Source organism: Aquibacillus halophilus, assembly GCF_009649745.1.
GTDB classification, from domain to species: domain Bacteria; phylum Bacillota; class Bacilli; order Bacillales; family Amphibacillaceae; genus Aquibacillus; species Aquibacillus halophilus.
In genome coordinates, this window is record NZ_WJNG01000001.1 from 1 (window position 1) to 115343 (window position 115343).

101 protein-coding genes, 1 pseudogene and 4 riboswitches (1 of these 106 running past the window's edge) are annotated in these 115343 nt (G+C 37.5%); of the genes and pseudogenes, 24 read left to right on the forward strand and 78 right to left on the reverse strand.

Features of this window, described 5'->3' with window-relative positions; all coding sequences use genetic code 11:
• Nucleotides 1–560 precede the first annotated feature (560 nt).
• Nucleotides 561–869, forward strand: a complete 309-nt coding sequence (locus tag GH741_RS00005) for a YppG family protein (RefSeq protein WP_153734729.1) — start codon at nucleotides 561–563, stop codon at nucleotides 867–869.
• Nucleotides 870–1129: 260 nt separating this feature from the next.
• Here the strand turns inward: GH741_RS00005 and GH741_RS00010 are convergent, their stop codons facing one another.
• Together GH741_RS00010 and GH741_RS00015 are read right to left on the reverse strand one after the other, a co-directional pair.
• Nucleotides 1130–2311, reverse strand: a complete 1182-nt coding sequence (locus GH741_RS00010; protein ID WP_153734730.1) for an aminotransferase class I/II-fold pyridoxal phosphate-dependent enzyme — start codon at nucleotides 2309–2311, stop codon at nucleotides 1130–1132.
• Nucleotides 2301–3431 (reverse strand): methionine biosynthesis PLP-dependent protein, encoded by a 1131-nt coding sequence (locus tag GH741_RS00015; protein WP_153734731.1) that lies wholly within the window; start codon nucleotides 3429–3431, stop codon nucleotides 2301–2303. The genes GH741_RS00010 and GH741_RS00015 overlap by 11 nt, the downstream gene beginning before the upstream one ends.
• An 84-nt stretch (nucleotides 3432–3515) precedes the next feature.
• Nucleotides 3516–3622: riboswitch (SAM riboswitch) on the reverse strand.
• A gap of 343 nt (nucleotides 3623–3965) precedes the next feature.
• On the opposite strand from GH741_RS00015, the gene GH741_RS00020 reads away from it, so the two are divergent.
• The 4 genes from GH741_RS00020 to GH741_RS00035 all read left to right on the forward strand — a co-directional run bounded on the left by GH741_RS00020 (nucleotide 3966) and on the right by GH741_RS00035 (nucleotide 7252).
• Nucleotides 3966–4754 (forward strand): ABC transporter ATP-binding protein, encoded by a 789-nt coding sequence (locus tag GH741_RS00020; RefSeq protein ID WP_153734732.1) that lies wholly within the window; start codon nucleotides 3966–3968, stop codon nucleotides 4752–4754.
• Complete coding sequence (locus GH741_RS00025) at nucleotides 4738–5487, forward strand: ABC transporter permease (RefSeq protein ID WP_153734733.1); 750 nt, start codon at nucleotides 4738–4740, stop codon at nucleotides 5485–5487. The genes GH741_RS00020 and GH741_RS00025 overlap by 17 nt, the downstream gene beginning before the upstream one ends.
• Before the next feature lie 32 nt (nucleotides 5488–5519).
• Nucleotides 5520–6521: an aliphatic sulfonate ABC transporter substrate-binding protein gene (locus GH741_RS00030; protein ID WP_153734734.1), complete on the forward strand. Its 1002-nt coding sequence runs from the start codon at nucleotides 5520–5522 to the stop codon at nucleotides 6519–6521.
• A gap of 182 nt (nucleotides 6522–6703) precedes the next feature.
• Nucleotides 6704–7252: a DUF3231 family protein gene (locus tag GH741_RS00035; RefSeq protein WP_153734735.1), complete on the forward strand. Its 549-nt coding sequence runs from the start codon at nucleotides 6704–6706 to the stop codon at nucleotides 7250–7252.
• 69 nt (nucleotides 7253–7321) lie between these two features.
• Here the strand turns inward: GH741_RS00035 and GH741_RS00040 are convergent, their stop codons facing one another.
• The gene (locus GH741_RS00040) at nucleotides 7322–8353 is read right to left on the reverse strand and encodes a YeiH family protein (protein ID WP_338079172.1); all 1032 of its coding nucleotides are present in this window, start codon (nucleotides 8351–8353) and stop codon (nucleotides 7322–7324) included.
• 138 nt (nucleotides 8354–8491) lie between these two features.
• Between GH741_RS00040 and GH741_RS00045 the strand changes: the two genes are divergently transcribed.
• Nucleotides 8492–9391: a LysR substrate-binding domain-containing protein gene (locus tag GH741_RS00045; RefSeq protein WP_338079173.1), complete on the forward strand. Its 900-nt coding sequence runs from the start codon at nucleotides 8492–8494 to the stop codon at nucleotides 9389–9391.
• A gap of 33 nt (nucleotides 9392–9424) precedes the next feature.
• Here the strand turns inward: GH741_RS00045 and GH741_RS00050 are convergent, their stop codons facing one another.
• From GH741_RS00050 to GH741_RS00060, 3 genes are all read right to left on the reverse strand, one after another.
• Nucleotides 9425–10438, reverse strand: coding sequence for a zinc-binding alcohol dehydrogenase family protein (locus tag GH741_RS00050; RefSeq protein WP_153734736.1), 1014 nt, complete (start codon nucleotides 10436–10438; stop codon nucleotides 9425–9427).
• Nucleotides 10419–11375: an aldo/keto reductase gene (locus GH741_RS00055; RefSeq protein ID WP_153734737.1), complete on the reverse strand. Its 957-nt coding sequence runs from the start codon at nucleotides 11373–11375 to the stop codon at nucleotides 10419–10421. Before GH741_RS00055 ends, GH741_RS00050 begins: the two co-directional genes overlap by 20 nt.
• A gap of 72 nt (nucleotides 11376–11447) precedes the next feature.
• The gene (locus tag GH741_RS00060; protein ID WP_153734738.1) at nucleotides 11448–12281 is read right to left on the reverse strand and encodes an amidohydrolase family protein; all 834 of its coding nucleotides are present in this window, start codon (nucleotides 12279–12281) and stop codon (nucleotides 11448–11450) included.
• Nucleotides 12282–12450: 169 nt separating this feature from the next.
• Here GH741_RS00060 and GH741_RS00065 point away from each other — a divergent pair, with 169 nt between their 5' ends.
• Nucleotides 12451–13464 carry a LacI family DNA-binding transcriptional regulator gene (locus tag GH741_RS00065; protein ID WP_153734739.1) on the forward strand — a complete coding sequence of 338 codons (1014 nt, stop codon included), beginning with the start codon at nucleotides 12451–12453 and terminating at the stop codon, nucleotides 13462–13464.
• A gap of 747 nt (nucleotides 13465–14211) precedes the next feature.
• On the opposite strand, the gene GH741_RS00070 is transcribed toward GH741_RS00065, so the two are convergent.
• The 11 genes from GH741_RS00070 to GH741_RS00120 all read right to left on the reverse strand — a co-directional run bounded on the left by GH741_RS00070 (nucleotide 14212) and on the right by GH741_RS00120 (nucleotide 27828).
• Complete coding sequence (locus GH741_RS00070) at nucleotides 14212–15999, reverse strand: L-fucose isomerase (protein ID WP_153734740.1); 1788 nt, start codon at nucleotides 15997–15999, stop codon at nucleotides 14212–14214.
• A gap of 34 nt (nucleotides 16000–16033) precedes the next feature.
• Nucleotides 16034–17503 carry a rhamnulokinase gene (locus GH741_RS00075; RefSeq protein WP_153734741.1) on the reverse strand — a complete coding sequence of 490 codons (1470 nt, stop codon included), beginning with the start codon at nucleotides 17501–17503 and terminating at the stop codon, nucleotides 16034–16036.
• Between the two features lie 25 nt (nucleotides 17504–17528).
• Nucleotides 17529–18179, reverse strand: a complete 651-nt coding sequence (locus GH741_RS00080) for a class II aldolase/adducin family protein (protein WP_153734742.1) — start codon at nucleotides 18177–18179, stop codon at nucleotides 17529–17531.
• A 180-nt stretch (nucleotides 18180–18359) separates the two neighbouring features.
• Nucleotides 18360–19379, reverse strand: a complete 1020-nt coding sequence (locus tag GH741_RS00085; RefSeq protein WP_153734968.1) for an ABC transporter substrate-binding protein — start codon at nucleotides 19377–19379, stop codon at nucleotides 18360–18362.
• 75 nt (nucleotides 19380–19454) lie between these two features.
• Nucleotides 19455–20453 (reverse strand): ABC transporter permease, encoded by a 999-nt coding sequence (locus GH741_RS00090; RefSeq protein ID WP_153734743.1) that lies wholly within the window; start codon nucleotides 20451–20453, stop codon nucleotides 19455–19457.
• A gap of 16 nt (nucleotides 20454–20469) precedes the next feature.
• On the reverse strand, nucleotides 20470–21981 hold the full coding sequence (locus GH741_RS00095; RefSeq protein WP_153734744.1) for a sugar ABC transporter ATP-binding protein: 1512 nt from the start codon (nucleotides 21979–21981) through the stop codon (nucleotides 20470–20472).
• A gap of 289 nt (nucleotides 21982–22270) precedes the next feature.
• On the reverse strand, nucleotides 22271–22930 hold the full coding sequence (locus GH741_RS00100) for a transaldolase family protein (protein WP_153734745.1): 660 nt from the start codon (nucleotides 22928–22930) through the stop codon (nucleotides 22271–22273).
• A gap of 1 nt (nucleotide 22931) precedes the next feature.
• A complete protein-coding gene (xylB, locus tag GH741_RS00105; RefSeq protein WP_338079175.1) occupies nucleotides 22932–24470 on the reverse strand; it encodes a xylulokinase in 1539 nt (512 codons plus the stop codon).
• Between the two features lie 43 nt (nucleotides 24471–24513).
• Nucleotides 24514–24945: an RbsD/FucU family protein gene (locus tag GH741_RS00110; protein WP_153734746.1), complete on the reverse strand. Its 432-nt coding sequence runs from the start codon at nucleotides 24943–24945 to the stop codon at nucleotides 24514–24516.
• Between the two features lie 289 nt (nucleotides 24946–25234).
• Nucleotides 25235–26977 carry a two-component system sensor histidine kinase NtrB gene (locus tag GH741_RS00115; RefSeq protein WP_205677294.1) on the reverse strand — a complete coding sequence of 581 codons (1743 nt, stop codon included), beginning with the start codon at nucleotides 26975–26977 and terminating at the stop codon, nucleotides 25235–25237.
• 224 nt (nucleotides 26978–27201) lie between these two features.
• The gene (locus GH741_RS00120) at nucleotides 27202–27828 is read right to left on the reverse strand and encodes a cysteine hydrolase family protein (RefSeq protein WP_153734748.1); all 627 of its coding nucleotides are present in this window, start codon (nucleotides 27826–27828) and stop codon (nucleotides 27202–27204) included.
• A gap of 611 nt (nucleotides 27829–28439) precedes the next feature.
• Here GH741_RS00120 and GH741_RS00125 point away from each other — a divergent pair.
• A complete protein-coding gene (locus GH741_RS00125) occupies nucleotides 28440–28841 on the forward strand; it encodes an SET domain-containing protein (RefSeq protein ID WP_153734749.1) in 402 nt (133 codons plus the stop codon).
• Nucleotides 28842–28916: 75 nt separating this feature from the next.
• Here GH741_RS00125 and GH741_RS00130 read toward each other — a convergent pair whose 3' ends face one another.
• The 3 genes from GH741_RS00130 to GH741_RS00140 all read right to left on the reverse strand — a co-directional run bounded on the left by GH741_RS00130 (nucleotide 28917) and on the right by GH741_RS00140 (nucleotide 34313).
• The gene (locus GH741_RS00130; RefSeq protein WP_153734750.1) at nucleotides 28917–29825 is read right to left on the reverse strand and encodes a tetratricopeptide repeat protein; all 909 of its coding nucleotides are present in this window, start codon (nucleotides 29823–29825) and stop codon (nucleotides 28917–28919) included.
• Between the two features lie 382 nt (nucleotides 29826–30207).
• A complete protein-coding gene (locus GH741_RS00135) occupies nucleotides 30208–32811 on the reverse strand; it encodes a cation-translocating P-type ATPase (RefSeq protein WP_420809379.1) in 2604 nt (867 codons plus the stop codon).
• 287 nt (nucleotides 32812–33098) lie between these two features.
• The gene (locus GH741_RS00140) at nucleotides 33099–34313 is read right to left on the reverse strand and encodes an MFS transporter (RefSeq protein ID WP_153734752.1); all 1215 of its coding nucleotides are present in this window, start codon (nucleotides 34311–34313) and stop codon (nucleotides 33099–33101) included.
• Nucleotides 34314–34711: 398 nt separating this feature from the next.
• Here GH741_RS00140 and GH741_RS00145 point away from each other — a divergent pair, with 398 nt between their 5' ends.
• The 4 genes from GH741_RS00145 to GH741_RS00160 all read left to right on the forward strand — a co-directional run bounded on the left by GH741_RS00145 (nucleotide 34712) and on the right by GH741_RS00160 (nucleotide 38740).
• Nucleotides 34712–35242 (forward strand): RNA polymerase sigma factor, encoded by a 531-nt coding sequence (locus GH741_RS00145; RefSeq protein ID WP_153734753.1) that lies wholly within the window; start codon nucleotides 34712–34714, stop codon nucleotides 35240–35242.
• Nucleotides 35229–36464 carry a hypothetical protein gene (locus GH741_RS00150; RefSeq protein WP_153734754.1) on the forward strand — a complete coding sequence of 412 codons (1236 nt, stop codon included), beginning with the start codon at nucleotides 35229–35231 and terminating at the stop codon, nucleotides 36462–36464. The genes GH741_RS00145 and GH741_RS00150 overlap by 14 nt, the downstream gene beginning before the upstream one ends.
• Nucleotides 36465–36588: 124 nt before the next feature.
• Nucleotides 36589–37887 carry a phytoene desaturase family protein gene (locus GH741_RS00155; protein ID WP_153734755.1) on the forward strand — a complete coding sequence of 433 codons (1299 nt, stop codon included), beginning with the start codon at nucleotides 36589–36591 and terminating at the stop codon, nucleotides 37885–37887.
• Nucleotides 37874–38740 (forward strand): RNA polymerase sigma-70 factor, encoded by an 867-nt coding sequence (locus GH741_RS00160; RefSeq protein ID WP_338079176.1) that lies wholly within the window; start codon nucleotides 37874–37876, stop codon nucleotides 38738–38740. Before GH741_RS00155 ends, GH741_RS00160 begins: the two co-directional genes overlap by 14 nt.
• An 85-nt stretch (nucleotides 38741–38825) precedes the next feature.
• Here GH741_RS00160 and GH741_RS00165 read toward each other — a convergent pair whose 3' ends face one another.
• From GH741_RS00165 to GH741_RS00185, 5 genes are all read right to left on the reverse strand, one after another.
• On the reverse strand, nucleotides 38826–40154 hold the full coding sequence (locus GH741_RS00165; RefSeq protein ID WP_153734756.1) for an anti-sigma-I factor RsgI family protein: 1329 nt from the start codon (nucleotides 40152–40154) through the stop codon (nucleotides 38826–38828).
• Nucleotides 40135–40878 (reverse strand): sigma factor, encoded by a 744-nt coding sequence (locus GH741_RS00170; RefSeq protein ID WP_153734757.1) that lies wholly within the window; start codon nucleotides 40876–40878, stop codon nucleotides 40135–40137. The genes GH741_RS00165 and GH741_RS00170 overlap by 20 nt, the downstream gene beginning before the upstream one ends.
• A gap of 162 nt (nucleotides 40879–41040) precedes the next feature.
• Nucleotides 41041–42501 carry a DUF5667 domain-containing protein gene (locus GH741_RS00175; RefSeq protein ID WP_153734758.1) on the reverse strand — a complete coding sequence of 487 codons (1461 nt, stop codon included), beginning with the start codon at nucleotides 42499–42501 and terminating at the stop codon, nucleotides 41041–41043.
• 50 nt (nucleotides 42502–42551) lie between these two features.
• A riboswitch (cyclic di-GMP riboswitch) is annotated at nucleotides 42552–42643 on the reverse strand.
• Nucleotides 42644–43352: 709 nt separating this feature from the next.
• Nucleotides 43353–44096, reverse strand: a complete 744-nt coding sequence (locus tag GH741_RS00180) for a hydroxypyruvate isomerase family protein (protein WP_153734759.1) — start codon at nucleotides 44094–44096, stop codon at nucleotides 43353–43355.
• Between the two features lie 372 nt (nucleotides 44097–44468).
• Nucleotides 44469–44675, reverse strand: a complete 207-nt coding sequence (locus GH741_RS00185) for a hypothetical protein (protein ID WP_153734760.1) — start codon at nucleotides 44673–44675, stop codon at nucleotides 44469–44471.
• Between the two features lie 220 nt (nucleotides 44676–44895).
• Here GH741_RS00185 and GH741_RS00190 point away from each other — a divergent pair, with 220 nt between their 5' ends.
• The gene (locus tag GH741_RS00190; RefSeq protein ID WP_338079185.1) at nucleotides 44896–45903 is read left to right on the forward strand and encodes a phage baseplate protein; all 1008 of its coding nucleotides are present in this window, start codon (nucleotides 44896–44898) and stop codon (nucleotides 45901–45903) included.
• 54 nt (nucleotides 45904–45957) lie between these two features.
• On the opposite strand, the gene GH741_RS00195 is transcribed toward GH741_RS00190, so the two are convergent.
• From GH741_RS00195 to GH741_RS00215, 5 genes are all read right to left on the reverse strand, one after another.
• Nucleotides 45958–46158, reverse strand: coding sequence for a hypothetical protein (locus tag GH741_RS00195; RefSeq protein WP_153734762.1), 201 nt, complete (start codon nucleotides 46156–46158; stop codon nucleotides 45958–45960).
• Nucleotides 46159–46218: 60 nt separating this feature from the next.
• Entirely contained in the window at nucleotides 46219–46878 is a 660-nt protein-coding gene (locus tag GH741_RS00200) for a hypothetical protein (RefSeq protein WP_153734763.1), read from the reverse strand.
• Between the two features lie 151 nt (nucleotides 46879–47029).
• Nucleotides 47030–47185, reverse strand: coding sequence for a hypothetical protein (locus tag GH741_RS00205; protein ID WP_170287514.1), 156 nt, complete (start codon nucleotides 47183–47185; stop codon nucleotides 47030–47032).
• 156 nt (nucleotides 47186–47341) lie between these two features.
• A complete protein-coding gene (locus GH741_RS00210; RefSeq protein WP_153734765.1) occupies nucleotides 47342–49039 on the reverse strand; it encodes a bifunctional diguanylate cyclase/phosphodiesterase in 1698 nt (565 codons plus the stop codon).
• A 119-nt stretch (nucleotides 49040–49158) separates the two neighbouring features.
• Entirely contained in the window at nucleotides 49159–49836 is a 678-nt protein-coding gene (locus GH741_RS00215) for a serine/threonine protein kinase (RefSeq protein WP_153734766.1), read from the reverse strand.
• A gap of 567 nt (nucleotides 49837–50403) precedes the next feature.
• Here GH741_RS00215 and GH741_RS00220 point away from each other — a divergent pair.
• Nucleotides 50404–50931 (forward strand): sigma-70 family RNA polymerase sigma factor, encoded by a 528-nt coding sequence (locus GH741_RS00220; protein WP_153734767.1) that lies wholly within the window; start codon nucleotides 50404–50406, stop codon nucleotides 50929–50931.
• Nucleotides 50932–51007: 76 nt separating this feature from the next.
• Here the strand turns inward: GH741_RS00220 and GH741_RS00225 are convergent, their stop codons facing one another.
• Nucleotides 51008–56191: an AAA family ATPase gene (locus GH741_RS00225; protein WP_153734768.1), complete on the reverse strand. Its 5184-nt coding sequence runs from the start codon at nucleotides 56189–56191 to the stop codon at nucleotides 51008–51010.
• A gap of 101 nt (nucleotides 56192–56292) precedes the next feature.
• Between GH741_RS00225 and sinI the strand changes: the two genes are divergently transcribed.
• On the forward strand, nucleotides 56293–56430 hold the full coding sequence (gene sinI / locus GH741_RS00230; protein ID WP_153734769.1) for a DNA-binding anti-repressor SinI: 138 nt from the start codon (nucleotides 56293–56295) through the stop codon (nucleotides 56428–56430).
• Here sinI and GH741_RS00235 read toward each other — a convergent pair.
• Nucleotides 56422–57150, reverse strand: coding sequence for a response regulator transcription factor (locus GH741_RS00235; protein ID WP_153734770.1), 729 nt, complete (start codon nucleotides 57148–57150; stop codon nucleotides 56422–56424). The two genes, sinI and GH741_RS00235, sit on opposite strands and share 9 nt — an antisense overlap.
• A 278-nt stretch (nucleotides 57151–57428) precedes the next feature.
• On the opposite strand from GH741_RS00235, the gene GH741_RS00240 reads away from it, so the two are divergent.
• Complete coding sequence (locus GH741_RS00240; RefSeq protein WP_153734771.1) at nucleotides 57429–57563, forward strand: flavodoxin family protein; 135 nt, start codon at nucleotides 57429–57431, stop codon at nucleotides 57561–57563.
• Between the two features lie 316 nt (nucleotides 57564–57879).
• On the opposite strand, the gene GH741_RS00245 is transcribed toward GH741_RS00240, so the two are convergent.
• From GH741_RS00245 to GH741_RS00255, 3 genes are all read right to left on the reverse strand, one after another.
• Complete coding sequence (locus GH741_RS00245; RefSeq protein ID WP_153734772.1) at nucleotides 57880–58056, reverse strand: hypothetical protein; 177 nt, start codon at nucleotides 58054–58056, stop codon at nucleotides 57880–57882.
• Nucleotides 58057–58490: 434 nt separating this feature from the next.
• Nucleotides 58491–59213, reverse strand: coding sequence for a hypothetical protein (locus tag GH741_RS00250; RefSeq protein WP_153734773.1), 723 nt, complete (start codon nucleotides 59211–59213; stop codon nucleotides 58491–58493).
• 184 nt (nucleotides 59214–59397) lie between these two features.
• Nucleotides 59398–59480, reverse strand: a riboswitch (cyclic di-GMP riboswitch).
• Nucleotides 59481–59771: 291 nt separating this feature from the next.
• Entirely contained in the window at nucleotides 59772–60299 is a 528-nt protein-coding gene (locus GH741_RS00255; protein ID WP_153734774.1) for a hypothetical protein, read from the reverse strand.
• Nucleotides 60300–60469: 170 nt separating this feature from the next.
• Between GH741_RS00255 and GH741_RS00260 the strand changes: the two genes are divergently transcribed.
• The gene (locus tag GH741_RS00260; protein WP_153734775.1) at nucleotides 60470–61186 is read left to right on the forward strand and encodes an HAD family hydrolase; all 717 of its coding nucleotides are present in this window, start codon (nucleotides 60470–60472) and stop codon (nucleotides 61184–61186) included.
• A gap of 51 nt (nucleotides 61187–61237) precedes the next feature.
• On the opposite strand, the gene GH741_RS00265 is transcribed toward GH741_RS00260, so the two are convergent.
• Nucleotides 61238–61453: a hypothetical protein gene (locus GH741_RS00265; protein ID WP_153734776.1), complete on the reverse strand. Its 216-nt coding sequence runs from the start codon at nucleotides 61451–61453 to the stop codon at nucleotides 61238–61240.
• Nucleotides 61454–61672: 219 nt separating this feature from the next.
• On the opposite strand from GH741_RS00265, the gene GH741_RS00270 reads away from it, so the two are divergent.
• Nucleotides 61673–63523 (forward strand): DUF2207 domain-containing protein, encoded by a 1851-nt coding sequence (locus tag GH741_RS00270; protein ID WP_170287515.1) that lies wholly within the window; start codon nucleotides 61673–61675, stop codon nucleotides 63521–63523.
• Nucleotides 63524–63840: 317 nt separating this feature from the next.
• A complete protein-coding gene (locus GH741_RS00275; protein ID WP_153734778.1) occupies nucleotides 63841–64260 on the forward strand; it encodes a hypothetical protein in 420 nt (139 codons plus the stop codon).
• A 138-nt stretch (nucleotides 64261–64398) separates the two neighbouring features.
• Here the strand turns inward: GH741_RS00275 and GH741_RS00280 are convergent, their stop codons facing one another.
• From GH741_RS00280 to GH741_RS00445, 35 genes and pseudogenes are all read right to left on the reverse strand, one after another.
• On the reverse strand, nucleotides 64399–65178 hold the full coding sequence (locus tag GH741_RS00280; protein ID WP_153734779.1) for a transposase: 780 nt from the start codon (nucleotides 65176–65178) through the stop codon (nucleotides 64399–64401).
• 351 nt (nucleotides 65179–65529) lie between these two features.
• Entirely contained in the window at nucleotides 65530–66234 is a 705-nt protein-coding gene (locus GH741_RS00285) for a plasmid pRiA4b ORF-3 family protein (RefSeq protein WP_153734780.1), read from the reverse strand.
• A 503-nt stretch (nucleotides 66235–66737) separates the two neighbouring features.
• On the reverse strand, nucleotides 66738–67487 hold the full coding sequence (locus GH741_RS00290) for a hypothetical protein (protein ID WP_153734781.1): 750 nt from the start codon (nucleotides 67485–67487) through the stop codon (nucleotides 66738–66740).
• A 235-nt stretch (nucleotides 67488–67722) separates the two neighbouring features.
• Entirely contained in the window at nucleotides 67723–69012 is a 1290-nt protein-coding gene (locus GH741_RS00295; protein WP_153734782.1) for a D-serine ammonia-lyase, read from the reverse strand.
• A 100-nt stretch (nucleotides 69013–69112) separates the two neighbouring features.
• On the reverse strand, nucleotides 69113–70345 hold the full coding sequence (locus GH741_RS00300) for a Zn-dependent hydrolase (protein WP_338079178.1): 1233 nt from the start codon (nucleotides 70343–70345) through the stop codon (nucleotides 69113–69115).
• A gap of 92 nt (nucleotides 70346–70437) precedes the next feature.
• The gene (locus GH741_RS00305; protein ID WP_153734784.1) at nucleotides 70438–70890 is read right to left on the reverse strand and encodes a hypothetical protein; all 453 of its coding nucleotides are present in this window, start codon (nucleotides 70888–70890) and stop codon (nucleotides 70438–70440) included.
• 4 nt (nucleotides 70891–70894) lie between these two features.
• Nucleotides 70895–71710 (reverse strand): DUF3100 domain-containing protein, encoded by an 816-nt coding sequence (locus tag GH741_RS00310; RefSeq protein WP_153734785.1) that lies wholly within the window; start codon nucleotides 71708–71710, stop codon nucleotides 70895–70897.
• 18 nt (nucleotides 71711–71728) lie between these two features.
• Nucleotides 71729–72118, reverse strand: a complete 390-nt coding sequence (locus GH741_RS22235; RefSeq protein ID WP_338079186.1) for an NAD-binding protein — start codon at nucleotides 72116–72118, stop codon at nucleotides 71729–71731.
• 30 nt (nucleotides 72119–72148) lie between these two features.
• Nucleotides 72149–72634 (reverse strand): annotated as a pseudogene (locus GH741_RS22240) (NAD(P)-dependent oxidoreductase); the annotation flags it as partial.
• A 13-nt stretch (nucleotides 72635–72647) separates the two neighbouring features.
• A complete protein-coding gene (locus GH741_RS00320) occupies nucleotides 72648–74099 on the reverse strand; it encodes an aldehyde dehydrogenase family protein (RefSeq protein WP_153734787.1) in 1452 nt (483 codons plus the stop codon).
• Nucleotides 74093–75310, reverse strand: a complete 1218-nt coding sequence (locus tag GH741_RS00325; RefSeq protein ID WP_170287516.1) for a M20 metallopeptidase family protein — start codon at nucleotides 75308–75310, stop codon at nucleotides 74093–74095. The genes GH741_RS00320 and GH741_RS00325 overlap by 7 nt, the downstream gene beginning before the upstream one ends.
• Nucleotides 75311–75397: 87 nt before the next feature.
• Nucleotides 75398–76999 carry a helix-turn-helix domain-containing protein gene (locus GH741_RS00330; RefSeq protein ID WP_170287517.1) on the reverse strand — a complete coding sequence of 534 codons (1602 nt, stop codon included), beginning with the start codon at nucleotides 76997–76999 and terminating at the stop codon, nucleotides 75398–75400.
• Between the two features lie 416 nt (nucleotides 77000–77415).
• On the reverse strand, nucleotides 77416–79104 hold the full coding sequence (locus GH741_RS00335) for a glycerol-3-phosphate dehydrogenase/oxidase (protein ID WP_153734790.1): 1689 nt from the start codon (nucleotides 79102–79104) through the stop codon (nucleotides 77416–77418).
• Nucleotides 79105–79169: 65 nt separating this feature from the next.
• The gene (locus GH741_RS00340; protein ID WP_153734791.1) at nucleotides 79170–79907 is read right to left on the reverse strand and encodes a glycerophosphodiester phosphodiesterase; all 738 of its coding nucleotides are present in this window, start codon (nucleotides 79905–79907) and stop codon (nucleotides 79170–79172) included.
• Between the two features lie 23 nt (nucleotides 79908–79930).
• Nucleotides 79931–80803 carry an ethanolamine ammonia-lyase subunit EutC gene (gene eutC, locus GH741_RS00345; protein ID WP_153734792.1) on the reverse strand — a complete coding sequence of 291 codons (873 nt, stop codon included), beginning with the start codon at nucleotides 80801–80803 and terminating at the stop codon, nucleotides 79931–79933.
• A gap of 23 nt (nucleotides 80804–80826) precedes the next feature.
• Nucleotides 80827–82188: an ethanolamine ammonia-lyase subunit EutB gene (locus GH741_RS00350; protein WP_153734793.1), complete on the reverse strand. Its 1362-nt coding sequence runs from the start codon at nucleotides 82186–82188 to the stop codon at nucleotides 80827–80829.
• Between the two features lie 16 nt (nucleotides 82189–82204).
• Complete coding sequence (locus GH741_RS00355) at nucleotides 82205–83674, reverse strand: ethanolamine ammonia-lyase reactivating factor EutA (RefSeq protein ID WP_153734794.1); 1470 nt, start codon at nucleotides 83672–83674, stop codon at nucleotides 82205–82207.
• Nucleotides 83664–84110 carry a EutP/PduV family microcompartment system protein gene (locus GH741_RS00360; RefSeq protein WP_153734795.1) on the reverse strand — a complete coding sequence of 149 codons (447 nt, stop codon included), beginning with the start codon at nucleotides 84108–84110 and terminating at the stop codon, nucleotides 83664–83666. Before GH741_RS00360 ends, GH741_RS00355 begins: the two co-directional genes overlap by 11 nt.
• Complete coding sequence (gene eutS, locus GH741_RS00365) at nucleotides 84110–84451, reverse strand: ethanolamine utilization microcompartment protein EutS (RefSeq protein ID WP_153734796.1); 342 nt, start codon at nucleotides 84449–84451, stop codon at nucleotides 84110–84112. The genes GH741_RS00360 and eutS overlap by 1 nt, the downstream gene beginning before the upstream one ends.
• A 39-nt stretch (nucleotides 84452–84490) precedes the next feature.
• Nucleotides 84491–84769 carry a EutN/CcmL family microcompartment protein gene (locus GH741_RS00370; protein ID WP_153734797.1) on the reverse strand — a complete coding sequence of 93 codons (279 nt, stop codon included), beginning with the start codon at nucleotides 84767–84769 and terminating at the stop codon, nucleotides 84491–84493.
• Entirely contained in the window at nucleotides 84769–85560 is a 792-nt protein-coding gene (locus GH741_RS00375; RefSeq protein ID WP_240795355.1) for a hypothetical protein, read from the reverse strand. Before GH741_RS00375 ends, GH741_RS00370 begins: the two co-directional genes overlap by 1 nt.
• A gap of 28 nt (nucleotides 85561–85588) precedes the next feature.
• Nucleotides 85589–86392, reverse strand: coding sequence for a phosphate propanoyltransferase (pduL, locus tag GH741_RS00380; RefSeq protein WP_338079179.1), 804 nt, complete (start codon nucleotides 86390–86392; stop codon nucleotides 85589–85591).
• Complete coding sequence (locus GH741_RS00385; protein ID WP_153734799.1) at nucleotides 86382–86666, reverse strand: BMC domain-containing protein; 285 nt, start codon at nucleotides 86664–86666, stop codon at nucleotides 86382–86384. The genes pduL and GH741_RS00385 overlap by 11 nt, the downstream gene beginning before the upstream one ends.
• 29 nt (nucleotides 86667–86695) lie before the next feature.
• Nucleotides 86696–88165: an acetaldehyde dehydrogenase (acetylating) gene (locus tag GH741_RS00390; RefSeq protein ID WP_338079180.1), complete on the reverse strand. Its 1470-nt coding sequence runs from the start codon at nucleotides 88163–88165 to the stop codon at nucleotides 86696–86698.
• Nucleotides 88166–88170: 5 nt separating this feature from the next.
• A complete protein-coding gene (locus GH741_RS22050; protein ID WP_153734801.1) occupies nucleotides 88171–88632 on the reverse strand; it encodes a BMC domain-containing protein in 462 nt (153 codons plus the stop codon).
• 17 nt (nucleotides 88633–88649) lie between these two features.
• Nucleotides 88650–89318 carry an ethanolamine utilization microcompartment protein EutL gene (eutL, locus tag GH741_RS00400; protein ID WP_153734802.1) on the reverse strand — a complete coding sequence of 223 codons (669 nt, stop codon included), beginning with the start codon at nucleotides 89316–89318 and terminating at the stop codon, nucleotides 88650–88652.
• 12 nt (nucleotides 89319–89330) lie between these two features.
• Nucleotides 89331–90128 (reverse strand): MgtC/SapB family protein, encoded by a 798-nt coding sequence (locus GH741_RS00405; RefSeq protein ID WP_153734803.1) that lies wholly within the window; start codon nucleotides 90126–90128, stop codon nucleotides 89331–89333.
• Between the two features lie 12 nt (nucleotides 90129–90140).
• The gene (locus tag GH741_RS00410; protein ID WP_153734804.1) at nucleotides 90141–91133 is read right to left on the reverse strand and encodes a PHP domain-containing protein; all 993 of its coding nucleotides are present in this window, start codon (nucleotides 91131–91133) and stop codon (nucleotides 90141–90143) included.
• Entirely contained in the window at nucleotides 91130–91915 is a 786-nt protein-coding gene (locus tag GH741_RS00415; protein WP_153734805.1) for a DeoR/GlpR family DNA-binding transcription regulator, read from the reverse strand. The genes GH741_RS00410 and GH741_RS00415 overlap by 4 nt, the downstream gene beginning before the upstream one ends.
• A gap of 11 nt (nucleotides 91916–91926) precedes the next feature.
• Nucleotides 91927–92967, reverse strand: a complete 1041-nt coding sequence (locus GH741_RS00420; RefSeq protein ID WP_153734806.1) for an ABC transporter ATP-binding protein — start codon at nucleotides 92965–92967, stop codon at nucleotides 91927–91929.
• Nucleotides 92967–93809 (reverse strand): ABC transporter permease, encoded by an 843-nt coding sequence (locus GH741_RS00425; protein WP_153734807.1) that lies wholly within the window; start codon nucleotides 93807–93809, stop codon nucleotides 92967–92969. Before GH741_RS00425 ends, GH741_RS00420 begins: the two co-directional genes overlap by 1 nt.
• Nucleotides 93806–94663 (reverse strand): ABC transporter permease, encoded by an 858-nt coding sequence (locus GH741_RS00430; RefSeq protein WP_240795356.1) that lies wholly within the window; start codon nucleotides 94661–94663, stop codon nucleotides 93806–93808. Before GH741_RS00430 ends, GH741_RS00425 begins: the two co-directional genes overlap by 4 nt.
• On the reverse strand, nucleotides 94630–95745 hold the full coding sequence (locus tag GH741_RS00435; protein ID WP_240795357.1) for an ABC transporter substrate-binding protein: 1116 nt from the start codon (nucleotides 95743–95745) through the stop codon (nucleotides 94630–94632). Before GH741_RS00435 ends, GH741_RS00430 begins: the two co-directional genes overlap by 34 nt.
• A 31-nt stretch (nucleotides 95746–95776) precedes the next feature.
• Nucleotides 95777–96619: an alkaline phosphatase family protein gene (locus GH741_RS00440; protein ID WP_420809377.1), complete on the reverse strand. Its 843-nt coding sequence runs from the start codon at nucleotides 96617–96619 to the stop codon at nucleotides 95777–95779.
• A gap of 419 nt (nucleotides 96620–97038) precedes the next feature.
• Nucleotides 97039–98088 carry an AbrB family transcriptional regulator gene (locus tag GH741_RS00445; RefSeq protein ID WP_153734809.1) on the reverse strand — a complete coding sequence of 350 codons (1050 nt, stop codon included), beginning with the start codon at nucleotides 98086–98088 and terminating at the stop codon, nucleotides 97039–97041.
• A gap of 275 nt (nucleotides 98089–98363) precedes the next feature.
• On the opposite strand from GH741_RS00445, the gene GH741_RS00450 reads away from it, so the two are divergent.
• Nucleotides 98364–101078 (forward strand): immunoglobulin-like domain-containing protein, encoded by a 2715-nt coding sequence (locus GH741_RS00450; RefSeq protein ID WP_205677295.1) that lies wholly within the window; start codon nucleotides 98364–98366, stop codon nucleotides 101076–101078.
• 154 nt (nucleotides 101079–101232) lie between these two features.
• On the opposite strand, the gene GH741_RS00455 is transcribed toward GH741_RS00450, so the two are convergent.
• The gene (locus tag GH741_RS00455; protein ID WP_153734811.1) at nucleotides 101233–101709 is read right to left on the reverse strand and encodes a VanZ family protein; all 477 of its coding nucleotides are present in this window, start codon (nucleotides 101707–101709) and stop codon (nucleotides 101233–101235) included.
• Between the two features lie 193 nt (nucleotides 101710–101902).
• Here GH741_RS00455 and GH741_RS00460 point away from each other — a divergent pair, with 193 nt between their 5' ends.
• From GH741_RS00460 to GH741_RS00475, 4 genes are all read left to right on the forward strand, one after another.
• Nucleotides 101903–103051 (forward strand): SGNH/GDSL hydrolase family protein, encoded by a 1149-nt coding sequence (locus GH741_RS00460; RefSeq protein ID WP_153734812.1) that lies wholly within the window; start codon nucleotides 101903–101905, stop codon nucleotides 103049–103051.
• 490 nt (nucleotides 103052–103541) lie between these two features.
• Nucleotides 103542–104753, forward strand: coding sequence for a tetratricopeptide repeat protein (locus GH741_RS00465; protein WP_153734813.1), 1212 nt, complete (start codon nucleotides 103542–103544; stop codon nucleotides 104751–104753).
• On the forward strand, nucleotides 104737–104916 hold the full coding sequence (locus tag GH741_RS00470) for a hypothetical protein (RefSeq protein ID WP_153734814.1): 180 nt from the start codon (nucleotides 104737–104739) through the stop codon (nucleotides 104914–104916). Before GH741_RS00465 ends, GH741_RS00470 begins: the two co-directional genes overlap by 17 nt.
• Nucleotides 104917–105246: 330 nt before the next feature.
• Nucleotides 105247–105332: riboswitch (cyclic di-GMP riboswitch) on the forward strand.
• Nucleotides 105333–105697: 365 nt separating this feature from the next.
• A complete protein-coding gene (locus GH741_RS00475) occupies nucleotides 105698–106081 on the forward strand; it encodes a hypothetical protein (protein ID WP_153734815.1) in 384 nt (127 codons plus the stop codon).
• Between the two features lie 127 nt (nucleotides 106082–106208).
• Here the strand turns inward: GH741_RS00475 and GH741_RS00480 are convergent, their stop codons facing one another.
• The 6 genes from GH741_RS00480 to GH741_RS00505 all read right to left on the reverse strand — a co-directional run.
• Nucleotides 106209–107315, reverse strand: coding sequence for a GGDEF domain-containing protein (locus GH741_RS00480; RefSeq protein ID WP_153734816.1), 1107 nt, complete (start codon nucleotides 107313–107315; stop codon nucleotides 106209–106211).
• A gap of 346 nt (nucleotides 107316–107661) precedes the next feature.
• A complete protein-coding gene (locus tag GH741_RS00485) occupies nucleotides 107662–110694 on the reverse strand; it encodes an EAL domain-containing protein (protein WP_153734817.1) in 3033 nt (1010 codons plus the stop codon).
• Between the two features lie 342 nt (nucleotides 110695–111036).
• Nucleotides 111037–112200: a Gfo/Idh/MocA family protein gene (locus tag GH741_RS00490; protein WP_153734974.1), complete on the reverse strand. Its 1164-nt coding sequence runs from the start codon at nucleotides 112198–112200 to the stop codon at nucleotides 111037–111039.
• A 23-nt stretch (nucleotides 112201–112223) separates the two neighbouring features.
• Nucleotides 112224–113192, reverse strand: coding sequence for a sugar phosphate isomerase/epimerase family protein (locus tag GH741_RS00495; RefSeq protein ID WP_153734818.1), 969 nt, complete (start codon nucleotides 113190–113192; stop codon nucleotides 112224–112226).
• 269 nt (nucleotides 113193–113461) lie between these two features.
• Entirely contained in the window at nucleotides 113462–114316 is an 855-nt protein-coding gene (locus tag GH741_RS00500) for a sugar phosphate isomerase/epimerase family protein (RefSeq protein WP_170287520.1), read from the reverse strand.
• 28 nt (nucleotides 114317–114344) lie between these two features.
• Nucleotides 114345–115343 carry the 3' portion of a Gfo/Idh/MocA family protein gene (locus GH741_RS00505; RefSeq protein ID WP_153734820.1) on the reverse strand. Its footprint extends 108 nt past the window's final position, so the window shows 999 of its 1107 coding nt (coding positions 109–1107); the start codon falls outside the window, past its right edge; the stop codon is at nucleotides 114345–114347.

Genomic DNA, 115343 nt, shown 5'->3' on the forward strand with positions numbered 1-115343 from the left:
ACCAAAGAAATTTCAGCCTGGTTGTATTGTTACTAGAAATATTGACGTTTGATTCCTATGTGATACCTCTGATTTGATTAGGAATCCATTTTCGTGATAGTTGGTGGCTACGAGAAGCGTAGCCGTGGACGTTTCGTGCGGTGTTGATTCAAGAAGAAAATTCAAGTCCTGCGGGATGGAAAGGCATAGGTGAGACCCCACAGTGCGTAGCACAGGAGGCTCAGGCAGCCGCCCGCGGAAAGCGTAGTGTATTTCCGAAGTGGTAGTTACACCAGTCTGTAGATTTTTTGTCAACAATCTTTTAGAAAACAGCCAAAAAGAAAGACGCCAATAATCTTATTTAAATGAAACAAATGGCTATCATTCATTTATCCTTATTAGTTTATTTTTATAGAATAGATTTGCTTGGACATATATAACGGTTTTCATTTTTATAAAAATTCTTTAATTACTAGTTGTTTAACCGGTTCATTACTTGTCAGATACCATACCCTATATCATTAGACTAAATAAATTAAGATAGAAGTGAGAACACCGTTGAAGGAGATAGGAGGGATAGTATGTTTCCAGCAACACGAAGGCAACAACCCTTTAGAGGCAATCACCCTGCAAGATTTGACCCATTCAATTATCAAAATCAAAATATTCAACAAACCAATCCGTTCCGACGAGATTTTTTAGCACCACAACAACCACCACGTCAGGGTCGCCCACCGGGACGAAGACCATCTTCTGGGATAGACTCATTAATAAGAGATGAAAATGGGAAGATTGATATGGTTAAAATTGGAAATGGCGTGCAAAATGTTATGGGTGTAGTCAATCAAGCAGGACCAGTTATGAATATGGTTAAAGGTCTTCTTAGATAAGGAATTATCAGAATAAAAAGGCATTATTACAAGCATTTCCCTAATTGGAATGCTGAAATAATGCCTTTTTAAATTCAATCGACAATTCGACGATTGGTATTTTTATAGTTAATAATTTTTCCTCCAAATTTATATAAATAGATCAACTATAAATTTTCAATTTTGCCCACCGCTGTTCCTCTGTTAGTTTATTACCATGTGGGTGGTATTTATATTGGTGTTTAAGAAAAAATAATTTGAAGTTTTAGACGACAAAACATTTAACTAATTACAAACTGATGACCTGCCACTTCTAACGCTTGATCAATGTCAGCAATTAAATCATCCACATGTTCCAGCCCAACTGATAATCGCAATAAACCATCAGTGATACCTCTTTTTTCCCTTTCTATCCTTGGCATTGCCGCATGTGACATTGTTGCTGGATAGGAGAGTATCGATTCAACAGCCCCAAGACTAACTGCGAAAACTGGTAATCGCATAGATTCCACAAACGCTTTTGCGATTGCTTTATTTGGTAACCGAAAAGAAAGAACGGCTCCATCCCCCTTCGTTTGTCTAAGATGAATAGGATAGCCTCGGTGAAATCTTAAACCAGGATAAAATACCTCTTCTATTAATGGATGATCTACTAAATGGGTTGCAATTTTCATGGCGGATCCAGATGATTGTTTTAACCGAGTTCCAAGTGTTTTCATGCCCTGAACTAACAAATAGGAATCCTGTGCACCAAGAATGGAGCCAAAGGTGTTTTGAATAAATGCTAGCTTTTCACCGAGTTCCTCATTTTTGGTTACAGCTAAACCAGCAATAATATCGCTATGACCAGATAAAAATTTTGTGGCACTGTGAAGGACAATATCGACACCTAGCTCGAGTGGACTTTGATAAAATGGTGTCATAAAGGTGTTATCTAGAAAAGTTAAGCAGTAGTTAGCCTTAGCTATCTTAACCACTCCTTCAATATCGGTAATGTTCAAACAAGGATTGGAAGGTGTTTCGATGTATATGACCTTTGTGTTTTGTTTGATTGCCCCCGCCACTTCGTTAAGATCTGTCATATTTACAAAGGTGTAATCAATTAAGTATTTATTTAACACCTCTGTGATAAAGCGATAAGTTCCTCCGTACACATCCTCGGAAACTAACACATGATCACCTGAGGATAGTAGCATAAACGCTGAAGAAATTGCTGACATACCAGAAGCAAAGGCTAACCCCCTTGATCCTCCCTCTAATTGTGCTATTGTTTGTTCCAATGCAAGTCTGGTAGGATTTCCTGATCGACTATAATCAAACGGTCCAAAGTCATCAAAGCTTTCTTGATGATAGGTCGATGATAAATAAATAGGTACATTTACCGCACCTGTCTTTTGCTCGACCAATCCACTTGATGATGCATGAATTAATTTGGTTTCAAATTGATCCTGATTAGAGTTCATCCCAAGTTGCCGCCTCCTTTTCTAAGATTAAAAATGCTTGCCTTAAGTCAGTCTTTAAATCCTCCACATGCTCAATCCCTACTGAAAAACGCAATAATCGATTGCATACCCCCCTGCGAATTCGTTCTTGCTCTGGAATGTCACCATGAGTCTGTGTTGCAGGGTACGTGATAAAACTTTCAACCCCACCTAGACTTTCTGCAAAAGTAATCAACTGAAGCTGTTGTAAAAAAGGGGCAATCCATTCACTTTTCTTAAGACGAAACGAAAGCATTCCACCAATCCCAGGATATAATATATCCGTGACATTGGGTTCGTTAGATAGATACTCGACAATAGTTTTCGCATTTTCATCATGCTGCTTCATTCGCAAGCCAAGTGTTTTCAACCCCCTGATTAACAGCCACGAATCAAACGGAGATAGAACTCCACCAGTAGCATTATGGATGAAAGCTAATTTCTCGCATACATCAGTTCCTTTCGCTACCACTAATCCTGCCAGCACATCATTATGACCACCGATATATTTGGTTGCACTATGAATGACGATAGTAGCGCCTAATTCTAGCGGTCGCTGAAAATATGGAGTAAGAAACGTGTTATCCACTATCAGTAAAAGACCATTTCGCTCAGCAAGTGCTGAAAACTGATTAATATCAATTTCCTGCATTAATGGGTTCGTTGGTGTCTCTATAAAAATTGCCTTTGTATTTTTTGTAATTAGTTTTTGCGTTTCACTAACATTAGTAAACTCGGAATAAATCGTTTTGATATCATAAGTGCTAGAGTAATGTTCAAGTAGTCGATATGTCCCACCATAAATGTCCTCTGGAACAATTAGTTCATCTCCTGATTGAAAAAGGGAAAGAACTAATTGAATAGCTGCCATTCCAGAACTACAGGCATAGCCGCAATCTCCTCCTTCTAATTCTGCCAACCCTTTTTCGAGAATTGCCCGAGTCGGGTTTTTCGTACGACTGTAGTCATAACCAGTTGATTGGCCAAGCCCCTGATGCTGGTATGCGGTTGATAGATAAATTGGTGGATTTACGGCACCTGTAGTCGAATCACTTTGATTACCAAGCTGTGCCAATATGGTTTCAATACTTCTACCAGTCATGTCATTCATCCTTTAAAATAGATTGTAAGCAAAAAAATAAGAGACCCTCCGCATAAGAAGAAGGTCTCTACTATCAAAACAATCTTCTTATCTTTTAAGCAGTTGGACTGCCTATTGGAATTAGCACCATACCTATAGGTTGGTTGCTGAGACATCGTCGGGCCAAATCCCTCCGTCTCTCTTGATAAGAATTAATCTATTAAGTTTGTTGGAAAATTCTAACTTTTTGTAAGTGTAAATGAATTTGGAAAATAATTCAAGTTAATTTTTAAATTATTTAAGTTGACTTATTATGAATAGGATTACCATAACCTTCCAATAACCTTTGTTAAGCCTCCTCATATAATGTAACTAAATAAAAAAAACCTAAGGAATCAACATTAAATAGCAATTCCATTCACAACGTCCAACAAAATCACCGGAGACAAATACCCAAATAAAGCAATTACTGTTGACAACTACTACCTAAATATTATATTGTTGTATCTAATTCCGATTAAAACGGTGTGAATTATATGATTAGGTGTGATGTCCATGTTCATTTCAATAAATCAATTAAATAAACAGTTTCTAGATAAAGATAAAAACCCTTCAATCGTATTAAAGGACATTAACCTGCAGATTGAAAAAGGTGAATTTGTTTCTATCTTAGGACCTTCAGGTTGTGGAAAATCCACACTCCTTTCTATTGTTGCTGGGTTAACAGAAGCCACAAACGGAGAAATTTTAGTGGATGGAAAAGCAATTAATAAACCAGGGAAAGACCGCGGAATGGTATTCCAAGAAGCAGCATTATTTCCATGGATCAATGTTTTAGAAAATGTTATTTTCCCTTTAAAAAAAGAAATGTCCAAAAAAGAAGCAACCAAACAAGCGAGAAACTATTTAAAAATGGTGCAGCTCACGAATTATCTTGATCATTATCCACATGAGCTTTCCGGTGGGATGCAACAGCGGGTTGCGATTGCCAGAGCACTTGCAATGGACCCAGAGATATTATTAATGGATGAACCATTTGGTGCTTTAGATGAGCAAACACGAACTAGATTGCACGGACAACTCGAGGATATCTGGATACAAACGAAAAAAACAGTGCTTTTTGTTACCCATAGTATTTCTGAATCTATTAAACTGTCTGATCGAATCATTGTAATGGGAACAAGACCAGGAACAGTATTAACTGATATTAAGGTCGATTTACCACGTCCAAGGGATGAACATAAAGAAGAGATGCTAAAAATTGAAGAGCATATCATGAGTTATCTCAAAAAGGAAATCGATAAAGTAGTTAGTGAGGAATTAAACCATGAAGCCAATTTATAAACGTCTTATCTTCTTTGCTCTACTGCTAGGTATATGGGAACTAGGTGGCCAAATAGGCCTTTGGGCGGAAATCATTCTTCCTCCCCCAACGAAAGTATTTACATCCCTTTATGTTGGCATCACAGATATGACCTTGATTTATGATTTAATCGCTAGTTTCAGACGCCTAATCATTGGATTAGTCATTGCATTATTAATTGGTACCAGTATTGGTGTTTTGATAGCGAAGTCTAAAACAGCCGATGACACGATTGGCTCAATGTTGCTAGCCTTTCAAAGTGTTCCAAGTATCGTTTGGTTACCACTTGCAATTATGTGGTTCGGATTAAATGAACAGGCAGTAATTTTTGTAGTAATTTTAGGTGGAACTTTTGTAATGGCAATAAACGTTCGCACAGGTATCAAAAATGTCCACCCACTTTATATAAAAGCTGCCCAAACGATGGGGTCAAGTGGGATTGATTTATTCATCCGGGTTATTTTCCCAGCCTCGATTCCTCATTTGGTAACAGGTTCTAGACTTGCTTGGGCATTTGCCTGGAGAGCTCTAATAGCAGGTGAACTATTAACTACAGGACCTGGTCTTGGTTACACATTGAGTTACGCCTCCGATTTCGGAGACATGAGTTTGGTAATTGGTGTAATGATTATTATTGGTGTGATAGGTTCAATCGTTGACCAACTAATTTTCCAACGTGTGGAGAAGTCGGTTGCAAGACGATGGGGACTTTAATAAGATAAAAGATAAATTTTAGGAGGCTAACTATGAAAAAAGGACTTTTATTTTTCTCTATTTTACTAGCATTTGCAGGATTACTAGCTGGATGTGGGAGCTCTTCCGCTACAAACGCAGAAGGTGTAGTTGAAAAGGTTACAATCGGTTACTTCCCGAACATTAACCATGTTCCTGCAATGGTGGCAAAAGCTGAAGGCTATTACCAAGAACAGCTTGGTGAGGATATTGAAATTGAATATAAGACATTTCCAGATGGTGCAGCATTTATGACTGCTCTAAAAACCGGAGAAATTGAAGCTGGTCTTGTCGGACCGGGACCTGCAATGAATAACTATACGACTGGAACAGATGTAAATATTATCGCAGGTGGTTCAACAGGTGGAACAGTTATTCTTGCTAGAGATGGTAGCGGAATTGAAACAGCAGAAGACTTAGCCGGAAAAACCTTTGTAACTCCAAGAGTGGGCTGTACTCATGATGTTCAATTTGAAACATATATGAAAGAAGAACTTGGAATGACTTCACAACGTATTGGTGGAGAAATGATTCACACAACAGGTCCTCCAGCTCAATACCAAGCAATGTTCGAAACCGAAAAAGTTGATGTAGCCGTTGCACCTGAGCCATGGGCATCTGTATTGCAACAAGAAACAGGTGCAAAGGTAATTATTAATTCGACCGAAGTATCATGGGGTACTACATTACCAGCCTCTGTATTGGTAGCTTCAGGCGAACTAATTGAATCTAACCCTGATTTAATTCAAAAGATTGTTAATGCACACAAGGATGCAACAGCATTTATCGCTGAAAATCCAGAAGAGGCTAAAACAATTACAATCAATGACATTAAAGAGGAAACTGGTCAAGAGTTAAGCAAAGAAGTAATTGATCGTTCATGGGAAAACATTGGCTTCACATACGAAGTTGATGCGGATGCCGTTCAAGCATTTGGAGATTCTTCTTACGACCTTAAATTCCTAAAAGAACAACCTGACTTTTCTGATCTAATCGATACACAATTTATCGACTAATATCCCAATGAAAAAGGTGTCGGCATTTATGCTGGCGCCTTTTTTTCTATACATTCGATTTTTGATAGCGTTGATGAATTCTCCTGTAACCATCCGATACTTGAAAATATTAATAAGTACCATTTAGAAGTATTATCCTCCTACATTTGGTAACAATAGAAATAAAAACCGGGAGGATCACCATGGCTACTATTTTTGAATCAATAAAAGATTATTTACAAATGACAACAGACAATGAATCAAAAACCCCTCTTCACGTTGGAGAGGTAATGAGCTGTTGGCTTTACCTTACGTTAATGAATGAAGCCACAATCTATATCCAAATCGGACTAAATACAACTATAGATGATGAAGTTAAAAAAATATTAAAAGATAGCTTAAAACAATGTGAAAAACAAGGACAAAGAGTCAAGGCTTTTATGAAAGCAGAAGGAGTCCATCTACCATCAACTAGTGAACAACGACCAGACTCTGATCCAAATGGTGTACCCCTTGGTGCAAAATTAACAGACGATGAGATTATGAATGGTTTAAGTATTAAGACAGTTACATCAACCCTACACTGTGCGGGAGCTGCAAGCCAATGTATCAGGAATGACGTAGCTACAATGTTCATGGAATGCATGTTAGAAAAAATGAAGTTTGGGGTTACACTTAAGAAACTTATGCGTAAACGCGGCTGGATTAAAGTACCGCCTTATTACTATCCACCAGGAGCTCCAAATAATTAAAAAAAAGGTGTCAGATTTGACTCTGACACCTTTTTGAATTGGGTGAACTGATGAAAGACTTTAAGCAATTCAAACTAGTACAAGAAGAGCAACACCAACAATCATTAACAAAACAGATCCTATCACTCCGACAAAAACTGCCTTCATACCGACTTTCTTAAAGTCACCAAAATTAATGCTTAATCCCAGACCAGCCATGGCCATCGATAGAAATAAAATGCTAACACCAATCAAGAAGTCTATTAGCCCATCCGGTAATATTCCAGTTGAGTTTAGCATGCTCATTGCTAAAAATCCAAAGATAAACCAAGGAACAGGTAAGTTTTTCAAACTTCGTTTACCTTTAATTTCTTGGTTACGATTCTTATAGGAAAAGAAACTACCTAAAATAATTGCTACAGGTATCAACAATGCCACTCTGCCCATTTTCACTAAAATCGCCATCTCACTACTGACATCCCCACCCGGAATTGATGCAGCCACAACATGGGCCAATTCGTGAAGAGTCGCTCCAACAAGTACTCCATATTGATAAGAGTCAAGATCGAGTAGAGCATAGAGAATCGAATAAAAAATTGTTCCAATCGTACCAAGAATAGCAATAAATGCAACAGCAATGGCTACATGTTCTTTTTTTGCTTTGATTAACGGTGCAACAGCTACAATTGCTGCAGCGCCACAAATAGCTGTTCCGACAGCTAGTAATGCAGCAAACTTTTCATCAACTGCAAACCATTTCCCAAGCAGAAGCATAACGACAATTGTAAACGTGACAACAATGATATCAACAAAGAAAATGGACGAACCCGCAGAGATGATTTGATCCAGATTTAGTCTTAATCCCATCAGAATAATTCCAGCACGTAGTAAAATTTTCGAACTGAAAGTTATCCCAACTGGCGAATGGACTGGAACATTGAAAAAGTTTTTCCATCCTACACCTAAAAATATTGAAATAATCATTACTCCCATGATAGAAAAGAACGGGAGCTCAGCAACGAATCGAGCAACTATTGCTAAAACTAATGTTAAAAGAACTCCTTTTGCAAAGCCCTTGGTTAAGTATTTATTATAAGCGTTGTCTTGTTTCTTATTTGACACGACAAATCCCCCAAATTCACTTACATTTAAACTGTAATTCTTCTAAACGGTATAGTACTATTAATGATAAGTAAAATGAATTATTTTTATAATGATAATAAGATTTACTAATCATTCGGAGTTAGGAGGTAAATTAAAGTGGATCACCAGCTTTTAGCGTTCATTACTGTTGCTGAAAAACGAAATTTCACAAGGGCAGCAGAATCTCTACACCTGACACAATCAGCTATCACATTATCAATAAAATCCTTAGAAAAAAAGTACAATGTAAAGCTACTTGATCGGACAAACAAATATGTCAGGTTAACAAAAGCAGGAGAAATAGTTTATTTTCATGGGAAGGAAATACTTGGAGGTTATCAACAGATAGAGCGATTAATTGACGAATTATCTAATTCAGCTAGCGGTAGTTTATTCATCGGATCGAGTTTAACGTTTGGGGAATATATTTTACCTAGGCTTATCGCTGAGTTCAATCAGCTTTATCCTAAAATTCAACCTGATATATCGATTCGAAACTCTACCCGGGTTCTTACTCAATTAGAAAGGGGTGAATTAGATTTGGGAATTATTGAGGGAAAAATAGAAAATTCAAAACTTACAATCCAAGCCTTTGCTGAAGATGAAATGTTGATTATCCTTCCAACCCAACACCCACTAGCCCCAAAAAATGAAATCGATTTAATGGAGCTTAAGCAGGAAACATGGATTATTCGTGAAGAAGGTTCAGGAACGCGGCAAGCACTTGAAAGATTGTTTGTAGAAAATGGTTTCACCCCGAAAGTAACTAGAACATTTGGAAGCTCGCAAATTATTAAAGAGTCGGTCGAGGCTGGGTTAGGTATTGCTTTGTTGTCTAAATGGGTGATTCGAAAAGAGATTCAACTCGGAACGATTAAACCGATTCGAATAAAAAATAACCCGATTGTAAGAAGTTTTTATTACGCCATCCGAAGTTCAGACTTCCAACCTAAAACAACAGAATTGTTTCTAGAATTTTTAAAACGTAATCCCTATCTGATTGATAACAGTTTATAGAAGAAGTAACCCTCATTGGATTACTTCCTCTACTTACAATTCCACGATTGCTTTAATAACCTTCTCCTCTGGATTATACCAGCTTTCATATACCTCAATCATTTGATCAAAGGTAGTCCGGTGGGTAATAAATGTGCTCGCATCTACATATCCATTTTTAACGGCATCAATCACAACCTGGAAGTCTTCTTTTGTTGCATTTCGACTAGCCAACAAAGTGAGTTCCTTTTTATGAAATTCAGGATCTGAAAAGGTAATGTCATCCTTAACCAATCCTACGAAAATTAGTTTTCCACCATGTGATACATAGTCAAATGAATTGGACATTGACATAACGTTTCCCGTTGCATCGAATACTACAGTTGGCATATCCCCTGAGGTAATCTCCATCAATGAATTAATTACGTTCCCTTTGACATTTACCGTGTGGTCTACCTTAGCCCATTTTCGGCAAAAATCAAGCCGTTCCTCATTAATGTCAAGTGCTATCACTTTGGCTCCACGCTTCTTAGCCAGTGCCATGACTCCCAATCCAATTGGACCTGCTCCAATTACCAAAGCATACTCGTTTTCCTTAATTTCTGAACGCCTAACCGCATGGGCTCCGATACTTAAAGGCTCTAAAATTGCCGCTTGATCGAAGCTTATCTCATTTGTTTTTATTAAGTTTTTCATAGGTACAGACAATATCTCAGCCATGCCTCCATCAACGTGAACACCCATTACTTGCATGTTGGTGCAGCAATTGGACTTACCTCTTTTACAGGCAATACACTCTCCACATTCAAGATAAGGGATAACCGATACAGAATCACCCTTTTTTAAGCCAAAATTGTTATTGCCAATCTGTTCAACTTCTCCAGATAATTCATGTCCTAGAACCCTAGGATAAGTGAAAAAGGGTTGATTTCCTTTGTACGCATGTAAATCTGTTCCACAAATCCCGATACGCTTAATTCTTACTAAGGCATTTCCTGATTGAAATAAAGGAACCTCAACATTCTTGTAGGCAAATTGGTTTGGTTTTTCACAGACGATTGTTTTCAAAATTATTTCCCTCCTTTGATTCCTGATTAATTGCCCATGATTGATTATGAACTGGCTCTAATATTCTAAGTACTTCCTTTAATAAGCTGCTATTGATTGGCTCTGCCGCCCACCTAATATTTTTTTCGACATTTTCGACGCTAGCAGTACTCACCAACGTTGTTGGTATTCTTTGATCTGCGATAGAGTATTGGATTGCTAGTTTGGAAATATCCTCTCCCTGACTTCGGCAAAATTCTGCAGCCTTTTTACAAGCTTGTTTAATTTCTTCTCCAGCAGGGTGCCAATCCGGTACTGGTCGGTTGCTTAATAAGCCCATCGATATTGGGGAAGCATTGATTAGCCCGACCTTCCGCTTCGTTAATAAAGGTAATAAATGTGATAACGACGTATCATTCAGCGAGTAGTGGCAATAAGACAAAATTACGTCCAAATCAACATGTTTAAGCATGCGTTCAAATACAGATAACGGTAATCCCGATACCCCATAAAAACGAATTTTCCCTTGCTCCTTTAACTTTTGGAGAGCTGGAATTGCCTCAGTAATAATTTGATTAAAGTCACCGAACTCAATATCATGTAATAACAACATGTCAATATAATCTGTATGCAAACGTGCCATACTTTCCTCAACACTATTCATTATTCTTGCATAAGAAAAGTCAAACTCATTTTCCCCATACCGTCCAGCCTTCGTTGATAAAATAAACTTATCTCTTGGAATATTCATGATTGCTTTACCTAATACTGTTTCAGCTTTCGTTAAACCATAGTACGGGGAAACATCAATGTAATTTATACCCAGTTCAACTGCTTTATGAACAGCCCGGATTCCCTCTTCTTCATTTATTTCACGAAAGACCGAGCCAAGTGAAGAAGCACCATAGCTAAGCGTTGAAACTTCGAGACCAGTATCTCCTAGTTTTCTATATTGCATGTTATCCCTCCTGTATGTGAATTTCTGCTAGTTACAAAAGACTTAAAATGACTCAAGTTCCAAATTAGAGTCTTATTCGTCAATCCCATAAAACTTAGCGCAATTTCCACCCAAAATCCTCTCTTGTTCAGCAGATGGTAGTGACTGGATAAACTGTTCGACAATACCCATCACCACTTGGTATTCCTTACTTAATGTGCAGACAGGCCAATCAGAACCAATCATTAATCGATCAGGACCAAACGCTTGATAGACTACGTCTAGATATGGAGTGAAATCCTCCTGCACCCAAAACTTTAGATTTGCTTCCGTAACCATCCCTGATAACTTGCAATACACATTTGGATGAGCGGCTATTCGTTTTATATCTCGCTTCCATGGTGATTGCAATTGATTTTTAATATCCGGTTTGGCTAAATGATCAATAACAAAAAGTTGTTTTGGAAATGCTTCGACCAATTCGACTGCGAAAGGAATATGCTTTGGAAATAACAATAAATCATAAGTCAATCCGTAGTCTTTCAAACTAGCTATTCCCCTTTGAAAGTCCTTCCTTAGCATAAATTGATCATCTAATTCATCGTGAACTACATGACGAACCCCTTTGAAGAGATTATTACTTGAAAAATGTCTGAGCTGTTTGTCAACAGTTGGGGAGCAAAGATCGACCCAACCAACAACCCCTTTTATAAATGAAGACCTTTCCGCTAATTGTAAAAGCCAGTCTGTTTCTGCGAGTGATTGTCGCGCTTGGACCACAACTGAACCGTCAAACTTGTTGCTCTTCAGAATTGGTTCTAGGTCATCAGGTAAAAAGTCCTGTTTAAGTACATGTTGATCGTCGCCAATCCATCCAAATTCTTTTTCATTGTAATTCCAAAAATGATGATGAGAATCAATTTTCATATTTTCCCCTCCAATTGGATAGATTTTTCTAGACAAATTGTTACCGGTAACATAGAATAGAAAGTGCAACCGTTTCCAATATATTCAAGTTAAGTAGCTACTATTCATAGCCCCTATTTTAAAACTACTATCCACTACTTTATCATTTTCCAGGAAAGGAAGAAGACTAATGGCTACAATTTATGATGTTGCGAAAAGAGCAAACGTTTCTGCCATGACTGTGTCGAGGGTCATTAATAATGGCTCATCAATAAAAGAATCGACCCGTTTACGTGTAGAAAAAGCAATTAAAGAACTAGACTATATTCCAAACCGTTCAGCTCAAAGCTTAATTTCGAAAGACACGAAATTATTATCTTTGTTAATCACTGATGTTGCTAACCCCTTTTTTACTAGCATCGCTCGAGGGGCGGAGGACAAAGCACACGAAAAAGGGTATCAGCTTGTTTTTAGCAACTCGGATGAGAACATTGAAAAAGAAACATCGTATATACGTTCTGCCGTATCTAGAGGTATCGACGGGATGCTACTTACTCCCTCTGGTGACTTTTCGATACAGAACATAAACATATTAACTAAATATAAAATTCCGTTTGTTTTGGTTGATAGAAGCCTTAAAGGCATTGAATCTGACATTGTTCACGGTGACAACTCAGACGGAACAAAAAAACTAATGGATCACCTGTTTGAAAATGGGCATCGTACTATTGGATTTGTCACTGGTCCCTCTTCAATTTCCAATGTCAGAGAACGTGGAGATGCCTATAAGCAATTCATTAAAGATAACAAGCTACCCTTCAATGAAAAATGGACTTTTCAGACGGATCTTGCCAGAATGCAAACATTATCCTATATTAATCTCCTGTTAGAAGCATCCAAAGAGGATCGGCCAACCGCGATACTTTGCTCTAATAACTTTTTAGCTGCCGATTTAGTAAATAATATGAACAAAATGGGGCTTCATGTACCCGATGATATCTCTGTTGTCTGTTTTGATGATCCACATGCCATCCAAATGCCTAACTCCTTTTTCACGGTAGTTAATCAACCAGCCTACAAATTTGGGTACACTGGGATGGAAATGTTAATTGATCGTATTGAAGGAAAATCTGGTAAGGAGCATAAAGAAATTGTCTACGATACCGAATTAATTATCCGTCAATCTACGAAAAAAATTAATTAACTTAAATTCTATTAGAAAGGGCTTCTCATTCAGTAATTGATTGAGCAAGCCCTTTTTAAGTTTTATCTAATGTTTAGGCTCTATTAGTTCCGTTACTTTTTAACAGTTGTTGAAAAATGCGACGTAACCCAGTTGAATTTCCGCTTCGGGCAGTCGCTTTCCGCGGGCAACGCTTCAACTTCCTCGGAAGAAAACCACTTCCTGTGGGATTTTCAGCTGTTGCTTTTCCCGCAGGAGTCTACTGCCCTCCGCTCCAATCATCAATCCTATTTCAACAATATGAAAGGAAGTTAGGTGCAGTCCAAAAACTAGCGTAATGTCGTTCAACAGCAGAATAGCTGTTCAAATGGAGAAAATCCTGTCCTCAAATTGCCATAGGCTTTATCCTTTCATAATCTGTACACTTTTTTAAGCATAGACAGAATACGTAAGCTCCTCGATAATACAAATACATTTTCTAAGTGCCATATTGATTCAGTAAGATATTTCAGGGATTGAAAGATTATTAGTTACTCCTGCGATCACTCGTCGCATGAAGACAGATATTGTTGTTTTAATGTAGTAGTCAAAAACAATGAACTATACCAACGGAGGAAATACACGGAGACTCCTGCGGGATGGAAAGGCATAGGTGAGACCCCACAGTGCGTAAGCACGAGGAGGCTCAACAGCCGCCCGCGGAAAGCGTAGTGTATTTCCGAAGTGGTAAGTTATTACACAATTAATAGGTCTTGTATCAAAATAGTCCTAGCGATACAATGGTCCGAAATTCTGACAAGCACGGTAATCTGCACCTTCAGGATCCTTAGTTCCAAACATCCCCCAAGTACTAGGTCTAAACAGCTTTTCATCAGAAACATTATGCATATTAACCGGAATCCGAAGCATCGAAGCAAGAGTTATTAAGTCGGCACCAATATGGCCATAACTCATCGCACAATGATTTGCACCCCAACTATTCATCACAGTATACACATCACGGAAAGCTCCTTCTCCCGTTGTATTAGGCACAAACCAAGTCGTTGGCCAAGTAGGATCCGTCCGATTATCTAGCTTTTCATGAACTTCCTCTGGTACATCGACAGTATAACCTTCTGCAATTTGCAGGACAGGACCTAGACCTTTAATTAGATTAATCCGCGCAATTGTTACCGGCATATTCCCCTTAGTTAGGAAGTCACTAGACCAGCCACCACCACGGAAGTATTCAGTTGAAGCAGGTCTCCATAAAGTCGCATCTAATGATTTATTTACCTCTTCGTCCGTAACCTCCCAGAACGGTTTCATCACAGGCTTACCGTCTTTTGTTTGTTCTCCCGCTCCATCGAGTGCCGCAGGACCAGAGTTAATTAAATGGATAATGCCCTGTTCCGCTTTACCTGATAAAGTATGTCCTGTAACTCGCTTAACTGCATCTGGACTCCAATAGGTTCTCACATCTGCGAAAAGCTGTGCCGCATTAGTTAACAGATGTCCAAACAACATCGTTACTCCGTTTAGGCTATCATTTTCCGTCGCCACCATATAAGGTGCACGGATACCATTCCAATCAAATGATGAATTTAGTATTGCTTCCATAAAATCACCATTTGGGAAATGATCTGTCCACTGACGCTGGCCCTGGAATCCAGCAGCAATTGCATTATGACCAAATGCTTCCTCTTCATAGCCCAGTTCACCAAGCTTTGGATTTCCAACCATTAAATCTCTAGCGATCAAGGTCATTTTCACACTAACTTCCCAGTCCTGATCCAACTGTTCTCTCGTTCTCTTAGCGCCTTCACCGTTATTATCCGGACCTTCCTTACAGTTTTCCTTTACCCATTTTAATGCTTTGTTGAATTCATCTTTATCATATATTTCTTCATTCAATCTTCTAACATATTCAGTCATATCAATATATTCATTTCGCATGCCTAAATAGTCTTGGAAAAAGTCTTCGTTAACCATACTTCCTGCAATTCCCATTGAAACCGATCCCATCGATAGATAGGATTTACCCTTCATCATCGCAACGGCTAAGCCAGCTTTTGTGAAACGCAGAATCTTTTCTTGAACATCATCAGGAATTGTTGGATCACCAATGTCTTGAACATCCTCACCATAAATACCAAATGCTGGTATCCCCTTTTGATTATGTGCAGCAAGAACAGCAGCAAGATAAACGGCTCCAGGGCGATTGGTTCCATTAAATCCCCAAACAGCTTTTGGAATTGCCGGATCCATATCCATTGTTTCAGATCCATAGCACCAACAAGGTGTGACAGTAAGGGATACACCGACACCTTCTCTTGCAAATTTTTCTGCTGTTTGAGTTGCTTCTGCTACCCCACCAATACACGTATCGGCAATCACACATTCTACAGGCTCACCATTGTAATGGCGTAAATTTTCCGATAAAAACGCAGCTACATTTGTAGCCATATTCATTGTTGTTTCCTCTAATGATTCTCGAACACCTTTTCTTCTTCCATCGATTGCCGGGCGGATTCCTATTTTAGGTAATTGACCATAATATCTGTTTTCAGAACTCATCGCGATTCCTCCATATAAAAATTGATTTAAAACATTAAATTAGTTCATTAAAGCGTTCATATGCTGTTTGCCATTCAGGCTGATTTTCTGGCTCGTATACCTTTGTTGTAAACGAACGTTCCACAATTTCTCTTGCCTCTGCTAAATCCTTAATTTGACCAAGGGCAATTAATTGTCCAATTGAGTTGCCAATCGAACTAACCTCAATCGGACCAGCAACAACTCGCCGTTGTGTAGCATTAGCAGTAAATTGGCACAACCACTCATTTTGGATACCGCCACCACCCATATGGATCACTTCTAACGATTTCCCAGTTAACTGTTCAAGCCTTTCTAGAACCCATCTGTACTTTAGGGCTAAGCTTTCCAATATACAACGGAGAAATTCTCCTTTTGTTGTGGGAACTGTCTGACCTGTATCTTGACAATACTGTTGAATTTGCTTCGGCATATTTTCTGGATTTAAAAAGTCGGTTGTATCCGGATTAATAAACCGTTGAAAGGGTTTCGTGTCCCTAACCAATTCATACTCCTCTTGATACGAAATCGAACTACCTTCCTTTTCCCAGATTGCTTTTGACTGTTGGATTAGCCACAAGCCCATACTATTTTTAAGTAGACGGTATTCGCCGTCCATCGTGCCTTCATTAGTAAATCCCCACCTAAGTGAGTCTTCTGTAACAACCGGTTCTTTAACCTGCACACCGAGCAAAATCCATGTTCCACAACTCATGAAGGCAGCTTGCTCTCCCTGTTTAATCGGTAGTGCTGCTAACGCACATGCTGTGTCATGACCTGCTCCTGCAATAACTTGAACCGGATCCATACTCAATTCTTTATTAATAGACGCAAGCGTAGGACCAAGGATTGTACCTGGTTGAACGACAGGTGCCATCATCTTATGTGGAATATCAAACATATCTAACAGTTCTTTATCCCAGTCTTTCAGACCAAAGTTATACATTGATGTCGATGTACTGATCGTGTATTCATTTGCCTTTTCTCCAGAAAATAAATAGTTTATTAGATTTGGAGTCATTAACAGTGTTTCTGCTCGCTCCAATAAATCGGGCTGACGTTCCTTTATCGCATAAAGCTGACAAATAGTATTAATCTGGGAAGGCTCGACCCCTGATCGTAAGAACCAATCCTTTTTTGAAATCTTTTTTAAAACTCCTTCCATTCCCTGGAAGGTTTGGTTATCTCGATATGAATAAGGATTTCCCAGCAACTCCCCACTTGAAGAAAGAAGCCCAAAATCGACCCCCCATGTATCTACAGCTAAACTTTCGACATCCTTATGGCCCATTTTCAAACTCTTTGAAATTCCTTTTTTCATCTCTTGAAAAATTCTAAGAATATCCCAATAATAATGATTGGTAAGAAATACAGGATGGTTAGAAAAACGATGAATTTCCTCAAGATGCAATCGTTCTCCATCAAACTTAGTTAACATTAATCGTCCATTAGATGCACCTAAATCAAAGGCCCATACTTTTTTCATCACTACACACCCTCCGGACCTTGATTTATTTTGAATCCTTTAGTAATTTTTGACGATATTTTTCAGATGAGAGATTTCTTAAATCCAGGCATTCTTCATCAGTAAGTACTCTTGGTTTTCCTACTGTACAGCTAATCGTGTAAACCTTGGCAGATTCTTCGGTTAATTGCATGAAAAAGAATGCTTCCTTCATCGTTTTTCCTACTGTTAAAACACCATGGTTCCTCATCACAATGACATCGTTTAATTCAACTACATCTGCCACTGCATCCGCCAACACATGTGTTGTGGGAATCATATAGTCTAAATATGCTACACTATTAACCATTGCAGGATAATCTGGAAATAAATTTGGAATATCCTGGCCAGTTGATGAAACACCAACAGAATAACTTGGGTGTGCATGAAGAACAGCGGTAATATCTGGTCGTTTACGGAAACACTCTAGGTGCATTAATATTTCCGAGGATGGTTTTAGATCATCTAATATTTCACCAGTATCAATGTTGACTCGCACCCACTGATGATCCTCAATTTCCTTCAGATCAAATCCACTGGGTGATAGATACATAATGTTTCCATCACGCATGCTAAGGTTACCACCAGCGCCAACCACTAATCCTGTATCAACAATTTTATGTGCATATTTTTTTAAAGTTTGGATAACTTCTGACATGTTTATCCCTCCTACAGTAAGTCTGTATGTAATACTTTTTAAAATTAGATAGGCTTTGAAATAAGTTGCATGAAAACTTCTAATATTCTACTCTTAGGAGATTGACGTATCTAATTTTAATAATTGGAGGTTGCTCTATATGAGCAACCTCCAATTCTGCTCCAAAGGAAGCATCACTTTTTATTCATATAGAACAGCCTGGATATCCTCATCATCAATGTTTGTGTTGTCATACCACATGAAACCTGTATCAATGCTAGCAGGAACTTCTTTGCCATTAATAGCATCTACAGCAGCTTTCACAGTTTCATAGCCAATTCCGATTGGATTCTGAGTAATCGCACCAGCCATTACACCACTTCTAACAGCTTCAATTTGTTGCATACCAGAGTCATAACCAATAACAACGATTTCGCCATCTTTACCTAATTCTTTAACAGCATTTACAACACCAATCGCAGAACCTTCGTTAGCACCGAAGAATCCTTTTAAATCCGGGTGTGCAGCCAAAATTGCTTTTGCAAGGTCAGTTGATTTCAAGTGATCCCCTGCACCGTATTGCACATCAACAATCTCGATATTTGGATAGTTTGCTTCAATTTGCTCAACAAAGCCTGTTTCACGGTCAATACCTGTACGACTTGTTTGGTCATGTACAATTAAAGCTACCTTACCCTCTTCACCAATTAACTCAGCCATTTTATCAGCTGCAAGTGCTGCAGCAGCTTTGTTATCAGTAGCAGCTGTTGTAACAGGAATATCACTGTCTACACCAGAGTCAAATGCAATAATCGGAATTCCGTCACCATCTGCTTGCTGCAAAAGTGGAGTTGCAGCTTGGCTATCTAATGCAGCAAATCCAATAGCATCTGGGTTCTTATCCAGAGCAGCTGTTAACATTTCCATTTGCTTATCAACCTGCGCCTCTGTTTCAGGTCCTTCAAATGTAATTTCTACGTCAAATTCCGCGGCTGCTTGTTCAGCACCTGCTTTTACTGCTTGCCAAAATTGGTGCTGGAAGCCCTTTGAAATGATTGGAATATAAAGCTTCTCATCTCCACTGGCAGCTTCTTCCTCGCCACCTGTATCTTCTCCACTAGTATCTTCACTACCACTTGTATCCGTATCAGAACCAGCCTCTTCTTCACCACCACAAGCAACAAGTACTGTTGCAGCTAGGAACAACATCATCAATACCATTAGAAACTTTCTCACATGGACCACCCCTATATTCTTATTTTGTATTAGAACTCCTTTTCGGAGATAACACCATTTTTAGGCCTTTTGACGCCTTAAGATATCTGCGTAAACGGCAAGGATAATAACAATACCAACTACAACTGTTTGCCATTCCTGAGGAACTGACAGAATACGTAGTCCGTTAGTTAGTACACTCATAATTAGCGCACCAATTACAGTACCAATCATCGTTCCTTTACCACCACTTAACGAGGTTCCACCGATAACAACTGCTGCAATCGCTTCCAATTCATAACCTAAACCAAGTGCTGGTTGAGCAGAATTTAAACGTGATGCCATTAGCACCCCTGCAACACCAGTGAATAAACCGGCAATTGAATAAATAATAATTTTCCAGCGATTTACGTTAACTCCCGATAAACGTGTTGCCTCTTCATTACTACCAAGTGCAAAAGTATATCTTCCTATCACTGTTTTTGAAAGTACGATATAGCCAAAAATAGCCATGATTAGGAAAATCCAAACCGCGTTTGGAATTGCAAGACCGGGAATGATTGTACCTAAAGCAATTTGTGAAAACTCAGGAGTATCTGAGAAGTAAATTGGTTTTGTTCCCGAGATAACTAGTGCTAACCCTTTCGCAATCATCATTACTGCTAATGTTGCGATAAACGGTGGAATTTTCATTTTGGCAACTGCTAAGCCAGATAAGAATCCGGCAAATGCTCCAAATAAAATTCCTAGAACGACACCCAGTGGAGTAGGAAATCCCCAAAAGGTAATAAAAACACCTGTCATAACAGAACATAATGTCATCGCTGTACCTACAGATAAATCAATTCCACCTGTGATGATGACGAAGGTAACTCCTAAAGCTAAAATCCCAATAACAGATGTAGAAAGTAAAATACCAACAATATTTGAAAACTGAAAAAAGTTTGGTGAAGCGAGTGAGAAAAATAAGATTAAAACAATTAAACTGGCAAATGCTAATACCTGCTGTAGAGCTCCCGATCTAATCGGTAGTCTTATCTTCTTTTTCACTGCTTCTGTGTTATCAAGTTCCGGATTCATCCCATTCCCTCCATATCTATCGACTTATTTCTTCACGTTGAGTTGCATAAGTCATAATCGCTTCTTGTGAAGTATTTTCTGCTGTCAACTCGCCAGTAATCCTTCCTTCACACATAACGATTACCCGGTGACTCATACGAATAACTTCAGGTAATTCCGAAGAAATCATAATGATTGACTTCCCCTGTGACGCTAACTGATTAAGTAATTTATAGATTTCACCCTTCGCACCAACATCAATTCCCCTAGTTGGTTCGTCAAATATTAAAATATCACTATCTCGAGTCAACCATTTTCCAATAACGACCTTTTGTTGATTTCCTCCAGATAATAACCGAATCTCTTGATCAATGGTCGGTGTTTTTACTTTTAACTTATCTACCATCTCTTGAGCGATGATTTTAACTTTATTTTCTTTGGTGAACCCAGTCGAGCTGCGAAAATCCTTCATCGAGGCAATGGCGATATTTGATTTAACGTCCATGTTCACAAGTAAACCAAACCGTTTCCGGTCTTCAGATAAATAACCGATACCGTGATTAACTGCGTCGCTTGGGGATTTAATGTTGACCAATTCCCCATTAATATAAATCTCACCAGAATCGATTGGATCTGCACCAAATATAGCTCTTGCTACTTCGGTTCTGCCAGCACCCATGAGTCCAGCAAATCCAAGTATTTCTCCTTTTTTAAGTTGAAAATTGATATCAATTAATTTCTTTCCCCGGTTAAGATTCTTCACGTCAAGAACAACCTCATTATTTCCGGAGTCTACTATAGGACTAGTAGTATTATAGATTTGTCGACCAACCATCATTGAGATAATGTTATCTATTGTCGTTTCTTTAGTATCAACGGTTCCAATATATTCTCCATCTCGCATAACAGTAATTCGATCGGTGATTCGTTTTAGCTCTTCCATACGGTGGGAAATGTAAACAATTCCAACTCCATCTGCTTTTAGCTTTTTAATAATTTCAAATAGTGTATCAATCTCTGAGTCCGTTAGTGCAGCTGTAGGCTCATCCATAATCAATACTTTTGAATTGAAGGATAGTGCCTTTGCTATTTCCACCATCTGTTGTTTAGCAACCGAAAGCTCGGAAACGTACTCTTTAGGATCTAATTTAACTTGAATTCGTTCGAAAAGAGCTTGGGCTTTTTGGTTCAATTCCTTTTCATCTAGAAAAAGTCCAAATCCCTTACGTGGCTCTCTTCCGATGAAAATATTTTGTGCTACAGTTAAATCCTGGGCTAAATTTAATTCCTGGTGAATCATACTAATCCCTAAGTCCTGGGCTGCCTTTGTATTAGGAACCTCTATCTCATTTCCTTGATAGATGATTTTCCCTTCATCTCTCTGATAAATACCAGTCAATACTTTCATTAGGGTAGACTTTCCTGCACCATTCTCACCAACAAGTGCAAGTGTCTCTCCAGCACGTAGCTCTAACTGAATTTTCGACAGGGCTTGAACACCAGGAAAACCTTTAGAAATACCTTCCATTTTAAGTAGAACAGAACTCATCTAATCACCTACTTTTTCTTAGAATATCTATACAACTAATTATACTTTCAAAAATGTTACCGATAACAAAAACTAACAAAAAAAACGAAATGTTGCATATTCCTATTTAATTGACCCTCTTAAAATATCACATCCTCGTTTATTAACTGAGTACTGACATTTAATTGGAAAAAGGTGAAGCGCTTTCATATTTTCTTGTTGAACTGATTATAGAACATGCTTATTAATAAATCAATAGAAATTTTTTAAATTTTTCTAATAATTAAATTAGTAGTTGAAAAAGTTTTAATTAATTCCCTTTAAGATCGTCCATATAATTGGTCCAATCCTGCGTGAACTGGGCTAAGCCTAAATCTGTAAGTGGAGACTGAACCATTTTTTCAAAGGTATCAAAAGACATCGTAATTGCATCAATCCCAGCGTTTGCTAAGTCAACTGCTATTTGTGGTCCTCTAATACTAGCTCCGATTACTTTTGTAGGAGACTTTAAATTTTCGATTGTTTGTAATGCCTCTCGAATAAAACGTTGTCCATCAAAGCTTTGATCGTCTGTCCTTCCAACATAGGGACTAATATAGGTTACACCCGCTTTAGCAGCCAAAACTACATGAGACAAGGAATTAACAAGTGTCATATTTACTTCAACATCCTTTTTGACAAGTTCACCCGCAGCAACAAGACCTTCGAAATTCATTGGGAGTTTAATTACCATTTTTTTACCCCAGCTATTCATTTCGATTGCTTGGTCATACATTGCATCCGCAGTAGATCCAGTAGCCTGACACCAAACCTTTCCATCAATGAGTGTTGCTATTTCTTGGATTTTAGTTTTAAAATCTACTTTTTCCTTTGCAATAATACTTGGATTTGTAGTAATTCCATCCAAAAAGGCTAAACGAGAGGCTTTCTTTACTTCTTCTGTATTTGCTGTATCTAAATAAAATTCCATGCTATATTTCCTCCATTTCGTCTTTCAAATCAGCTAAACGTTGATTGATTGGCACCAGTTGTTGATACGAATCTTTAAATAGTTCAAACATGTTGTCATATATCGGTTGTTTTTTTATGTCAGGCAGATACCTTTGGTCTTCTTGTATCCACTTTTTGGCTACCGAGAAATCCTTTAATAGCCCAACACCAACTCCCCCTGCTATTGCAGCTCCCATCGAGGTTGTTTCGTCTAGTAACCTTGGAACTCGAATCGTGACACCATAATGATCTGCTAGAATCTGTCTCCAAAGTGCACTTTTAGCTCCTCCTCCAAATAACCACATATCGTTAATTGGATGACCGGTTTTTTTAAATGCTTCCAAAATAACACGTAGATTCATCGTAATTCCTTCTAACGTCGCTCTTGCAATATCACCTCTTGAGTGCTTAATGTTTAGTCCGATAAATGCACCCCTTGCGTTTGGGTTCCACCAGGGAGAACGCTCACCCATTAAATATGGCAAATAAAGAAGTTTATGTCCACCCGCAATTGACTCTTCCGCTTCTCGATTCATCAAGTCATAAGCCGATTCCGATTCATTTCGAGCATCTTGAAAGAATTGTTCCCTTACCCATTGAAACGAAGCACCTGCAGCCTGCATCGTTCCACAAGGCACATACTTGGTTTCATCTAAATGAATAAAATTAAACGTCATCATCTGCTTATCAAAAATTGGCTTTGAACTACTTAGTGCAATCCATGAAGAAGAACCAATGTAATTAAATACATCCCCTTCGTCAATAACTCCTGCTCCCATTGCCGCGCAGCTTCCGTCCCCTCCACCCATAACGACAGGTGTCCCTGGAGCTAATCCAGTTTGGTTAGCGGCTTGCACTGTCACCTCTCCAATTACATGTGATGAAGGATAAATTTCAGGTAGCTTCGCCTCATCTATTTCCCAAGCCTCTAAAATAGATGACGACCATTTTTTTGATGAAATATCCAATAAGTTCATGCCACTTGCATCAGAGTAATCTGTTCCAAACTTGTTTGTTAACTTATGAATCAAGTAATCTTTCACATGAAGGTGCTTGTCCGTTTTTTGATAAATTTCGGGTTGATTGTTTTTTATCCAGACGATCTTTGCACCTGAATAGGATGAACTAATTCGATGACCTGTAATCTGATAAATTTCCTTGAATCCGAGTTTTTCTTCAAGAGTCTTCGCTTCTGATTCTGCTCTCATGTCAGCCCATATAATTGCGTCTCGTAAAGGCGAACCATTTTTATCCACTGAAACAACACCCTGCATTTGCGCACTAAAAGACACGCTTGCAATTTGTTTGGGAGATACTTTTGACGACTGAATTAACTTTTGGGTGGAGACACACACCGCTTCCCACCAATCATTCGGATTTTGCTCTGCCCATCCACCCCTTGAATAGTTTGTTTTATATTCAAAAAATGTCCGCGCAACCATTCCGCCATTTTGATCGTAAAGTGTTGCTTTGTTACCGGTTGTCCCAATATCATGGGCTAACAAGTAGGATGTAGTCACGTTAATTCTCCCCTTTATCTGACTGATTGGCTAGATAATATAGTTAATCGGTTACAACGCCCTTTTTAAGAATGATGTTTGCATATAATGCTTTTTCACTAGTCGCAATAACAGCAAAGGCCTTTTTAGTTCGCTCATAAAATTCAAATCGTTCTACATAACCGAAGTCTTCAAAGTTTTCATCGTGTTTTTTGACAATTGAACGATATTCCTCCCAGATAGTTGGTTCAATCGAATCACCATCAACTACCTGCATGAGTGAAACAGCATTTTCACTATATGTATCTAGTGGATAGAATTGTAAAATTGCATCTAGTAATTCCGGAACATTAAGTCCGTCTGCACGAATAAGTCGCTGAGCATTGCCTGCTGCCGGAAAATTTCCATCTCCAAGCACAATTTCATCCCCGTGTCCCATTTCTAAAAGCGTTTTCATTAAATCTGGGGACAAGACTTTTGGAATTCCTTTTAACATAAATATCCTCCTCTAAAATTAGAATGTACAAGTTTGCTAGTTGAACAAACCTTAATTGAATTCTATATGACATTATCAGAAAACTGCAACAATTATTTCTGGTCGAACATTTTAATTTTGTGATTTTAATGGGGAAATCTCTTGAAAAATAGACTTACCGTTTGCAAATTGCAAGGCAAAGAAGTGCAATTTTACTGTAATCTTTTACTTTTGTAGGTACTTAAACTCTCGTTAAATTTATTTATCATAAATAAAATAAAGCGACCAAAACTGGTCGCTTCTGAATTTATTATTTTGGCGGTAATGGTAGTGTTATTAGAAATGTTGTGCCGCTCTCGGAACTCGAAAACAACTCAACCTTACCTTTATGATTCTCGATAATCCTTTGAACGATTGATAATCCCAGACCTGTTCCGTTGTCCTTGTCTGTCAGAAACGGATCAAAGATTACTTGTTGTATGTCAGTAGGAATACCTGTTCCAGTATCTCTTATATAAAGCTGGTAAGTATCCTGCAACTTCTTGCTATAAATTAAAATAGTTCCTCTTTCTACCACGGCTTCACTACTGTTTCTTATTAAATTATACATTACTTGTTTTATTTGTTTCGGATCAAGTAGCAACTGTGTATCATCTAGGTCCGTTTCAATTTGAATGTCATGTTTAAAGGTAGACGGATTATAGTTGTGGATGATTTCTTCAATAATATCCTTTATAAAAGCCTGCTCTAACTTAATTTCCCCTGGTTTTGCAAGCATTAGCATTTCTTCAGCAATCGTGTTAATCCGGTCAAGTTCATTCAACATAAACGGAACATGGTACCTACTATTTTCCTTTTCCGAGAAAGTATTCTTCATAAGGGTTAAAAAACCCTGAATGACAGTTAGTGGATTACGAATTTCATGAGCCGCTCCAGCAAAAAGCTCTCCAACTGCAGCCAGCTTTTCTGATTGGTGCATTCTTTTTTCCAGTTGATGTCTTTCTGTTATATCATTAAGTTGGCATACCCTACCAATAACTTCATTCGAATTATTTTTAAGTTCTGATTGTGAAACTAACAACACAAGTGTTTTAGGTCCTTTTTTGTAAGATACCTTAATATTTTGAACCACTTCTTTTGATCGTAAAATTCTCCAAAACTCTTTGTTTTCAGACTGTTCACTAAAGTTGCCTAGCATTATTTCCTTTAATTTTTCTTGTGTTACATCAAGCAGACTTATTGCGGATGAATTCAGTGAAATATCGGTAGATTTTTCATCAATAGTAACAATTCCAACAAGTACCGAGTTCATTATTTGTTCTCTGTAAGTACGATCGTTAGATACATTTTCAAACAAATTAAAATGCTTTTTAAAAGATAAGGATAATAATATCATTAATAGCACAAATAGAACTAATCCAAAAATAGGTTGTGCCTCTAAAAGTATTCCTAAAACAAAAGCTAAGGCAAGTGTAACGATATAATTAGGAAGTACTTCAACTAGGCTCTTTATTATTGAATTATTGTAAATCAATTCTAACAAATTAAACGATGATGATGAAGTCGTCCAAAAATAAATACCCATTAAAATGACATTAATAAGAAAATAACCAATCAATGATAATAAGTACGCAAAAGAACTCATTGCATTGATATATCCTTCTTCTCCACCTAAGAAAACAAACAAATAGTAGGAGCCACTTATCATCATGGTGTACATCGCAAAATTAAATACGTGTTTCCACCAGATAGATTTTCTTTGAAAAATAATCTCATAAATACTATTTAAAAATAACAAAACTAACGTTATTTCTAATCCGAAAATAAAAACAGATGCCAAATAGATAGATGAATCCATTGAAAGCGCGTTTCCATATGGCGGAAGAATTACCATATGTTGATTTGCAAGAACAATTGAACAAACTAACAAGATAGTTAATAGCCAACCAGGAGAATTAGCGATCTCTAGAAAGGTAGAATGAACATTATGTAAATAAAATAAACTACCTGCCAGTACTAAGGTGATCAGTATATAAGATTTAGTGGTTTTCATAGATGCTTTCAAGAAGAGTCACCCTCTTTTTGGTTGTATTTTAGGGTAGTTTTAACCTCGTACTAGCAATTTTAAGTTATCCTCACCGTTAAAGCAATTATTATAAGACAAAATTCGACAAAAATATACAGTTTGAATTAGGATTAAGTCTTTACATCACAAAAAAATAACGTGTGCTAGGAACACTCGTTATTAACAGAAAGAAATTATTTTATATATAAATTTTAAAACACTTTACTTGGACCAACAACCTCGTTTAATATCTTATCTATTGATACAACTCGTGCGAAAGCAAATTCAAAATTTGCAAATGAACCTTGTTCTTGCTCCACTGTATAGGAATGGGTGGCCTCTCTTGGCACAAACACATTATAATCTCGATAAAAGGCGTCTCGAACTGTTGATTCCACACACACATTTGTTGCTACTCCTGTTACTACCAATTGTTCCACACATAATCCGCGTAAAACTTCCTCTAATTGTGTATTGTAAAAGGCACTGAAACGGTGTTTTTTCACGATGAAATCTTCATTCTCAGGTTTTAATGAGTTTATAATTTCACCATCCCAACTATTCTCCACACAATGACCCAGTTCCATTATTGGTGGAAATACCTTGGCAATCATCCCTGCATCTGTTCCATCTGGACGGTGTGTATGTTGAATATATATGACAGGCAGTTTTTCCGCTTTAAATGCCTCTTTCAGCCACATAATTGGTTCAATCGCTAGAGATGTTCTTGATGTATCAAGACCCATCTTTGATAATGACCCATTTGGGTGAATGAATGCATTTTGCATGTCAATGATCAACAAAGCACTCTTGGATTTCACAAAAGATAAATCGCTCATAACTATAGCCTCCTTAATAGTTCTACCTAATAATTGTACTGCTGATATAAGGTTTTTTATATACTTCTAACACATTATTCTGTACGAAAAAACCACTTGTCACGATATTGTTAGAAATTAAAAAGCCAGCAGAGATTTCCCTTCTCTACCGGACTTCTATTTAAGACTACACGAAACCATGTAAAAAAAGGATGTTTCTAAAATATGTTTTGACAGAATATCTATAGACTCCGACGTAACTAATATGGTAATTTCCTACCGTCCTTTATAAAATGAGTGATAACTAGAATAAACTAAAACAATAGCTATACTTATATGATGATTGAAGCGCAGGGCAGTCGACTCCTGCGGGAAAAGCGACGGCTGAAAATCCCGGAGGAAGTGGTTTTCTTCCGAGGAAGTTGAAGCGTTGCCCGCGGAAAGCGACTGCCCGAAGCGCAATTCAACTAGTAGCTACGCTACGTCACAATTATCATAAACTTCGAAATCAAAATATAATCCGTAAAAGACCTTTTCGCAACTTGTTAAGATTAACCAGTTGCATTTGCCTATTTTAACTGTCAAGCTTAAAATAAGGTATAAACTATAATAAGAATTTGCAGGTGATAAACATGATTGAAATAAAAACTTCCACACTCAGCGATGGTGAATTTAACAGAGGGGTATTTGCTACGCGCGACATAGAAAAAGGCGAAATGATTCACGTCGCACCAGTCGTCCCTTATCCAAACAGAGAGCACAAATATATTGAGAAAACTGTACTAGAAGACTATGTCTATGAGTACGGTAAAAACCATACTGCAGTCGTCTTAGGCTACGGGATGCTATTTAACCATTCATACACACCGAATGCTGACTATGATATTAACTTTTCAAACCACACGTTTGAATTTTTTGCTCATACAGATATAAAAGCTGGTGAAGAAGTGTTAATTAACTATAACGGGGATGTCGATAACAAGGATCCTTTATGGTTTAACATGGACCTTGAATCACTTGCCGAAGAGGAATAATAAATTAAAAATTCATATCCACAACTCACCCCGGCCATTCATTTGGTCCGGGGTGTTTCAATTCCAACAACAAGTTCATTTGCCTGTGATGGTTTCTAATTGTGATGCCTCCTCTAAAAGGTTGAATCCTTCTTCTATTTTTCCCATACGTATTAAGCTACGACTTTTCCCGTAATATCCTGAAGTCTCTTCAGGGAACCTTTCAATCATTGCATCATAAACAGCCAATGCCTTTTTCTCCTCATTTAATTCAAACAGTAATGATGCCTTATAATAATACGCTTCGGCTTCTGTTTGGTCTGATTCAAGAATTTGGTTCAAAACTTGTAATGCTGCATCTAACCTTCCCATATGATCATTGGTATAAACTAAATACCACAGTACATCGATATCATTTGGAACCAATTTATTATATTTATGAAAAAAAGCTAATGCTTCTTCTAAGTCATCTAGATAATAATGGGATTTTCCTTTTCCATATAGTGCATGGGAATTAGTCGGGTCTATTAATAAAGCCATTTCATAGTAGGTAAGTGCTTCTTGGTTCCTATCCATTGCAGACAAAATATTTCCCAAATTTATGTATTCTGCTTCCTTATTGGGTTTAATTTCAATAGATTGTCTAGCATAAATTAATGCTTCCTCAAATCTTCCTAGCTGAAATAAAACAAATGATTTGTTATTTAGGGCAGGATCTAGACTTGGGTTAATTGCTAGTGCATGGTTTAAGGCTTCTAAGGCCTTTTGTGGCTTTCCAATTTCTGTTAAAATGTATCCTTTTTCACTAAAAAGCTCACTGTCCCTTGGAAACAGTTCAATTCTTCGATTTACATATTCTAAAGCCTGTTCATAATTTTCACTGCTATAATACTTCTGAACTGTTTGACTTGAATAAAACAGATCTATTGGAGAGAACTTAATCAGACTAAGCCCAATTAGCATCATTAATATAATCAACCAAGTAATTAGTCTAACCTTTTCCACTGTACATACTCCTTTTTAAAACACCACTTGTTAAAAGATATGTATGTGGAGAGCAAACTTGAACAACAAGTTAATATGTTGAATCTTAATAAATTTATCTATTCATATGTTTCAGCTGAACGTAGTTTTAAAAAATCATACTACCCTATTACCCTGCTTATGTGCTTTTAATGCTTACTAGACACATTTTCAGTATACAAACGAAAATATAGCCATGGAAGAATTAGATTGTAGGTGTCATTACTTGTATCCGGTCCAGCCTTATACATACTGTTGGAGGAAGCTAATCAAGTCTAAATACAAATGAGGATGGACCCGATTTAACTGGACCCATCCTCATTATTATTTAGTCTTAACTTTTTATTTTAATCTTTCTTTAATTCTATTTCCGATTCCGTAACACTTTAACTACTTCCATAAGAACTACTGAACTAACTGCTAGACCTGTTGCAATTGCCCACTCATTTAAGCCGAATGTAGATGGGATATCAAACACATCACGAGCGAACGGCATAATGGTGATTCCATAAAGCACAAAGCCAACAAGAACAGCTCCTATCACATACTTATTACTAAAGAATCCTGCACCAAAAGCTGTTTGCGTATTGGAACGAGCGGCAAACGTTTGAAGTGTACGTGACAGAATTAGAGTTGTAAAAGCCATCGCAATACCCATTTCCGCTGAATGCTGCAAACCGATAAAGTGCGAGATAATTACCGCAATACCGATTAGTAGACCGCGTGTAATAACTGCCTGTAACGTTCTACCAGAGAAAATTCCTTCATCAATATTACGAGGTTTTCGTTTCATCACATCTGGCTCTTCCTTTTCCATACCTAAGGCAATGGCTGGAAGTGAATCATTAACAAGGTTGATGAACAATAGCTGAAGAGCAGTAAATGGTGCAGTCCAGCCTAGAAATACTGCAAATAAGATTGCAATGATTGCACCTAAATTACCTGCAAACAAATAGCTAATTGCTTTTTTAATATTATCGAAAACAGTTCGACCGACACCGACAGCTTTAACGATTGACACAAAATTATCATCTGTCAAAATCATCGCGGAGGCATCCTTGGCCACATCGGTACCACTACCCATTGCGATTCCAATATCAGCTTGCTTTAATGCTGGTGCATCATTTACACCATCACCAGTCATTGCGGTGATACGGTCTTTCTTCTGCCAAGCTTTAACGATTCTTATTTTATTTTCTGGAGATACCCGAGCATAAACAGAAATTTTTTCAAGCTTTTGATCCAATTCCTCTTCAGACATCGCATCAAGTTCCTGTCCGGTTACAGCAATATCGTCCTCATCCATCAAGCCAATTTCGCGAGCTATCGCTTGTGCTGTTGTTTTATGGTCACCGGTAATCATTACTGTGCGAATACCTGCTTTTTTAGATTGTTCAATCGAATCGTACACAGCTTCCCGTGGAGGATCCATCATCGCCGTTAGACCGACCAAAACAAGATCATTTTCATCGTCATGGTCAACATCAGCATTTCCTTCTGGCAATTTCTTATAGCCATAGGCTAGCACCCGAAGTGCCTGCTCGGAGTAATCCTCATTAGCCTTTTTAAGTCGCTCCAACCATTCATCTGTCAGGGATTGCTCTTCTCCGTCGACTAGTATGTAACTGGCACGGTCAAACATTACGTCCGGCCCGCCCTTAGTCAATAGTAGCTTTTCGTCATCTATCGTGTACACTGTTGACATCAGTTTCCGATCCGAATCAAATGGTAGTTCTGCCTCTCGCTGATAGCTTTCCCGGATTTCGTTATAATCCTTATTATTATTGTTAGCGAAATTAATTAAAGCAACTTCGGTTGGATCCCCTACTTCCTTACCTTCGTTGTTAATATATGAATCATTACAAAGGACAGCAATATTAACTAGAAGTCGCTCTGTTTCACTCCAATTATCAGGATCTTCTGGTAAGTTCTCATTTGAGCCATTTGCCACAAAATAGTTTGTTACAGTCATTTTATTTTGCGTCAATGTACCTGTTTTATCTGTACAAATTACACTAGTGGACCCTAACGTTTCTACAGCAGGAAGTCTGCGAATGATCGCATGTTGTCTTGCCATTTTATTTGTACCTACCGACATTACGATAGTGACAATCGATTGTAGCGCTTCAGGTATTGCAGCTACTGCAATAGCAACTGCAAACATTAAAGCATTAAGAATCGCTGTTGTTGTGTCAACAGGCGTATCACCAAACCAAATACCCCCGACTTCTACTCCAAAAATAACGATACATAGAATCAGAATACCAATTCCTAATTTCTTGCTGAATACGTCTAGTTTACGTTGCAATGGTGTTTGCTTTTCCTCGGCCGTTGATAGCATATCAGCAATTTTGCCGACTTCTGTTTTTTCTCCTGTTCCAGTAACAACAAAAGATCCACGACCATAAACAACTAGTGAGCTACTAAATACCATGTTTCGACGATCACCAAGGACAGCCTCTTCCTCGATTGCCTCTGTATTTTTCTCTACAGCCTCTGACTCACCAGTAAGCATTCCTTCGTTGATTTTAAGTGATCCACTTTCAAACAAACGACCATCGGCAGGTACAAAATCACCCGCCTCCAGCAAAACAATATCCCCTTGAGCAAGCTCCCTCGCTGGGATGGTTTGCTTAGAATCACCACGAATAACCTTTGCTTCAGGCGCTGACATATCTCGGAGTGCATCAAGTGAGCTCTCCGCTTTTCTTGTCTGTACAACGCTAATAACAGAGTTTAGCAATATTACAATAAAAATAATGACTGACTCAACAACTTCTCCCAAAATGAGCTGTACGCCAGCAGCAACAAGGAGGACAATTACCATTGAGTCCTTTAAGGTTTCTAGAAATAACTTCCATGTCGGAACTTTTTCTTTATCCTCAATCTCATTATAGCCATCTCTTTCTAGACGACTTTTCGCTTCTTCCTTAGATAAACCATTTTTCGTTGATTCGACATGCTTCATAACATCTTCTGAGCTATTACGATAGAAGTCCATTGGAATGCTCCCTTCCTATCTAGTACTGTTTGCTTTTTATGTAGAAATTAATCATTAGGTTGTGTATTAAGTCAATGTTGTATGTATTTTTCTCTTTTTACTATTATACATAATTCTCTAAATACCCTTTTATTGCAGAAAGAAAACTTTTCCATATTTAAAGTGTGTCACAATAGTATGAAAAATTGTGAAAATTAGTTGTGGTAGAGTGAATTAATCCTAATAAACGTAAATACACTACGTCTTATTTTATTTTACCCATTAACTGATGTCATCTCTTTTTCTGGTTTAGTTGCAAGTAGTGAACAAACTACACCAATCAATGGAAAAATTAGCGAGATTAGCAAAACGGGTGTATAACTATGAAAGAAATCAAAACCAAACCCGAACGGAAGTGGACCAAATGCTGAGCCAGCAACACCCATTGTTACCCCTACGCCATTAATACTTCCAATATACCTTCTTCCAAAGTAATCTGGCCAAATCACATTAGTGGCAATCCGACCAAACCCATTTCCAATTCCCCATAGTACCCCTACTGTGATGGCAATAACAAAGTTGCTCATGATCAGCAATAATAATAGCAAAATAATTTCAATGACAAAAACCATTAGAAGCATATAATTCGTTTTGATTTTTTCTGTAATAAATCCAGAAATAAATGACATTGGAATACCGACAACAGCCATTAAGCTTAATACCATCGCAGCAACCTCAGGCTCAAGTTCATTGGACCCAAAAATGGAGATAATATGAAAGGTAATACCGGTATTAATCATCGACGGAATACCAACACAAATCAAGATCATCCAAAATGCCCTCGTCTTGACAGCTTCATTTAATTGCCAGCTCACCTCTGGATCCAGATAATCCTTACCCTTCTTTGTCTCAGAATCTCTTGTTTTGGGCTCACTTATCCCATCTGGAACTAGCCCGATATCCTCTGGGCGATTTTTGACACCGAAAAAAGCAAGAGGTACAAATACAACTAGTAACATAATACCCCAGAACCTCCACGCTAGTTGCCAATCCCACGTTTGAATTAACCACGTGTTAATAATCGGAAAGAGCATGGCACTCGCAAAGCTTCCTAATGATATAAAGCTTACTGCACGTCCTCTTTTTTCAATAAACCATTGAGCCACTAATGTGTTCGGAATTAGCGACATACTCCCCTGACCCAACAAACGAATCAAAAAGATACCAACTGCAAACATCCACATCGATGTTACCGCACTATTAAAAAAACAAGCAGCGGCAAGAGCTGAACCAACAATCACCATCATCGTCCGTTGCCCAAATCGGTCAATAAACCGTCCAACAAGAATCATCGTAAAACCTGCAAATAATGTAGCGATAGAATATAAGCCTGATACTTGAGATCTCGACCAACCAAAATCCTTGATGTATTCATCAACAAAAATCGAATTCGAATACGTCTGGCCAGGTCCCGAAAAAAATACACCCATTGCTGCGATAAAAACAATTACCCAGCCATAGTAGAAATTTTTGAAGTTGCTTTTAATAACCAGGTCAACCCCACCTTTATTGTAAATTATAATAGTGATTTAATTAGATATAATTCGGGAAAATTCAAAGTAAGAAGCACTCGTTATTTTAATATATCAGTTTTCTGAAGATTAACATAAAATTCTGAATTGTTTATAGTAAAGAAACATTGCTGAAAAACTAGGATTTTTCAACTAAATCGACCTACTTTTACGGACATAGCTGGAACAAAAATTATAATATATAGAAATATAACTAGAATTCTTGTTTTATATCGATCAACCTGTTTTTTTCAAAAGTGACACAATTAATAAATTGTCACGTCTAATAAGTGAAATCAAAAACGGAGGAATGGGACATGGATAAGATTAGCTCAACTATTTCCGAATGGTTTCATCAATACAGTCATGATGTATATGACTTCTTAGTTTATTATACCGGTACAACTGATGTTGAAGACTTAGTTCAAGAGGTGTTTATTAAAGCAGGAAAAGGCATAAATTCCTTCGAAGACAAGGCAAGTCCGAAAACCTGGATCTTTAGTATTGCGCGCAACGTCGCTATTGATGAAGCAAGGAAGAAGAAAAACAAAATTAGGAAAAATAGCCTGTCATTTGATGAACGGATTTGGAATGATAATGATAACCAACAAACACCAGAAGAAATCCTCCTTCAAAATGAACAAAAACAACAATTATATAACGCTATTAACATGACAAAACAAAGCTACCGGGATGTTCTAATCTTAAGAGGAATAAAAGGATTATCAGTTAAAGAAACTGCTGAAGTTTTAAACTGGAAAGAAACAAAAGTTAGGACTAATTATCATCGGGCAATTAAAGCATTAAGACAGGCACAAAGTGGGGGGATTTCACATGAACAAGCATGATCCAAATAATATTGAACGAGAGCTTAGGGATTTCCCTACTCACAAATTGAGCCAGTCTAGTCAAGAAAAAATCCATCAAAATTTAATGACCTCCGTTCAAAAAGTAAAAAAAACTAAAAGGAGAGAAATTGTCATGAAAAAAGTGATGATTGGAACTGTAAGTGTAGCGGCACTAGTACTGTTTATTCTTTTAGGCGTCAACACTTTTTTTAATACTAATCAGAATACTGGAGAAGTGGATGAAGAGGTTAACAATCCTCCCCAACAAGAACCAGAACAACAGGAACCAGAAAGTTCCGCAGTACCGGAATTTGATGAAGAAAAAGCTAGGGAAATCATGACCAACTACAAGCAAGCATTTGTTTCGTTAACAGAAGCAAGGAATAGTGATGGGTTGATTACAACCTTTGATTCAATTAGTGAAGTGCACAGTCACTTATCCGAAGTGATGTCAGCTGACCTAGCCTCAAGGACGATTGACTCTTATGTAGAAGAAAAGGATGATGGAGTCTATTTAATTGCTAAAGATGCCCCAACGTGGTTAGCAGAGGACACCGAATTTACGGTTGAACGAGTAAACGATGAACATTATAAGATAATTCAGGAACGAAATAATGAGCTAATTGGTCACAAGGAGTTGATTTTTCACTCCGAATGGAGAGATGAAAAATGGATCGTTAGTCAAATCGATTCAAATAATCTTGAATCCGAAGAAGAAGAGGAAGAACTAACGATTGAGGAAAAAGCTGAAACTATTATTCAAGCAATTCACAATAGGAATATGGAGTCATTAGCCGAGCAAGTTCATCCTGAGAAAGGGTTGCTGTTCTCCCCTTATGTATTTATTCAAGAAGATGCAGTTGTATTTGAAAAAAACCAAGTCGCAACTCTTTTAAATGACAATGAACAATATTTATGGGGACATTCTGATGGTAGTGGTGAGCCAATTGAATTAACACCTAATGAATACTTTGACCAATTCCTAGATATTGAAGCCCTTCTTGAACCGGATGAGATACTTGTCGATCAAGTAAAACAACGTGGTAATTCAATAAATAACCTTAAGGAGGTCTTCCCTGAATCTACAGTAGTCGAATATTACCATTCAGGTACAGAGGAATATGATGGAATGGATTGGTCCAGTGTCAATCTTGTTTTTGAACAAGATCAAAATGGTAGCTGGAAATTAGTAGCAATCGTAAAGGACCAGTGGACAATCTAATTAATTTAACTTAGGAAATAACCGTTTTGCCATTGTGCTACGGTTATTTTCTTTTTCAAAATCTGTCACAGAAGAACTCTCTCCCTCGTCATGTTTAATGATTGAACAAAAGGAGGGGTTTTTTATGACTAAAAAATGGGATGTTGTCATTATTGGTGGTGGATTAGCCGGGTTTGTTGCAGCCAATTATTTAACCGACGCTAATATGTCAGTATTGTTATTAGAAAAAGGGAAAAGAACTGGGGGACGTGCTAAAACAGATGTAATTAGTCAACAGTATTTTAATTTGGGTCCTCATGCCTTTTATAAGAAAGGCAAGGCAAAACAAATTTTTGATGAATTAGGGATTAAACTACATGGGAACACCCCAAAATTAGATGGTGTGTTAGTTGAGGATGGTATCAATTACAATGCACCACTAAGCCCATTTGGCCTTGCTACAACAAAGCTATTGAACTGGAAAGAGCGCAGGGAATGGATGATGATCTTGATGAAGCTAAGTAGGATAGATACAGAGAAATTAACAGGACTTACTCTCAAGCGTTGGGTTGAGACGACGGCAAATTCTAAAAAAGTACAATCATTACTATTGGTATTATCAAGGCTAGCAACATATTGTCATGTACCAGAAAAAGCCAGTGCAAAAGTAATCGTCTCACATATGCAGCGTGCTTTAGCAGGTGTCATTTATCTAGATGGTGGTTGGCAAACCGTAATCGATCAGCTACAAACAAGAGCTGAAAAGCTTGGGGTCGAGGTTAGATTGCAGCAAACTGTTAAGCAAATTTCTGCTGATGATAACAATCAGTATCAGCTAATTCTTGCGGGTGATAAAAAGATTTACGCGAAGCAAGTCATTTGTACTATCGGTCCACATGCGCTAAATAGCATTTTACCTGAAGAAATCTTAGATAACAGGCATAAATTCAGGGGACAAATTGAACCCGTTACCGCGGCGACCTTAGACGTCGCTTTAAGTCAACTTCCAAATCCAGATCTCCAATTCGCGATGGGAATAACTGAACCATTTTATTATTCTGTCCATTCCAATTATGCTCAGCTTTCCGATGATGGAAAGAGCAAAGTGCTACATGTCCTTAAATACTTCCACCCAAATGATATTACAGATAGAAAAAATGTTAAAATTGAGTTAGAGCGATTCTTAGAAAGGTTACAGCCAGACTGGCGCAAATATGAAATTACTAGTCGATATCTAACTCAAATTACCGTTAATCAGCGATTGCCTCAAGTCGGAGATGAGCAAATGCTCTCAAGTTCTGAAACCGAAATCCCAGGACTATTCATTGCGGGTGATTGGGCATCACCAGATTCTATTTTGTCAGAAGGCGCAGTCACTAGTGGAAAACGAGCAGCCAAAGAATTAATCCAAAATGAAAAGAGGAGTTTAAGTGCAAATCAGTAATGATGAATATCAACAATATCAACCATTGTTGTTTTCGTTAGGCTATCGTTTATTAGGATCAATTACAGACGCTGAGGATATTGTCCAGGAAACCTTCTTACGAGCACATCAAATAGAAGAAAAAAAGCTTGATAACAAGAAAGCTTACCTCTGCAAGATGATGACCAATAGGTGTTTGGATTTATTAAAATCCGCTCGTTACAATCGCGAGCATTATATTGGACCTTGGAATCCCGAACCATTACTGATATCCCAATTCCAAGATAGTGAACCTTCAAGAGCTGTTTTAGAAAAAGAGGGGCTAAGCATTGCCTACTTACGGATGATGGAGCATTTAACACCTCATGAACGAGTTGTTTTGTTATTAAAAGAGGGGTTTGACTTCTCCTATTCAGAGATTGTTAACATCATAGATAAAAAGGAAGAAAACTGCAGAAAGTTATTCAGTCGTGCAAAACAAAAACTATCATCTGTTGTTGGAGAAAGCTTAAATTATCAGGAGAATAAATCGATTGTTGATAGCTTTATTCAAGCGTTTCAGAAGCAAAATACCGATGAGTTGTTGGAACTTGTATCCGAAAAGGTCACCTTGTTTTCTGACGGCGGTGGCAAAGTCAATGCAGCTCTTCGTCCAATTCAATCAAACTCAAATGTTCTAGCATTTCTATTCGGTGTCGCAAGCAAGCTTCCAAGTAACGTTTATTTTAACATCGAAAATGTCAATGGACAGCCTGGGATCGTGAGCTACTCAGATGAAAAGATTCATAGCGTTATCAGCTTCTATATTTTTAACAATAAGTTTAAAGAAATCTACATTACTATGAACCCTGACAAACTACCTTCGATTATTTGAGTTGTTATTAAGGAATAACTAATATACCCGAGTTACTGAGCATTTCAGATTCTCCCACAACTCGGGTTACACTATAAGTTTAACTCTAATCAATTTCTCTTTCTTCATCCTCTTCAACGTCCATTTCTCGGTTCTCATTACTCTCATCACTTGCTGCGGATTCTTTTTCTGAACCTGCTTCGCTCTCTTCATCGGGCTCAGGTTCTCTTTCCTGATCCTCTATGTTTTTTTCATTTGCCTCGGGTTCACTTTCTCGACCTTCTTGGTTCTCTTCATTTGCATCTGATTTTCTTTCTTTACCTTCTTCTCTCCCTTTATCTGTCTCGGATTCTCTTTCTAGTCCCTCTTCGTTCTTTTCGGCATCTTTTGATTCTCTTCCGTTACCCTCTTTGCTCGAATCTTTATTATTTTCTTTTTTAGTATTAGTTCCCTGCTTATTTTTGTCGTTATTACCTTTTGGATCCTTTGGTTTATTGTCAGATACTTTATCTGAAGGCTCTTTATTAACATTTTGATTTTCATTATTATTTTTAGGGGTCTCTTTTTTCTTTTCCTTGGACTCATTGTTCTGTGGTTTTTCTTCTTTTAGCTTATCGTTACTATTTTCCTTTGGTTGTACTGCCTGAGAATTGGATTTTTTAGTTTTTTTGTTAAGATTTTCTTTCTCTTCAGCACTAGTATTCAATCTATTAATTTCACTTACAATGGAAGCTATTGATTCTTCTCTAACTTGGTCAAGACTAAAGGTAGTCTCCCTACCCTCTATTTCCTTAAATAATTGGTATTTATTAATTGATAGATTCACTTTTTCAGATTCATTTTTCAAGTTCTTATTGCCACTTCCTATTATTACATCAGCTGCTACAGAATACTTCTGCAAAGCCTTTTCAACAGTTCCTCCAATTCCGGTGGTATCTATTTTGGAATCGTTCTTTAACGGAATAACTGTTAATGCGACCATACCCTGTTCATTTTCAGATAAGTAATTTTTATCAACAGCCATCGTTATGATCTCTTCCAAAGCAATATCTATTTGTTTCTTCTTAACTTGCAGTGAATCAACAACAATTTGTCCATCTTTATTTAAATGTTCAATTTTGGTTACGTTAAATTCTTCATCTGTGTATATTTCTATACTTGGGTTAATATCCACGGCAAAAAGATACGATTCATCTTCGCCATTAAAAGAACTAATTGAATAGCTTATAAGTGCCAAGAACAATAGTGACACAAGTGATATATATCTTAAACCTCTAAAGCCAGAGGTTTGCTTTTCAATATAAGTAAACGATTCTCCGATTTGTGGCATTTCATTAGAACGAGGAACATTTTTAAAGTTACCGTCATTGCATAATATCGTTACATATTCGGAAGTCACCTTCACGACTATACCTTTATACATTTTTGATTTCATGATTTTCCTCACTTCCAAGTGAAACTTGAATGTACTCTGATAATTGTCGCCATTCAGGGTGCAATTTTACTATCACAAGTGTCACAATATACTTTCGATGCCTCTCAAAGGTTTTAACTCGATGGCCAGACTTTTTTACATATGTACTAACCGGCAATCTTTTTTTCTTTAAAAATGATTCTACTAAATCTGGGTAGTTTAAGAAGTCATCAGCAACGGCTACTAGTTTTTCTTTTGTTTTACGATGTTTTGGAGAAAAATTTTCTAATTCATCAAATTCTACTCCATATTCGCTTAATACCAGACTTAGTTCCAATATTTCTTCTATTAAGTCGTTCTTCTGAACTGTTTGCTGATAGGAATCCATCGACTTCTCAACTTCGTATAAGTTAATAGAGGGACTCTCATCGTCATGATTAATTTCTAATGGTAGATGCATTACTTTTCTCTCTCGTCTAAAATGGTCGATCAAATCTCTTTTGACGAGTAAATAAACGTAATTTAAAAATGACTTTTGAGCATTAATATCATACGTCTCAATTGCACGATTGAAGGCAAGTAACCCAATACTCGATTCCTCATCGCTCCATGTTATATACCTTCTACATACATGTCCAACTGTATTGATAATATATGGTTTGTAGTGATTGATTAGCCTTTCCCTAGCCAACTCATCACCACTTGCTGCCGAGAGAATATAATTTGTTACGTCCGCTTCTTGCATGGTATCCCCCTTTATCAAACAGTCGTTTAATACTTTAAGTATAAGTTTTTTAATTTAAGGGGTAAAGTACTTATTCATGGTAATATCTAGGTAACGTATATCTCCTACTTAATCAAAAGTTAAGTGATTAAGGAGCCCCAAAACGGGACTCCTCTGCTCTAATTAATTTTCATCTTCGTCTTCGTCATCTTGTTCACGTTTTTCCTTTGCTCTTTCTTTTGCTTCTTCCTCTGCTTCTTTAGCCTGTTCTTTTCTTGCTTCTTCTTGCTCTTCCTGCTTCTCGCGTTCTTCTTCAGCTTTTTCTCTTGCCTCTTCTTCAGCCTCTTCAGCTTGTTCTCTCGCTTCTTCTTCAGCCTCTTCAGCTTGTTCCTTTGCTTCTTCTTCTAATTCTTCCTGCTTCTCTCGTTCTTTATTTTTCTTTTCTTTTGCCTGCTCTTTTGCCTTTTCTTTAGCTTCTTTAGCTACTTCCTTCGCTTTTTCCTTAGCCTCTTTAGCTTGCTCTTTTGCACTTTCTTTTGCTTCTTTAGCTTGTTCTTTTCCTTTTTCTTTAGCCTTTTTAGCTATTTCGTTAGCCACTTTGGATTCTTCTTTTTCTTCTTCAGAATCTTCTTCTTCTAAATCACTAAGTTCTTCCTCTACTTCTTTTTGGAGTTCTTCTAACTCTTCATCAGCTTCTTCTTGTGTTAGCTCTCCAGCAGCTAGTTTTTCTTGAATTTCAGTTAAGTCTTCATTATATTCTTCTTCTAATTCATCATCTACTATATTGAAGTTAAGCTTACTCATCTCAATGGTTTCCATTGAAGCGGTAAGTTGTTGGATAGCTTCTTCATCACCAGATTCCTTCGCTTGATCCATCATTTCTTCAACATATTTCTCTTTTTTCTTCATTACTTTTTTCATAATTTGTGACGGTTTGATATTCAACTCTTTTGCTATTTCACCAAAACCTTTACCTTCTTGTAGTAATAAAATAATTTCTTCTTCTGTTTTTCCACTCTCTTCTGCAAAGGATACAACTTTAACGATCTGTCCAAAGCCTAAACCTTGGTCACGCAAAGCTTTTACCTTTTCAGGATCAATGTCTTTCACCACATTTGCTACTAAATATGCCTCTTCTCGCTTTTCATCTAATTCCTCTTTTTGTTCTTCTTCTAAGTTATCAGTTATTTCATCATTTACTGTTGTTGAATCTTCTAATTCTATCTGTAATCCTTCTTTTGTCTCTTCATCAATAGTATCATCAGACACAACTTCTCCGACTTGTTCTTGAGCTTCTTCCAATGTATCTACATAATCATCTATTAATTTTATAATATATTCATTTTTCTCTTCATCTACCATTTGTTGTGATTCCAATAAACGTTCATTGACAAATTGAAGTAAAAGCTCCGATTCTTTTTCTGAATCAGTTGTAAAAAGTAATTGAAGGTTTTCCCCTACTTTATCAAGAAAATAAAATAAATTGTCTGGAGTCAATCCCCCTGATTCTTCTAACACATCATCGGCTTGCTCAATAACTTCATCAACTTCAGTTGTGCCAACTTCTGCGGAAACAGAGGAGCTAGCAAATAACGCACCTGCCATAAATAGACTTGTAGCAAAAATACTCTTCTTCATTTTCATAGTAATCTTCTCCTTTTTGGAATGAAAATAGGATAAGACCGTAATGAACATACGGCAACTGGCTGACATAGGCTGCTAAAATTGGCCTTTAGTCCCTCTAGCTTTGCGTCACCATTTTTCAATGGCTTTGCCCTTATCTATTTTTCTATTAAAATACTTACTAGTTATACGAAAGTTTGTCGAAAATTGCGGGGGGAATAATGAAGTTTTTTAAAAAAAGTTTTTGCCACAAAATCCATAGACTGCGACGTAACTGCTTTGTTGATTTCTTCCACACTTTTTTTGAATCAGTTGCTATGTTGATTTCTGCTCCGGGCAGTCAACCACCATATAGTGTAGTTATCAAACACAACACTTTACTAGCGTTGCACTTTGAAGATATTCCAACTTTATAGATAGAGGGAATTCGTGAGACTCTTAAAAAATATAAAACCCTCACCCGATCAAAATTTTTAATCGATGAGTAGTTATTTTCATGATATAAAAGTTTCTTATAGTTCTTGTCACTTGAACAGAAAGCTAGTCTAAGGTGTGGGAAAATGCGATTCCTATGGGATTTTTACATTTTTTGGTTTAATATAGTTGTCAAACACAACATTATACTAACGCAGGAAATACACGGAGACTCCTGCGGGAGGAAAGGCATAGATGAGACCCCGCAGTGCGTAGCACGAGGAGGCTCAGCAGCCACCCGCGGAAAGCGTAGTGTATTTCCGAAGTGGTGATTAGCGTGGAATGTTACGTTGCATTTTAATCACTGCGAAGATTTAAAAACACCAAAGCTTACAAATAAAAAAAGATGGTGTAAAGCCTGTAACTTGGCTTTCTACCATCATCTTTTAATCAATCCATTATCTCAGCTTTTTAAGTCCTATAGTTGGATCAGCTTTTGGAAAATATTCTAGACCAACAAATCCAGTGTAACCTGTTAGATCAATAGCTTCGAATATTCTATTATAATTTAATTCCCCACTGTCCAGTTCGTGTCGACCAGGGTTACCCGCTGCGTGAAAGTGACCAATCAAATCGATATTATTTTCAATAGTTGAAATGATATTTCCTTCCGTTATTTGCTGGTGGTAAATATCGTACAGGACCTTTACATGATTTGAGCCTATTTTTTTTATAATTTCAAAGGCTTCCTCGGATTTCGATAAGTAATATCCTTGATGATCGACATATGTATTCAATGGCTCAATTAACAGAGTTATGTTTTCTTTTTCTAAAATAGGAACACAGGCCTTTAATCCATCTACCAAGGACTGTTTTTGTTCCTGCCTGGATACATCAGTAAGTTCTTGCCCTACTTGAGAAATTAACCGATTGCAATTCAACTTTTTGGCTACTTCAATCGACTGTTTTAGTCCGTCGATATAATTCTCTCTTTGATTGGAATCTACTAAACTGATAAATTTCGTGCAAAATGTAGAAACTTGAACACCTGATTCTTCTATTGTTTTCTCAACAAGTTCGATATCCTTGTCCCACCAGCTCCAAAATTCAATTGTATCGAAACCTGCATTTTTAGTATCTTTTACACTTTGGTCGAAATTTTTGTTCATGTAAAGCGCATCTATACAGACAGATAAATTCATAAAGACATACCTCCAGTAATTTAGTAAGATCATTCTGTTATATAGCTTAATCTGGTTGTCTGAACAGATCCTTTATCTATCTACTTTTTCTTATTATATGCAAAAATTATGTATGTAGTTGAAAGTCTAAGGGATTTTTAAATGAAGAGCTTTTTCAGTCGGGGAAACACATTTTCAAAATGTACCAAATACTTTTAGTGTTTTTATAAAATTATTAAAGGTAAGTTAGAACGAACAAATTCTAGAATTATTTATTTTTTAAAGTCGCTATTTCCCGTTCGTTATGAGCAACTTTTTCCCATGCAAAGTCTTGATCAGTCTCCATCATTTTTAATTGATCGAGAATTTGAGTGTGACGTTTTTCATTTTTAGTTATATCATGAAACCTTTGGTTGGTGTTTGACTCCAACGTAGTAATTTGGTATTGGTTTCATCAATTCTCAGGTTGGTCTGTTCCAGTCTATGGTTAGTTTTATCTAATCTGTGATTCGTTTCATCTAATTTGGTAATAACATTTCCAACCATTTTAACTAATTGCGCCATCATATTTTCCACTTTTTCTAGCCTTTCTTCATTCATCCTCTTCACCTCTTTTGACAACCATTATACAGAATTGACTCTGTTTAGTCTATTAACCTTATCGGGATCTAGACCTTACAATATAGTCAAATTAGCCTAGCTTGCAATATCTGTTATTTTTAAAATTTCTATTTATAAAGTTTTTGTACTCATAATCAAACCAAAAAGTTTCCATACTACAAATAAACTTAGTTATACAGGAGTGGTTTTAGTTTTGAAAATGGATAACTATATGGCATACATCCTTCTATTTTCACTTATAGTACCCAGTGAAGTAATCGCAAATAAGTCTCAATCAGAAAATTCCCTTGGTGTTAATTCAGATATATTGACATCAACTCAGAAGAAGACAGATAGCTCTGATTTCACAAAGGAGGTGCCTTCGTTTTACACTAAGCTTTCGCTACCGGAAGTTACTGTGATGCAATGCTTTGTCATTAATGAATTAAGCGATGAGCTATACGTTTCCCAGGTCATTCCGAGTTCTGATGCATCTGAAAGCTATCGGTTATCTAGATTTACTATCGACGGTACCTATCTTGATAGCATGGTTCTAAGACATGGTGGGCATGGAACAACCTTTGGGATTGAAAATAGCGAATCTGATGTATACATATGGTCAAGTTATGATGTGTTGGATAAATCAGCAAATGTTACCGGACATGACCTCGTTCGGTTTAAATATGAGGCTGGACTTACATTAAATGAAGCATCTTCAGCGTTAACTAGATATGATAAATTTACAAATGAGTATGTTAATCCGACTATTGATCAGAAAAATAACACAATAGTCTTCCGGGTCGGAATTGGTCAGAGTAAAATTGAATTACGAAGCTTAAACGATGTCAAAAATGGAATCAACCAATTAAATCATTCGTTTCTAATTCCGGATGACTTAGAGTATTTTCAGGGAATGTCTTTGGATGGCGAAAATCTTTATTGGTATACAGGGGACGTTAATTCAGTAACCCATGATAGGGAAATAACGTTATTTGATTTTTCAAAGGGAACAATTAAAAAACGTGTTACTGTTGATTTCGGGAAAGACTCTTCAGGAAAGTATGAAAAAGGATTTAGTGAACCAGAGGGGATCTATTTATATACAGATCCTAATACTGGAGCAAAATCCTTGTTTGCCGGAGTTGTGACTGGGGGAAAAGGGAAAAGAATTAATAAGATCTACCGTTACCACTTGCAGATAATAATGCCGAGCTTAATAGCACAATAAAATAAGTGGACAATGATTAGAGGATAATTTTTACCAAACATTGTATAGATGTTGTTAGTCTATTACCCTTGCCACTTTTTGGTCACAGTTTTTACAATGTCCTTTTAGTATAATTTGATAGTCTTCAGAATCAACATAATAATTAACAATTGTAGTTACTCCACAACTTGAACAATATACATTTTCTTCTAGGTTCTTTCTTAGACTACTAGGGATAGCAAGCCATCTCCTGTTTGCCAGTTCATCCGTTTGCAATTGGTTCACCTCATCTACATAGTAATCAGCAGGGCATAAGAGTTTGATACAAAATGCTAGTTACTCTTTAATCCCTTTTTTCTGTTTAAAATCGAACCACTCTAGTAGCGCTTTACACAAAGCTGTTGATACTAAATATGGAAGAAATAACGAACTTCCAATAAAATTAAATGCATCCCTCGGATTGAATCCATTCTCGGTTAAGTTATCAACGCTAAAAAACGGCAATAAAAAATTAAACTCAGTATATTGATATGCTAGTAAGGCAGTTGATAGTGCTAATGCAATAACAATAAATTGATTAATCTCTAGTGAAACACGTGCCTTTTGAATAAATTCATCACTTCTACCGAATAGAAGCATAACTAACAGTGAAGTAAGTGGAATAATTAATATCAAAGTAATCCATAATGAAGCTTCAGACAAAAACGGGCTTATCAACGTTAGGATAAAGAAACTTAAAATGGAAGGTACTAGGATAAAAAACAAGATAGAGATAGACCATATATTTCTTCTTATATATTTTATTAAGGCAAGTGGTGATAAAAATAGTGCCCACAGGATAATTGAATAATTCACCTGACTAACCAATACGATTAACGAAATGACATAGAGTAACTGACCCCAGATATCTAAATAATATGGCAGCCTTGAGCTTTTTTTGGAATGCTCCACTTTTCGTGAAGTGAAATCTCCATGCACTTTTTCCTCATTATTCATATTCTCACCTTTTTTATAAAATATGGGAAACCTATAAGAGATCCAACGCGATAACTTCACAAAAAGAGCATGTACATCAATAGTAGTACATGTCTGTGATCATACTCGAAGTTATTATGTTTTGGATTAATAGTTTACTAGCTTTTACCGATTATTTAATGGAGTATTCTTTCCTTTTCGTAATTTTAGGTAATTCTTCCTTTAATAATGTCATAATATCTATTAAATTCGCACCACTATATCCCTTTGTATGTACATCGGTCAACAGTTGTTTTAATTGTTCAGTTTCTTTTTTGTTACCGTTCATCATCCTGCAACGATACCCCCTCTTTACTGTTTTATCTATCTTTATTATTAAAAAAATTTAGTAGTCATAATTAAATTGAAAACAATAATATCATTTTAACATAGATTTACAGTTTCTGTAAGCGGAACATGGACAAACCATGTTCCTTACCTTTAATTACTTTAGTTGCTCCTCCATCGTTTTTTCATCTAATGGACGGCTAAAGTAAAAACCTTGAATGTAGTCACATCCACCATTACTCAAAAAATGAACCTGTTCCTCTAATTCAACACCCTCTGCCAGTACTGATAATCCTAGTGATTTTCCCAGCTGAATAATCGATAGCAATAATGCATTATCTCGTTCCGAACTAGGAGTGTCCATAACAAATGCACGGTCAATTTTTAATGTATCGATGGGAAAGTTCTTTAAGTAATTAATGGAAGAATAGCCAGTTCCAAAATCATCAATAGAAATTAATACACCAATGCTCTTTAGTTCGTGTAGTTTTTCAACGATGATTGTTTGGTTAATTAAGATTGATTCTGTTACCTCTAATTCTAAATAATTCGCAGCTAGTCCGGTATCTGCCAATACCTTCTGTACTGTTTGAGTAAAATGTGGATGCATAAACTGCAACGCGGAAACATTTACAGATACTGGGACATGGCTTAAGCCTTTATCTTGCCATTGTTTATTGGTTTTACATGCCTCAAACAGGATCCACTCTCCCAGTTCAATTATAAAACCCGTTTCCTCTGCTATCGGTATAAAGTCAGCCGGACTTATAATTTTTTGGTCAGAATCTCTCCAACGAATGAGGGCCTCCATCCCAACAACCTCAGATGTAGCTGCCGAAACTTTAGGCTGATAGTTAATAATGAATTCATTATTTTCAAGACCTTTTACTAAATTCTTCTCTATACTCATACGCGTCTTTAATCTTGTTGCTAATTCACCATTGAAAAAACAGTAGTTCACCATCGTTTCGTTTTTAGCTTCTCTCAGCGCTAATGCAGCGTAGGACAGTAATTGTTCGATATCATTTCCATCCTGTGGATACTGACTGATTCCAATGCTAAAGTCAATTGTAACTTCTTCACCCAATAAAAGATAAGGTCTTTTTAAAGCCGATTCAACTGCTAGCAAGGCATTTTTCAACTCTAAGGAATTAGCTAGGCTGTGATAGACAATAAAATCATCTGCAAAACTCCTAGCAATCGGAGAACTTGGAAATATTTGTCTTAACCGATTAGCAATCTCTACCAACACACCATCACTAACCAGTTCTCCATAGCTGTTGTTTATATTTCTGAAACGATTAAGATTTATTCTAATAATCGCTCCTTGCTCGGGACTGTCCTTATAAGTTTGAATTGTCTCTGTAAAAAAACCTAACTTCATCAATCCAGTTATTTGGTCAAAATTTGATAGCTCTGTTATTTTTTGTTTGTTACCTTTTTCTTCTTCTACTTGCTTTGTTATATCAAATTGCAAACCAATATAATAGAGAACTTTATCGTCATCTCCAAAAATAGGACTAATGATGAATTGGTTCCAAAAGTAACTTCCATCTTTATGGTAATTTTTTAAGGTGACTGTTTCTGCTTTATACTCTTTAATTGCTTTTTTAATTTTGTTAACTTGTTTTTCATCAGTTTCCGGCCCTTGAAGAAAACGACAATTCTTCATTAACACTTCTTCTTTTTTATACCCAGTCATCTCTACAAAACCTTCATTTACATAGACTAATGGTAAATCGTCTAGGCTTGCGTCAACAATCGATAATCCTACGCCCATTGCATCGATTGTGCTAAGGAAGTCAGATAGTCCGATTAAGGATTCAAAATTTGAAATGAAATTGTTTTGATTCATTTTCTCCAAACCTTCTTTCAACCATACACATACATATGTAGGTATTTATTACTATGGTTCTTTTCTATATTGTATTATTGGATAAACTATTTGTCCACATACCTTGGACTATTTGTCCATTACTTTTTGAAGGTTGTGTTCCCCAAGACATAATGCATAAATTCATCAAAGGTCGATGCATACTTATTCCAATGGTTATACCACTTTCTAATTGTTTCTAATAACCAATACGGTACAGACTTACTATCTATTAAATGGTAGTAATCCTCATAGGCTTTTTTTAGATGTTCCCACCTGAAATCATTTCCTTGTTGTACATATTCTGAAACGTCAATGATCTTAGCTCTTCCATTTTGTAAGAGGATGTTTTTTAAATGGATGTCACGTGGATTTAACCCTTTTTCACGCACATAGTCTCTTGCGTCCTCCACGTCTTTGATAACCTGTTCTGGAATGTGAATGCCTTGTAATAGACAATCATAGAGTGTAATACCATCTTCATAGCTTAAAACAAGATAGTTATCGTAGGAAGCAAAGCATTTTGAAAAATAGCGGGAATCTCCTATCTTTTCATAAACACTCTCTTCAATTTCTATTTTGGAAAATTTATTATCTGCATATCTCTTAAAGGCATACTCTGGTGTGTGAAGAAACTGAAAAACTGCAGCATCTGTTCCTACTCCAACACACCTAAGGTTTTCTGATCCACCATATATGGTTACAGGTTCATTATTTGAGCTAGAAGATATAGAGATTTCCGATAAAGATTGCATGGCCATTTCCCACCGTTTTTCCATCCGGATTATCCCCCTTTTTTATTAATAGACTAGAATAACAATAAAAGTTTCTTAAGTCCTTATATTATATAGTATGAGCATCTTAAAGCATATATACGAATGAAAGGTAGGGTGCTCAGCCTACCTTTCATAATTGAAACTCTACATGAAAATCCTTAGATTAAGAGATAAATCATCTACTTAACTCCTAATAAACCTGAACAAAAATACAATGATAACAAATTCTAGTGATGAATTAACGTGATTTGACTTGAAAGTCTATTAAGTTATGTCGCATTTTACATCAATAGTAACAAACTATGTTTAAAATAGCCTCAATCCAATAATTGAAAGTTCAAATAGAATAAGCTCATTCACTCTCCAGCAACATTTTTGTAATTACTAGGATAATTGAAATAACTCAACCTAAAGCTCAAATTTTTCGTCCATTTTTCAATTATGGACAAAAAAACACCCCTTACAACCCGAGAAACTTAAAGTATCTCAGTGTGAACTTTTCAAACATATAAAATATGATGAACCTACCGCGGAATACATGATAAAGGCGCCTGTAAAAATGAGGCTAATATGGTAGAAATTCAATCAACTTATTTTAACGATATTTTAAAAGCACACGAAAACATGATCTATCATTTAATTAACAAATTGGGTATTCGTGACCCAGATAAGGAGTTTTACCAAGAAGGTGTTATTGCAATTTGGCGAGCAGTTGAAACCTATGATGAAAATCGAGGTAAGTTTTCCAGTTATGCGTATTTCTTAATCGAAAAAGGATTGCTTAGTTTAATACGCCAGCGAAACCGTCAAGTGGAAAAAGACAATTATTATTTGGAAAAACTGTCCACTGATGAGAGTCGGGTACTAACGTCGCTTGAAATCGGCTTTGATCCCTATTTATTAAATAGTATTGAAGAAATTCTAACAGACAATCAATTGAAATGGTTCAAGTTATTTGTCCTTGAAGATCTATCAATTAAGGAAATTGCAAACATAGAAAACGTCACTGAGGATGCAGTTAAGAACTGGGGTAGACTTGCAAGGCCAAAGCTACGAGCACTATTAAAGGATGATGGAATCCAGCTACAATTTAATTAGGCATGAAAGGTAGAGTATCTAGATACTCTACCTTCTTAAGATCTATTTTATCCGCGTTTTGTGTCTCTTCTTAAACTTAAAAAACCTTCAGCGAAAAGCTAAATCTAGTTCCCTCTCCTTCTTTACTTTCAACCCAAATCTCTCCGTTGTGAGCGTCAATGATCTCTTTACTAATAGCTAATCCTAAGCCATGCCCTTGTTCCCCGCTTTGATTACGGTTGGTATAAAAGCGGTCAAATACATAAGGTAGCTCAGATGGTGAAATTCCTGTGCCTTGATCCTGGACTGCAATAATTGCTTCACTGCTACTTTCAAGGGACAAACTTATTCGAATTTCTCCTTTTTTTGTATGTTTAATCGCATTGGATACTAAATTATTCATTACCTGCTCCATTCGCTGCAGATCAGCTTCAACTAAAGGATAATATATTTCACCGTATGGGGTAATTTCCCAATGATAACGTAGTCCGGCCTTATTCACCTCTAATTCGAACTGATTGCATAAGCGCTCAAATAACTGATCTATTGGTACTATATCCATGGTGAAAGAAACATTCCCTGATTCGAGCTGAGCTAGATCGAATAGATCCTGAACAAGGCTATTTAATAATGTTAAACGCCTTTTTATCACATTCATATAATCTATTTGTTGCTTTGGGTCATCAACTAAACCATCTAAAATGGCATCTACATATCCATGTATCGTTGCAATTGGCGATCGTAAATCATGAGAGATATTAGACAGCATCTTCCTTCTTACTTCTTCTGTTTCTGCCAACGATTTATTTGCGAGTGTCAGGTTTTGATTTGCCTTTTTTAATAACTTAGTTCTAGTGTCAACTTTCTCTTCTAAATTCGCATACAAATGAGCATTTTCAATCGCTATTGCAGCTTGTGAGGCCAGTAATGTTAGTAAAGTGATGGTTTCCTTAGTAAACACGTTAGTTGCTTGATTGTTCTCTAGATATATAATACCTGTAACTTTCTGTTGGTATAGTATCGGGAGACAATAAATTGACAGTGCTTTGTGTTCTTTAATATAGTGATCTTCTACAAAAGCACCTTTATTTGCCGCATCCCCTAGTACAACAGCTTCCTTCGTATGAGCAACATAATTAACGATGGTCTTAGAAAAAAGTCCATGGTCACTTAATTGTTCTGTGTTCTCATGAATAATAACATTCCTATTAATGTCACTCGTTGCAGTCAAATATGGATTGTTATCTTTAGTTAGGAAAAGGTGGGCATATTCAGCTCCGGCATTGGATAAAACAATTGGTAGCAATTTCCTTAACAGCCTGTTTAAAACAATTTCACCAGAGATAACTCCGGCCGCTTCAAAAATAGTATTAACATCTAAAGATTCGTTCTCCATTTGAACTGTCGCTGCAACTTCATTGAAATTGAAATTTAAATTCAGTTCTAGATGCTTTTGGCTTAAGTCATAAGCAATACGTTCTGCACCCCATGTCTGGTAAGTTAGATAGGCATCCATTATATACGTTTTTGCTGATTTCGGTAGCTTTTTATCAAGGTAGTAGTCTGCAGCACAAGCATTTGCAATGGCTACATCCTGTAAATAACCGTTTTCCTCCGCTAAATTAATTGCACGATTGTACAAGCGAATCGCCTCTTCACCATTTCCTTCAACGCGGGCCAGTTCGCCTTTTACAAGCAAATACTTGTGCATATAGTTTGTTGGCGAATGGGTTGCCCACTTTTTCAACTTTGCTAGTTTTTTTACCATTCTTGCTTTACCTTGGTTTATTGGAAGTGTGGCATTTCGGATGAATTTCGCGGTCCAGAGTGCATGATAAAAGCAATAGTCGGGAGCAACAATTAGAATCATTGTTTCTTTAACTAACAACTCTAACCTTTCAATAATCTCGATTGCTTGGTCTTCATTTTGGAATAAATACGTCATTTGCAGTCGAACTGTATAATGAATGATTGTTGCAGATGGATCATTGGTAATTTCGGGGAACTCCCAATTCACTGCAGTATTTTTGTTTGATAGTACTTCAATCCAGTTAGCCAGCTCTCCAAGAAGATCGTTGGAGAGCACGTATTCATTCTGGCTTGCAAATTCAAGCTGGCGTTTTATTCCTACTGATACATCCTGCAAATTATCGCCTTTAATAAGCAAAATTATTCCGATAAATGAACTGTTCGCACCAGCAAGGAAAACGTTTCCCGACTCAATGCATAGCCGTTGGGAACGCTCTAAATAATCGAGACTATAACGAATATGTTTTTTCCAATGATTAACAAAGGTTCCAAAAACAAAATAGACCCTTGCCTTTAGGCTATTATCCTGATACTTTTCCACATGATTAATGGCGAGCCTGCCATACTGATAACTCGTATCGTAATCATTAAAACCAGCACTCATTGTTAGTGCATAATTATTGTAGACAAGAGCAGTTATGTCCATATCCCCGTGTTTAAGAGTCAAACGCAGTGCCCGCAGCATTAGTATTGTCGCTAAATTCTGATTGAAGTGATAGGTTGGTGCGTTCGTATTAATCAGTGTTCGCATAACTAGTTGCTGGTTTTTATCTGTCACTGCGGGAAGTTTTAATAAATCGGTATCTTTTCTCCGGATAAGAGCTAATTTTGTCAACAGATATTCCTTCGCTATGTCCATCTTGTTTGGTTGCTTCTTAAATTTCCAATTGAATAATTCTAATCCAGCCAATCCAGCTGCTGTTGCTTGTTTAACACGGTGGATATGGGTGTACAGCATAATTTTCATATCATATATTCGCAGTTTCTCATGATTTGAATGCGCTCTTAAAAGCAGCTCGTCAAACGTTGCTTCCGCATCATCAAATAGATGGTTTAAATACTGAGCCTCGCCAAGCCCAACCATAATTTTCAATGTAGCTGAATAATGGCTTTCCCATTTATCAGCTGGAAGTAATTCCAGACCTTTCTGGTAAAAGTGCAGGGCAGATTCCTTTGCTGCTCTATTTTTCGCTTTTTCTCCAGCCTGCCAATTCCACTCAACTAATTCAAGCTGTTTTTGATTAGTGAGAAGGTGTGGGCTATTATTTAAATGATTGACAATCTCAAAAATATGCTCCTCACGTTTTTTGTCATCATAGTGCCTTAAAAGTTCCAAACCAATCTTCGAATGAGTTCCTTCTCGGATTTCTTCCGATAAACCCATGTAAAAAGCCTGTTGGACTTTATCATGTAAAAAAAGATAGCTCGGTGGATGCTCACTCAAAAGCGTCATGTTCTCATTTGGATAGACCCATTTATAACTTGAATCTAGAGGGATAATTAGACCTTCCTCTAAACCCTTCCATAGCTTTTTAGCTAAATCACCATAACTTTTTTCGGTAATCTGAGCCAATGATAAAAGATTAAACCGATTACCAAAACAGGCAGCAAGATTAAGTATCTCTTTCGTTTCTTCATCTAGTCTAGCGATTCTCTTTAAAATAAAGTCAATAATTGTCTCGTCCATGGGGATCTCTTTTAGGGATTCCATATTCGATGTCCAATTTCTTTGAGCCGAATCAAAGGTAATTATTCCTTCATATTGTAACGATTGAAATACTTGCGAGATAAAGAACGGATTCCCCTGTGTTATTCGATAAACAAGGTCCTCCAGAAAAACTGCTTCTGTTTGGTGTATGGCTAATGTATCTTTAATCCATTCACCTAAATGAGCAGGACTCAAATGACCAACCTCTAGCTGGGTTATTGGCACATTCCTAGCCGATATATTTTTCAACATTACCTCAAACGGATGTCCAACATAGACTTCATTATCCCGATATCCTCCAATAACTAATAAATGCTGACTTTCTGCACTACCTACTAGGTGTTCAAGCAAGTCAAGGGTTGCCGCATCAGCCCACTGTAGATCATCAAGAAATAAAACGAGAGGATGCTCCGCTTTTGAAAAAATCCCAATAAATTTTCTGATTGCTTGTCGAAACCGGTTGTGGACTCCTTCTGGTGGTAATGCTGGTAATTCCACCTGTGAACCGATTAGCCAATTGACCTCAGGAATAAAATTAGCAATAACTGCTGTGTACGAACCCAATTCCTGGTTGATGATGATGCGCCATTTTTCAATACTTGTTGAACCCTCAGACATAATTTGTCTCAGTAATTCTTGAAGTGCTTGAATAACCGGAGCATAGGGTATTTGCTGTTCCAACTTAATAAACTTTCCCGAAATGAAATATCCCTTTTCACGGACCAGTGGTTTATGTAATTCATTTACAAGCACTGTCTTACCAATACCTGAAGGGCCATAAACGAATATACACTCTGTTCCTCCATCTCGAACACGTACAAACCCCTCTATTAATTGATTGATTGATTCCTTTCTACCATATAATCTACTGGCTACTTCATAAAGAGTTACATTGTCTTTCTCTTTTAATGGAAAAGAACAAACCTCGCCCGAATCAAGAAGACTTAAACAGGTATCTAGATCTTCCTTTAACCCGTAGGCACTTTGGTAACGGGATTCTGGCATTTTTTCTAATAGCATCATTATAATGTCCGAGATAATAACCGGAATTTCTTCATGAATATCTCTAGGCGAAGGCGGGACCTTAGCTAAATGTTGATGAATCATTTCTGCAGGGTGCTCTGCTAGGAACGGAAGCCTCCCTGTTACTATTTGATAAAATATAACTCCTAAAGAGTACAGATCAGATCGATGGTCTAAAGATCTATTCATTCGACCTGTCTGCTCAGGCGACATGTAAGCCACCCTCTCTTTCAATTGATAGGGACTGATATTGGGATGTTGAATCTCTGAGGTAAGTTGTGTAGATTGATGAAATCCAGTTAATTTAATTTCATCCATTCTATGATTAAGAAGAATATTCTGAGGTTGTAGGGACTTATGGATAATAGTGGTTTGATGGACATTCATAACAACGTTAGAAATTTGAATGGCTATTCTTAAAAAGGTCTTTAAATCAAACGGATGTTGGCTTAACAGTTTTTCCAAGGTTACACCTTGAAAATATTCTGTTACTACATAGATTTGACTACCATATCTCTCCAATTTTTCTGGTTGGAGCACGGACTTACTTCTCAATTCCTTTGTTACTTGAAAATCATGGATGATCTCAGCCTGATCACGGGCATTTTTCATTTGATTCATTTTTTTAATTCCAACAACCCTGTCATCATTTATCGAGTACGCTTTATATAGTGTCCATATGTTATTTTCAATCAGTTTATCTACAATTCGATAACCCGGCACCTTTATCAGATCAATCACCCGTTTCTACTTTACTTAATTTAAGATAAATTTAAACAAAACTTTAACTGTATTTATACTTGGTCGCTTATGCTTAGGCTAGGGAATAAGGGGGAGTAATATTGAGTAAAGAAATATCATCTACCGATCATCGCCAACTTCATATCGAAGATTGGCTCCGTTTAATGTTGGAAGCTAAACAATCTGGACTAAGCACTACTGAAATTCGACTTTTTCTACAGCAGGCCGCATCAAAATAGGAATCTGTTATCTTTAAACCCATTAAATTTGTACCCAATTCCACGAAGTGTTTGTATGTATTTTGGATTTTCCGGATTGAGTTCAATTTTTTTTCGTATATTGCTAATATGGACCATAACGGTTCGATAATCTCCTAGACTATTTTCACCCCAGATCAATTCAAATAACTGTTCAACACTATATACGCGCTCAGGATTACGTGCCATTAAGCATAATAAATGATATTCTTTTGCAGACAGTTTTACCGTTGAGTCATTTGCGATGACTACTGCATTGTCTAGCTTAATGACTAATCCTGGGTAGGTTATTAGCGTATCTGGCTGTGCAATTATTGGTAGCACCTGTTGATGTACTCGAATCCTTCGTAAATGAGCTTTTACCTTTGCAACTATGACTGGCATACTCGTCGATTTTGGAATATAATCATCGCCTCCAACTCCAAGCCCAAGTATTTTATCCATATCCTCATCCTTGGAGCTAAAAAACAGGATAGGAACTTCGGTTTTCTTTCGTATTATTTGACAGAGCTCAAACCCGTCTAAATTAGGCATCATTACATCTAAAATGATAAGCTCCGGCGCAATGTTATCGACGATATCTATCGCTTGCAAGCCATCCTCAGCTGTAAAAACAGTATATCCATTCTTTTTCAGAAAAAGTTCAAGGACATCGCGCATATCAGCGTCATCATCAACAATTAAAATCCTCTCGCTCGCCATAGATTTGCCTCCTTTTATATTTCGATTCCATTAAAGGAATGATCAGAAAAATTTAGCTTGCTTAACTGGAATATCATAACCTTGGACAATTGTGCTAATTTTCAAAATAAGGCAGACTACGACCTATTATACTGTATATTTACATTTTACGACAACCTATTGTTATCGTTACTTTCTGTTGTATGTAGCGAGCGATTATAAAAGAAATTATTCAAAAATTGATTTCCGTCAATTACGTCCCTTCATCTTGTTGGTAAAGTTAAAGTAAGACATTTGCCTTGTTTGGATGTGGGGACCAATCATATGAATATTTTTGCGGTGCTTTAGATCATTTAGAGGATTTAATTGAACAATCCGGAGCGTCCCTTCCCCTTCCTTCTCTAAAAATCGATATGGAACCCGGACAAAGATGATATCGAAGAATGCCTACAATTTGTAGTAGACTTTATGAGCAAAGTAATTATGGTTGATGAAAAATTCGGTTTAGGATAATAAGAGACTAGATGGAATGCTTTCGGCAAACCTTCTAGTCTCTTATTACTGTTGGGGAACAATCTTTAATTTTAGGATTTTAGCATTGTTAGGAAGTTATAGCGTTTTAGTGTAGTCGAGCAACCATTGAGAAATATTGCAGACAAAAAAGAGTTATTACTCGAATTGATCTTCGAATAATAACTCCCTTAATGATTTTAAAATTTTAATAATACATTAGCTTTTAATGAGAATTTGTTAACTAGACTTTAGCTTTTTAAAAAGCTTTACCTTTCCGGTTCCGCCACATGTCGGACATGCATATTCACCCTCACCCGAGCAACTTGCGCACTGATGAATTCCGTAATCAAATCCTTCTCCTGAGCATTTCTTACATTTAACTAAGCTTTCCCCATTACAATCTTTACACTTCATTTGGTTTCCTCCTATTTATTTTTTTAAGGAGCAAAAATAAGTGTGCATTCAATATAAATTGCCAAATTAGGATAGGCTGTGAAGTTATGATGTAGGGAACAAGATTGATAAGACGCCTTGTCGATTGGCAAAGCAGAATGGATTTTGTTCATTGCACACCTATGTTCTGTATCAATCACCGAGTAGAGCACCTGACCTGAATGGCTTGGACCGTGGTGACTGAACATCCTCAATACATGTGGATGATTTTCTAACTGAGGGGAGTTAACTAGTGAATTAGCTAATTCCAGTTTTTATGCCCCTATACATTAATCATACAATATTTATGAGTTGGAATGTTTACAAATAAATTACATATTTATTACACGTGTATTTCATTGAATGTTGGCTAAAGAGGGGAAATTGTTAAACCCTAATCCTATTTTCAAATACTATTAAAATCCAACTGGTGCTGGTGGTGGAGTCATCATCTGTTGTTGCTGCATTTGTTGTTGGAGTTGTTGTTGTTGCATCATTTGATTGTTTTGGTCAATGGCTTGTTGGTGTGCTTGTAAATGCATGTTAAACGCTTCTTGGTGCATTTGATTCTGTTCATCAAGCCATTGAAGAGTTTGTTTCACTTCTCCATCACTTTCCAGTAACTGGTTAAGTTTTTGATTAACAACGTCTCTTTGTTGGGAAATACGGTCAGGAAGTAAAGAAAAATCCCACGCATACTGATATTCACCATCCACTTTCATAAACGGCATTTGTCCAGTTGAATAGTTGAGGATATTTCCTTCTTGATCCACTACTTTAGTTATCAATAAGAGCAGAGTGTAGTCTTCTATCTCTATTTTATCAATGACCTTCTCCAATTTAATTTCTAACTGAGTAGCGTCCAATTCGTTTTGCATCTGCTCAATTCCAACTTTTAAACTTTCTGTTTGCCCCTCATAAGCTGAGTCATAAATAGCTTGTACATCATCGGTATTAATAACTTCAAAATAATTTGCTGCTAATTCTTCCTGAGTCATTGGAGCTTCTGTTTCTTTCTTGTCCTTGAGCGCAGCACCTTCATCTTTTGACTTGCCAGCTATTTCTGTTTCCGCTTCATTATTAGAGCACCCAAATAAAGCTACTAATACGATAAATAAAAGCAATGTCACCTGTTTCATATAAAATTCTCCTCTCTCTATTTTAAATTAATTGTGTATTGTTCATCACTACCTGGTCTAGGCAACCTTCCGTTCTGTCGATTATACAACTTAAGTTCTAAATAAATGTAACAATTTTACAGTTATCTAGACAAAAAAATACACCCTCCCATGAACGATTGGATGTACTTCTAATCTAATCCCATGCGGTAGCCCGGCTGTCATACTTTTGAGTTAAGACCCGTGCTTTGCGTCCCACCTTTTCAGGATGGTTTGCTCTTTTCACAATCTATAAATTTTTCTAATATTTCAAAAAATGTAAAATTATTATATCATGATTTTCGACATATTTTGCGGATTTTTTTAGAAAAAATTTCATAATAAGTTATGTCTTGGAATAAATTCTCAAATTGTGGTGAAATTCATTCCAAAAAGAGATTTAATACAACGGAATTATCAAATAAAAAAAGCCATTTGAAGATTTTAATCTCCATATGACTTCTCATTAGTTTCAAATGTCAACTTTATTTTTAATTAGGCCTCTTAAGCTTAGGTTTGATATTGATATTATCACTGACCCTATTCAGTCGTTTCCGCTTTTTTAAAGTAGGTAATTGTAACAGTTATTTGCTTTCCTTCTTCATCGGGTATCACGTTAACAGACATACCATCATCACCCTTATTCATAGTCATGCTATTCATTCCATCCATTTTCATTTCAGAAACGTTTTCATAGCCATGTTCTTCTTTAAAAACTTGGTACATCTCCCAGACTTCATCAAATGTCATCGATTCAGTTAAATAGGAAACAGTTATTCCTTCATCACCATTATCATTAATCTGAGATGTACTAAATACTTCATATTTATCAGGAAATGGAATTTCTGATGGAAACTCCTCTGGTATTTCTTTAGATGAACTTAATGAAAATGATTCTCCATCTTCATTCTCTGTCTCAAATGTAAATCCATCCTCTTCATTTCCACCAACAGATATACTTTCCCCATTTTCTCCAAGCGGAATGGAAATGTCATCATCTCCACACCCACTAACTAAAAGGGTCATAATGAATAAACCAATAAAAAGCAAAACCTTATTTTTCATCATTTGCTAGTCCTCCATAATTTTTATTGTAAAAATTATCTACTTACCACCAATTATAACCGTCGGACCAGCACCCTGAATATTATACCTAGGGATACTCTTTGAACATAGGGACGGTTCTTTTGCGTCCAAAAATGGTATGATAGAAGGGCAAATTTAGAGGAGGCAGATTAATGGATACAATCATCTTTGACGTCGATGATACACTATACGATCAAGCACAATCTTTTAAAAATACTGTAAAACAAATGATCCAAGAATCGTTTACTGATGAAGAACTCGACAAGCTATATATTGCTAGCCGAAAGCACAGTGATGCATTGTTTGATAAAAGTGAAGCAGGTGAAATTACTCTACTGGATATGCAAATACACCGGATAACAGCTGCTTGCCATGAATTCGGGATACCGATGACCCGAGAACAAGCGATAGAATTTCAAGAAGCTTATGTGGCTGAACAACAGAAAATCACTTTATTTGATGAAGTAGTTGAATTGCTAGATGCTCTTTACCTAGAAGATAAGCAACTCGCAGTCCTTACAAATGGCGAGGACAAGCATCAGTCTATGAAAATAAAACAGCTAGACCTAGAGAAATGGATTCCAAAAGAACACCATTTTATTTCCGGGGCAATAGGATATGCAAAACCAAAGCAGGAAGCTTTCCAAATCATTGAAAAGAAACTCCAGCTAGATAAAGGGAAAACAGTATATATCGGAGATTCTTTTGACAATGATATCGTCGGTGCAAAACAAGCTGGTTGGAATGCCGTTTGGATGAACCATCGCAAGAGAAGCTTGCCTACGACCACAATCAAACCAGACAAAACAGTTTATAATGCAAAGGAACTTTTAGATGTATTTCGACACGACTACTCTATAGTTAAATAAAACTTCTGTTGCATAAAAGTCAGGAGCCAATTAGCTCCTGACTTTTTGTGTTCAATCTCCCCTTTGATGTTTCCCTTCTACTGAAGCAGTAGCTCCCTGATGTCCCTCTTCTTTCTTAAAGCCTTTTTCTGGATGACCAGCGTTTTCTATATCCCCGGAAGCTTGGTAACCAGCTATCTCTTGATTGGTGGTTGTTCCATAGAGGTCCATGCCACCTAATTCCACATTTGCTTCTTCTTTTATATTATCCTTTTTCTTATCTGTCATTTTTTCACCTCCCGATGATAATGTAACCAAAAGGATTGAATGCTATTTTAGATGGTTTTTCCCAAAAATATTTGAGTCCGTTTTTCAATTTAAGCAAAGAGAAAAACTACACATCATATCGATTTTTTCATCATATCTTATAGACAAGATGCCTTTGGACAAGTTATTTTTTCAAACTAATCCATACCGCATCGCAGAATCTGTAGAGGGTGATTGAAATTGAGAAAAATACTTAGTATTCTCTTCCTACTATTAATAGTAATTACTCTTGTTAGTTGTTCAGACCAAAATAAGTCTGTGACCATCGATAGTGTTGATATCCTGGCTCAAATTGACACCGTTGGAACGATCCATGTGAAAGAGCTCTACAATTATACTATTAGTGGATCTAATCAAGGAACAACACGATTAATGAAGTCGAACATAGAGAATTTCCAGGCCTACAAAGCACCTCATCTGGCAGAAAATGCTGATCTAGAGACAGAAGGGTTGGAACCATTAAAGGTAGAAAAAGAAAACAATCGTTACCAGGTTACTTTTCCTACAGAAGATGAAAATAAACAAGTTTTTTACAGCTATCAGATTAGTGATGTAGTAACCAAATATAATGACATGGCTGATTTAAGCTACTCGTTTTTTGAGTTAAATCAACTTGAATTGCACGATGTAGCAATTAACCTACAGACTCCATCTAAACAAATTTCAAAAGATACATTTCTCTTTTTCCATTCTAGACAACAGCCAGAAATTCAAACAGCTGATGGGTCTATCCAGTATCAGTATAATTCAATATCTGATTCCGAATCCTATCCATTCCGATTAATTTTTCCAGCAGCTGAATTAGCAGATCGTCCAGTTGATCAAGCAAAAGATATCAAAGATAGTGTCTTAGTTTCAGAAGGTTCATTGCAATGGCGGTATCAGAATATTGATGAAAACTTCAATGATAGTATTGGATTAATAGCCGTCCTCATGATACTCGTTCTACTAATTGGATCTGCGCTATTCTTTTTCCATCCAAATCGTAAGAGACTACCATTCGACAACAAGGCTTTACTTTCACTATTGGAAAGATCTAATCCATTGTTTGTTAGATACTTAAATAATGAAGCAAAACTATCGGAGGAAGATATCATCGCCGTTTTTTTCTCCTTGAACCAACGAAACTTGATATCCATTTCTGAAGTACCTTCTGAAGTAAATGCCGGAACTACTTTTCGCTTTACCTGGAAAAGGTCCCAAGTAAAACTTCGAGAAAGTGATCAATATATTAAAGAATGGCTGTTTACTAGAAAAGATGAGCTTGGTCCTTACTTTTTGCTCGAATCAATGGCAGCTCCTGATCAAAAAATCCAAAGTCGCACGGAGAAAAATAACTATTCCAAAGTTTTTAAACAATGTTTTGAAAGATGGCGCGAGTTGATTGAGGAACAGCCCTCCTTTCAAAATGTTAAGAACACTTATATTCCCTATCATCTATTTTCCTTCTCACTTGTCTTGCTTACGATTTCGTTGCTATCCTACTTTGTTTTCTCGGATGTATGGTCACGAGAAACACAATACGTTGTTACGATAATTTTTACTATCTTTGGTTCAGTTGTTGTCTATTTTAAATGCCATAAGATTCTCATGATCCTTCTATTTGTTGAGTCATTTATACTTAGTCTTTTCCTTTCAATGACAGCTGCAACAGGAATTTTTCTCATTTTTATCGTGCTTGCCGGCACCGTAACTGTGCTGATTCCGAGTTCTCGTTGGAAACATGGTAGCAATGAATTACGAAGAGCTATCAAACTTGCAAAGAAGTTAATTAAGAAAAACCAATATCCACTGGGGGTTACGCCGAAAGTAATCGAGAGGCAGATGCAATACGCAATCATTCTTCGTCAGGAAAATAAATTTGTACAACAATGCAACGCAATTCCCGCTACCCTTTTAGCAAGCGGAAATTACCCCCTACTCAATAATCCCAAATTTACCGTTGCAGCATTCGATCCAAGCATTTTGCTAACAGCACCACAGATCGAAATCGACCGAGATGAAAAGGGGGAAAGCGTAAGAGAAGCATAAGAGCGGGGAGCAGAGGTGGAACACAGGGACGGTTCTTTTGAGTATGGTGCCAAGTTAGAGAAGTAGTGGTGCGCAGGGACGGTTCTTTTGCGTATAGTATAAGAAGCATTGAACGAACTGCCCTCGCCGGTAGGTACCTGTCCTACACCCAAAAATAATAAGGGGCTCCAAGAGGTTGCTTATCACAAGAAGGATAAGCAACCTACTTTGTTGAAGTAATTATTACGATTCAAAATGGAGTTAAATAAACTTTAAATGCATATTATTTAAATGTGTTCAAAAGAACCGTCCCCATGTCTCAACAAAGGAGTTAGTTCATGAAAAAGATAGTAATTATTTTTTCGGTTTCTTTGACTTTATTAGTGTTGCTTCTAATTTGGATAATTTCTGACAACAAAAATGATACTTTATCTAGGTTTGAAGACCATTTGAGAGATGATAATTTTTCGTTTGAAACATATGAGCTTAATGAGGATAACTTATTTAACTTGGAGTTAGTCGGTAAAAAACCAGTACATTTTAGGATTAGCGAAGAAGATTCTCTCCATGTCTACAGTTATCCCTTTAACATACAAGCTCCAATTGCAAAAGGTTCATTTAGAGCCAAAACAGAGACATACGACATGGTTTCTTATAATCTTTACACTATTAATAACTTGTTTATTATCTATGAATATAATAGTGAAATAGATAATGTAAACGAGGAATTAGATAATTCGATTAAACGTTTTAATTGAAGCAGAGTTTTTTCTGAAGTTGATACGGAAATCACTTTTCTAGTACATAATGTGCTAGCCTTTAAAAAATGACAAAAGTACAACACAAATTACATTCTACTTATTCAGTAGGAAACTGGCACAAAAGACTTCGTTTTCCTATGCTTTTGACACAAGACTAGGGGAGACTCCAAAAATTCTTGCAGCTTGGCGTTGGGTTACTCCATCTATTCGCTTTACTTTTCGCAATACTTGATTTCTTTCTAGTTTGGGCAAACTTTTCACTTGTGCTATCTTAACTACACCAAGCAACTCCTTAATTTCCTGCCTTGCCTCTTCATCTGATAGTCTTTTTCTTTCATTGAACTGTTTTTCAAGATATTCGTCCTTATTCTCTCTTTCGCTGAATTCTATAAACCTTTTTTTAGCAACAATCCCATCACTCGAGAAAAACTCTAAAATAAAATGACAATCTACCAATCCATTAGGATAGATATTTTCTCTGAAATAGCCACGAAAACTACTCCACTTCCATTCATCCGATTGTTTAGCTATCCCTGCTTTTACAGGATTTTGATGGATATATCTTATAACCGTTAGCAAATATCGAATACTCTCAACACCTTCACTTCTGAACCTATCCTGAAAAAGATGGCCGGTGGTCTTATATTTCAAGTTATAATACCAAACAAAGCTTACACCAATACGCTTCATTGTAGTTGAAACATCTTCATTCCCTTCCTTTATCAGTAGATGCACATGATTACTCATTAAACACCAACCGTACACAGTTAGGTTCGTTTGGAACTTATACTTTTTTAATAAATCAAGAAACTTCATACAGTCCTCATCATCGTGAAAAATTTCCTGTTTATTCGCTCCTCTCAACATAATATGGTATATTCCGCTTACACTTTTTTGCCTTGGTCCTCGAGGCATCTTTATCACCTTACCTTTTCTGTTTAATGAAAAATTATAATGGGATTTTTCGGGATAGCATAGGAAAGTATTTTTGCAAGAAATTTCAGGGGTAATTAACGCAATCTCTAACTAGGGGATTAAAAACTATAATGGTTGTGATAGTGGGTAATACGTTTTTTTATACGAGTGTGATGTTAAAACTTGGAAGGGGAATTGCTGATAAAATAAGAGAAATGTGCGACCATAAGAAGGAAAATTACGTGAGGTAATTGGAAGGCTATCTGAATAAATCTATCATATAATATATTGTCGGATTTTTCACCAATTTATTTGGAAGAACCAAGAAAAAAGAAGCAAGAGAACCGTCTCCTACTTCACTTTTTTCCCCGAATATGGATCTATTCCGAGTTTGTCCCACTCAGTTTTTTTGTATTTTATAAATTTCAGGATGTCATTAATTGATTCTACATCATATTCTTTATACTTTTGTTCCTTTGCCCATGCTCTGATTTCCTCATAATTCGGGTGCTTTTTATCATGATATACAGCAAGAAAATCGTAATATCCTGGAATACCACCAACATCCTCTGGTGGAGCAGTCTCGGCCCCATCAATAAGCGTCGGATAGCCGTAATAATAGTCCTCGGTAATCTCTTCTAGGATAATTCGAAATTGCCAATTGTCACCAAAATCATAGGTATAGTCTAGCTGACCATACTTTTCAATATATTTGTCTATCTTGATTGTTTGTGGCTGTCTGATCGTTGTCTTTAGCTTCCGAGCAATAATACCACGCGGGTCATTTTCTTTGTCTAATTTCACCTTTTTATACATTTCTTTATAGGCCTTGTTTTCTTGATATGCTTCTTCATTATTCGAAACCACCAAGTTTTCTTCTCTTATATCAAATTCGAACAAATGATAGGGTTCATATGTATATCCACTTTGAAAATTCGTGGTAATTTGAATAACATCGTTTAGACGATTAAATGTAGCTGCAGCAGGCATTATCACCCTTCTCCAGATTAACGGGTCAGAGTCTAACAGCTCAATTTTTATTTGATAGGCTTTCATATTTGCCAGTCCTTTCTATAAAAACTACCTTTTGGATTCGCTTTTATCATATCACTTGGTGGGAACTACATGCCAAAAAATTGCTAGTTAACCTATAATCTTGAGTTACGATCAACCCGAATTAATTCGCGTTTTTTATTGATTTTACAAGATGTATGGATGCAAAAGAAGAAAGAAATCGCTAGGCGATGACTCCTTTATCCACCTTTGATATCACTCAAATTTCAAGAAAAAGATGCTAGAGAACTGTCCGTAGAATTTGTTTTATTCAATGAGCCAGTTGCTAAAACGAACTTTTTCGATGAGTTGACGCTCAAAATTTGGAGGAAAATTGTAATACACTAGCTGGAAAGAACTTAAGGAGCATATAAGGTAAGGTAATTGGAAGATTTCAATTTAATCCATTATTATGTATTGCCGGTTTTTTCATCAATTTATTTTCTGTTAGTAGAGCTAATATAACTAAAAAAGAAGCAAGAGAACTATCCCTTGCTTCTGTGAATTTATTGCAACTTCTCAATATGTGATCCCATAAATACTTGCACGTTAGTGGTTCCACCAGAAACGTTTTCAAAATAAGATGGACCTACTGGTACTCCCCAGAAATGAACATAATCTTCTTCTAAAATATCCCCAGTAGTTTTATAGAGAATTACTTGGTAAGAGTTACCTTCATCATCCATAACATGGATAAGAGCTAATGTATCATCAGTTTCCTCAATTGGCACTTCTTCAATAGAAATGACCGTTCCAGTAAAACTTAATACAGTGGACAAGTATGGATTAACATTTTTGTTCAAATGTTTAATTGTAACAGATTGATCTTCAGCTGCTTTAACACTTTGAATTGCCTCATCTGTTTGAGCTGGAAAATGAGTTGAATTACTAACAATATAATCATAAGACTCTTGCGATAAAGCTAAAGTTTCTTCAGTAAGTAGTGGAATGTGATAATCAGCGTAATCAGCATAAGTACTATTTGTATCCTCGACCACTGGCTCTTCCTCTTCTACTTCTTCAACAACCTCTTCTTCCTCTTCAACGGGTTCCTCCGTGGCTTCTTCTGTTTCTGCTTCTTCTGTTGTACCCTCTTCGGTATTTTCTACTTCGTTAGAATCTGTTTCAGTTACGGTTTCTTCACCTGATGCAGTTTGCTCCTCGTCGCCACTATTTGCTATTCCTATAATAAGAATAATTGCGATCAACCATACCCACCATTTCTTGTAAAATGGTTTTTTAACTTTTTCCGCCATGTCGAATTCCCCCTAATTATGTAAATTACAAGGTTAATAGTAACACATAATTAACAAGAAATGGAAGTATTTTGTGTTATCTTTTAGTATTTTATACCTATGACATATCATAAATTTTCCAATTATAATTAGCGAAATAATACTTAGTTATATGTGATAGAAGGGGAGGTCACATTGTTGAAACATTAGTGTCTTCTACAGTTACATAAGAAAAAAAGACGCAAAAGAACCGTCCCTACTTGCCATTTTCGTATGCTTCTTTCATGTAACTTTCTGGGACTAGTGCTCCTCCTGTTGCCCAGGCGATGTGAGTTGTTTGTTTTGGTAGGTCTTTTTGTTGGGTTAATTTTGTTGGTCCTATTAATCCTGCTGTTGCTGAGGGTTCAAGTTTCATTTTTTCAGAATCAACGATTAGGGTTAAAAGTTTAAAAAAGGTGTCATCCTCAATGGTGTAAATCCCATCAACCAAGCGTTCAATGACTTTAGTAGCAAATGCCGAGGGCCGGCCAACTGCTAAACCATCTGCCTCCGTCACGCCATCAATTCCAAAATCACTTACACTGACTTTTTCATGTTCTCCAGTTAACAATCCGATTAAAACAGATGGGGTATGGGTTGGTTCGACGAGATAACAATGTACATTTGATCCAAACAGAGTTTTCAAGCCGAAGGTAATACCACCCGGAGATCCTCCAACACCACATGGTAAATATACATTTAAAGGATTATTTTCGTCTACTGCTATCCCTTTCGCATCTAGTTGTTTTTTTAGGTGTAGGGCTGCGGTGCTATATCCTAAAAATAAATCCCTGGAATTTTCATCATCAACAAAATATGCCTTTGGGTCTTTGCTAGTCCGTTCTCTGCCCTCGGTTACCGCTTTACTAAAGTCACCCTTGGACTCAAACACGTTTACTCCCTTTGTCCGCAGTAGGTCTTTTTTCCATTGCTTCGCATCTGCAGACATATAAACATCCACGTTAAATCCTAACTTGGCACTGATAATACCGATACTTAGAGCTAGATTTCCAGTCGAACTGACTCCAATAGAATAACTACTAAAAAACTCTTTAAATCGTGGTTCACTTAAGACCTGGTAATTGTCTTTTAGGGATAACATATCATTATCGATAGCTAGTTTTTCCGCATATTTAAGTATTTCATAAAAACCGCCACGCGCCTTGATCGAACCGGCAATTGGAAGTTCATTATCGCATTTTAAATATAGGTCACCTGCGAATGAATGGTCATAATGTTTAATTAAGGCCTTTTTCATTGAATCAATCTTTTTTAAAGGAGAGTCAATTATGCCTCCTGTTTCTTCTATTTCTGGAAAAACGGTGCTTAAATATGGAGCAAATCGTTCCCATCTCGCCATTGCATCGAGAATGTCCTCTTTCTTCACTGCGACATCTGCCAAGCTACCAATGTCAACGTGTGGATTTTGCCAAAAAATTGGCTTCAATCCCACAACGTCCTTAAGCTCCGGAATTTCCTTTGTCCACTGTTCTATAGACTTTTCCATAATCGAAATTACCACCTTTCAAGGGTTTCGTGGGGACGGTTCTTTTGCTTCCTCCCCACTCAACCCGTTATCCACCCTTCGTTTCAAAACCATTCAAATTTCAGTCAGCAAAAAGATGCAAAAGAACCGTCCCCATGGTTTGGGCTGCGACTGTGATGTCCTTTTTGTCTGCCCATTCTTCTGGGGTGTGGCTGATGCCGTTTTTGGTTCGGAGGAAGATCATTCCTGTTTGGGTGAAGTTGGCCATTACCATGGCGTCGTGTCCTGCGCCAGATGGTAGCTCAACTACTTCAATACCCTGTTTTTCTATCGATGCTCTGATGCTTTCATTTATTTCCGATGAACATGAAACTCCTGATAGGTTATGTATTTCCTCCACAGAGGAAGTTATTCCTCTTTTCGAACAAATACTTTCAATCGTACCGTTAACCTGATTTAATAATTGATCAAGCAATTCGTCAGAAAGATCACGTAAATCAATTGTGAATTCAACGTCACTCGGTATGATGTTAACGCCGCCTGGATTGACAGCTAGTTGTCCCACTGTCGCAACGGTTCTTTCTTGTTCTTTCGCTAGTTTTTCTATGTATTGAATAATCTCAGCCGCTGCAGCCAAAGGGTCCTTTCTGAGCGACATAGGCGTTGTCCCCGCATGCCCTGCTTCACCGCTTAATTTCACCTTCAACCATCTTAAGCCAACGATACCTGTCACCAAACCAATTGGGACATTTTTTGACTCTAGTATTTTTCCCTGTTCGATATGAACCTCCAAAAAACATTTAATCGTCTCGGGATCTACTTTAACGCTAGCTAATTTGTTTGGATCATACCCTTGATTAATCATTGCTTGAGCAATGGAAATACCGTGTTCATCCACGTGATTGACTAATTCATCGCTAGTTAGCTGACCAGTATATCCCTTACTACCTATCATGCCTGTCGAAAAACGTGTTCCTTCCTCATCGGTAAAAGCGACGACTTCAACAGAATTTTCAGGAGTAACCCCTTGCTCTATTAACGATTGCACTACTTCAATCCCAATTAAAACTCCTCCAGTTCCGTCGAATATACCCCCACTTAACACGGTATCAACATGAGAACCAATTAATATAGTCTTGCCATTTGGATCAGTACCAGCTAGCCTACCAAATATATTCCCTATTTCATCTTCACGAATCATTAAACCCGCATCTGTCATATATTTTTTTACCAATTGCTTCGCTTCTCTTTCCTCATCGCTAAAAGAAAGTCTTGTTAGTCCACCATTCACATCCACACCAACTTGGCCTAATTCGTTAATTCGACTCCACAATCGTTCTTCATTTATATCCACTATATTCCCTCCCAACTAATAAAAAAGGACTGACACAAAAGGGCCATTATGAAAATGTCCTCTTAAGTCAGCCCTCTAAACATCCTACAGCTTTAAATAATTCCTTGAATCCTTAATACTAATTCGGCAATAAGTGCCGATCCCAGAAAAGTTCCTAGCATAACACACACTGCAACAACGATACTTCTCCAACCGAGCTGAACAAAATCTGTCCATGAGCGTCCAATTGCAATACCAGCATAAGCTAGGATTGGTGTTGCTAGTGCTAATAAGTTTACGCTAGCAGTCCATTCGACTATTTGCTCAGAGCCTGGCATCCACGGCATTGATGCAAGCACACCAACGATCGCAACATAAGCCACACTAGGTATGTTTACCGGGATCAATTTTTGAAGGATTAAACCGACAAGACAAATGAGAACTAGTACAATCATTCCAGGAATTGCCTCGAGTGGCATGATATCATATCCTACCCAGTTACCAAGCAGGGAAACAACGCCAAATATGGCTAATAACAACGTCCATTCTTGAATGTTTTTCAGCATATGATTACGCCCCTATCCTTTTAGATTCTTCTTTTTTCTCTTTTCTCTTTGTCAGTACATCATAGAGTTTTTCTGTTAACGGAAGTCCGATAAATATACTCATGTATAACCCGGTAGATAGAGATAATAGATTACTAGCCCCTGCGAAGGCGAGGATATCAGTTTCCATAGCTGGGAAGGCTGCAACTAGCGAACCACTGGCCGCTGCCATCATGCTTCCACTTCCAATCCCTGATGCCATCGCAAATGATAAAGGATGGAGAGGAGTCATTGTAGCTAGAAATCCTGAAATTAAGCCCATAAACACAGCACCAAATACAGTTCCAAAAATATAGATTGACATTACCCCGCGACCTTCAGGAGAGTTGAAGCCATATTTGTCCATAATCAAACCGACGTTAGGCTCACGAGCAACCGAGTGCGTCATCCCAATTGCTTCTCTCTTTAGTCCTAGAAATACTGCAATCGGTAATGCAATTAGGATAGTTCCTAGGTTACCAAACTCTTGCAAAAGTAGTGCTGGACCCGCTTCAATAATTTGAGGCAAAGATGGGCCAATGATTACGCCGATTTTTGCAATTAGTAATGTTACCCCTAGGACAATAAGTGGTTCAGCATTTTTCGATTGTTTATCTTTAACAATTGGCGTGAAATATAAAGCAAGACCGATGATAATAGCATAAAGCATAGGTAATAATAAAATAACGCCCGGCCCGACTTGAAATGTGTGCGTCCCAATTAATTCAGTTAACAGTACAATCGCTAATACAACAGCATGGAGACGCCAATCTTTCCAAAGATTCTTTCTTTCTTCAGTCATACGTATTCCTCCTCAAGTTTATTTAGGTACAATCAATGAATCTGCTAACTCTTCTAATACTTGGCTAACAGCGGATGTATCTAGCTCTCCTTTCCCTTTACTTTTGGCTATTGAGTAAAATTGTTCAATCGTAGCACTGAAAAAGGTCGGGATCTTTTCTTGTTTAGCAAGATCCATATATAATTGAATGTCCTTAGACATGTGCTGAAGCATAAACTTAACATTCTCATGATCGCCACTTATTAAATTAGGACCAAATACAGACATTACTTTCGTGTGGGCCGATCCCTTTTGCATCATTTCTGCAATTTTTTCCACCGGCACCCCGGCCTTTACTCCTGTTAAAAACGCTTCGCTAAGTAAAGTAATAATCCCGGCAACGACCATGTTATTACATAATTTGATCACTTGCCCTGAGCCAGACTCGCCGATATACTCAATCTCCTTACCAATTGCCGTAAGAAGTGGGTAAATATCATTAAACCGATCCGGATCACCGCCGACAACAATCGTAAGCTCTCCTTTGTCAGCGCCATCTGGTCCACCGCTTAACGGACAGTCGAAAAAGGCTATGTCTTTTTGTTTGGATTGTTCAAAGATGACCCTAGTTGTTGCTACATCGGTTGTACTAACATCAATGATATAGCTTCCCTTGGGCATAAAACTAAGTGCCCCATCGTCACCGACGATTGTCTCTTCGACCAAGTGTGGTGATGGTAAAGATGTAATTAAGTATTCTGCCTGTTGAAAAAGTTCTTTTTTCTCAGCCGGAACAGCACCTAATTTCTTAACACTCTCCATTGCCGGTTGATTGACATCAAACGCAAGCACATCGTATCCGTTGCTCACAAGATTTTTTATAATTCCTCTTCCCATTGCCCCGCATCCGATTACACCGACCTTGTTCTTCTCCATATTCGCCCCCCTTTCTGATTGTTTAAGGGTTTATATAAACAGTTTTATAATCAGTCCAAAAATCTAGAGCTGTACTACCCTGTTCACGTGGCCCAATGCTAGATGTCTTCTTTCCACCAAATGGGTATTGATTTTCGAAATAGTTGGACGGGATGTTGACATGGGTAACACCGGACTGGATATTACGGACAAAATGAAAGGCTTTTTCTAAATCCTTTGTAAAAATCGTTGAAGATAAGCCAAACTCCGTATTATTAGCCACTCGCATTGCTTCTTCGTAGGAGTCAGCTTCCATCACCGCAATAACTGGTCCAAAAATTTCTTCCTTAGCAATGGTCATCTCTTCTGTAACTCCACTAAATATGGTTGGTGCCACAAAAAAGCCTTTGTCTAAGCCGTTATCGGTTAAACGTTTCCCACCAAATTCTAATTTCGCACCTTCTTGGATCGCACTGTTAACGTAGTGCAGATAGACATTTAGTTGTCCTTCATCAATAATTGGACCATTGTCGACGCCCTCGTCAAAACCATTGCCAACAACGAGTTCTCCTGCTTTTTTGACTAGCTTATCAACAACTTCTTTAGCAATTGATTTTGGCACGATTAATCGACTCGTCCCGGTACAGCGCTGACCATTATCTAAAAAACCACTAACTATTAAACTGTCTACAGCCTGATCGATATCGGCATCCTCGAGAATAATCGATGGGTTCTTACCGCCCATTTCCGCTTGCATTCTACCACCACGAGCAGTTACTGCTTTACCGAGGGATATTCCAACGTCAGAGGAGCCTGTAAATGAAACTGCTTTTAGTTCAGGATTTTCTCCAAATTCCTTACCAACAACAGATCCTGATCCAGTGATCATATTTAATACGCCTTTGGGAAGGCCCGATTTTTCAAATAGTTCAATGATTTTAATACTAATGAGAGAAGTATTACTTGCCGGCTTAAACACGACCGTATTCCCAGCGACTAGTGCAGGAGCAATTTTCCATATGCCAATCCCAAGCGGAAAATTATAAGGCGCAATCACCCCAACAACACCAAGAGGTTCCCTGACTGTATAGCCGAAAATGTTAGCATCAACCGACGGAATCGTTTCACCCTTAAGCCTTGTCGCTTCGCCACTAAATTGCTTCATTGCTTGAATCGTTTTTGTTACTTCACCATTTGCTGATTCAAGTGATTTACCTACTTCTTTCGTTATTATTTCTGCCAACACTTCTCTTTCATTTTCCAATTCCTGAATGAGTCGAAAAAGCACATCACCACGGTCTGGAACAGAGGTCGCTGACCATGAAGGGAACGCTTCTTTAGCAGATTCGATGGCGTTTTTCACATCGGCAACAGATGAACTTTGAAAATATCCTAATACTTCCTCGGCATTTGCTGGATTGGTACTTGGATACGTTTCCCCTGTTTCTGAATCAATCCACTGACCATTTACATAATTCTGATAAGTAGCTACCATCTTTTTTCCTCCCCATATGAACTTTGTTGCGCGTAGTGGTCAAGTGACTTTTCTAGTGTCCGTACAACCACGTCAACAGCATCTGGTATCACGTCATCGTTAACTAAAAAAGCGGAGTCATGCCATTGCTTCGACACACCTTTATCTTTATCACCAGTCCCAATCCAAAAATAACATCCTGGAACATGCTGTTGATACAGCGCAAAATCCTCCCCACCAAGGGTAGGTTTTGGTTGAACAACTGCATCCTCACCTAATGTTTCTAGGACTGCTTCTTTTACAATTTGAGTCATCAATGGATCATTATCGATTGCCGGGACTTGCGGAATAAACTCTAACTTCGCTTCTGCACCGTATCCTTTGGCGATTTCCTTGGATATCCTTTCAATTAACTGAGGCAGCTGTGCGCGAATTTCAGGATTAAAGCTTCTAACAGTCCCAAATAATTCGGCTGTCCCAGCAATAACATTATGAGTTGTTCCCGAATGGAATGATCCTATTGTGATAACCACTGGTTCAAAGGGATCTAAGTTCCGACTCACTGCTGATTGAAGACCCATCACAACTGCCGAACCAGCAACAACGGAGTCAACTGTATTTTGTGGAATAGCACCGTGTCCGCTTTTGCCAGTTATTGTAATTCGAATTGTATCGACAGCCCCCATTAAGTGGTGGTCCGTAATTCCGACTTTACCAGCTACTATGCCTGGTTGATTATGTACACCAAATATTGCTTTAATTTTTTGATCTGAAAACAAGCCCGCTTCAATTAGTTGCCTGGCCCCCTGGGTTGTTTCCTCGGCCGGTTGAAAAATCAGACGAACCGTCCCTCTGAGTTGATTTTTATTTTCAGCCAAAACAAGGGCTGCGCCTAATGCAATGGTCATATGGAAATCGTGTCCACATGCATGGGAAACTCCTTCATTTTTCGATGAATACGGGAGTCCTGTTTCTTCTTGAATTGGTAATGCATCAATGTCCGTTCGATAGGAAACCGTTGCTCCGGGTAATCCTCCTTGAATTTCTGCTACAACACCAGTTTCAATTTCTAAAGGGAGTATCGTGTAACCAGCTTCAGTAAGCCATTGTTTAATCCGTTCAGTCGTTTTAAATTCCTTCGAGCTAACCTCAGGAAACTGGTGCAATTCGTGTCTGATTTCAATCAACTTTTTGACTAGATTTTCTTGATTGCTCAGTTTTGTATGTCCCAATCGACCTTCTCCTTTATAAATAATGTTACCAATAATTATAATATTCAGATATTTTTAATTAAATGTGGACAGGGACACAATGCACAACTATTTACTGTTGCTAGCCACATATAGATTATAAGCGACTACCAAGTTTAACCAGTCACTTTCTTGGTCAAAGGAAATACTTAATCTATTTTCTATCTTTTTTATCCGTTGATATAACGTATTTGGGTGAATGTGTAATTGCTCAGCAGTCAGTTTATGATTTTTATTTGAAAGCACTAAAGTCGATAAGGTATTTATGTAGACTGATCCCATTTCAATTAGTGGTCCTATTTTATCATCAACAAAGAAGTTCAACGTTGTAGGATCGACCTTTTGTAGCAAGCGTTCAATCCCTAGTTTTGAATAATTTACATAGATTTCTCCATTTGACTTGCCATAACGAACGGCATCCTGTGCTTCATGATAGGAGTTTCCCATTTCATTTATCGGTACTTTTCTTCCAATTCCAAATACAATTTCCTTTTCTTTATTCCACTGATGTTGAATTTTTTCAACAAGCCTATCTATTACTTGTTCACTTGTTACCGGAATAATCAAAATGGCTTGGTATGTTCTAGTTAACACAAAACTTGAGCCACTAACCGTTTTGCTAATGGACTCTAGCGACCGGATAAACCTTTCTTTTTCCAGTAATAAATCAGGTCGCCACAACGAGGCATGTCGACCCTCGATAATCATACATACTAGCTCTGAATTCACATCCCAATTCACATAGTGTTGGATTCTTTTGAGCTCGCCATAAGGAATCCCCTCAATCATCTGTTGGAAGACCTCTTCACGGAAATGAAGTTCTTTTTCATAAAGCGCATTTATTTTAACTAATTCCAAGGCAAGTGCAGTTGCTGCATGCTCAACCGCAACAACCTCTAACGACCGTAATTGATCGATTTCTTTTTCAATATGAAGATAACCCATTGTTTCTTTACCACGAATAATCGGATATGCCCTTGCATGATCGTCACCTATATGGTCTTGATACCTAATATTGACGTGAAGAAGCCGCTTTAATAAAGATAAAATCGTATCAATTCCACCACCCTCTAGGATGGCTTTAGTAAATTTTTTATGTATATCAATCGAATGCTTGAGTTGTTCATTTTTCTCACTCAAATCCTGAAAAAGATTAGAGTGAACAATGGCAATCGCACTTTGATCGGCAATGATTTCGATTATACGGATATCATCATCAGTAAAATATCCATCATTTTCAAAGTTGTCCACAACAAGCACACCTAGACACTCTTCCTGATGGAGTAAAGGAACAGAAAAGGCGCTTTTCACCTGTCTTTTAAAGACTCCTTCGAAATAATGCTGATAGTTTTCAGTCGACATATTTGCCATGTTCTCTTTGATGATATCCTCTTTAGCGAATAAATAAGATTTCCGATCCGCATAGGTCTTACCTGTTAATGACTCTCCCGGCTGGAAAGCAATATTCCTCATGATAGAAATATCGATTCCGACACCCTCAGCAACCCGAAGAACCTCTTCCTCCGGATCAAACAAATAGAGAATAACCGTATCAGAGACCTCTAGTAAATTTCTCGCTTCTTCTACCAGGGTTTTTAATATAACCCCAATATCTAAAGATTTTGTAAGTAACTTATTAATCTCAAACAACTTATTTATCTTGGACTCCATTGTTTCACTCCTCAGATACTTAGGCCGATTCATAGGGATTCATAGGGACGGTTCTTTTGAGTATATTATATAGGAAACTAGAGGATGGGGAAACATGTGAATGGCGGGCGTGAACATGGGGACGGTTCGGGAACAGTGAAAAAGTCCCTTAAAATTTACGATTTTTAGAAAGCTCTTTTCTCCATAAAAAAACTCCCTAAATGGTATAATTAGTACGTCGAAATACCAAACCATTAGGGGGTTTTTTTATGCTTCAAAATACCAAAGCAATTTAGCTTTCACTCTGTATTCATATACTTAAAATCAATTTCCAAAGCCGTAGATTTTGGTTTTATTAATATATTATTAGAAGATACATACTGTAAAGAGTTTGGACGCCCTGAAAAGAACCGAAATGATAATTTGGCCTGTGAAGATTAGTTTGTTCCATAATTCAAAGGATATGTGACATCAAGGGACGGTTTTTCTGCTTCACGCAATAAAATTTTTAGTTCTTCGGTATATTGCAGCTTTTGTTGTGGTGTCCATGTTAATTCATTTGACATGTAATTGATAATGTTTACTTTGTTTAAGTTTACCCAGTTGATATCAAAGAAAAGGGCGCCTGTACGCCTTACGAAGAAGTCCGCCGGTTTATACGCTAATTCGTATTCAATTGAATATTTAACCATAGCACATATCACTAAGTCCTTATCCTGACTGTTATCAATTTCCTTAACTGTTTTATATATGTCCAATAATTTAGTTATATTCGATCCATACCTAGATACAAGCTTGACAGCTTCCTCTTCTTCGATACCTAAACGGATAGCATTTTTGATATTTTTTGTTTTGAATGATTCAAAACCAACTGATCCGCCTACATCACCACCAGAAAGTAGCAGGTCCTTAGTGCTTAATTTGGTAAAAATGTTCCCACCGTCCTCTTTTAGCTTTTTAGCAACCAAATCAACAACGTCTTCGGCCATTTTTCTATATCCTGTTAGTTTACCACCGGCGATAGAAATAAGTTTTGATTGAGAAATGAAAATCTCATCTTTGCGAGAAATTTCAGAGGGATCCTTACCTTCTTCATATATTAGTGGCCTTAATCCTGCCCAACTTGATTCTACATCTAAAGCGCTTATATTAATTACCGGAAACATATATTCAATCACCTTTAATAGATAATCACGATCCGAAATAGTCACTGTTGGGTGGGATATATCACCCTGATATACTGTATCCGTTGTCCCTACATATGTTTTCCCATCTCGCGGGATTGCAAAGATCATCCGTCCGTCAGGGGCGTCAAAATAGATTGCTTGTTTCAATGGGAATCTTTCACCATCAAAGACCAAGTGAACACCCTTGGTCAGCTTTAATGTTTTTAGTTGTTTGGAACCATCTTTTTCTCTAATTGTATCCACCCATGGTCCCGTTGCATTAACGATTTTTTTGGCGTACACCTTGTAGCAATTATTATCTATTTGATCTTCAACTTCAACTCCACTAATTTCCCCATCTTCATAAATTAGGTTAATCACCTTTGCGTAGTTTATAGCGATAGCGCCCTTTTCTACTGCCCTTTTTAGAGTCTCTAAAGTTAACCGGGCGTCATCCGTTTTATATTCGACATAATAACCGGCACCTTTTATCCCCTCACTTTTTAACAAGGGCTCACGCTTTAAGGTTTCCTTTGGCTTTAACATCTTTCTTCTTTCAGCCTTTCGGACACCTGCTAAAAAGTCGTATATCCTTAGTCCAATACTTGTCGTTAGCGGACCAAAATTACCACCCTTGTAAAAGGGTAGTAACATCCATTCGGGAGTTGTCACATGGGGGGCATTCTCAAAAACAATCGACCTTTCCTTACCAACTTCAGATACCACCCCAAATTGAAACTGCTTGAGATATCTAAGGCCACCGTGAACTAGCTTTGTTGATTTACTAGACGTTCCTGAAGCAAAATCATCCATATCGAGTAAAGCAATTTTCATTCCACGATTAGCCGAATCAAGCGCTATACCAGAGCCAGTAATACCACCACCTATAACTATCAAATCTAGTGTCGTATTTTTCATTTCTTTATACATGTTTTCTCTATTTAAACTGGAAAATGACATGTCAATTTCTCCTCAATATATCAACCTGTTTAGAAAAAAATAGGATTGGTTTCAAAATTAATTCATTATAAAGCTTTATAATAGTTTTCTAAAATACGCTTCATCTTTAGTGGATAGTTCGTAATAACTGCGTCTACATCCATTTCAAGCATTTCCATAAACTCAGTATCCGTGTTCACAGTCCATGGTCTTACACTCATACCCTCCTTGTGCATACGATCTACAATGCTTCGCGAACTATTATGGAAGTGAGGATGAATTGATTGTGCTCCAACCTTTTTAGCATATTCCCAGGGCTCAAATATTCCCATCTCATATAAAATAGCCTTTTCAATCTCGGGGCAAATTATTGAAAGCTTTGCAATACTATTATGATTAAAGCTAGAAATAACAGTTCGTTTTTCCATTCCATATTTACTTATCAAATTAATGAGTTTCTCTTCCAACCCCTCATATGGAATGAGGTTATTTTTTAATTCAATGTTCAACTCCATCTTTGTCGGTTGTAAAAGTTCAAGCACTTCAGAAAGAAGTGGAATTTTTTCTCTTTTATAAATTTTAGACCTGTGGCCTGCTCTGACGCTTCGTAATTGTTCAAGGGATAGTTCACAAACCCAGCCAGTACCATCGGTTGTTCTATCAATTGTCTCGTCGTGAATCACCACAAGATGTCCATCATTACTCATTTGAACATCCAGCTCTATCCCATCGGCACCATGATCAACAGCGAGTTTAAACGCAGCCATCGTATTTTCCGGTGCTTTACCGGAAGCGCCTCGGTGTGCAAAAATCAATGTTTGCATGAATCTCTCCTCACTTCTTCTTCTTAAATATTTAGTTTAACTCCGCTTGTTTTTTGTTCTAACATTTTTTTTAATATCGTACCGATATGAGCTCCGGCTTCCAACGGAGAAGTTCCGACCTTATGAATGTTTGAGATAACAGTTCGATTAGATTCGACAATTCCTTTTCTTGGTCGATAACACATATAAGCACTCATTGATTCGGAAGTGAGTAACCCGGGTCTTTCTCCAATTAAAATAACAAGTACTTCTGGTTGAAGGATTTCACCAATATGGTCCATGCACGCAACTCTACCGCCCTTTACGAATAGGGGTGTACCCGTCTTCAATTGATTAATTTCTAACGAGTCAAGCAGGGATGGATAAACATCTCTTAAATTTGCATTAACAGCATTCGCACTTAATCCATCTGATACCACAATCTGTACTTGTGCCTTAGCGATACATTCTTCCTTTAATACTGCAATACCATCCTCAGTAATAATCCTGCCTTTGTCAGGTCTTTTTAAATACTCTTCATTATTTTCATACATCGTTTCAATCCTTATAAACGAGAATTCATCGAGCAATTTATCATCGACTTCACCGTACACAGAATCGACTGCGGCAGCATGATCAATCCTTAATTTCAACATGGTCTTTGTTAAAGGCCTAGTCCCTGCTCTCCATACAGCAATTCTAGCTGGAGTGCTTTCGATAATCTCGGTTACCCCGTCCTCCCATTTCGGGTTTGGTATATTGGAGGTCCGAATAGCTATCTCTTCTTGCATCTCTTCCGATGATTCTTCTGAAACGAAATGGTCGTTATCCTCCTTAGGGGCTGAATCATTCATTTCCTCAGCTATACGCTCCATTACTTTATCGACCAATGCGTTGATATCCAGGTTCTTTTCCATAAGCTCCCCCTCTTTTTTTACGATTACATAAACATCGTGGGATCTCCTGCAGCCTTCGTTAATCTTCCATGTTCCATGATTCCCATTTTTTCTAACCATTGTTCAAAGGCAGGAGCTGGTCTTAACTTAAGAACCTCTCTTAATGTAGCAATATCATGATAGCTTGTGGACTGATAATTCAACATACAGTCATCTGCCATTGGAACACCGATGATGAAGTTAACACCTGCCGCTCCCAGTAAGAGTGACAGATTATCCATATCATTCTGGTCCGCTTTTATGTGATTTGTGTAACAGACATCCACACCCATCGGGAGTAAGTGCATTTTTCCCATAAAGTGATCTTCTAGTCCGGCCCGGGTTACCTGCTTCGTATCATATAAATACTCAGGACCGATAAAACCAACAACTGTGTTAACAATGAAGGGGTTGTATTTTCTCGCTAGACCATAACATCTAGACTCTAAAGTCACCTGATCAATTCCATGATGTGCTTCCCCAGAAAGTTCGGAACCCTGACCTGTTTCGAAGTACCAGAGATTTGGACCTGGTGCCGTCCCTTCCTTACGAATTAACTCATCTGCTTCATTTAATAGATCTTCATCTATGCCAAAAGCTTTATTTCCTAGCTCTGTTCCAGCAATACTTTGGAAAATCATATCGGCAGGAGCTCCATTTCGTATTGCCTTCATTTGTGTTGTAACATGAGCAAGCACGCAGTTTTGGGTAGGTATATCCCATTTAGTCATAACCTCTTTGGTTAAACTCAGGATATCCTTTACACTGTCGACCATATCAATAACAGGATTAATGCCAATAACTGCGTCGCCAATACCGTAGGACAATGCTTCATATAAGGAAGCTTTAATACCTGTTAGGTTATCTCTTGGGTGGTTAGGCTGAGCTCTTCCTGACAAGATTCCCTTCTGACCAATAGTAGCATTGCAATGTGTTGTTACTTCTATTTTCGCAGCAGCTTGAATCAGATCCAAGTTAGTCATTATTTTTGTTACAGCTGCTATCATTTCACTGGTTAGTCCACGGCTGATTCTCTTAATCTCGGAATCACCAATGATGCTACTAAGTAGATACTCTCTCAATTCAGCAATAGTCCAATTTTTAATTTCACTATATATTCTCTCGTTGATACCTTCATCAATAACACGTGAGACCTCATCTTGTTCAGGTGAAAGAAGTGGGTTACTACGTATATCAGAAAGAGTTAAATCCGCGAGAATATATTTTGCCGCAATTCTTTCTTTGGCATCCTGTGCTGAAATTCCTGCCAACTGGTCCCCTGACTTTTCCTCATTCGCCTTAGCCATAATTTCCTTCAAGTCTTGAAACTGATAGGTCTTTCCTAATAATACAGTTTTGGTATTCATGATTATGTCACCTCCATTATCCCTTAGAAAAAGCTAGTGTTTTTATAACGACAGGAACCATTGCTCCTGATAGAACTTCGCCAATGTCGATAAAGTCACCAAAATCAATAGAAATCTGATCAATACATAGAATACTTGGTTTCCCTTTACAGACCATGTAAAGCGTTTGTCCAAGAGCTTTAGCCATATCATCTTCACAAATTACTACTAACGCTTCACTTTCAGGGAGGGTTGTTTTATATTCCTGTGATAGTATTTCAGCCAAGTTTCTCATAGAGGTGTACGAACATGTTCCAAGACCCTTAATTGCGATTGCGAAGGGAGGCGATGTTGAGTCCCCGAAGAGCTCGATGCCTTGATGTAACAATTTCACTATTGTTAACTTAAGTATTTTAGGATGTGAAACCTGATATGTATCCAAATCTAGCCTAAGAACTGGAAGATTTCTTAAAGGTAGCAATCCAGGTTCTATAAAAACAGTCGAACCGCTAATTTCCGTACTTTGCATGCCTGCACCGATCACGGTAGCTCTATTGGTTTGCTGAGGCTTGATCACACGAATAGATGGATAGTTGTTCAAAACAAGCTGTAACGATGATGCAAGCATAGGCCCGACGTCGCCGTATCTCGCCATCTCCTCCAAACTCTCAGGAGCCGGTTGGTTCATCAGTTTTCCGATGCCACCTGAAATCATGACCTCTTCTATTACTGGTAAATCATCAATCGGCTGCTCCATCACCAGTTCTTTTGCCGAAGTATCCAAAACATCTCCAGTTAAGTAGCTTAGAAAACTTTCGCTCCATCGTTGCATCAACTCCCTTAAAAAAGAAAAACTTACCGTCTGCCCAAGCTTCAATTCATAGCTATTCTGACCTAGCCAGGTTTGAATCGAGTCAGAAATATAGTTAAGCGTTCCATCCTTCTTTAAGCAAATTAACCTACCACCAACATGAAAGGTGATAGAGCCCAAATACTTTCCTCTATGGAAAAAAGAAACATTTGAGGTTCCCCCACCAATATCCAAATTTGCTACTACCCCATGTATGTGATTAGACCGTTCCTGTGCACCTGCACCCTTGCCAGCAAGTAACGACTCTAAATCAGCCCCAGCAGATGCTACAACAAAGTCTCCAGATTTTTCGGCTAGAGCATGCGTAATATTTTCTGCATTACGTTTGTTCGCTGTTTCACCAGTTATGATTACAGCTCCAGTTTTTATATCACTTTGATTTATGCCCGATTTCTTGTATTCCTTGTTCAACCATAATGTGATTTTTTCCATATCAATTTCATCGGTTCCTGGTCGTATCGGCGTGTTCATGATCTCGCTTTTGTAGAGAAGCTTCCTGTCACTAATAGCATAACGAGGAAGGGCTACCAAGCTAGATTGACGGGATAACTTAAGTGAACTGAAAATCAGTTTAGTGGTGCTAGTACCTAAATCTATTCCCGCGCTCATAATCCACATATCTTCATTATTTATCATTTCGCCATCTCCATAATCGTTCACGAAGTTCATTGATCCCCTGATTAGTAACACATGAGGTAAACCATAGTTCCCCCTGTATAAGTGATTGTTGAAGAATTTGTTGTGCAGTTACGACTTTGGCATCTGGGTGGTCAATCTTGGTAATAACCCCTATACACGGAACAGGAAATCCGCTTGAAAAACCTGGTGGAAATATATTTCGATCGTTGGTAGAATCTTGAACCATTATGACTAAGGCTGTCTCAAATGAGGTAGCCATAAGGGATCGATAAAACATAGGATTTTCCGCGTACTCTCCTGGTGTGTCAATAAGCCAATCGTTATAGTCCAAACTTTGTGTTTTGGACGCGGGTGTCTTGTCGTTTAGTAGGTGTTTCACTAGCGTTGACTTGCCGGCACCAATACTTCCAATCAACATAACTTTTCGTTCCATCAGGACCTAGTCAATACTGCCGGTGTATATTTTAATTTTTCGGTTATAAATATGTTAACTGCATCTAGTGCCATTTCAACTGCAGAAACTTCCCCAGTTATCACTAGTGATCCTGTGAATCTATCAAGATAGCCTATCGAAATATCCGCGGATTTGGTAGCAATATCGGCTGCAATGATTGCCGTTTCCGTTGGAGTCAAGGTCATAATTCCTATCGCTCCTGCTTCTTTGATTCCAAGCCTTGTGTATAGCTGTTGATCGGGGTTAGCTATAACATGTGCAAGTGTCATCTGTTTACCAGGTACATACTCTTGTATTACTCTTTGCTTTTCAATATCCATCTTTGTCCTCCTATCGACCAAGAGTTCAATAGTTTAAAGTTACTTGCTTACGTCGTGTACCTCAAAAGAATCAACTATACCGACAATGACAGCATCTACCGGTATCTGTTTATTTAGAAATAAGTTGCGTGCAGGATTACCTCTAGAAACAATCACCTTTTCGCCTATTCCTGCACCTATTCGGTCGGCTGCAACAACTGTCTGGCCGCTTTCATTTTCTTTCCAGTCGATGGGTTGAATAATCATTAGCTTTAAATTTTCCATTCCCACTTCCTTTTGCGTCGCCCAAACACTCCCTATCACTGTTCCTACAAACATTAGGCCTCACCTTCATTTCCATAATGAAGTTCAATCCCTTTCTCACGAAACAAATCCTTAGCTAAAGGAGATACCTTGGTACGTTTACTTAGGTGCAAGCTACTACCCTTCTTGTGACCTGAATCTAATATTGAAGGTACATCATTTGCAGTAATTAATGTTCCATAATCCGGCACCTGTACAGAGGGGTTACTAGATGTTGTGCTTTCAAGCTGTGCAAGTCCTTTCACCTTGGTAACAACTGTATTAGTCAAATCAGTAATCCTGCAAAATTCAATTCCTAGTTCGCTCATTTCCTCTTTTAAACTTAAAAACAACTTCTTGTATCCACTAGGTAAGGTCAGAGTCTTTAGACCAAGACGATCCGAACGCTTAATACCTGAACCATCATCGCCAACAATGACAAATTTATTAAGTAACATAGCGAAAAAAACTATTTCGGATTTGACACTCCCTTTTAGACCCTTTGCAATACGAGCGGCATTATCTACATCTATTTCCGGTATGATAACCCCGTCATACTCCCTAGGAAGTTCAATTGGAGCAGGTGCATATTCATCGGCTGCAATCACTCTATTTGAACCAGTGCTTTCTACTTTGTGTAAGCCAAGCCAAGAGGATGTATCACCATCAAGGAAAAGCATGTCATAGCTAATACCTTCATTTTGAAGCTCAATAAAATGATCAAGGAAGGACTCATGTGCCGTGCTATCGCAAAAAATATAAAGTAATTTAGCTTTCCTTACTTGGTCCTCGGATTTGATAAGTTCTTTTACTATTGTTTCAACCATAAGTTTGATATCCAAAACATCACCTTCCTTAGGTGCCTGAGAACAGATTGTTGTCTTTTGAAACCATCGTTACATAATCACCAGTAGTTATAAATCCAGCATTTGCTTCATCCATATCAATATGAAAATCAAGCGAAAAATTCGAGTTAACACGAATAATTACTTCATTAAAAGTAACCGAACGATCTTGGGAAGATTTTAATGAAATCCTGTCACCATCTGTTACTTGATATATTTTCGCATCGTCGAAAGACATATGGACATGACATTTTGCGATAATAACACCTTGAGTTAACGTAATTGTTCCTTTAGGACCTTCAATAACAATCCCAGGTGTATCGTTTAAATCTCCTGAAAGCTTAACCATAGGTCTTAACCCTAGATGAAAGGAGTCAGTTTTAGAAACCTCTACTTGCGTTACATCTCGAGAAGGGCCAAGAATTCGAACCCTCTTTATCGTGCCTTTACTTCCAATAAGATTCACTTGCTCAACGGCTGCGAACTGTCCTTTTTGAGATAGTTCTTTCATTGACGTTAGCACATACCCTTTACCAAATAGTATATTTATATCTTCTTGAGATAGATGTACATGTCGGTTGGAGACTCCCACTGGAATGGGAGGATAACCTCCTTGTCTGATCTGTTCTTCCTCTTTCTTCACATCCGCGACAACCTCATATGAGATACCCCTATCCTTTAGGAAGTCTTTTGCAGCAGGTGTTAGAATTGTGTTTTTGGCGATTGAATAAGGATTTGGGATGCCTTTAGCAAGCATCACTCTTAACTTTGATTCGGTAACAATCCCCATAGTCTCTCTTTGCTTATCCTTCAAGCTTAGGTAGGATAGATTCAATATCAGAATGCGGACGAGCAATAACATGAACGGAAATAAGCTCCCCTACTTTTTCTGCAGCTGCAGCACCGGCATCTGTTGCTGCTTTAACTGCTCCTACATCACCTCGAACCATAACAGTAACAAGACCGCCTCCGACGTGGACTTTGCCGACTAAACGAACGTTAGCAGCTTTCACCATTGCATCCGCAGCTTCAATTGATCCGACCAAACCTTTCGTTTCTAACATTCCTAATGCTGATAATTCTGCCATTTTCTTTTCCTCCTTAGAGTTCTAATTGACTATTGTTTTAGCTCTGACAATATACTTTTAACTATATTAAATACTTCATCACGATTAACCTGGGTTTGTACTTGTAAAAGATCTTCTTGCTTTTTCTGTGCCGTTTTTACTGGTGCTTCCATTTCTCGAACCCCAAAAGCAACTCTCTTAATATTTAACAGATGCATCGGACCAATATTATCCGTGGTAATGTTATTGCCAAATGTTCCGCAACCCAGTGTTAACGAGGGTTGAATACCTGTTGTTGCACCAATACCGCCAAAGGTTGTGCCAGAGTTGATAATGATTCTGGAAGCTGGCATTTCAAGGCCGAAAGCTTCAATAACCGATTCTTCCAAACAATGTATTCCGAGGGTGTGGCCTAAACCTCCCAGTTCTAGTAGTTTCCCACATAACTCACGTCCCTCAATCCAGTCAGTTGCAGTATAGAGAGCAAGAATCGGACAAAGCTTCTCAACAGAAAATGGATGATTTATCCCTATCTCCTGTTCTTCAGCAATTAGCAAGTCACAATCTATAGGAATAGTTATTCCCGCAATTTCTGCTATCACTTGTGGGGATTTTCCAACAATACCAGGATTCATTCCTGAACCCGCCATAATTATTGCAGCAACCTTAGTCTTTTCATCGTCATTCAAAAAGTAAGCCCCTTGCCGTTCTAATTCTTGTTTCAATGCTTTTTTAATTTGGAGATCGACGACAATTGCTTGTTCAGAGGCACATATGGTTCCATAATCAAAGGTTTTACTTTGAATTATTTGCTTTACTGATTGACCAAGATCTGCACTAGTGTGGAAATAAACTGGAACATTTCCTGGACCAACGCCATATGCAGGTTTACCAGAGCTGTACGCTGACTTAACCATTGCGGTTCCGCCAGTTGCTAGAATCAGATCAGTATCTGTATGAGCCATCAACTCCTTAGTGGCTGACATCGAAAGCTTTGTTAAACATTGGATAACATCCTCAGGAGCCCCCATCTTTTTCACCGCTGCTCTAAGAATAGTGACTGCCTCCAATGTACACTTTTGGGCAGATGGATGCGGACTGAAAACAATAGCATTGCGTGACTTCAAAGCTATTAACGATTTGAAGATAACTGTTGAAGTGGGATTCGTCGATGGTACAATACCAGCAATCACACCAACCGGTTGAGCTACTTCCCATACCTTTTTCACTTCATCTTTATTGATAATCCCTACTGTTTTGAGATTTTTTATTCCTTCATACACCTGAACGCTCGCAAATAAGTTCTTCGCTGTTTTATCAACGACATTCCCAAATCCAGTTTCCTTGACTGCGATAGTCGCTAGGGTTTCAGAATGTTCTGTAGCAGCTTCGGATAACCCCAGGACTATTTCATCAATTTGAATTTGGGACATTTTTCCCAAAAAGGCTTGAGCTTCTTTAGCCTGCTGGAGTGCATTACGAACTTCTTGAATAGCTTGGAGATCGTCATCAAGCTTCACATGCTTCAACTCCTTTTTACGTTTGTTTCATCGAGCATTCTTAATAATGTCGCTTTTTTCGCCTTATTGATTTCGCTTGATGAAAGCGGGAACCCAGTTAACCCTTTAACATAACTACGCAGCTCGGAAACTAACATACTAGCAGGCTCTTTCTGATTGTCTACAAGCTTGTCAGATTTGTTAGAAGTGCGTTCTAATTTGTTAATCAGTTTTGCTACATCCTGCTGAGGTCTTGGGATAACATGAGAAGATAGTAATTGTCCCATTGTTCTTGCTTGCTCGGCTCCTGCATCTACTGCGGCTTTGACCGATGCTACATCACCTGTTAAGTAGACAGTGACGATACCAGCATCTGCTTTTTGATAATTAATAATCTTAACATTTGCGGCTTTTGTGGCTGCATCGGCGGCAGCAATTAAAGCAGGGAACCCCAATGTTTCAATCATTCCAAGCGCTTCTTTTGACATAATTCATCCACCCTTTACTAATAGGTTTGAGGTTGGACGGAAACAGCACGAACTGTTTCCGCAAATGCTTCTGCAGCTGCCATACATGCTGATTGCGATCCCGTCAGTAATCCTCCAGCAAAATTAGTTTCTGTCGGCGGTCCATAAAAAAGCTTTAACGACACATCCGCCGCTTTTAATGCAGCATCCAAACCACACAATGCCTCGATTGGAGGGGCTATTAAATAAGCAAGTGGATCTCCTTCTCGAATAGAAGCCATTTGTGATAGATAAGTTCCTGTTCTTGAAATAACGTGTGCATAATATGTATGGCTTCCTTCCTCATCTAAAGCGTAAAAGCACGCCCCTTCTTTCATGACAGATAGCGCAGCGTCAAGACCACTCCTAACTTCCTCAGGAGACTCGCCTCCAAGAATACCGATAAATTCCCCAGATAATGGTCCTGAAGCGTGAGATGACCCGGCATAAAAGGATTTTGCATACACTACTTCAACCGCAGCTCTCTTCGTTGCTTCATCGACTGCCGTATAACCAACATCGTCAATTGTTGAAGTAATTAAGCCTAAACTTCTTATGTGGGGGGATAAATTTAGATGGGAAACAAGTCCTTGATCGACCATTGGAATAATACGGATAGATAACGGAACAGCCCTAATCGGTGTTTCTCTCACAACTTGTTCCTCCATTCTCTTGCTTATTTATAAGGATGAGGTTGTATCTATTTCTGAATCTTTATTTTTTTCACGCCTCTTTTTCTTCTTCAATGTTGAAGATGCAATGAAATCTGTTTTAACACTGATAATATAGTTAATAAGAGATAATTCCTCTAGAACATCTTGAAAACTACTTGATTTTTTAAACTTAACTGTTAATCTTAATTGGATATAATCCGATACCAATTCATCTGAAGTCTTCAATTCTAGGTTATCAATATCTATTTTTTTAACTTCTACACCAGTACTAGCAAGCTTATTTAAAATACCACTTAAATGACCAGGACCCTCTACCATTTTCAACAATAATTCTTGAGGAGTCTTCCTTCTAGTCAGTAGTTTCTCCATCTTGCTAAGAGCAAATAAAGAGATAAGTACAAGTGCGGTAGAGAGGATAGCAGCAAAGTAAAATCCTGCACCTACAGCAAGTCCAATAGCTGCACTTACCCATAACGATGCAGCGGTAGTAAGTCCCGAGACAATTTTCCCTGTCCTAAGAATCGTACCGGCCCCAAGAAATCCGATACCGCTAATAACCTGTGCCGCCAGTCGAGCTGGATCCATTCTTACATTGGGCTCATTTGCAAATTGTGAAAAACCATAAATAGACAAAAGAACAATTAATGCTGATCCTAAACAAACAAGAATGTGAGTACGAAATCCTGCGTGATGGGATCCAAGTTCCCTCTCTAAACCAATTGCACCGCCGAGAACAAGAGCTATCACTAGGCGTATGCTTATTTCAACTTCAGTGATTTGCCAAACTTCAGGATTAAAAATCATTAAAGTCAACACTTATATGTCTACCGAGTAACGCTTTTTATTTTTAAAATAAACAATTTCTTTGTAACCTACCTGAACGGCTTGCTCGACGGCATCCTCAATCATCGTTCCAAGATCATCTGGAAAGTGGGAATCTGAGCTCGTGGTAATTGGTACCCCATTCTTGTGAAGCGTCTCGAGAAACAACGGGCTAGGGCACATTTCTTTAACAGGATAGCGATAAGCTAAACCCATGTTGATTTCAGTGGCTACATCTGCATCTTTTAGCGCTTTGGCAACTCTGTTATATAAAGGTATAAGCAGTTCTTCATCCGGCCGATAATTAAATACTTTTATGTTGTCTAGATGTGCAATAATTTGAAATAAACCACTACGGGCCGCTCCAATCACATGGTCAAAAAATTGCGTGTAAAGGTCGAGAAGCTCTAGTTCTTCAAAACGATGTTGCAGTTCAGGGTTATCAAATCCCCAACCATCAATAAAGTGTACAGATCCAATAACAAAATCAAACTCGTACGGAGCAAGCAATTCCTCCAATTCACTTTCACAACCCGGGAAAAAATCTGCTTCAACACCAAGCGATATAGGTGTACCTTTTTTCTGAAAGCGACGAACTAGCTCAAAATAGCCTTCGATGGATTCTGTACAAACTCTATCTAACCAGTATCGTTGCATTGTTCCTGTCTGTGAACTATCTAATACCATGTATCTTTCATAATAAGAGCGAAATTCCGTGAATCGATATAAATGATCAACGATTCCAAAATGTCCTATCCCTTGTTCTTCTCCTAATCGAATATACTGATCCAACCACTCATCCGAATAGCTCCCCTTTTGAACTCGGTGATTTAATGCCCCAAGAAGATCGCGCATCCAGTCTAGGGAATGAATCTCTAAATGATTTTTCATGTTTGGATCCGCGTTTACTATTGCTTGGGTAGTTCGCATTAACCATCGAATCGAATATGGACCTTCTTCTAGATGAAAATGGTGGTCGATCTTCATTCCGATTCCTCCTCGTCTGCAATATGGAGATGGATATCTTTCTCCGATATATATTGTCTCCATTCCTCGGAACAACCACTGTCGGTGATGATTGTATATACCTCGTGCAGTGGACAAATGTTAGCAAACATTGTTTTACCAAATTTCGTATGATCTACTAGGAGAAAAACCTCGTCAGCCCGCTCCATCATTTTCCTTGAAATATAAGCTTCAGCTAAATCATAATCCGTTACACCATCAACTAATGAAACACCGCCAGCTGAAATAAATACTTTGTTCACATTAAGCTGAGATAGTACCAACTCGGCTAACGGACCGGTTGCAGATTTTTGTTCAATGTTTACCTCGCCACCAATAAAAATGATTCGACCTTTAAACATTTCCATAGCGAGTAAAACGGTTGGTGTCGAATGAGTAACAAGTTTTATGTTTTCATACTGATTCAAATGGCGAATAATCTCAATTGTAGTTGTTCCATTACCAATCATAATGGTATCTCCATCATTAATTAAGGATGCGGCATACTTGCCAATAGCCGCTTTCTCCACCGCATTTAGATGTGTTTTCATCTCAAAGGGAGGTTCAAATGAATCAGATTTCGCACTAACTGCACCGCCATAAACCTTTTTAAGCTTTCCTTCTTGTTCTAATCTTTCTAAATCACGCCGAATTGTTTCTGTTGATACATTTAGTTCTTTTGCCATTACTAAAGCTTTCACAGAATCTTCTCTGTAAAGCTTCTCCAATATCTTCTTTTTTCTATCCTCGTAAGATAAAGACATGATTAACCTCCTTAAGAGGGGATTCTCAATCCTTTACACTCTTCAATAGGAATGGCAATCTGGACAGTCATACCATTCTTAATCCAATGTATTTTAGATTCATTTAAAGCGTCTACGGTGATGCCAATCCCCTTAACATCCATATCGAATCTCATCACATTACCAAGCACAGTTGACATGACCACTTCCGCCTCACAGATGATATTTATCGTTTCATCCATATTGTGCCCTTCTTTAGCTAATGGAAAAATAGAAATGGCTTCTGGTCGGATAGCAAATAGTTCATTTTCACTTACTAACCGAGCGCCAGTTGTTTCTAATTCTGACTTTTTCAGCACATTGTAATTGCCGATAAATCGTGCAACGAATTCCGTTTCTGGAGAAGTATAAATACTCCTTGGACCGCCTTCTTGTTCAATATCCCCATGGTTCATGACAAAAATTCGATCGGAAATCGTTAAGGCTTCCTCTTGGTCATGAGTAACAAAAATAGTCGTCATATTTAACTTGCGCTGTATTAGACGTATTTCGTTTCTTAACGTTCTTCTGATTTGGGCATCTAATGCACTTAGTGGTTCATCCAACAAAAGGATTTTGGGCTTCTTAATCAAAGCACGGGCAAGAGCAACTCTCTGCTGCTGCCCTCCTGATAATTGGCCAGGGTACATATTTTCCTTTCCTTTTAAATCAATTAACTCAACCATCTCTTCAACCTTAACCGTATATTGTTCCTTATCCATTTTCTCCATTTTTAGACCAAACGCTATATTCTGGAACACGTTTAGGTTTGGAAACAAAGCATAGGACTGAAACACCATCCCCACTTCTCTATCCTTAGATGGCAAATGAGTAATTTTTTTGTCACCTACATATATATCACCCGAGCTCAAATCATTTAGTCCAGCAATCGCCCTTAACAATGTACTCTTCCCACAGCCTGAAGGACCCAGCAGTGTGATAAATTCACCTTCTTCGATGGAAAGGGAGATATTGTTTAATACCTTGGTAGAACCGAAATATTTTGATACACCTTCAATTTTTACGTAACTCATTATTCTCCCCCCTTTGCTATAGTTGAAGCAACATATTCTTTAGGCTTCCACCTGCCGAGTTTAATAATAAATCCTGAAATTATGAAAATAAGTATGAAGTAAGTTATTACGACAGCACTTGCTGTCTGACCACCTGTTCTCATTTTGTTGAACAGGTAAATTTGAATCGTTTCAAAGCTACCTCCGACTAGCAAATTCGCATAAACGAATTCACCGAAGATTAACGAGAATGATAGTAAACTAGATATTAAAATACCCGGTAAGATGTTAGGAAGAATCACTTGAACAAACGCGGTAATTTTCCCTGCTCCAAGAATCTCCGCTGCCTCCATAAGGTCCTTAGCATGGATTGTCCTTAAGCTGTTTCGTATACTTTGGTAGCTAAAGGGAAGAATCAAAATAAAATATGCACCCACCAAGATCCATATTGTTCCTGAAATAGCAATTGGACCACTAGAGTAAATCTTTATTAGACCAATAGCTGTTACAACTGGAGGAAATGCAAATGGAAGTAATACTGCTATTTGTAGTAACTTCTCCCATTTCGGTAAGTAGACCGCTATTACGAAAATAGCTGGCACCATAATCATCAGTGAAATAATGACCGTAATAGCACTAACTAAAACTGATCTACCCATCGCACTTATAAATCGCACATCTGTAAAAATTTCAACGTACCATTGAAGCGTGTAATGGTGCGGAACAAGTTCCGACTGCCATTCCTTAGCTAATGATAGTAATAATGTTGCCATTACTGGAAGAAATAAATAGATTAGTAGTAATGCAATGACAGCTTGGTGCCAAAAGAGGCCTTTTGTTTTCTTGGTTGTGTCATGGCTCATGTCCCTCTCCTCCTTGACCACCTTAGCATCAGTTCATTAACTACCAAGGAGAATATCATAATGATTGCAAGAATAACTGCTAATGCACTGCCAAGTTGAAAGTTCGGGAAAATATCTCCAGACACAAGTGCAGCTATTCGAATCGTTAAAAGATTAAAGCTAATCCCTGTCAGTGCATAAGCTGTTGCATAAGCGCCTAATGCGTTAGCAATTAACAGACTAAACGTTCCGAGAAGTCCCGGAAGAAGCACAGGAATACCGATGTAGCGCCAAAATTTCCAAGTAGATGCACCAAGTAGTGAAGCAGCTTCCTTCCATTCTGTACGAATACCATAAAAAATCGGATAAACTAATAAAATAGCTAGTGGAGTCTGGTAGTATATGTAAAGCTGTGTAACACCTGTCTGGGAATAGAGGTCAAATGAACCTGCTGCTTCAACGCCCATCCTCTCTAGGAGTAGGAGCAAAGCGCCGTTATTACCCATTAGGATCATATAAGCAAATGCCAACGGAACGCCAGCAAAGTTGGTCATCATATTGGAGACCATCAATAGTTGATCCCTAATACCGGTTGTGAATCTTGTAATTGAATAGGCCACAAATAACGCAATGATCATAGCTGCTACACTGGAATTAATAGAAATAACAATACTGTTTTTCATTGCTTCCAGATACAAACTAGTTGTGAGGCCCTTATAGTATTGGTCTAGGGTAAACCCTAGACCATCACTATTTTGAAAGCTCATTACAACCATTTGAAAGACAGGTATAATTTCAAAGGCGAAGACCCAAATCAAAAGCGGAACCAACGCCATTAACATTATTTTACTTTTGCTTGAACCTGTTCTAGCCATAACTGTGGAAGCTCCTTTATCGTGTTTTCCCATGCTTCAAAATCGTTAACTGGCATCGCCTTAGCATACTCGTCATTATCGATTAACAAGGAAGCTACATCGTCAGGTAATTCAACATTAGTACGAATTGGTCGGGCATAACCCTTTGCCAAGTTGATCTGTCCTTCATCACTAAAAATGTAAGCTCTTGCTAACTTTGCTGCATTAGGGTTCGAAGCATTTGAATTAATAACAGATGCATATCCACTAATAACACTGCCATCTACTGGAATGTGGACGTCAAATTTTTCAGCATCAAGTTCATCTCTGTAGCCAAGTGCATTGAAATCCCATAGCAAAGCAACTTCAACTTCACCCTTTTGAATATTTGGTACTAACACATCAACCTTTGACACTCGGTCTTGCTCTGCAAGTTCTGCAAAGAAATCTAGTCCTGGTTGAAGATTTGTTTCGTCACCACCATATGCAAATGATGCTGCCAATACCCCGTATTGTGCTTGTGATGCTTTAGTAACGTCACCAACGGATATTTTGTAATCGCCATTTTTCACGTCTTCCCAAGATTTCGGGCAAGTATCAACTAATGTATTATTACAAAGGAATGCGATGGAACCAGTGTATCCAACCATCCAATCACCGTCATCGTCCTTAGCCCAATCCGGAACGTCATCCCAGTATTCGGTCTTATATTTCGCTGTCAATCCCTTTTCCTCAGCAATCGGACCAAAGGATATACCAACATCACCGATATCTGGAGCATTATTTTTTTCGTTCTCAAATTTGGCAAGTTCTTCTGCACTACTCATATCAGTATCTGTATGTTCTATGTCGTATTTAGACTTAAGATCAGCCCATGTATCCTTCCAGTTCGCCCAGTTATCAGGCATACCAACACTTATAACTTCTCCTTCTTCTTGAGCCAACGGTAGAAGTTCTTCTAAAGTAGGATTTTCACCTAAATCTCCTCCATCATCACTATCCCCTTGGGCACTATCAGAACTACAAGCAGCTAAAGTAAAGATAAGAATTAACAGTAAACCAAAAAATAAAGTTTTCCCCATTTTCCTTGTAACAATTGACATTGTTCTTCCTCCTCTAATTCTTATTCACTATTTATTCCAACTGGTTATTTTTTACAAACCCCGGCAGTGGAATCTGATTCATTGCTTCTGTGGGGTGTAACCCGAGAAGTCTGCATACTAGAGGAGCTATGCCTATTTGCGGGAAAATACCTTCCTTATTACTCGGCGTTCTGAAACTTTCTCCAATTGCGAACAGCGCCACATCTCTTTCACCACTCCCAGTTCCTCCGTGGTGTCCATCCTCATTCATGCCATGGTCGGATGTTATCAAAATTTCATAGCCTTCAGCCATCCAAGTTGGTAGCAATTGTGCTAACAGGCTATCTGCAGCATTTGCTTGACCTCGATATTCCTTTGAATTGGATGTGTACTTATGACCTACATCATCAATATTCATGGAATGAATATACAAAAAATCGGGGTCATACGTTTTTCTCAAATGCTCGGCGTCAGCAAAAACATGGGAGTCTGGATATGTATCCTCAAAATAAAATGCTCCATGTTGGATCGGTTTCTCTACATCATGCTGTAATCGATCCTTAAACACATTAAAAGGAGCACTATTGTAAAGCTCACTCACCCAATAGTAAGCTGCTGCCGCAGTGGTAAGTCCCTCCTTTCTACAAAGATGAAAGATACTTGTTTGATTGGATAATCTAACTATTTTATTTGCTGTAATCCCATTTATCGAACTAGGTGTTCCAGTTAATAGAACTTCATATAATGGTCGAGATAAGCTTGGGAGTTCCGATTTCACTTTATATAAAGCACTTTTCGAATGTTCAACGAGATGATTCAAATATCCCATTTCTGAAATGGCTACATCATATCTCAATCCGTCGAGTACAACCATGATGGTTTTACCCAAAAACAACACCTCTCTTGTTTACTTTTTGTGGTTTGTTGTGTTTTCTTGTTGGTTACTTAATATTAAGTGCTTGGATATTGGAAGTCAATATATTTTTCTAAATATTCTAAATTTAAGAGTCAAGAGCAGAGGGACGGTTCTTGTGCTTTATTTTTGACTTGTTCTGTGTAGGGCATGAATTTGTGAAACTGCAAGTCTGTATAGATATAAATACTCATTTTTTTTGGACATTTAAAACAAAAAGAAGCAAGGGAATTGTCCCTCACTTCAAAAATTTACTCTATTGCTTTAAGCCTGATTTCAGCTAATACCTGTTGACCAAGTAGGCAGGTAGGCTTTTACGCTCCCTACTATTGATAATTTTTGCGATCTGGAATAGATGGTAATATAGCGAATCGAATCAAAAAGAAGCAAAAGAACCGTCCCTAAATTTTCGGCAAAAATACCTTCAAACAAAAAGGTAAGACCAACACAATCAGCAACATTCGTATCATTTGTAATGAACCCACAATCGAAGGATCTCCACCAACGCTTTCTGCGGTTAAAGCCATTTCTATAAGACCGCCTGGTGCAAGGCTTAGTATTGCAGTTACAAGATCGATAGGCGTAATCAGACTAAATAAATAACCTAAGCCAAAAGATATTGCTATCAGAATTACAGTTAAGCCAAAATAATAACCACAATATTTTCCAGCTTTACGTAGATCTTTTATGGAAACGGAAAATCCCAAATAAATGCCTATCGTTAGCTGCGCAAAAATATAGAAGAAATCCGGTAAGTGATATAGCGGATAGTTAGTTATTTGAAAGATCGCGACGATAACCATTGGAATGATAACAAGTGCAGCTGGTATCCTTTCTTGGAGAAGTAAAGCAAGTCCGTAAACAGCAACTAAAATAATGATGGTCCATAACGGCCCTTGTGAAGCATCGAGACCATTCAATAACTCCACATTTTCACTTCCTGAAGTTGGAGTGAATAATTGAGTCGCTAAAAGTGGAATCACAAATAACACCGTCATCAAACGTATGGTGTGGAAAATCGTAACTAGAGCTGTATTAGCTTTGAAAGAGCCACTTAAGGCAATAATGGCAGACAAACCACCTGGTACACTTCCTAGCAGACTAGTTGGTACGTCAATTGGTATCCATTTTGTCAGTAAATAAGCATTAACTAGACTAATGGTTATCAAGAATATTGTCAGTAAGCTATACGGCAATAAGTAAGGTAAAACGAGGTCTATTGTTGCCGCAGTGAAAGTGCCACCAATCTGAATACCTGTGATAGTGAAAGAAAAATTGCGAAGTGCTGTCGAGGATTCCCCCTTAAAAGGAAGAAAAGTCTTGCACATGAATATTGCTAATAACGGTCCTAATATCCAAGGTATGGGGATATGAAGCCACAAACATAGTAGACCACCGGCAAACCCAACAGCATATGTAGTACCAAAACTCTTAATATGATTAAGCTGCATCGAAGTCGCCTTCTCTCATGATATTACTAACTTACTACTAATAATATCAGAGTAAAAAATAGTATTCCACTTGGGTCTAGTAAATGAGTTAATGGACGGTTCTTTTGCTTCTTTTGGAAGCGCAAGAACCGTCCCTGAATCACACCTAAAACGTAATTTATATACCTAGGTATAGTTGTTAGAGCTTTTCTTTAACTCTACTATTAGAGATGAGTGGTGGAATCTCTATAAATAGGAATAAGGAGAGTGATTATTTAATGAGGAGAATAGTTAATTTGGCAATTGTTTTACTATTAGTTGCTGTAAGCCTTATATCACCAATGAGTATTGGTGCGGCTACCAGTCTAGTGCCAGACGATGCTTTGAGAACGGCGATAAATGAGGAATTGGGAGTCGCAGATCCTGCAACACATGAACCGACAGAAGCTGAATTAGAATCGTTGACTGAGCTTGACGAAGCTGATTATAAAGGAATCACGAATTTACAAGGTCTGGAACACGCTACTAATTTAACACTTTTAGATTTAAATCTTAATAATGTAACTGACCTTTCACCATTGTCTGGGCTCAGTAATTTAGAATCATTATCCCTAAGGAACAATGACATCAGTACTTTGGCACCGGTTAAAAACTTGAGTAATTTAACATTTTTAAATGTCTCAGGAAACCTTTCTTTAGACAAAACTGAACTAAGTGATTTTACACAACTGAAAAGTTTATACCTATATAGTTCAGGTATAACAGATATATCATTTCTTGAAAATTTAACTAATCTAAGAAATTTGTATTTAGACAATAATTCTATAAGTGATATAACACCAATCAAGGATTTACCTAATTTGGATCTATTAAATTTAAAAGCTAATTCGATAATTAATTTGTCAAATGCAACAAACCTTATCGATGGGCTAACAGCATTCAATGTAGATAATCAATCTATCGAACTGGCAGCAACTGTTTTGAACCCAGGTGACACATCAACAACCACTCAGAATATAGTAAAGGATTATAATGGAAATGTTATAGATAGTATCACACCAAGTGACGGAGGAACTTACACATCCCCTAATGTTGAGTGGACTGGGTTAACAGGTACGGAAACAATGAGATCTTACACCTTCACACAATCGCTCACGAATACAGCAGGTGAAACATTCGAATTTTCAGGGGTCGTAGAACAGCCATTAAACTGGGGAACTAGTCTAGTACCTGATGATGCACTCAGGGCAGCAATCAAAGCCGAACTTGGCAAAAGTGTAGCCCATGTACTGACAGAATCCGACTTGGAATCTCTTACCGGCGAGTTTAAGGCTAGTGCTAAGGGGATTTACAGCATAGAAGGAATGCAATACGCTAAAAATTTAGATAAACTAAATTTATCACTAAATCAATTTAGCGATATAACACCACTAAGTTCATTAACTAGATTAACATCGATAAATCTATTATCTAATAATATTACAGATATTGAACCTCTAAAAAATCTATATAATCTTGCATCATTACAGCTAGCTGTAAACAACATCACTGATATAAGCCACTTAGACAATTTAACTAGCTTGGAGGAACTTTATTTACATGGTAATAGTAATCTCAATCTTTCACCATTAAGTAATGGATTCTCTAATTTAAAAGCCTTGAATATAAGTTCAACAAACAATAGTGATATTTCTGTCTTAAGCAATCTATCAAGTTTAGAGTACCTTGTAGCAGATGATAATAAAATTAGTGATCTATCACCAATAGAAAATCTACCCCTTGAAAGATTACATGTAAAAGAAAATGCAATCACTGACTTATCTCAAATAAAGGATTTGTTTAGTCAATTGTCCTTCTTCTATGGAAGTAATCAAAATATTGTATTGTCCGAGAAAAATATAGCGGAAACTACTACATCTATGTATATCAATAACTTCATAAAAGATATTAACGAAGATATTGTCGATAACATAACCCCTAGTCACTCAGGTGTATACAACTCTCCACGAGTTGCGTGGGTTGGCTTGAATAGTAATAGTGATACATCAAGAAGTTATGACTTTTCAAACGATTTAAGCGCAAGTGATACTCATGGTAATATAGAGTATTCTGGCACAGTAACCCAACCGATAAACTGGCTGTTCAATGAATCTCCTGTAATCACAGCAAGCGATAGAACCATATCAGTAGGGGATGATTTTGATCCGTTGGAAGGTGTTACTGCTACTGACGCTGAAGACGGAAATTTGGTTAATATTCAGGTGACTAGTAATAATGTCGATACCAATACTCCAGGTCAATACCAAGTTTCATACCGAGTCGTAGATAGTCAGGGCGGAGTAGATAGCTTAACTATTATAGTGACAGTTGAAGGCGATGGAGAACCGGATCCTGAACCAAATGAAGCTCCAGTCATTAATGCAAATGATGTGACGATTACTGTTGGAGACGACTACGATCCGTTAGCTAACGTTACTGCAACAGATACTGAAGATGGTGATCTAACTGACGCTATTACAGTTACCAAAAATGAAGTCGACACCAGTGCTGCTGGTGACTATGAAGTAAGTTACGAGGTTATGGATAGCAGTGAAAAAGTTGTGAATGCAACAATTACAGTCACTGTTGAAGCAGTACCTGAGCCTGAGCCAAACGAAGCTCCAACCATTGATGCAGATGATCTGACAATCACTGTTGGAGACGACTACGAACCATTAGCTGACGTTACAGCAACAGATACTGAAGATGGTGATTTAACTGATGCTGTTGTAGTTACTAAAAATGAAGTCAATACTAGTGTTGCTGGTGACTATGAAGTAAGTTATGAGGTCGTCGATAGCGGTGATAAATCTGCAGAAACGACAATTACAGTCACTGTTGAAGCAGCACCATCCCGCGATACTGACGAAGATACCCTACCACAAACAGGAGAAGCAACCTTGTACCTATCGATCATCGGAGGAATAATACTGATATTGATTGGATTTGTTACAATACGAAGAATGAATTAAGGAATGAATTAAGGGACGGTTCTTCCGATTCCAAAAAAGAATGCTGTCCCAAACTTGGGGCAGCATTCTTACTGGGGACGGTTCTTTTGCGTCATTCCTGCTTAAGAAATTTCAGGAATTTTAGGGACGGTTCTTTCGTTTCCTCCCTACTTTATTACAAGCCAACATATGCAACTAAGTTTCTTAAATTATCTTGTAAAGGTTCTACTATAGTAAGAAAAGGTCGCTCGTTGAAATAAAGCAAACCGACAAGCAGTGGAACTAGAATGATACTGGGTAAAACGAATTGCTTAATTGGCAATTGATTTTTTAACATAACCCAAAGGGTCAACGGTATTGCCAGGCCCAATGTTATCCCAAACATATTGGCAACTGCATCTAAAAACTCAGCACTTCGATTTGGCACCATATATTGTCGATACTCTTCAACAATACCAACAGTCACCAGAGCAATCCACATCGACTTTATTCTACGGTTGATATGTTGTTCGCCCGAGATAAGAATAATTAGGAATCCTAAAATAATTGATATAACTCCATAACTTAAAAAATGAATCTGCTTATCCAATCCAAAAATAATTTGATAGTCTAACAACATCTCCATCACCCTTTCACCTAATAGCTTAGCCATAACTATGGCGCAATAGACATAGTTAGATAGCTTATCAAAATACCATTTTCTACCTGCCAGTTTTCTATCAAGAATGATTGGAGAAATCTATAAATTTATAGTAGATACAAGAGAACCGTCCCTGTTTCGACACTTTTCCCATAATTTGTGATATATTTACAGGGATACATAAAATAAACTAAATGGTGATTATATGAAAAAGTTTTTTATTGTAATGCTATCTTTTCTCGTTCTTATATCTATTATCGTTGCAGGTAATATTCATTGGAATAACAAGATTGCAGAGGCTGGCAAAAATGCAACACCTGAAAATCAACAGGCGGACACTATCGAAGAAAACGAAGATGAATCTTCTTCAACTATTAAGGAAATAACTGCCACTGACAATGCTTGGTTGTACACTCATGGCAATTGGGATGTTGTCGAAGTCGATGGTTGGGGAAAAGTAATGCAAGGTACCTTTAGTAGTACGGGTAATCCCGCATATGACAGAAGAGCAAAAATTTCTACAGACAGTAGTTTTGTTACGCTTAAACAACGAAAAACTGGTGGGACAGTTTCCGTGTTTGTTGATGGAGAACTTGTAGTGACAAATGAACTAGCTAGTGATGGACTGGAAAAAGAGATAGAAATATACACCGGTAGCACTGGCTGGCATGAGATTGAATTAGCATTCTCTGACGTCCCTGAGGTTTCTGGTATCTATATAAGTAAAGATGCTGAAGTCAGACAACCGGAAACAAATGAGGAAAAACTAGTTGTAATTGGCCACAACTATGTACAAGCCGAGACAAATGAAGAGTTTCACTTTACTAATCTTATAGAAAATGAACTAGGAATTGAAACGGTTAATCAGGGTATTAGTGGTACAGATTTAAATGTTAACTACCCAGAAGACCAAGAAAATAGTGGGATTAATAGAGTGGAAGATGATGTGATAGCAGAAGATCCTACAGGGGTACTTGTGGTATATGGAGCAAATGCTTTAGGATATTCAGATGATGGTACGATGAATTATTCAGCATTCTATCAAGACTTTGTTCTGTTTTTACAAGAAATTAAAAACGGTTTGCCTGACGTTCCGGTTTATGTTAGCGGATTAATATCCACTCCTAACCTAAACAATCAGATTGTACAACGCTTAAACCAAAATATACTTGCTGCATCTTGGGAAATTGATAACTCTACTTTTATTGATTTGTCTGGATACTGGGACTCTAGTAATTATACTAATTATTACACAAATGACTATTCTAGCCTTACCGTTGAAGGTCACCAATTTTTAGCCGACCAGTACACCGAAGCAATGGAAACTGACAAATCAACTCAGACGCCTGAATAAGGCGTCTTTTTTCATGCAAGGGTCATGCAAGGAGACGGTTCTTTTGCCTCCGTCCAGCTTCCAAAACTAGCCTTTTGTTTAGGGTCTCCTGTAATCGATTTAGGAATTTTATCATTAAATACAAAGGTGGATCACAAGGTACCAAACCGACATTAAAAAAGACGCAAAAGAACCGTCCCCAAAAACACAAAAAATGAATCATTATACCCATTTAAGAGCAAATTTCTGAATCATCATGGAAATTCAATTAATTTTTTGGAGAAATAATGATTATTTTGTCGTTTTTTGTAATAAACGCATCTTTATACCTGCTTTTTCTGGTCTTTTGGGACTAGTGACAAAAGTTAGTAACTACTCACGAATTAATTATTTTACTGTATAATTACCTTCATAGGGCTTAAGGAGTGATGAAAAAATTCATATAGGACATAGGATTCGTATAAGAAGAAATTTAAGAGGAATATCCTCTAATGACTTGTCCCGTGGAATTATGTCCTTATCCAAATTAAGTAAGATTGAAAATGGGCACGGCACCCTCACTTCAGTACAACTGGGTTCCATAGCTAAAAGGTTAGAGTTTCCTTCAACTTTTTTAGTTAATTTAGAGATAGAAGATGATAATCTACTTTATCTCTTAAACCAATTATTTCAATACGCTGTCCTGGACAATGATAAAGCTCAGTCTATTGTTGAATTAATTGGTTCGAATTATTATGAGTATTTAATAAATCCTAAAATGGAATGTTACTTTCTGATTTTAAAAGCCACATTTTTATTAAAACGGAATCGTCTTGATGAAGCTGAACATATCGATAAAAATTATTTGCAACTCTATTTAAGTGGTGAACATATAGAAGAATTACCTGTGAACTTTCAAAGTGCCATATATTACTACTATGGAGTTTATCATTATAACCACTATAATTATGCTCATTGTCTGGAGAACTTTAACAAGTTAATAAGCATGGTTGAAAATATAACAATTAAAGCTGCAATTATCTATAACACTGGAATAATTTTTAAAAGATTGAACAGGCCACAAGAGGCGATTAGTAAAACAAAAGAGAGTATCACTTACTATGAAAGACTTAATTCTCCATATGATGTAGCCTTATCTCTCAACTTAATTGGCGATTTATACAGAGAAATTAATCTTCCAGATGAAGGAAAAAAAGAACTAAACAAAGCCCTAATAATCGCTGAGAAAAACGAATACTTAATTCTATCAGGATATATTTATCACAACTTGGGACTAATTGCTAGAATGGAGGCGAATTACGAAGAAGCAAATACATATTATCTTAAAGCAATAAAAGTAAAAGAGATAACAAATGATAGCGACCTTGTAATTACGTATTGTGAATTTATCGAATGTAAATTAATTGAGGGAAATTTAAATGATGCAACCAATTTTTTCCTCGAAGCAAATTCATTGGATATTGATGATAAGGATCATCATTATCTCATGTATGCTTATAACGAATATAATTTGAAAACCAATAACAGTTCAACGTATGTAAACAATTTAAAGCAATTAATTTCATATTTTGAAAAAGTAAACAACCCTGTCTATTCAGTTAAATGCTACACGAAATTAGGAAGGTACTATTTTCAGAATAGGAAGTATAAAAAAGCTTCAGAATATTTTTATAAAACTTTGGTAATGGAAGGTATAGGTGATTTACATGAAGAAGATTATTAATTTACTACTATTTACCCTGATTTTAACTGTTGGAGGTTTTGCGGGTACTACAAATGAGACAACTGGAGACGACCAACTTGCGAAGGAACCCCTATTAGTTGAGAATCCAGACACTGGAATTTCTGTCAACGCTAGCCGTGGCGAAGATGGCGGAATAAAGTAAATTCAATTCATGCAAGGGGACGGTTCTTTTGCTTCCGTCCAACTTCCAAAACTAGTCTTATTATTAGGTCTTTTGTAACTGATGCGGGAGTTCATTCCCACTACAGAGATAATTTAAACCATAACAAAAAAGTGGGGCTGTTAAAGTCCCCACTTTTTTTGTTGTGGTTTAACCCCTTATCTCCTTATTAGCAAGAAAAAACTCAATTAACATCAAAAAAGACACAAAAGAACCGTCCCTACGTACTTTCCAAAAATTACCTTGTCTTGTTTTGTCGAATTCATTGATTACTTGTAAATATCTTTTATAATTGTAATATAAAGTAAAATTTTACGACAAAGGCAAACTTATCGAAAGGTAAGGACGCAAAGCTAAGGCCTAATGCTCATTCAAGCTATGGCAGTCTGGTTACCGAAGAAAAATGAACAATAAATTGTTAGGTTCAATATTCTTTAGGAGGCGGACTAGCATGGGAGAATTTTTAAAACGAATCATTAAATGCCGAATAAGAGGGATTCATAAAATTGGAATGTATGACGGAGTGTGCGTTAGATGTAATCAGACGGTTCGCCGTTCATAATTTTATTTAAATTTAGTTAGATGAGGCTGTTACCAAGGTAACCGCCTCTTTCTTTTAGTTTAAAATCTGAGTTAAGGAAGACGGGATACCATCAAGTGCTTCCAAATCCAAAATAAGATGGTATAATAAGCACAAGCCTTCTCATGCCCTCTAGTTACAATGTTACATTGCTACTAATCCAAAAAGCGGGGAGAGTTTAATATGTCAGTGAAAAACAATGTTATTGATTTCAACGACTTTAAACGGAAAAGAAATGGATTAGAAAAACCGATTTTTGATGAACCGGCAAAAATTTCTCTCAGTAATCCGAGCAAGCCTAACACGTACGGAAAGTACACGGTAGTTTGTAATTTTGTTCGGTACGACCGTCAATTTTTGGCATTAGAGTGTGAGGACAAACCAGAAAAACAGTATCTTATAGTAGAAGGGATCTTGGAGAATGGCGCTTTAACAAAAGTAAACCCGATTAACGAAGCGGAGTACCCAGAAATAGAAGCACTATTCAAGAGTATTTTCTCGAAGATTAACAGTGGAACAGACTCAACTAAAAAGAACTATTTAAAGTTAGCTAGCAAAAGGCTATGAAATACAAAGTGAAGCAAGAGGACCCGCTTAGGTTCTCTTGCTTCTTTTATTTAAAGAAAAAAAGGTATCGCTAAAAGCCGACACGATGTTTCCTATTAGTTATTAAGACTATATCTATAATCGTATCCTAAATAGAAAATAAATTTTTTTCAGATTCCGGTTGAACCATAAAAGACACCCGAGAACCGTCTCCGTGATTCACCTTTTCAAAACCAGAGCATATAATTTTATTTCGTCCTTGGTCCTTTGCATAATACAGTCGTCTATCCGCTTCATCGATTACTTTTAGGATGTTGTGTTCAAACTCGTTCACTTCCACAACGCCTCCACTTATGGTAATCAAAATCTCTTCGTCTTTATAAGTAAAACAATAGGACTCTATCTTTTCGCGGACCTTTTCCAATATTTTAATAGCTTCTTGCTTCTCTATTCTTTTGAATATTAATAAAAATTCTTCTCCACCCCAGCGGGTAATTGATACTTCATCTGGAACATTACTAGTAATAATAGAGGCCATTTGTTTTAATACTTCATCCCCGCAAAGGTGGCCATATTTATCATTTACTGTTTTGAAATCATCTAAATCACAAAATGCGACAGTTATTGGGTACCCTTCTTCTTTTGCTAATTTAGTCTCTTCTAAAAGGATGGTTTCACCAGCATGTTTGTTAAAAACACCTGTAAGATGATCGGTTTGCGATCTTTTAATCGTCTGTTTTAATTGATTCTGATGCAATAACACACCGAAACCTAAAATACCATAACTAACAGCATATACACAGCCCTGATACCAGTCGGAAATATTGCTACTATCCATTAAACCTATATTAAGAAAAGTGAATAAAGAGGCTAGTAGGGCAACCAATAATGTACTTCGCTTTTTCAAGGTATTCGTGTGTAAAGCAACTAAAATTATCATCGGCAAGTAGCATAAAGGATAGAACGGGCTTTCTGTGTGACCTGATAAGGCTACCATAAAATAGGATATAGATAATTGTATTATTATTATCGTCATCATTGCAAAGTAATTTTTAAAATATTTTATTAATAGGGCTTGTAGAATCATGATAGATACGAATAGTAGTATTAGCCACCATGAACGTGAATTACCCCAAAAATAGATAACAACTAAGAGATAAAGGATACTTTGAACTAAAGAAAGAGCGCCCATTATATATTCCTCACTGGTTTTATTAACTTTAGCCATATTCATCCCACTCTCATTTTTTATCATTCAAAAATTATTCCGGCTATAAGTCCATAAAGCCTCTCTGTAACCCAGCTATAAAAGTTCATAAGAACCTGTTACGCGACTTTGTTATTGAGACTTTAGTACTAGTGCAACTTTAATGTTAGTAGTAATATTTTACCATTTATTGATAAATAATACAAACGCAACCTATCGGAGTGAACTAGTAAATAAGAGACCTTGATGGCATGAAAAAATTGAATATAAAGAAAAGCAAGAGGACCTCGGCAGGTTCTCTTACTTTTTATCTGAAATATACACGATAGTTTAAAAAGAAACACCTAACCTCACCTCGATTAACATGCAGGAGAAAGACGCAAAAGAACCGTCCCTATGATAAAAATTTAGCGCAATCCTCTGCTGTTAGGGGTTTGCTGAAGTAGTATCCTTGGACGTAGTCACATTCTTCTTTGAGAAGGATGTTTATTTGTTCTTTGGTTTCTACGCCTTCTGCTGTTACGGTTAATTCTAATGAGTGAGCCATGGCGATGATAGCTCTAACTATGGCGGCATCATCTTTATCCATATCCATATCTCGAATAAAGGATTGGTCAATTTTAATATCAGAAATTGGTAATTGCTTTAAGATTGCTAAAGATGAATAGCCTATCCCAAAGTCATCAATGGCGATGTCGATACCAAGCTCACTTAGTTCAATTAGCATACTCATGCTATTCTCTACGTTCAAAATCGCGGTGCTTTCCGTAATTTCCAAACATAGATTGGCAGGTGGCAATTGAGTCTCTTCTAAAATCGATTTGACTATCTCTACAAAATCTTTTTGTTGTAGCTGTTTTGCTGAAATATTAACAGAAACAGTTGTACATCTAAATCCCTGATCCAGCCAGCTTTTGTTTTGTCGGCATGCTTCTTTCAGCACCCAATATCCAATCGGTACGATCAGCCCGGTTTCCTCCGCAAGTGGAATAAATTCTAATGGAGATACAAGACCTCGGTCAGGTGACTTCCAACGTACTAATGCTTCAAATCCAATAATCTGATTCTTCTCTAGATTAAATTGTGGCTGATAATTCAAGACGAATTCACCATGTTCCAACGCTTTACGCAGCTGATTCTCCATCGTAAAGCGTTCGACGGTTAGTGAATTTAACTCTGATGAATATATTTCCATTTGGTTTTTACCGTTTTCTTTGGCTCTGTACATAGCCATGTCTGCACAACGAGTTAATTCATCAAAATCTTCACCATTATCCGGATAGACACTAATTCCGATACTAGCTGATGTAAATACTTCATGGTTTTCGATATTAAAAGGTTCCTCGAACTTTTGAATTATTCGGTTAGCAACAAGATGCAACTCGTCAATATCATGAATGTGAGATAATATCACGATAAATTCATCACCGCCCAATCTAGCCACTGTGGAATCGTCATAAATTCCTCTTGAAATTGTGTCGGAGGAACGTATCGTATTCTCTAAGACCTGGGCAACCTTTTGAATAAGTTTATCTCCTGCTTGATGACCGAGTGTATCGTTAATGACTTTAAAGCGGTCCAAGTCAATCAATAAAATTCCTAGCTTATACTGGTAACGACTCGCTTGCTCCATATATAACCTCAAACGATCACGGCCAAGTTCACGGTTGGGAAGTCCGGTTAATCCATCATGAAAAGCGAGGTGCTTGATTTGTTCTTCGGCCAATTTTTTCTCAGAGATGTTAGTAATCGAGCCAATTATCCTTATAGGTTGTCCGTTCTGATTACGGATAGAGTCTCCAGTCACATAAACCCATAGTACTTCTTCATTCTTACCCTTAATACGGAATTCAATTTTTAAATAATCTCCTTTTTCCGTGTGCATCTTAAAGCAGTTTTTTACTCGATAGAAGTCTTTAGGATGAATTAGTGTCATGAAGGATTCATAATAAATTGGTAATTCTTCACCTATTAAACTAAATATATCATTGCTCCGAACATTCCATTGAATTTGGTTCGTAGTGATATCCCAATCCCATATCCCGTCGTTTGTTGTTGTAGATACTATTTCTAATTGCTCAGCAATCAACCGTATTTGTTGAAATAATTCATCACGCTCGAGCGCTGAAGCGGAAATGGTGAAGCTTACCTGGGTTATATCTGCCGAAGAAATTAATACTAGTTCATCCACTGGTCCTACAATAGCTACAAAACCCCAGTCTCCCCTCTCGTTTTTGACTGACTGAACACGAATAAATTCATTATCTCTAATCTGGGGAAGATATTCTATTGGCGGAAATTGTTCAATCGGGACTCTTAAACCTATTGGTGGAGCAGGATCCCCCTCTTTACTGTATGCCTGCGAGATTATAAGGTTTTCTTGTTTGTCCCATAACGCCAAACATCCCCAGTGGGTTTTTCCACCGAACATATTGGAAAAATTAAAATTCTTCTCTCTCGTGGCAGAAGCCCATCTTTCAACAAATTGACTATAGCGCTTAATAATGTTATCTAAAATTGTGTTCGATTCGATTAATTGTTTTTGCACATCGATTGTCTGCTCGATTTGAGGGATATCTTTACAACCACAAGAAACACGAGTAACAAGCGTTGTCGGTATTTTTGTAACTGTTTTTTCGATGGTTTCTCCGTTAATCTGTCGATACAGAACATCAAAACCTGCTCGAGCTAAATCCTCAAATGATTGGCGTACCGTCGTTAGCGGCGGATTGAAGGTTGCAGCCGGGGCCAAATCATCAAATCCAATCACTGCAATATCTTCTGGAATTCGGTATCCCGCTTCTTGGAGTTTTTCAATCACTCCCATAGCATTTAAATCAGTTGAAGCGAAAATAGCTGTAAAGTCGATTCCTTTTTCTAACATTGCTTCTGCCGCGAGATAGCCACCCTGTCGTAAGGCATCATTAACATGAAACACCAACTCATTATCCTGCTCAATCCCGCCATCAGAAAGCGCTTCCAAATAACCTTCAAATCGTTCCATCAGATCTAAGTGCTCGTTACCTCCAACAAAAGCAATTCTTTGATGACCATGATCTTTTATCAAATGAAGAATTGCTTCCTTAGTCGATAAACGATTTTCAATAACAACGGAATGACACTTAATAGAGTCTTCTTTGTAGCCAATAGTTACAATTGGTTTACCAGATGTTTCTAGCTTTTTAAGTAGCTCAGGGGCGATTGGTAGTACGGATTGTGGATTGGTCATTAGTAGCCAACCATCCATTAAAGATGTTCCTACTTGATAATGAAAAGCTACTGGGTTTTTGAGGCTAGCCCTAGCTTGAATCGTAAACATTGTCGTATTATTTTTATTAGCTTCATTCAGTAGTTCTACAAAGATTTTCCCATAATAATCACCATCTAAAAAAGGAGTTAACAAACTGATTCGTGTATTGGTGTTCATAGACAGGTACCTCCATAACAATTCTCTATATTTTCACAAAAATCTAGTCTTATAGTATATATTCGACACTTTCTGTGAAATTCCTCCTAGGCCTTTATAACTAATTAAAATTCATAGGGACGGTTCTTTTGCTTCCTTCCTACCAAACATTAAGTTAAGTACTAGTCTATCCGGCATCACAAAAGTTTTGATAGAGTGATTCACCCTGCACTTTTGAGAGGCTTTGAATCTATAATAGTTGGTTAACCAATAAGAGATTTACTATCAAAACTAAAAATGACTGTCTCTTTTTACGAGACAGTCATTTTTAGTTTTGATGCAAAGGACACAAAAGAACCGTCCCTAAAGTTTTTTTCTTGTTTCTTCTCTTAAATGTTTTATATCAACCCATTGTCGTGATTCTGCGGATAATTGGATGGCTTCTAATACAGCTTGGTTTTTGGCGCCATCTTCAAAGTTTGGTTCTGGGCTATATCCTTTTTCTATCCCTTTCATTAACTCAGAAAATAGATTTAAAAAGGTATGCTCGTAGCCAATGATATGTCCTGCTGGCCAGTAGTTACTCATGTAAGGATGAGATTCTTCGGTAACATTAATTGTTCTAAAGCCTTGTAGGCCTTCTTCATCATCTGCAAAGAAAACCTCCAAATTATTCATGTTTTCTAAGTCCCAACGGATTGATCCTTTTTCTCCATTAATTTCAAAACGGTTTCCATTTCTATTTCCACCAGCAAATCTAGTAGCCTCAAATGTACCTAACGCACCATTTTCAAATCGGCTCATAAAAATTGCTGCATCGTCTACGGTGACTTCACCCATTTGTTCTGCTTCAGAAGTAGTACTACTTAAACCACCACTCATTTCACCTGAAGGACGTTCTTTAATAAATGTCTCAAGCATCCCGTTTACTTCTCTGATTTCCCCAACGAGGAAACGGGCAAGATCAATAATATGGGCTCCAATATCACCTAAAGCACCTGAACCAGTAACCTCTTTTTTAAGTCTCCAAACCAGTGGGAATGATGGGTCCATGACGAAATCTTGTAAGTATTGAGCACGAACATGATAAATTTTACCTAACCTGCCTTCATTAATTAACTTCTTAGCAAATTGGACCGCTGGTGCAAAACGATAATTGTGAGATACCATATGGACAGCTCCAGATTTTTTTGCAGCTTCCAACATACGTTCAGCATCAAGTAACGATAATGCTATAGGCTTCTCGCAAAGCACATGTTTTCCGGCTTCAAGTGCCGCAATCGCCATTTCGGTATGTGTGTTGTTCGGTGTCACAATATCTATTAGATCGATATCATCACGTTCTATTAATTTTCTCCAATCTGTTTCATAGGACGCATAACCCATTTTATCCGCAGCTACTTTGACCGCTTGTTCATTTCTACCTGCGATTGCCTGTTGAACGGGTTGATAGTTTAAGTCGAAAAAAAATGGAAGGTCTCTGTAAGCATGACTGTGGGCTTTTCCCATAAATTGATAGCCAATCATACCTACTCTAACCTGCTGTTTGTTTACGCCCACCACATTTCACCAAGCCTTTCTTTTATAATTAACCCTTTTAGTAGTTCAGCAGCTTTTGAGAACCCTTCATCGACAGACATTAAACTATCTTCGTGCTCAATGCTAATTACACCCTCATACCCAACTAGCTGTAAGGCACTTATTATATTTCTCCAAGTTTCTTCACCGTTTCCATAACCGATGGTACGGAAAATCCATGAACGGTTCAGTTCGTCACTATAAGGTTTTGTATCTAAAACCCCATTTATTGCGGTGTTTTGAGGGTCAATACTTGTATCTTTTGCATGGAAATAAAATAAAGCGTCATGCTTTGCAATTTCTTTTATCCCAACAACCGGGTCCATGTTTTGCCAGAATAAATGACTTGGATCAAAATTGACACCTATGCTTGTTCCACATTCTTCTCGTAGCTTTAAACATGTCTCGGTGTTATACACTACAAATCCTGGATGTGGTTCAATTGCCACTCTGACACCATGGGCCTTCAAAAATTGATCTTGTTGTTTCCAGTAAGGGATAACTTTTTGCTCCCATTGCCACTTTAAAACCGTTGGGTGGTCCTCAGGCCAAGCAGCAGTAACCCATACTGGATATATAGAATGCTCCGATTCACCCGGACATCCTGAGAAGGTAACGACCGTTTCAACACCTAATTTCTCTGCTAGCTTAACAGTATTTTCAAATACTTGATGATCATTGTTCGCAATTTCGGTATTTGGATGAAGTGGGTTTCCATGGCAGCTAAGTGCACTTATTTCAAGGTTTCTTTTGTCAAATGCTTCTTTGAATTGTTGAAGTTTTGCGGGGTTTTCTAATAATTCTACCGGATTACAGTGAGCATCTCCAACATATCCTCCGGTGCCAATCTCTACAGCTTCTAAACCTTTTTCAACTACTAAATCTAATGCTTCTTCAAGTGAACGATCGCCAAACAACACTGCAAAAACGCCTAATTTCATATATAATCCCTCCAAATAATTTTTCAAAAAATTTAACAGGTAGATTCGTAATAATTCAATAGTTTGTTAGTAGTAAAAATTTACTATTTTCCATCAGTATCAATCAAAAAAACCGCTTTCCTTCTATATATTACATTTACTATACTTTCGGTTTATCATGATGGGTTAACCAGATGTTTTGTAACTTAAAAATTAATTAATTTACCTCACTTATTACAATAAAGCCCTAATCAAAAGAAGGTGGGCTTATTGTAATATCGTTTTTAACATTAATGATTTGAAATCAAATTCCTGAGAAAATCATGTCCATCCTTTGCCAATTTGTCTTGACTGGTTTCCAATGGTCTCCATATTGCTGCAGCCTTTGCAATTTCAATTACACCAGGTGTAAAAGATTCTATAGTCAAAAAGCCTTTATAATTAATATCACTTAAGGCTGTTTTAATCTCTTCCCATTGAACAAGACCAGTTCCAGGCGTACCTCGATCATTTTCACATGCATGAAAATGCTTTAAACGATGTCCAGCTGTACGAATAGCTTCAGGCATATTTTTCTCTTCAATTCCCATATGGAACGTATCTAAATGTATTCCTAAATTAGGATGATCTACAAGATCTACTAGTTGAACTGCTTGTTCTACTGTATTAACAAAATCTGTTTCGAAACGATTAAGTGGTTCTAAACCCAAAGTTACACCATTTTCCCTAGCAACTTCGGTAATTTTCTTCATTGCATTGAAAAAGTATTCTTTTTCAATTTTTTTCTCTTCTTCAGTAGTAGGTCGAGCTTTTCCAACAGCAGAATAGATCGGACCTGCAAAAAGAGAACCACCTAGTTCTCTAGTATTCTGAATGGTTTGTACTACATAATTCATTGCGTTTTCTCGAATCTTCTCATCTTCATGGATCAAATCACGGTCTGGGCCAAATGCACCACAAACCGTAACTCCCATATTAGCTTCTTCTAGTTCTTTTCGAATCTTTTTCGTATCAAGAAGACTCCAATCTTCAGCTGCAATTTCGACTGCATCAAAGCCAATCCCTTTTGCTTTCGGGATAATTTCTAGTAATCTCTCTGTTGTTAACGGAGAGCACCAGACCCACGTATTCACACCAATCTTCATTTCCATACCTCCATTGTTACAATGTGGATTATAGTCTAAAATTAGGCACTTGTTTAATTTTTCCATTATCCATGGCAGACTCATGTGCAACAAGCCCTGCACTGGTATAATTTGCTGATTGATATACATCAGGGAATGGGTTTCGATTCTCTAAAATTGCCGCTACAAATTCATGCGCCATATGAGGATGGGATCCCCCATGTCCACTTCCCTGTAAAAATGATAAGTGTTGATTATCATCTCCATCATACACACCTTGAGTGGTGTATTTTTGAATAGGCTCAGGGAGTAAGTGAGCAAAATCAGGTACTACTACCTTTCTTCCGTCTTCTCCTTCAAAAATAATTGGATTTTCATCTTCAAGTCGTTGCCATTCGAAGCTTGTTTTTTCCGCATACACATCAAAGCTTTCAATATATTCACGAGATGTTTCAAATAGGGAACGAGTAACTTCCCCTGCAAGATCTGAATCTCTAAATTTAAACAAAGCAGATTCAATCGCAAAAGGAGACCCATAGTTTTTCGCTAATTCATCACTGATTTGCCCTGATCCAAAGCATGAAACGTAATCTGCATCTTTTTCACTTAATGCAAGTAACGGACTTACTGCATGTGTGGCATAGTGCATTGGCGGAAGCCCTTCCCAATATCCTGGCCACCCTGCCATATCCTGTTGGTGTGATCCCCGTAAAAATTGAATTCTCCCAAGCTTTCCAGAGTCTCTCAGATTTTTTACATATAAGAACTCCCTTGTATATAGAGCAGTTTCCATCATCATGTAATGTTTCCCTGACTCTTTTTGTGCTTTTACTATTTCACGACATTCTTCAACAGTTGTTGCCATGGGAACTGTACAAGCAACGTGCTTATTAGCTCGTAAGGCTGCAATTGTCTGTGATGCATGAAGGTGAATTGGAGAATTAATGTGAACTGCATCAATGTCGTCATCCTTAAGTAGTTCATCAAAATCTGTGTAACGGCGTTCTATGCCAAATGCATCGCCGATCTCATCTAATTTTTTCTTCGT

Coding starts and splice junctions, on each gene's coding strand:
- GH741_RS00005 (WP_153734729.1), top strand. CDS start 561: ATGTTTCCAGCAACACGAAGGCAACAACCCTTTAGAGGCAATCACCCT.
- GH741_RS00010 (WP_153734730.1), bottom strand. CDS start 2,311: ATGAACTCTAATCAGGATCAATTTGAAACCAAATTAATTCATGCATCA.
- GH741_RS00015 (WP_153734731.1), bottom strand. CDS start 3,431: ATGACTGGTAGAAGTATTGAAACCATATTGGCACAGCTTGGTAATCAA.
- GH741_RS00020 (WP_153734732.1), top strand. CDS start 3,966: ATGTTCATTTCAATAAATCAATTAAATAAACAGTTTCTAGATAAAGAT.
- GH741_RS00025 (WP_153734733.1), top strand. CDS start 4,738: ATGAAGCCAATTTATAAACGTCTTATCTTCTTTGCTCTACTGCTAGGT.
- GH741_RS00030 (WP_153734734.1), top strand. CDS start 5,520: ATGAAAAAAGGACTTTTATTTTTCTCTATTTTACTAGCATTTGCAGGA.
- GH741_RS00035 (WP_153734735.1), top strand. CDS start 6,704: ATGGCTACTATTTTTGAATCAATAAAAGATTATTTACAAATGACAACA.
- GH741_RS00055 (WP_153734737.1), bottom strand. CDS start 11,375: ATGCAATATAGAAAACTAGGAGATACTGGTCTCGAAGTTTCAACGCTT.
- GH741_RS00060 (WP_153734738.1), bottom strand. CDS start 12,281: ATGAAAATTGATTCTCATCATCATTTTTGGAATTACAATGAAAAAGAA.
- GH741_RS00065 (WP_153734739.1), top strand. CDS start 12,451: ATGGCTACAATTTATGATGTTGCGAAAAGAGCAAACGTTTCTGCCATG.
- GH741_RS00070 (WP_153734740.1), bottom strand. CDS start 15,999: ATGAGTTCTGAAAACAGATATTATGGTCAATTACCTAAAATAGGAATC.
- GH741_RS00075 (WP_153734741.1), bottom strand. CDS start 17,503: ATGAAAAAAGTATGGGCCTTTGATTTAGGTGCATCTAATGGACGATTA.
- GH741_RS00080 (WP_153734742.1), bottom strand. CDS start 18,179: ATGTCAGAAGTTATCCAAACTTTAAAAAAATATGCACATAAAATTGTT.
- GH741_RS00085 (WP_153734968.1), bottom strand. CDS start 19,379: ATGGTATTGATGATGTTGTTCCTAGCTGCAACAGTACTTGTTGCTTGT.
- GH741_RS00090 (WP_153734743.1), bottom strand. CDS start 20,453: ATGAATCCGGAACTTGATAACACAGAAGCAGTGAAAAAGAAGATAAGA.
- GH741_RS00095 (WP_153734744.1), bottom strand. CDS start 21,981: ATGAGTTCTGTTCTACTTAAAATGGAAGGTATTTCTAAAGGTTTTCCT.
- GH741_RS00100 (WP_153734745.1), bottom strand. CDS start 22,930: ATGGAATTTTATTTAGATACAGCAAATACAGAAGAAGTAAAGAAAGCC.
- GH741_RS00110 (WP_153734746.1), bottom strand. CDS start 24,945: ATGTTAAAAGGAATTCCAAAAGTCTTGTCCCCAGATTTAATGAAAACG.
- GH741_RS00115 (WP_205677294.1), bottom strand. CDS start 26,977: ATGAAAACCACTAAATCTTATATACTGATCACCTTAGTACTGGCAGGT.
- GH741_RS00120 (WP_153734748.1), bottom strand. CDS start 27,828: ATGAGCGATTTATCTTTTGTGAAATCCAAGAGTGCTTTGTTGATCATT.
- GH741_RS00125 (WP_153734749.1), top strand. CDS start 28,440: ATGATTGAAATAAAAACTTCCACACTCAGCGATGGTGAATTTAACAGA.
- GH741_RS00135 (WP_420809379.1), bottom strand. CDS start 32,811: ATGAAGCATGTCGAATCAACGAAAAATGGTTTATCTAAGGAAGAAGCG.
- GH741_RS00140 (WP_153734752.1), bottom strand. CDS start 34,313: ATGGGTGTATTTTTTTCGGGACCTGGCCAGACGTATTCGAATTCGATT.
- GH741_RS00145 (WP_153734753.1), top strand. CDS start 34,712: ATGGATAAGATTAGCTCAACTATTTCCGAATGGTTTCATCAATACAGT.
- GH741_RS00150 (WP_153734754.1), top strand. CDS start 35,229: ATGAACAAGCATGATCCAAATAATATTGAACGAGAGCTTAGGGATTTC.
- GH741_RS00155 (WP_153734755.1), top strand. CDS start 36,589: ATGACTAAAAAATGGGATGTTGTCATTATTGGTGGTGGATTAGCCGGG.
- GH741_RS00165 (WP_153734756.1), bottom strand. CDS start 40,154: ATGAAATCAAAAATGTATAAAGGTATAGTCGTGAAGGTGACTTCCGAA.
- GH741_RS00170 (WP_153734757.1), bottom strand. CDS start 40,878: ATGCAAGAAGCGGACGTAACAAATTATATTCTCTCGGCAGCAAGTGGT.
- GH741_RS00175 (WP_153734758.1), bottom strand. CDS start 42,501: ATGAAAATGAAGAAGAGTATTTTTGCTACAAGTCTATTTATGGCAGGT.
- GH741_RS00180 (WP_153734759.1), bottom strand. CDS start 44,096: ATGAATTTATCTGTCTGTATAGATGCGCTTTACATGAACAAAAATTTC.
- GH741_RS00185 (WP_153734760.1), bottom strand. CDS start 44,675: ATGAATGAAGAAAGGCTAGAAAAAGTGGAAAATATGATGGCGCAATTA.
- GH741_RS00190 (WP_338079185.1), top strand. CDS start 44,896: ATGGATAACTATATGGCATACATCCTTCTATTTTCACTTATAGTACCC.
- GH741_RS00200 (WP_153734763.1), bottom strand. CDS start 46,878: ATGAATAATGAGGAAAAAGTGCATGGAGATTTCACTTCACGAAAAGTG.
- GH741_RS00205 (WP_170287514.1), bottom strand. CDS start 47,185: ATGAACGGTAACAAAAAAGAAACTGAACAATTAAAACAACTGTTGACC.
- GH741_RS00210 (WP_153734765.1), bottom strand. CDS start 49,039: ATGAATCAAAACAATTTCATTTCAAATTTTGAATCCTTAATCGGACTA.
- GH741_RS00215 (WP_153734766.1), bottom strand. CDS start 49,836: ATGGAAAAACGGTGGGAAATGGCCATGCAATCTTTATCGGAAATCTCT.
- GH741_RS00220 (WP_153734767.1), top strand. CDS start 50,404: ATGGTAGAAATTCAATCAACTTATTTTAACGATATTTTAAAAGCACAC.
- GH741_RS00235 (WP_153734770.1), bottom strand. CDS start 57,150: ATGGCGAGCGAGAGGATTTTAATTGTTGATGATGACGCTGATATGCGC.
- GH741_RS00245 (WP_153734772.1), bottom strand. CDS start 58,056: ATGAAGTGTAAAGATTGTAATGGGGAAAGCTTAGTTAAATGTAAGAAA.
- GH741_RS00250 (WP_153734773.1), bottom strand. CDS start 59,213: ATGAAACAGGTGACATTGCTTTTATTTATCGTATTAGTAGCTTTATTT.
- GH741_RS00255 (WP_153734774.1), bottom strand. CDS start 60,299: ATGATGAAAAATAAGGTTTTGCTTTTTATTGGTTTATTCATTATGACC.
- GH741_RS00260 (WP_153734775.1), top strand. CDS start 60,470: ATGGATACAATCATCTTTGACGTCGATGATACACTATACGATCAAGCA.
- GH741_RS00265 (WP_153734776.1), bottom strand. CDS start 61,453: ATGACAGATAAGAAAAAGGATAATATAAAAGAAGAAGCAAATGTGGAA.
- GH741_RS00275 (WP_153734778.1), top strand. CDS start 63,841: ATGAAAAAGATAGTAATTATTTTTTCGGTTTCTTTGACTTTATTAGTG.
- GH741_RS00280 (WP_153734779.1), bottom strand. CDS start 65,178: ATGCCTCGAGGACCAAGGCAAAAAAGTGTAAGCGGAATATACCATATT.
- GH741_RS00285 (WP_153734780.1), bottom strand. CDS start 66,234: ATGAAAGCCTATCAAATAAAAATTGAGCTGTTAGACTCTGACCCGTTA.
- GH741_RS00290 (WP_153734781.1), bottom strand. CDS start 67,487: ATGGCGGAAAAAGTTAAAAAACCATTTTACAAGAAATGGTGGGTATGG.
- GH741_RS00295 (WP_153734782.1), bottom strand. CDS start 69,012: ATGGAAAAGTCTATAGAACAGTGGACAAAGGAAATTCCGGAGCTTAAG.
- GH741_RS00305 (WP_153734784.1), bottom strand. CDS start 70,890: ATGCTGAAAAACATTCAAGAATGGACGTTGTTATTAGCCATATTTGGC.
- GH741_RS00310 (WP_153734785.1), bottom strand. CDS start 71,710: ATGACTGAAGAAAGAAAGAATCTTTGGAAAGATTGGCGTCTCCATGCT.
- GH741_RS00320 (WP_153734787.1), bottom strand. CDS start 74,099: ATGGTAGCTACTTATCAGAATTATGTAAATGGTCAGTGGATTGATTCA.
- GH741_RS00330 (WP_170287517.1), bottom strand. CDS start 76,999: ATGGAGTCCAAGATAAATAAGTTGTTTGAGATTAATAAGTTACTTACA.
- GH741_RS00335 (WP_153734790.1), bottom strand. CDS start 79,104: ATGTCATTTTCCAGTTTAAATAGAGAAAACATGTATAAAGAAATGAAA.
- GH741_RS00340 (WP_153734791.1), bottom strand. CDS start 79,907: ATGCAAACATTGATTTTTGCACACCGAGGCGCTTCCGGTAAAGCACCG.
- eutC (WP_153734792.1), bottom strand. CDS start 80,803: ATGGAAAAGAACCTGGATATCAACGCATTGGTCGATAAAGTAATGGAG.
- GH741_RS00350 (WP_153734793.1), bottom strand. CDS start 82,188: ATGAATACCAAAACTGTATTATTAGGAAAGACCTATCAGTTTCAAGAC.
- GH741_RS00355 (WP_153734794.1), bottom strand. CDS start 83,674: ATGATAAATAATGAAGATATGTGGATTATGAGCGCGGGAATAGATTTA.
- GH741_RS00360 (WP_153734795.1), bottom strand. CDS start 84,110: ATGGAACGAAAAGTTATGTTGATTGGAAGTATTGGTGCCGGCAAGTCA.
- eutS (WP_153734796.1), bottom strand. CDS start 84,451: ATGGATATTGAAAAGCAAAGAGTAATACAAGAGTATGTACCTGGTAAA.
- GH741_RS00370 (WP_153734797.1), bottom strand. CDS start 84,769: ATGTTTGTAGGAACAGTGATAGGGAGTGTTTGGGCGACGCAAAAGGAA.
- GH741_RS00375 (WP_240795355.1), bottom strand. CDS start 85,560: ATGGTTGAAACAATAGTAAAAGAACTTATCAAATCCGAGGACCAAGTA.
- GH741_RS00385 (WP_153734799.1), bottom strand. CDS start 86,666: ATGGCAGAATTATCAGCATTAGGAATGTTAGAAACGAAAGGTTTGGTC.
- GH741_RS22050 (WP_153734801.1), bottom strand. CDS start 88,632: ATGTCAAAAGAAGCGCTTGGAATGATTGAAACATTGGGGTTCCCTGCT.
- eutL (WP_153734802.1), bottom strand. CDS start 89,318: ATGGAGGAACAAGTTGTGAGAGAAACACCGATTAGGGCTGTTCCGTTA.
- GH741_RS00405 (WP_153734803.1), bottom strand. CDS start 90,128: ATGATTTTTAATCCTGAAGTTTGGCAAATCACTGAAGTTGAAATAAGC.
- GH741_RS00410 (WP_153734804.1), bottom strand. CDS start 91,133: ATGAAGATCGACCACCATTTTCATCTAGAAGAAGGTCCATATTCGATT.
- GH741_RS00415 (WP_153734805.1), bottom strand. CDS start 91,915: ATGTCTTTATCTTACGAGGATAGAAAAAAGAAGATATTGGAGAAGCTT.
- GH741_RS00420 (WP_153734806.1), bottom strand. CDS start 92,967: ATGAGTTACGTAAAAATTGAAGGTGTATCAAAATATTTCGGTTCTACC.
- GH741_RS00425 (WP_153734807.1), bottom strand. CDS start 93,809: ATGAGCCATGACACAACCAAGAAAACAAAAGGCCTCTTTTGGCACCAA.
- GH741_RS00430 (WP_240795356.1), bottom strand. CDS start 94,663: ATGGCTAGAACAGGTTCAAGCAAAAGTAAAATAATGTTAATGGCGTTG.
- GH741_RS00435 (WP_240795357.1), bottom strand. CDS start 95,745: ATGTCAATTGTTACAAGGAAAATGGGGAAAACTTTATTTTTTGGTTTA.
- GH741_RS00445 (WP_153734809.1), bottom strand. CDS start 98,088: ATGCAGCTTAATCATATTAAGAGTTTTGGTACTACATATGCTGTTGGG.
- GH741_RS00455 (WP_153734811.1), bottom strand. CDS start 101,709: ATGGCTAAGCTATTAGGTGAAAGGGTGATGGAGATGTTGTTAGACTAT.
- GH741_RS00460 (WP_153734812.1), top strand. CDS start 101,903: ATGAAAAAGTTTTTTATTGTAATGCTATCTTTTCTCGTTCTTATATCT.
- GH741_RS00465 (WP_153734813.1), top strand. CDS start 103,542: ATGTCCTTATCCAAATTAAGTAAGATTGAAAATGGGCACGGCACCCTC.
- GH741_RS00470 (WP_153734814.1), top strand. CDS start 104,737: ATGAAGAAGATTATTAATTTACTACTATTTACCCTGATTTTAACTGTT.
- GH741_RS00475 (WP_153734815.1), top strand. CDS start 105,698: ATGTCAGTGAAAAACAATGTTATTGATTTCAACGACTTTAAACGGAAA.
- GH741_RS00480 (WP_153734816.1), bottom strand. CDS start 107,315: ATGATAAAAAATGAGAGTGGGATGAATATGGCTAAAGTTAATAAAACC.
- GH741_RS00485 (WP_153734817.1), bottom strand. CDS start 110,694: ATGAACACCAATACACGAATCAGTTTGTTAACTCCTTTTTTAGATGGT.
- GH741_RS00490 (WP_153734974.1), bottom strand. CDS start 112,200: ATGATTGGCTATCAATTTATGGGAAAAGCCCACAGTCATGCTTACAGA.
- GH741_RS00495 (WP_153734818.1), bottom strand. CDS start 113,192: ATGAAATTAGGCGTTTTTGCAGTGTTGTTTGGCGATCGTTCACTTGAA.
- GH741_RS00500 (WP_170287520.1), bottom strand. CDS start 114,316: ATGAAGATTGGTGTGAATACGTGGGTCTGGTGCTCTCCGTTAACAACA.